The organism is Deltaproteobacteria bacterium (genome assembly GCA_016178705.1).
GTDB lineage: Bacteria > Desulfobacterota > Binatia > HRBIN30 > JACQVA1 > JACOST01.
This window is the reverse complement of sequence record JACOST010000032.1, coordinates 170,837-254,837: the sequence shown is the minus strand read 5'-3', so window position 1 is coordinate 254,837 and position 84,001 is coordinate 170,837. Positions and strand designations below refer to the sequence as shown.

Below are 84,001 nucleotides of genomic sequence, written 5' to 3'. Positions count from 1 at the left end.
GCCGACCGTGGGAGGTTCACCGGGAGACAACCATCAACGCCAGTGGCCCGGTGCGGCTGCGCGCGGACCACCACCCCGCCGCCCCCGCAGAGAAGAGGTGTGGCTTTCATCCCGCCCCTTGACAAACCGAACCATGGCAGGTCGCAGAGCGGAAGGGACGATTGTTGGCGGAGTTGCTTCATCCCGCCTTGGTGGTGTTGAGTATGCTTCATGCGCAAGACGCTTGCTCTCTGCTCGATCCTGTTCCTCTCATTCGCGTGCTCCAACCCGTCCGACCAACCTCGCAAGCTGCGCTTCGCCATTATTCCAAAGGCGATCCATATTCCGGTGTTCGAGTACGCTCGCATCGGCGCCGAACGCATGGCGAAGGAACTAGGCGTCGAGGTGTTGTGGCGCGGGGCGGAGACCACCGACGAAATTCGCCAGAAGGAAATCCTCGAGTCGTTCATCAGTCAACGCGTCGACGGCATCGCCATCTCGTGTCTGAACGGCGATCTGCTCACCGACGCGATCAATCGCGCGGTCGATGCCGGCATCCCGGTGATCACGTGGGACTCCGACGCGCCGAAGAGTAAGCGGCTGGCGTTCTACGGCGTCAACGACATCGAAGGTGGCCGTGCGCTCGGCGACGGCCTGGCGAAATTGCTCGGCGGGAAGGGTCGGGTCGCGCTGATCACATCGCTCGGCGCCGACAACTTGCAGAAGCGACTCGAAGGCGCGCAGGCTGCGCTCAAGCAGTATCCCGACATCACCGTGGTCGAGACCTTCGATGTCCGCGACGACGCGGTGCGGGTCGCCGAAGTGATCGCGTCGGCGACGCAGCGCTATCCCGATCTCGACGGCTGGTTGTCGGTCGGCGGCTGGCCGGTGTTCGTGCGCAACGCGCTCGACCCGGTCGATCCCGCGCGCACCAAGGTCGTCGCCTTCGACACCATCCCGCCCGCGCCCGACCTGTTGCGCGCCGGCAAAGTGCAGCTTCTCGTCGGCCAGAAATATTTCGGCTGGGGCGAAGAGTCGGTGCGCCTGCTCAAACAAATCACCGACGGCCAGCGACCGACGGAGGTCTACCACTACTCCGGCATCGACGTGGTCACCCGCGACAATGTCGATGCGTATCTGGAGCAATGGAAGCAGTGGGAAGCGGGGCGGTGAGTACAACCGCCGCCCGACTTGAACTCTCAGGCGGGGGCATCCCCCGTCAGGCCTGACTGTCTAAAGTACTTCTCGAATGCACACGACCAGTGCGTTCGAACAAGGAGTACCTCTTGTCGGTTGATATACTCAAGGGTCAGCTCAGACTTGAGCCAGAATACGACTACAATGATCAGCTGAATGGGGATCCACCAAGTGCAGCCATGACAGACCATGGCGGAGACAATTGAAAGCACGCTGGAGAAGGCGATCGCCTGGAAGGAAATCCAGTAGTTCCACGCGCGCTGAATGTGTCGATACATCTCCTCTTTGATCACGGAACTATTGTAGGCTCCCAACTCCCATACGGCCTGCGCCTTGAGGCGCCATGTCCGTTCCTCCCGACACCCGCGTTGAAAATCGTTCCGGTAGCGAAACCACCGGTGCCGGTCTTTGTCCTCCTCCCACTTGCCTCCCTGCTGAATGCACGTAATCGCTGATCGCGCACCCATTGCGTAGCCGACAAACCAAAACTCGAAGACCGCACGCGCCATTTGGTGCAGGACATACCCAACGAGAAAGAAGATCCCGGCCAGACCAGCTGCCTTGTCGAAACCCATTGCATTGCAAACGAGTTGTTGGGGGCTGGGCGACAACAGAGGCACGAGAAAGATGGCTCCAGGGATCGTGTACCAAACAACTTCGACAAGGTTGGTCATAGACGGATCCTCAGTGGGTTGTTCGGTCGACCGCTGGCGCCTTGGTGAGCCACGGCTCCAGATCGCGCAACGCGGCCGCTTCATCGGTCGCGACAGATGCGCCGCTGAAGAGTGACCACTCTTCGGGGTAGACGATTTCTTCACCAGGTTTCAGCGATGTGAGTGGGCTGAGGTTCTCAACCTCGATGAACTCGTTGGACGAATAGATCTCGACGGTCGCGCCGCCGTCGGCGTAGGACGCGCCGGGCTGATGCGGGAAGCGCTTCACGTACAAGACATCGCCGCGCAGGTACGCGGCCCAGGCTTGCATGGTGTCGACGCCGATCTTGCTCTCGTCGGCGCGCCGGCCGCTGGCCGACGCCGGGGCCGGCGGCACTTGCGATTGATCGACTTGCACCAGCGCATCACCGAAGCGGTAACGCGCGTCGGCGACTTTGGTGTAGCTCCACAGGATCAAACTGCGAGTGTCGAAGAACGCGGTGAGATCACCGACGTCCATCGGCGCCAGCGCACGGCCGCCGGGACGCATCACCGAGAGACTCCACGCCGCGTAGTCGAGCGTGCGATCGCTGACGTTCTTGATCCGCGACGTGACCCGCACGCGCGGCTGATGTTCGATCAGCGCCACCTCGATGCTCTTCTGAATCCCCGCGGTCGGTTGCGCCGGCCCGGTGAAACGAAGCGCGCCCGATCCCAGCACCGTTACCGTACACGGCTGATTGTCGGGTTCGTATGTGGTGGAACGGGTTTCGGGCGCGATCCACAGCCGCCAACCGCCGCGGAAGACGAAGTCGGGCTCGCCGGTTTTTCCCAGATCGGACGGGCGCAGGTAGAAGATGTTCTCGCCACCGGCAAGATGGAAGTCGAGTACGCGCGGACCGATCGCGGTCGGCACTACCACTTCGACTAGCCCGTTACTCAGCGTGTAGGTATCCGCCCAGCCGCGGTAGTCGCCTCGCTGTACGTTCATCGCGTCTGCTCCCGCCCGCGCGGTGGTGGCCGCGGCCAGCGCGACCAGTCCCATCACGATTGCCTGTTGTCGTCGTTGACTCACGGCGCCGTCTTAGCATGCGGGTTTGACGGGCGTACAGGGACGGTCACCGGATGCGGGGCTTCGCCCCTGCGCCCCCACCGGATTGCCCGGCGCAAGAGAGGCGCGGACACGGAAGCGACAATGACGGCGATTGCGTCGTCCGCACCTGAGGCCGCCGTCGCCGTCTAGGAGCGCAGCATTGGTATCGCAGCGCGATCGGGCTGCGGGCGCGCGCCGGTTCGCAGGGGGCCCACAAAAGAGGGGATCATCGGATGCGGGGCTTCGCCCCCGCGCCCCTACGAGGAGAAAACCGAGCGCGGTTTTCTCCTCGTGCTCCTCTTTCGCGCGGAGCGCCGGACAAATGCGGCGCGGCGTTGTGAGCCGGCCTCGTGCGCTGGCCTCGACAGATTCCACCGCTGCATTCCAGCCAATGATGGGCGTTGCTCTGCGACCGGTGGCCTTGGCGAAAGCACCCACCGACGGTGATAGCCATTGTCGCGAGCACTCGCGTCGGATTGCCCGGCGCAAGAGAGGAGAGAATCGGCGCAAAGATTTGCGACAAAGACGGCGAGTGCGTCACGCGCGCTGGCGGTTCGAGCCCTTCGACTGTGTTCGCAAAGCGGCGGGCAGCGCCCCAAGAAAACAGCCACAACGAAAACAGTTTGACAGTCTCAAGAGACTTGCCTTAGCCTGAAGCTGCTTTTCGCTACGAGGTCGGGGGGAGAGGGTGCTGACGAGCCTGAGACGCCATATCGGTGTCGTGGCCGCTGTGATCGTATTGTCCACGGCAACCATGACAGCGCCCGCGGTCGCGGAACTGGTCGAAACCATTGGCCGGGCCGAGGACGGCACGGTGTACCAAATCCTGTGGATCGGCACGGTGGCGCGCGGCAACTGCAGCGTGAGTTTTGCCACAACGTGCCTCGCCGACATCGATTGCCCCGCTGGTCAACGCTGCGCCGGCCTCGGTGCCGAGGGGATGTGGCTCACCACGGTGTTGGGAGCCACGACATCCATCGACCTCTGCAACCGCACCGTCCCTGGTTCCTTCACTGAAGCGCTCGCAGGCGCGGACTTTGCGGCGGTCTTGCCGGCGGCGTCGGTCAGCCGCTCGGGCATCATCGGCACGACGACCGTCCCCACCTTCGATCCCGTCGGCACCGGCACCGTCACGATCGGCGCGACGACGATCACTCGTGGTGGGGCGAATACGTTTGCGCTGACCGCCAGCGGGGGCTCTGTCAGCGCGGGATTCGCGATCGATGCCTTGAACGGTTGCATGCTGATGAATCGAAGTGCGTATGCCTTCGGTGGGGCGCCGACTACAAGTGTCCCGATCTGTCAGCCTACTCAGGCCAACGGCATCATCTTTGGTGAGAACGCGGCGATCACGTTCATCTACAACGTCGGAGCGATCGCCAGCTTTAGGGTCGGGGCCGGCGGCTTTTTCACCGACAGCAACGGCGTGCCGTCGGGCTGTCCCGCGTCCGGCGAGTACGACTCGATCGCGGTGAGCCATGCCGCCCCGGCGATTCCGCCGACACGCACCGCAACCTCGACGCAGACCGCCACCCGCACGGTGACGTCGACCCGTACCGTCACCAACACCGTCACCCGAACGCCAACGCGTACCGGGACGGCGACCTCGACGGTCACCAACACCGTGACCGTGACGCCGACCATCACCAACACGCCGACGCGAACGGTGACGCGCACCGCGACCGTGACGAAATCCAGCACCGTGACGAAGTCGCCGACGCTCACCGCGACCCTCACCGCGACGCGCACCGGGACCGCCACGCGGACGTCGACCAACACGGTGACGATCACCCCGACGGTCACCGTCACGCCCACCGCCACGACGACCGCTACCGTGACCGCGACCAAGACGGACACATTGACGCCGACGATCACCCTCACGCCGACCGATACCGCAACCCCGACCAACACTACTACGCGCACGGCAACGCGCACCGCGACCGCAAGCGTGACGAGCAGCGCCACGCGCAGCGCGACTCAGACTGCCACGGTGACGCTGACGCCAACCATCACCACGACCCGCACCGAGACACCAACCGCAACCGCGACGGCGACGCAGACCTCGACCCGCTCGTTCACCGTCACCGCGACCAGCACGCCGACCCCGACAGTGACCAACAGCCGCACGTCAACGCCGACCACCACGGTCACCGGCACCGTAACCGTGACGGGTAGTGCGAGTCAGACACGCACCGGAACCGCGACGCGGACGGCATCGGCGACCGTGACGTTGAGCGCGACCAGCAGTGCGACCCCGACCGCCAGCGCGACGCCGACGACCACGGGGACGCGCACGTCGACGCCGCTGTTCAGTCCGACCGTCACACGCACAGCCACCGTGACGGCGACGGTAACCGTATCGCCGACGATCACGATGACGCCGAGCGCCAGTCTCACGACTACCGCGTCGCAGACTCGGACGCCGAGCACGACGGCCACATTGACAGCCTCACCTTCCGCCACGCGCAGCGCCACAGTGACAGGAACAACGACCGCGACCATGACCGGTACGCTGCTGGCCACCGCAACGCCGACGACGTCGGCGACGACCACGCGCAGTGCGACCGTCACAGCGACCGCCTCGATGTTGCCGTCGCTGACTGGGAGCGCGACTCGCACCGCGACCGCGACGGCCTCGATCACCGTCACGACGACTTCGTCGCCTACCGGCACAAGTACCGTGAGCCCAACACCGTCAGCGTCGGTGACGCTGACCCGCACGCCGATCACGCCGGCGACGCTCACCGCGACATCATCGGTCACTGGTACGGTGACCCGAACTGCCACGGTGACGGCGACGCCGACCGCCACAGGGTCCGCGACGCGGAGCGCGTCGATGACGATCACGAGTTCGCCGTCGCCGACCGCGACAGTGACGCATACGATCACCGCGACGCCCAGCCTGGTGCCGACGCTGACTCATACCGCGACCGCGACACAGAGCGTGACGCCTTCAGCGACGAACTCCGCGTCGGCAACGGCCACGGCGACGCACAGCCAAACGGCGACGTTCACCGCTACTGCGACGCTCACCGCCAGCGCGACGGCGACCCGTTCGGCGACGGTCACTGGAACGCCGTCGCCGACCCCGACGGCGACGCTCACCGCGAGTGTCACCCACACCGCGACAGCGACTGCGACGCCGACGCCTCCGGCGTCGATAAACTTTGCCACCGCAACCATCGCCCTCGCCGGCCACAGCGGCCCCGTACGCTTGGCCGACATGAACGGCGATGGGTTGCTCGATCTGCTGGTGGCGGGTACGGACGGCAAGCTCGATCTCCTCGCCGGCAACGGCAGCGGTCAGTTCGCCCCGATCGACCAAGCGCGCATCGGTTTGGGGGCGAGCGATCTCGCGGTGGCGGACATGGACGGTGACGGGCGTCTGGATACGGTGGTGGCGAACGCGGCCTCGCGCAGCATTTCGGTGGTGCTCGGTGATGCGACGGGATTCGGCGAGGTGTTCAACTCGCCGGTCGGCGCCACTCCCCTGCGCGTCCTCGTCGACGACGTCGATCGTGACGGCACTCCGGATGTGATTGTGGTCGAAACGACGCAGATCGAAGTGCGCAAAGGGAAGGGCGATGGAACATTCCAACGACCGGTGGTGGTGAGCACCGGATCGCCTCCGTCTGACGTTGTCGAGTTCGATGTCAACGGCGATGGCTTCCCGGATCTCCTGGTCGCCTTGCCGGATCAGAATGTCGTGCGAACCTTCCTCGGCGACGTGCGCGGCAACTTTACCGCCGGCCCGCCGAGTCTCGATGTGCACGGCGATCAGCCGCGGGCCATTTCGCTGGGTGACGTGAACGGCGATGGTCGCGCGGATCTGATCGTTGCTCATGGGGCGAACCACGCGCTCACGCTGTTCGCCGGGATGCCGGGCGGGTTTGGTGCCGGCGCGGACGTGGCGATGGAGGTGCCGGCGTCGCGTCTGCTGCGCGCGGATTTCAACGGCGATGGACGCCCCGACTTGGTGGCGGTCGACGACGCGAGTGGCGTGATCCGCGTCCTGCCCGGCACCGGCGGCGGCTTTGGACCGCCGGTCGTCTTGTTGATGGGTGCGCCGATTGCGGGGGCCTCGCTTGGTGACATCAATGGAGATCGCCTACCCGATCAAGTCGCGTCGGTGCCGACGGGCAACGGCGTGGTCAGGCTGCACAACACCACCGCCACGGTGGTCCGACCGGGTGACTTGAACGGTGACGGCCGCGTCGACGGCAGCGACCTGTCCTTCTTGCTGACTGAGCTCTTCGACGGCGACGGCAGCGACGCGACCAGTTGCGCCGGCGGCACACTCATGTCCGGCGCGGCGGCGGATGTGAATGGTGATGGCAAGGTAACGGGCGCCGATGTTGTCAGCGTGCTGCAACGGATGGCGAGCGCATCGGCGGCGGCGAGATAGCGCTGACGATAGCAACCCGAGGTTGAGTCTCACGCAGAGCCGCAGAGAGCGCAGCGAATATCAGTGCAAGGGAACGGTTCATCAAACGCGCTGAGCTTCACCAAAATGGGGTGCATCCGTCTCTCCGCCTCTGCGGCTCTGCGACTCTGCGTGAACTTCTTCGCTCTTCGGATTGGTCACCTCGCGCGCGCGAGCGTAGGCCTCGTGGCTGTCTGTCTGCTGGCGGCGCCGCACATCGCCGCCGCGGCCGTCACCATCACGCAGTCGCCCACCGTGCCGCCCGGTGGATCCTGTCACCAGATTGCGAACGTGGTGTTCTGCACGATTGCGCCTGGGCAGACACTCAGCGATCAGATCGACGGGAGCAGCGTGCCGCCGGTTCAGATCGTTCTCGAAGCCACGGGGGTGCCGGCCAACGGCAGCTTCCCGCCGAAGACCGGCATCAGCCCGGTCTCGTCCACGTTCACGTTTACGCCGAGCGCGGCGCAGGTCGGACAGTTCACGATTCAATTCTTCGCCAGCACGGCCGGCGAGTTTGCCAACACAGAACTCGATGTCACGGTCGCGTTCCCGCCGACTCCGACGCGAACGTCGACGAAAGCGCCGACGCCCACCAAGACCGCGACCCCGCTGCCGACGCTCACCATCTCGCAACAGATCTTCGGGCCACCGGGGACCGGATGCTTCCAGATTGGCAGCACGGTGCAATGCACCATTGTCGCGGGCCAGACGATCGGCGATCAGGCGACGGCGCAGGCGATCCCGGCAACGACAGTCTCGCTGACCGCGAGCGGCGTACCGGCGAATGCCGCGTTTACGCCGATGATCGGAATGGGCACGGTGGTGTCGACGCTGACGTTCACACCAACGGCAGCCCAAATCGGCAGCACGTTCGTGATCACCTTCACGGCGGAAACCGCGCAATTGATCGCCATGGCGCAGTTCCAGGTGATGGTCGTTCCTCCACCCACTGCGACGCTGACGGCCACCGCGACGCTGACGCGTACCGTCACGCTGACGCGCACGCCAACCCTCACGCCGACGGTGACCTCGACGCCGAGTGTTACGCTCACGCGTACGCCGACGCGCACCGCGACGCCCACCGTCACTGCCACGATCACGCGGACCGCGACGTTCACTCGTAGCTCCACCGCGACGGGAACGGCGACCGCGACTCCGACGATTACGCCGACCGCTACCAACTCGCTCAGCCCATCGCCGTCGCGGACCCCCACTTCGACGCAGAGTCCGACGATCACGCGCACGCCGACGGCGACACGGAGCGCGACGCCGACGTTGACCAACCCTGCGGCGACAGCGACGCGGTCGGCGACGTTGACGGGAAGTCCGACGCAGACAGCGACGGTGTCGCCTACTATCACCCCGACCGGCACGTCGACGGTGACGCGGACGGCGACGCCAACCTTGACCAACACTGCGGCGACGGCGACGCGGTCGGCCACGTTGACGGTCAGTCCGTCTAATACATCGACCGCTTCGCCCACTGCCACGCTGACCAACACGGCGACGGCCAGCGTGACCGCAACTCGCACCGTGACGCCGACGGTTACGCGGACTCAATTCGTCGTGCCGACCGATTCGCCGACCGCGACGCAGTCGCCGAGTCCATCGCCGACACGCACACTCACCGGCACGCTCACCAGCACAGCCACCGCGACCGTCAGTCACACGGCAACGGCGACCCGCACGGTGACGCCGACGCCGACGGCGAGTCGCACCGCGACCGCGACGGCAACGGTCACAATGACCGCGACGGCGACCGCCACACCGACGGCCACGCCGCCGTTGCTCGTGGCCACGTCGACGATCCCGTTGGTGGCGGCGCCATTGGCGCTCGGTCTGGCTGATTTCAATGGCGATAACGCGCTCGATCTGGTGGTGGCGCGCGACGATGGCCGCCTCGAGTTGCGCAATGGCGATGGTGCCGGCTCGTTTGCGGCGCCGGTCACCGCGCGCATCGGTTTCGGGCCGACCGATCTCGCCGTCGCCGACTTCGACGACGACCAACGCGTCGATGTAGTGGTCACCAACGGCGCATCCAATAGTCTGGCGGTCGTGTTCGGCGATGGTCAGGGCGGGTTCGTGGAAACGGTCACGTCGGTGACGGGCAGCATGCCCGCGCGCCCGGTCGCGATTGACATCGATGGCGACCACGTGACCGACGTGGTCCTTATCGAGGGCGACGGAATCGCGGTACGACACGGCAAGGGCGATGGCCGCTTCGATTTACTCGGGACGATCGCGACCGGATCGCGACCGAGTGATTTTGTGCTGCACGACTTCGACGGCGATCACTACGACGATCTGCTGGTGGCACTGCCGGATCAAAATCGCTTGCAGATCTTTCGCGGCGATGGCCATGGGCAGTTCGCGGCGGGCTCGGTGCACGATCTCGCGCAGCCGCTGGCGGTGGCGCTCGGTGATGCCGACGGCGACGGGCGGCTCGACATCGTCGCCGGCTCGGGCGATCGAAGCATCGTGCTGTTCGCCGGCACGGCGAGTGGCTTCGCGCCAGCGCGCGTGGTGGTGTCCGACGTCTTGGCGAACCGATTGGTCCCGGCCGATCTGAACGGCGATGGCCGCCTCGATCTAGTGGCCTTGGATGCGGCGGCCGGCGTCGTCCGGCTATTTCCCGGAACCGGGCACGGGACGTTCAGTGTGCCGGCCGTGCTGATCCTCGGTGCGCCAGCCAGTGGCATCGCGGTGGGCGATGTCGATCACGATCGCCTTCCCGATCTGGCGATCGCGCTGCCTTCCGCGCACGTCGTCGTGCTGGCTCGGAATCGGACCGCGGTCACGATCCGCCCCGGTGACCTCGATCGCAACGGCCGGATCGAAGGCGCCGATCTCGCGCAGTTGATCGCTGAGCTGTTCGATGGCGACGGCGATGCGGCGATCAGCAGTGGCGGCGGCGCGGTCGTGTCAGGCGCGGAAGCCGACGTCAACGCCGACGGCCGCATCAGCGCCGCCGACTTGCTGCCGCATCACGGACTGTGAGGACGCTCTGCGCAAGCGCTGGCCAGTCGATAGGCATCCGTTGAGGGGAAGGGCGGAGCACCGCTCCGCCCTCAAGAGTGGTGCGCCCTGGCGCGGTTTGATCTTGAGGGGTGGAGCGTCGCTCCACTGAGGAGATTCCTTCACAGACTCTCATGACTGCTACTCTAGCGGCGCCCAATGCCTACCTATCGCGCGCGTCCGCGCGCCGCATTTGGGTCCACCATCCTGCTGTTCCACTGACCTGCTTGCCGATTCTGCGCCACTGGTAGTATGGGAAGTCGTGCGCCGCGCGCTACTTCTGCTTTGCATCAGCTTCGCCATCGTGGCATGCGGCGAGGATGACACCAAACGTCTGATCGGCGCTCCGACGGCGACCCCGCCGGACATTGGAACTCCGCCTGTGATCGGAGTTTTCGAGTCGTGCCCTGTGACACCTGGCGCGACGGTCATCATCAATGGAACCCCGTTCGTGATCATCGCCCTTGCCTGTACTCGAACACCAACGCCGACACCCACTCCGCGCCCCTGTTGCACTCCTGGAGAGCCCTGTACGGTGTCACAACCGGACGGCACGTCGGTCGTCGGACACTGCTTAGGGTCCATTTCGCACCCTACTCCAGACTCCGGGTCAATCAGTTGCTCTTGTGCGGCCAGCGGTACGATTCCGTGATCTCATAAACCCTACACTACCGCGATTGACCGAACGCGGTCCCGCCGTGACGAAAGCGAGCCGACCGGTGAAAGGAAAACGGAACTGGCAGACCTTCCTGCTACATGGTATGAGAGGCCATGTAAGGCGCGGTGATGGGTGGCAGGGCGACACTAGTCCTCCGAGAGAAGATGACCGACGAGAGCGGAAACCTCCGCGAGATGGTGATATGGCGAGTCGCTCCGAACGCTCGGCAGCCCGACGGCGTCCGCTACGCTTGGCGCTCATCCTCGCTGGCGGTCACGCGCCCACGATTCTCTATGACAACCATCATCCCAAAGGTCACCATCGGCACATTGGGCGTACGCAACATCCCTACGAGTTCGTTGGCGTCGCACGTCTCCTCGCCGATTTCATGGCGGACGTGCAACGGCTGATCGGAGGAGAGCAATGAAGACCGTCACGTTTACCGTCGAACCGTTCACTGAAGGACTGAAGCGCTTCAAGAAAGCCTTCGCGGCAGCGCGAAGTGGCCGGCGCGTTGCGCCGAGGGAGATCGTCGCTTTTACCAGCCTCGAAGCGGTGCGCAATTTTCTGACGCGCGAACGGCTAGGCTTGCTGCGAACGATCAGAACTCGGCAGCCGCGTTCGATCTATGAGCTGGCCAGCATGGCGGGCCGCGATCTCAAGAACGTGCAAGAGGACATTCGGATTCTGGAGCGACATGGGTTGGTGCGAGTCGCGAAACAGGCGCGGGGCAGCCGCACGGTCAAGGTCCCGCAGGTCCCATTCGAGGAGATCGCGCTGAAAATCGCGATCTAGTCTCGTAGGGTCCGCTGTGCGGACATTTCTCGTGGTGTGCGATCGCAGCGCGATCGAAGAAGGACGGTCCGCGCAGCGGACCCTACGGCTGATGTGGCGGCGGCTCCCTCACCGCCGTCTGCCAGTGGTGAGGAAGAGAAGCCTCATGGCTCGCTGTCCCGGTGATGATGCTTCGCGCTCTCCAACACTCGGCTACGCGTCGCGTTCGCCGAGCGGCACCATGACGTTGTAGATGCGATGGCCGCGCTGGACGCTGAGCAGCACGCTCTGTGACTGGCGCACTTCGATCATCTTCTTGCGAAACCCGGCGAGGTCTTTGAACGCAACGCCGCCGAGGCCGACGAGGTAGTCGCCTGGCGCCATGCCGATGCGGGCGGCGCTGCTGCCTGGCCGGACGCGGCGCACGGCCATGCCGTCGCGCGCTTCGTGCACTTGCACGCCGAGCAGTTGCCAAGCGAGATCGTCGGCGCGGTCGAGCGGATACTGACTCGCCTGCACCGTGACCGTGCGCTCGGCACCGTCGCGCGTGAGGTTGAAGCGGAGCTGACTGTCGGCGGTGTGGTCGCGCACGCGTTGTTCGTACTCGTCGCTGGAGCGGACCTCGTGGCCATCGAGCGCCACTATGAGATCGCCACGCTCGAGTCCGGCGCGGCTGGCTGGGCTGTCGGTTTCGACGCCGCGCACCAGCACGCCGCGGCGGACGCCGAAGTGGTGCGCCAACTCGGGCGTCAGGTTTTGCACGAGGGCTCCCACCCACGGCACTTGCACTTCGCCGAAGCTGATCAGGTCGTTGACGATGCGGCGGGCGCGATCGACCGGAATCGCGAAGCCGATGCCTTGCGCCTTCTGATAGATCGCGGTGTTGATACCGATCAATTCGCCATTGAGGTTGAGCAGCGGGCCGCCCGAATTGCCCGGATTGATCGACGCGTCGGTTTGCAGGAAGTCGTAGTACGTTTGCCCTTCCGTTTGCAGCGTGCGGTCGATGGCGCTCAGCACACCGGTGGTGACCGAGTGCGATAGGCCGAACGGGTTGCCGATGGCGATCACGGTTTCGCCGACCATCAGATCGTCCGAGCGTCCCATCGCGACATGCGGCAGATCGTCCGCGCTCTTCACTTTAAGGATGGCGAGGTCCGAATCCGAATCGGCACCGACCAGCGTCGCCTCGAACTCGCGCTCGCCGGCGAGGGTGACGTGGATGCGGCTGCCTTGCAGGATCACGTGTTGGTTGGTGAGGATGTAGCCGTCGGGTCGGATGATGACGCCTGAACCGAGGCTGGTCTTAGTGATGCGCCCGCGGCGCGACTCGCCGAAGTCGCGGAAAAATTCTTCGAAGAACGGATCGCGAAGGTTCCCGAACGGGCTGCTGCGTTGCTCGACGACCTGTTCGGTGGAGATGTTCACCACCGCCGGGCTGACCTTCTCGACCGCCTCGACGACGGGCGTGCGGCGCGAAACTTCGGCGGCGACAGCGGCGGTTGCAGCATTGGCGAGAACGATCAGGGTGACGAGTGCGCGCGCAGAGAGCATGCCTGACGGGTGCCGAAGGGACTCGCGCAAGTCAAGGCGGGTTAGCCTCAGGAGATAGTAGCTTCACCGCGACGGCGCCAAGAACGCCCCCCAACCCGAGGCCTTGTTCCTCGTAGGGGCGACGCATGCGTCGCCCGCGAATGGACGCGTCGACTGCGGAGAAAACGGAGGGCGACGCATGCGTCGCCCCTACACCTGAACGGAGATGACGGTTCATCTTCTGGTCTTCCGCTTCAATTTCAGTTGCGACTGTGGCCAGAGGCGCTATAGAGGAGCGACAACTCGGGCGAAGGCGCAGAGGGAGACGCGACCACGATGCGAGGATGGACCGTTCGCGATAGCAGTGAGCTCTATAACGTCGGCAATTGGGGCGCGGGGTTCTTTACGGTCAACGATCATGGCCACGTCGAGGTGCTGCCGCGCGGCAACGGCGGGCCGGGCGTCGACCTGCTCGACCTCGTGCAAGACCTCGAACAGCGTGGCTTGCGCCCCCCGTTGTTGGTGCGCTTCTCCGACATCCTCGCGGCGCGCGTGCAGGGGTTGTGCGGGGCATTCGAGAAGGCGATCGGTGAGTACGGCTACAATGGCAAGTTCCGCGGGGTGTATCCGATCAAGGTCAACCAGCAGCGCCACGTGGTCGAGGAGATCGTCCAGTACGGCGCGGCGCAGGGCGTTGGGCTCGAAGCCGGCAGCAAGCCGGAACTGTTGATCGCGCTGGCGGTCCTCGATACCCCCGGTGCGCTCATCATCTGCAACGGCTACAAGGATCGTGCGTACATCGAAACCGCACTGCTGGCGCAACGACTGGGGCGCACGCCGATCATCGTCGTCGACCGCTTCCGCGAAGTCGACCTCATCATCAAGACCTCGAAGGAGCTGAGCATCCGGCCGCACATCGGCGTGCGGGCGAGGCTGACCACCAAAGGCGCCGGCAAATGGGTCGAGTCGACCGGCGACCGCTCGAAATTCGGTCTCACCGCCGTCGAGATGGTCGAGGCGGTCGAAGCGCTGCGCGCGGCCGAGATGCTCGATTGCCTCGAACTGTTGCACTTCCATATCGGCTCGCAGATCACCGCGATCCGCGCGCACAAGGACGCCCTGCGCGAAGCCGGCCGCGTGTTTGCCGGCCTGTTCCAGATGGGCGCGACGCCGCGCTACGTCGATGTCGGCGGCGGCCTCGGGGTGGACTACGACGGCTCGCAGACCAACTTCCATTCGTCGATGAACTATTCCGTGCAGGAGTACGCCAACGACGTGGTGGCGTCGATTCAGGAGGCGTGCGAGAAGGAGCACATCCCGCACCCCGACATCGTCACCGAAGCCGGCCGCGCGATGACCGCGCATCACTCGGTGCTGATCTTCGATGTGCTCGGCGTTCATGAGATGCTGTCGGGTAAGCAGCCGGAACCGGTGGGCGACGGCGACCACAAGGTGATCAAGGATCTCGCCGAGATTTGGGCGACGGTGTCGCAGAAGAACGTGCAAGAGGCGTATCACGACAGCCTGCAGCTCAAAGAGGAAGCCGGGGAGTTGTTCTCGCTCGGCTACCTCGATCTGCGCGGGCGGGCGCGCGTGGAGCGGCTGTTCTGGGATTGCTGCGAAAAGATTCTTCGCATCGTGCGCGAGCTGCCCTACGTGCCCGATGATTTGGAACCGCTTGAGAAGGGGCTCGCCGACACGTACTACGGCAACTTCTCCGTCTTCCAGTCGGCGCCCGACCATTGGGCGGTGAAGCAACTCTTTCCGGTGATGCCGATCCATCGGCTCGAAGAGAAGCCAACGCGGCGCGGAATCTTTGCCGATCTCACCTGCGATAGCGACGGCAAGATCGACAAGTTCATCGATCAGCGCGACGTGAAAGACGTGCTGGAGTTGCATCCTTGGAACGGCCAGCCGTACTTCATCGGGGTGTTCCTCGTCGGCGCGTATCAGGAGATTCTCGGTGATCTGCACAACCTGTTCGGCGATACCGACGCGGTGCACGTGCGCCTTGGTCCCGACGGGCGCTACGAAGTCGAGCACGTCGTCGAAGGCGACGTGGTCACCGAAGTGCTGCAGTACGTGCAGTACGACAAAGGAACGCTGATCGAGAAGGTACGGCGCACCATCGAGGTGGCGATGCGCGCGGGCCAAATCAGTCTCGAAGACTCCGCCCGCCTGCGCCGGCACTACGAGCAGGGCTTGCAGGAATACACCTACCTCAGCCGCGACGAGTAGCGTCGCAGCGGTCCATCGGTGACAACCCGCGCCGCGACTCCGGTGACAACCCGCGCCGCGACACCGGTGACGACCCGCGCCGCGATTCGTGAGCCACGCCTGCGTGCGACCGTGCGGCGATGGTGGTTGGTCCCGGTCCTCGTCGCCTACGTTGGGCTCGGACTGCGGACCGAAGCGCAGTTTCTCGCGGTCAAGCCGCTGCCGCGTTTTCTGCTGCAGGACTTTCGTCTCTACGAACGGGCGCTCGGTGACGCGCAGAACGGACGCGATCCCTACGCGATCCGCGACATCGGCGCGGCGTTCCTGTATCCGCCGCCGTCGCTGCTGATCGTGCAAGCGTTCGCGCCGATCGCGCCGCTGGTCTTCCAGGCGGTGGTGTTTGCGGCCATCAACACCGTACTGTTGAGCGTGGCGATCAGCATGCTGGCGGCGCGCGCCGGATACCGGTCGCGAACCGTGTGGTGGTGGTACGTGCTGGCGTTGGGGTTCGCTCCCTATCTGGAGTTGCTGCACATCGGCCAGATCAACGTGGTCACCCTGTCCATGCTGTGCTTCGCGCTGTACTGGGAGTCGTCGCGACCCCTGGTTGCGGGTGCATCGCTGGCGCTTGCCATCGCGACGAAGGTGACGCCCGCCGCGCTCCTCGGCTACTTCGCGATCAATCGCAATCGCCGCAATCGGGGGGTGATCGCCGGCGCCGCCGTCGCGCTGTTCGCACTGAGCGCAATCACGATCGCAGCCTATGGCATTCAACCGTTCGTGACTTACGGCGAAGCGTTTCGCGCGCTGACCAACGAGTTTCCGCTCGGGGCCAACTCACAATCGTTCGTGGCCAAGTTGATTCAGTACAACTGGATTGGCGGAGGGAGTGCCGCAACGGTGCAGCGCGTACTGACGGTCTACGTCGCGGTGATGTGGATGGTGAGCGCGTTCGCCGCGCAGCGGACGCGCGATACCGAGCCGCTGCTCATTGTAGTGATCTTCGGGATGACGCTACTGCCCAACGTGCTCTGGTATCATCACTACGTGTTCCTGCTGCCGGCGGTGTTCGTGTGGATGGGCTGGAGCCGATTGCGTCTGCCAGTGGTGTTGTGGTGCATCGCCGGCCTCGCGCTGATTCAGATCGACCGGCGTTTCACGTGCGGCCTGCTGGTCCACGCCTTCGGCCACGCCTCGATCTTGGCGATCGTCGTCTGGCAGGCAGTGCAAGCAATGAACAATCGCGGCCGCTCGCGCGGTTCTGGCGCCGAGGCTTCAGAGTAGCTTGGCGAGATAGGAGTCAGTGTTCGCCCGAATGCGGGCGTGCTTGGTGTTGGGATCTTCTTCGACGATCCGCTCGTCTGGGGTGACCTTGAAGAGCGGCTGGCCTTTGCGCACGACGACGCCGCTCTCGGCGATCAGCATCTCATCGATGGTGCCCGAGAACTGCGCGTAGACTTTGTTGAACATCTTCATCACTTCGATGATGTAGAGCGGATCGCCGCGATCGAAGTGCGCGCCTTTGGTGACGAACGAAGGGAAACCGGGCGCCTCCTGCGAGTAGTAGGTGCCGCCCATGGCGGCGACGATCTCGTCGGCCTTCGTGCTCGGCGGCGGCACGAGTACTTTGCGCATCGCTTCCTGATGGGAGGAGTCGAGCAAGCGCGCCGGGATGGTCACGCTGAGGTCGTCGTTGAGCGTGAGCCCATAGAAATCGACCTTGGCTGCCATCATCGGCAGGACGGCGAGGATTTCGAGGCCGAGTTGGTGCCCGATGTGCGCCGCCCGCACCTTCGGCCACGTCGCCGCGTCGAAGCCGAATGACGGCGCCTCGGCGCGCAGCACGTCGTTCAGTTCCGCCCACGCCATGCCCTTCGGTACGCGCGCGGCGAGCTGCGCATAGAAGGAGAGGGCGGTGGTCAAAAGCTGATGATCGTGGTCCCAAATGCGGTGCGCGGCTGGTTCGCCGTGTTGATCGTCGAGATGGAGCAAGTGATAGGTCGCGGCGAGGATTTCGACCGGATTGCGCTTCCACACCACGCGTCCGCTCGCGATGTCGAAGGCGAGCCGATGCTCGCTGAGCCACGCGGAAAGAAAGTGCGGCTCCTCGATCAACAGCGCGAGTGGTCGTTCGAGCAGCGTCTCCTTTAGCGCGATGACTTGGCCGGTCGCGGCCACGGTGCGGTCGTTGCCGCCGGCAGCGGCGGTGGTCTGGCGCGCGATTTGTTGAAACGCGTAGTCGAAGTCGATTGCTTGCGCTTCGCCGGTGAGCTCACCGATGAGCGTGAGATACGGCACGACGAATTTCGTCGTTGGCTTGGCCCACACGTCGCGGCTGAGAAACCAGGTGGCGATGCCGAACAGAAACTCACGATTGGTGGCGAGATCGATGCCGCGCAAGGTCGTGCGGCGCAGGATCTCAGTGACGCGCGCGAAACTTTCGCGGCGGCTGTCGCCGGTGGCCAGCAGGAGGGCAACGTTGGAGTCATAGGCACCGGCCAACCGGTAGCGCATGAAGAGGTCCGTGTCGGGGTTCTTAATCGAGATCCCTTGATCGTCGCGAATCTCGCCTTCGATGGGGTCGGACCACGAGATGATCACGCCGCCGGCGGCGGGGTTGAGCGCGCGATCGGTGGCGTTGAGACGGACCTCGATGGCGGCTACGTCGCGCTGGACACGTGTCGGTTTGGGCAGGCGCGACCTGTGTTTCGCGACCAGTGCCATGACCTCCACCAGCGAGTGAACATCGAAACAATCGGTCGCGTCACTGGGATTGCTGAAGCGCAACCCGTAACACAGTTCGGAGACGCGGTGCTCGACCTGGATGCGGGTGTTGACCTCCATGAAATAGTGCTGCGCGCCTTCGACGATGCACTCGAAGGTTGAAACCGAATCAAGCTGGACGGCGGCGCCGAACCGCTCGGCTTCCGCTTCCATGCGTTGGAGCACCGCGAGGTCGGACTCCAGCACGCGCGCCTTGCGTGTGTCGCCCGCGGCGCGCGCCTGCGCGATCGCAGCGGTGAGGCCTTCCTGGGTGATCGAGACTTCGACCAGTTTTTGCTCGTGCATTTGCAAGGAGCAGTCACGTCCGCCAAGCGCCACGCACCACTTGCCGTTGCCGAGGATCTGGATCTCGTTGTGACGGGTCTGCTCAACGTTCAACTCGATGAGCATGTTCTTGTTGTCGCCGACGCCGGTGGCTTTGACCTCGTTGAGGACTTCGCGTGCGAGTCCCGGAACAACGTTAGCTTCAGAGAAAATCCGCTGGCCTTTGCCGCCGCCGCCTCCGATGGCCTTCAGGCGGAAGCGCCGGCCGGGATTTTCGGCGATCAACTGCTCGGCCTCGGCGCGGAGTTGCTCGGCCAACTCCTCGACGGTGAACAGATCGAGATGTTTCGCATAGGCGGCGGCGAGTACACAGTCGGCGAGCGCTTCCAGCGCGAGCTTCTGATCGCCCACCTCCGGTACCGTCAGGCCGTTCTGTTTGACGAGCTTGGCGAGCGCGGCCCGATCCGGGTACTTGCGGAGCAACGTGCGAGCGGTTGCGTTGTTCAAGCCCGGCGTCACTGAAACTTGATTCGCGATGGCTGTGCGCTTGGCCTCGTCCTTCGCACCAGCCGCTTCCTGCGTGTGCGAGCCGGGTCCGATGAAGGTGAGGCCGGCGTGTTCGAGGGCGCGGACGAACGATGCGTCCTCGGCCATGAATCCGTAACCTGCGAAGATGTACCGGTAGCCGTGCTCACGGCAGATCGCGATCATTTGGGCGATGCGCTGCTCGCGTTCTTCCTTGGTCGTACCGGTGTAGTCGGGGATCGGATGGACGTTCTTGGGGTCCATGATCCGCAGTTCCGGCGACAACGCGCGTGGGAAAACGATGCTATCGCGTTCGGAGATCAAGATGCCGACGTTGGTCATCCCCATCTCGCGAAAAACATCGATCGCTTCTTTGCGAATTGGACCGCGGCAGACGATGAGCACGCCCATGTCGTCGCAGGCGAATGAACGAATCCATTCGGACGGCGATTGACCCAGCCGGCGGTCGCGATGGATCGCCGGGTTGCGCGTGGTCGGATCGTGCTTGGGCGGCAGCATCAATGAAACTCCCGCTGGATCGACTGCCAGGGACCGGGTTCGTAACGGCGGAGCAGGAACTCGAGGTTGCGTCCCAGCACGGCCCGCAGATCGGTCGGCATCACGATCTCCGAAATTGACCCGAGGCTGAGCGCCTCGCGCGGGTTCATCAGTTCTTTTTCGTAGCGTTGGTTGAACTCCGCTTCTTTGGCGCGCAGCCAATCCGCTACTTCCTTCTGCGCTGCTTCCGCCGCAACCTTCGGCGGGCTGCCGGCTTTGACGCGCGCGGCAATGAGTTCGTCGAGTCGTTGTGCGGCGCTGGCGCGCAGTTCCTGCAGCTCCTTCTTGTACGTGTACTCCTTGCCCGCAGTACCCATGACGGCCACTCGCGTGGTGGGCAGCGCCAGCACGATGTCGGCGCCGACGGCGTAGGAGTTGAACGCCGCGTACGCACCGCCGAAGGCGTTGCGGATGATGAGCAGGATGCGCGGTGTGCGCAGATCGATGATAGCGTCGAGCATCGCGCGGCCGGCTTGCACAATACCGCGGCTCTCTTGATCGCGCCCGGGTAGGAAGCCGGTGGTGTCTTCCATGAAGATGACGGGTACGTTGTAGACGCTGCAGAAGCGCACGAAGCGGGCGATCTTGTAGGCTGCATCGATATCGATCTGACCGCTGGCGACCGCGCTGTTGTTGGCGACGAAGCCGACCACGTTGCCAGCGAGTCGGCCGAATGCGGTGATCGCATTGCGCGCTCGGTCGGGTTGGATTTCGAAGTAGTCGCCGTGGTCGCACACCTGCTGAATGAGAATGGTGACGTCGAGCGGAGTGTTGAAGCCGGTGGGCGAGTTGAACGCCTTACGCAGCAGGGTGTCGATTTCGGTGGTGCGACGATCCATCGGATCGGACGTGCTCTCGAACGGCGGCGCCACCTTGCTGGAGTCCGGCAGGTAGCCGAGCAACCGCTGCGCTGTGCGCAGCGCGGCCACTTCGTCGGCCACGGTGATATCCGAGACGCCGCTTGCGCCGTGGACCTTGGGGCCGCCGAGATCGTCGGGGGTAACGTCTTCGCCCAGCGCGCTCTTGACCACCACCGGGCCGGTGAGGCCGAAGAACGTGTTCGCCGGTTGGATCATGAAACTGCCCTGGCGCGGCAGGTAGGCGCCGCCGCCGGCGTTGAAGCCGAACATGCACATGATGCTCGGCACGACGCCGCTGATCTTGCGCAGCGCGGTGAACGCTTCCGCGTAGCCGTCGAGGCCGCCGATCCCAGCCGGCACGAACGCGCCGGCGCTGTCGTTCATGCCGATCAAGGGAATGCCGCGCTTTCCGGCTAGGTAGATGAGGTTGGCCAACTTGCGTCCGTTGGTCGCGTCCATCGAGCCCGCACGCACCGTAAAGTCGTGGCCGTAGAGCGCAACATCGCGACCGCGAATCTTGACCACCGCGGTGACGATCGACGCGCCGTCGAGGTTGCGACCCCAGTTTTGGTAGAGCACCGCCGGGCGCGAGTCTTTGTCTTGCAAGACGTCGATGCGCTCCCACACGGTCATGCGACCCTTGGCGTGCTGGCGGAGAATCTGCAGCGTGCCGGCGGCGGTGTATGGGCGGCGGCGCAGCTCTTCGGCTTGCAGCAGGGTCTGGTCGTAGGCGCCGGTGGGGTTCGCTTCGGTGGGCGGGTCCGCCGCCGGGCTTGGGTCGGCGAGCGGATTGTCCAGCGTCGGCGTCACCGGGCTGGTCGCCGCTGATTTCTTCTTGCTCTGCGTTGCCATCGTCGATTCCCCGCTCAAAGCGCTGCGTACACAAACTGTAATCCATCGCGGTGTCAAGCACAGGATCAGACCGATCGGACAGATCGGTCCGATCGGTCCGATCACCGCTCTCTCAACCTTGACTTCGTGCCGACCTTTGATAGACCCGGTGCCCGACGCCGCGCGTCGCAAATTCACGCGAATTGCTTAGTCGGATGACTGCTGAATATCTCCCAGTGCTGGTGACGTTCGCGCTCGCGGGGACGGTCGTAGTCGTGATGATTCTGCTCGGCAAGCTGTTGGGGCCGAAGAGTCACAATGCGATCCGGCTCGAGACTTTCGAATGCGGCAACGAATCCAGCGGCCCGGCGTGGGGGCGCTTCTCGGTGAAATTCTACATGACCGCCATCCTCTTCATCGTCTTCGATATCGAGGTGGTGTTCATGTACCCGTGGGCAGTGTTGTTCCGGCGCCTCGGCTGGTTCGGCTTCGGCGAGATGCTGATGTTCATCGGCATCCTCGGATTGGGTTTGCTCTACGTGTGGCGGAAGGGGGCGCTCGAATGGGAATAGCGCCGCTCCTGCCGCGTCTGCTGGAAGTCTTCGGTGAGCGCATCGTGGCGAATCACAGCGACTGTGGCGACGAGACCATCGTCATCCGCCGCGAGGACAGCTTCGAGACCTTCCAACAACTGCGTGATCGGCCGGAGTTCGCCTTCAACTTCCTCATGGACGAGACGGCGGTGGATCGTCTCGGTCAAACCCCGCGCTTCGACTGGGTGTGTCATCTCGTGTCGCTGCAGCACGGATATCGGCTGCGGGTGAAGGTGAGCGTGCCGGAGGAAGATCCGGTGGTTCCGTCGCTGGCGCCGCTGTGGAAGTCGGCGAACTGGATGGAACGCGAAATGTGGGACATGTTTGGGATCCGTTTCTCCGGTCATCCCGATTTGCGCCGTATTCTCATGTATCCCGAGTTCGTTGGCCACCCGCTGCGCAAGGACTATCCCGTCGATAAGCGCCAGCCGCTCATTCCCGAACGCGATCCGATCGCGCAGGATTGGAAGTTCAATGGCTGATCCCGCCCGGCCGTTCGCGCCCGCTGAAATAGATCCGACCGAAGAGATCATGGAGATCCAGATGGGCCCGTCCCATCCGGCGTCCCACGGCACGGTCAAGTTCAACTTGAGGCTCGATGGCGAGGTGGTGGTCGACTGCGATGTTGAGGTCGGGTATCTCCACCGCGCCTTCGAGAAGATGGCGGAGCAGGGGACGTGGACCCAGGTGATCCCCTACACCGACCGGCTCAATTACGCCTCGCCGCTGATCAACAACGTCGGCTACGCGCTGGCGGTCGAGAAGCTGCTCGGCATCGAGGTGCCGCCGCGCTGCCAGTACATCCGCGTCATTATGAGTGAGCTGTCGCGGCTCACCGATCACGAGACCTGTCTCGGCATGGCGGCCACCGAACTGGGAGCCATGACCGTTGGCTTTTTGCTCAACGAGTCGCGCGAACTGGTGTACGACATCGCGGAGGCGGTGACGGGTGCGCGGCTGACCGTGAGCTACACACGAATTGGCGGCGTGACCAACGACTTCCCGCCCGACATCGCGGACAAGATCGCCGCCGCGTTGAAGCATACGCGCGGCATCCTGACCGACTGCGACAAGCTGCTCACGCGCAACCGCATCTTCTATGACCGCATGCGCAATATCGGCACGCTGACGCCAGCCGACGCCATCTCGTACGGCATCACCGGTCCGATGCTGCGTTCGACCGGGGTCAACTACGATGTCCGCAAAGCCCGTCCGTATTCGAGCTACGACCATTTCGATTTCGAAGTGCCGCTGGGCAGTAACGGCGACAACTACGATCGCTTCTTGGTGCGCGTGGCCGAGATGGAGCAGAGCATGCGCATCATCGAGCAGGCGCTCAAGAATCTGCCCGACGGGCCGATCCGCATCACCGACCCGCGGATCACGCTGCCGGAGAAGCGCGACGTGTACAGTAACATCGAGGGCTTGATGAATCATTTCAAGCTGATCATGGAAGGCATCAAGGTGCCGCGCGGCGAGGCCTATCAAGCGGTAGAAGGCGCCAACGGCGAGTTGGGATTCTACGTTGTGAGCGACGGCAGCGGGCGGCCGTATCGTGTGCGCGTTCGCCCACCGTGCTTCTTGGCCATGGGCGCTCTCGGGTCGCTGCTCAAGGGCGGCATGATTTCCGACATCGTGCCGACCTTCGGCATGCTCAACATGATCGGGGGCGAGTGCGATCGCTAGCGCTCTGCCATCAATCGAATTTCCAGCGTCAACTATGGCCGTAGAGTTTTCCGCCGCTGCGCGGCAAGAGTTTGAAGCGTACCTCACGCGTTACCCGACCAAACGGGCGGCGATCATGCCGACGCTGTGGCTAGCGCAGCGCGAGTTCGGATACCTGAGTCATGAGACACTGGCGTACGTGGCGTCGTTGATCAACGAGTCGCCGGCGTTCGTCGCGTCCGTCGCGTCGTTTTATACGATGTACTACAAGCAGCCGATGGGGAGGCACCACGTGCAGGTGTGTACGAACCTGTCGTGTGCGCTGCGTGGATCGGATCGCATCGTTGAAGCGTGCGAACGCCGGCTCGGCATCGGCGTGGGCCAGACGACGCCGGATGGGAAGTTCTCGCTCGATGAAGTCGAATGCCTGGCGTCGTGCGGCACGGCGCCGATGATGCAGATCAACGACGACTATTGGGAGAACCTGACTCCCGAAGGCACGCTCGAACTGATCGAGCGGCTCGCGCGCGATTGAACCGGCGTGCGCGGACGGCACCAGAGAGCATATGGCACTTGAGATCGGGATCGCTGCGATCAAAGCGCTGGTCGTGTTGCTGATGGTGTTGCAGCTCGCCGGGACGCTCGGCTGGGTCGAGCGCAAGGGCAGCGCCCTCATCCAAGATCGCATCGGGTCCAACCGCGCCGCGGTGTTCGGCTTCGCCGGCGCGGGTTTGGTCAACACCCTAATGTGCGACCCGCTCAAGTTCATTACCAAGGAAGATGTCGTGCCGGCCGGGGCCGATCGCTTGCTGCACTTCTTGGCGCCGTGCGTGAATCTCTTCCCCGCGCTGGTTGCCTTCGCCGTGATTCCGTTCGGCGATGTGCTGCAGATCGGCGAGCAGACCGTCAATTTGCAAGTGGCGCCGCTCAACGTCGGCGTGCTGTACGTGTTGGCAATGGTGTCGCTCGGTGTCTACGGCGTGGTGTTGGGCGGCTGGGCGTCGAACAACCGCTGGTCGCTGCTGGGCGGCATTCGCGGCTCGGCGCAGATGATCTCCTACGAATTGGCCGTCGGTCTCGCCGTCGTATCGATGGTGATGACGTATGGCTCGCTGGATTTGCAAGCGATGGCGCGGGCGCAAGGCGGCGTGTTGGCGTCGTGGCTACCGCTGCCCGCATGGGGCATCTTCTATCAGCCGCTCGCGTTTCTGGTGTTCCTCTGCGGGGGCATCGCCGAGAGCAAGCGGGTGCCGTTCGATCTCCCCGAGGCCGAATCGGAACTGGTGAGCGGCTACTTCACCGAATATTCCGGCGTGAAGCATCTCATGTTCTTCATGACTGACTTCATCGAAATCATCATCGTCAGCGGCATGGTGGCCACGCTCTTCTTCGGCGGTTGGCAGGTGCCGTTCCTGGCGCGCGACGGATTCCATCTCGGCGGCGGCATGATCGCACTGCCACAAATCGTGGTGGTGCTGCTGCAACTGCTTTCGTTCACCGTGAAGGTGCTGTTCTTCTGTTGGCTGCAGATCATGATCCGCTGGACGCTGCCGCGCTTTCGCTACGACCAGTTGATGCGGTTGGGATGGAAGGGGCTGCTGCCGTTGGCGTTGGCCAACGTGGTGCTGACGGCGGCGATCATTCTGGCGGTGCATTCCTGAGATGAGCTTGCCGCTCTTCCTCATTCTCGCCGGGCTGCTGGTGATCAGCGCACTCGGCGTGATCCTGCAACGCAATCCCGTGCGCAGCGCGATGTCGCTGGTCTGCACGTTGTTTCTGCTGGCCGTCGTCTTCGTGCTCCTGGATGCGCATTTGGTCGCGCTCCTGCAGATCATCGTCTATGCCGGCGCAATCATGGTGCTGTTCCTGTTCGTCATCATGCTGCTGAACTTGCAGAGCGAGCCGCGCGAAACTGGTCGCGTCGGCTTCCGGCTCGTGGCCGCGTTGGCGGGTTCGTTCCTCGCCTTGGAGGTGATTCAGCTCACACGCGCGAAAGGAACGGTGGCCGGGCTCGGCATGAGCGGCGCGGTCGCCGAGGGCTTCGGTCAGACCGAAAGCCTCGGCGAGCGTCTGTTCACTCACTACTTGCTGCCGTTCGAGATCACCTCGGTGCTCCTGCTGGTCGCCGTCATCGGCGCCGTGGTGCTGGCGAAACGCCACGTGAGTTGAGCGCGATGGTTCCGGTTACCTACTATCTGGTGTTGAGCGCCCTCTTGTTCGCGATCGGTGCGGTGGGCGTACTGATCCGGCGCAACGTCATTGTCATTTTCATGTCGATCGAACTCATGCTCAACGCCGTCAACCTATCGTTTGTCGCCTTCGCCCGCCAATGGCACTCGATGGATGGGCAGGTGATCGTGTTCTTCGTGATGACCGTGGCGGCGGCCGAGGCGGCCGTCGGGCTCGCGATCATCATCTCGATGTTTCGCGGGCGTGAGACCACCAACGTCGATGACCTCAACTTGTTGCGTTGGTAGCGATGCACGACACCGTCACCGCAAATTACCTCTGGCTGATTCCAGCGCTGCCGCTGCTCGGCGTGCTGATCGACCTGACGTTCGGACAACGCGCCGGTCGGGGCTTCGTGTCACTGATCGCGCCGGGGATGGTGATCGCGGCGTTTGGTGTGAGCGTGACCGCCTTCGCGACGCTGCTCGGCCTACCCGAGGGCACCGCGCTGCTCGACAACGTCTATCCGTGGATCAGCGCCGGCTCGTTGCATCTCGATGTCGCGTTCCGGGCCGACGCGCTGTCGGCGGTGATGATCCTGGTGGTCACCGGTGTCGGCTCGCTGATTCACATCTACTCGGTCGGCTACATGGCGCACGAGGACGACTTCGCGCGCTACTTCACGTATCTCAACCTGTTCACCTTCGCGATGTTGGTGCTAGTCCTGGCCGACAATCTGCCGCTGCTCTTCGTTGGCTGGGAAGGCGTTGGGCTGTGTTCATACCTGTTGATCGGCTTCTGGTACGACAAGGACGAGAACGCCAGCGCCGGAAAGAAGGCGTTCATCGTCAACCGCATCGGTGACGCGGGTTTCTTGCTCGGGCTATTTCTGCTGTTTTGGAACCTGGGCGCGGGGCCGCACACGCTGGCATTCAGCGAAGTCGCCGCGCACGTGAAGCAGATCCCGCTCGGCGTCGTGACGGCGATTGCATTGTTGATGTTCGTCGGTGCCACCGGCAAATCGGCGCAGTTACCGCTCTACGTGTGGTTGCCCGATGCGATGGCGGGTCCGACTCCCGTCAGTGCGTTGATCCATGCAGCGACGATGGTGACGGCGGGCGTGTACATGATCGCCCGGCTCAACTTCCTCTACGTGCTGACGCCAACGGCGCTGGCGGTGGTGGCGTGGATCGGTGCCTTGACGGCATTGATCGCGGCGACCATCGGCTTGGCGCAAAACGACATCAAGAAGGTGCTGGCGTACTCGACCATCAGCCAACTCGGTTACATGTTCCTCGGGGTCGGGGTCGGCGCCTTCAGCGCCGGGGTCTTCCACTTGATGACGCACGCGTTCTTCAAAGCGCTGCTGTTCCTCGGCGCTGGCAGCGTGATCCACGGGATGAGCGGCGAGCAGGATATGCAGAAGATGGGCGGGCTGCGCCGTCATATGCCGATCACATTCGGGACGTTCTTCATCGCCAACCTCGCGATCGCGGGCATTCCGGGCTTCGCCGGCTTCTTCAGCAAGGACGAGATTCTGTTGCGCGCGTTCACCAGCGAGAACGGCAGTGCCGCGCTGTGGCTGATCGGCGCGGTCGGCGCCGGCCTCACGGCGTTCTACATGTACCGGCTCCTGTTCCTGACGTTTTACGGCGAATGCCGCGCCGACAAGGAAGTCGCGCATCACATCCATGAGTCGCCGAACTCGATGACGATTCCGCTGGTGGTGCTGGCGGCGCTGTCGATCGTCGGCGGCTGGATCGGCATGCCGGCGCATTGGTTGTGGGGGAATCAGTTCGAACACTTTCTCGCGCCGGTCTTCGGCCATGGTGAGGTCGAGCACGTCAGTGCTGCTCTTGAGTACGGATTGATGGCTGCGTCGGTTGTGATCGCCTTGCTTGGGATCGCGATCGCGTACTTCTTCTACATCGTGCAGCCGGGCATGCCGATGCTGATCGCGTGGCGCGCTGGCCGGCTCTACGATCTCGTGTTCAACAAGTACTACGTCGACGAGTTGTACGATGCGGTCGTAGTGCAACCGATCCAGCGCGGGTCGACGTGGCTCTGGCGGGTCTGGGACGCCACCGTCATCGACGGGCTGGTCAACGGCGCGGCCGAAACCGTCGCCGCCAACAGCAGCCTGTGGCGCCGCGTGCAGACCGGCAACGTGCAGCACTACGCGCTGTCGTTCCTGATCGGCGCGGTGGTGATCATCGGGTACTACGTGTGGCGGTGATTCGGCGATGATCCCATGCTGACGCTGATTGTCTTCACTCCCCTGCTCGCGGGCGTGTTCGTGCTCTGCATGCAGCGCGAGCAGCTCAACGCCATCCGCCGCGCGGCCTTCTTCCTGTCGCTGATCCCGTTCGCCTTGTCGCTCGACATGCTGTTGGGGTTCGATGCGACCAACGGCGGCATGCAGTTCGTCGAGTCGTTCGCCTGGATCCCGCAGTTCAACATTCGCTATCAGGTTGGCGTCGACGGACTGAGTTTGTGGCTGGTGCTGCTGACGACGTTCCTGACTCCGCTGGTGCTATTGGCCGCACGAAGCGACGTTCACAAGCGGCTCAAGGAATACATGTTCTTCATGTTGGCGCTGGAAACCGGGATGCTCGGTGCCTTCGTCGCCCTCGATCTGTTTCTGTTCTACGTGTTCTGGGAAGTGATGCTCGTGCCGATGTACTTCCTCATCGGTGTGTGGGGCGGCGCACGGCGGATCTACGCGGCGATCAAGTTCGTGCTCTTCACCATGGTCGGCGGCCTGCTGATGTTGGTGGCGATTCTGTACCTCGCCACGCACGCGCAGGCGGGGCAACCTTCATTCGACCTGTTGCATCTCTATGATGTGAGCCTGCCGATGGAGGCGCAACGTTGGCTGTTCGCGGCGTTCGCGCTGGCCTTCGCGATTAAGGTGCCGATGTTCCCGCTGCACACCTGGTTGCCCGACGCGCACGTGGAGGCGCCGACCGGTGGCTCGGTGATCCTCGCCGGCATTTTGCTCAAGCTCGGCACCTACGGCTTCCTGCGCTTTGCGATTCCCTTGTTCCCAGTGGCGGCGGCGGAAGCGACTCCGTACATCGCCACGCTGGCCGTGATCGGCATCGTCTACGGTGCGCTGGTGGCGATGGTGCAACCGGATCTGAAGAAGCTGGTGGCGTATTCCTCGGTGAGCCATCTCGGCTTCGTCATGCTCGGATTGTTCGCGCTCAATCCGCAAGGCGTGATGGGCGGCATCTATCAGATGCTCAACCACGGCCTGTCGACCGGCGCGCTGTTCTTGCTCGTCGGCGTCCTGTACGAGCGTCGCCACACGCGACTGATCGCCGAGTTCGGCGGCTTGTGGAAGCAAATGCCGAAGTATGCCGTGTGCTTTCTGATCGTGATGCTGTCGTCGATCGGGTTGCCCGGACTCAACGGCTTCGTCGGCGAGTTTCTGATTCTGATGGGCGCCTTCAAGGCGCAGCCGTGGTTGGCCGCGGTCGCCACCAGCGGCGTGGTCTTGGGTGCCGTCTACATGCTGTGGATGTTCCAGCGGGTGATGTTCGGTCCGTTGACGAATCCCGCCAACGCCACGCTCCCGGATCTCTCCAGCGTCGAGCGCGCGGTGTTGATTCCGCTGCTGGTGATGATCGTGCTGATGGGAGTGTATCCCGCGCCGTTCCTTAGCCGCATGGAGCCGGCGGTGACCGCGTATCTGGCGCGCATCGAGAAAAAGATGGCAGCGGTCGACGCCCCAAGCGCGATGTTCGCCAAAGGAGCGGTGGACCCGTGACCGCCACGTCGATGATCGCGGCGACGCCCGTCGCGTGGCTGGTGCTGTTGCCGGTGTTGTTGCTCACCGGCACCGCGCTGCTGGTGATGGTGACGGATCTGTGGATGGAAGGACCGGATCGCGACGGACTCGGCTGGCTGGGCATTGTCGGGCTCGCCGTCACTGCCGTGGCCTCGATCACGCTGTGGAACCAAGGCGAGACCGGCTTCGGCGGCATGATGTCCGTCGATCGCTACGCGCTGTTCTTCAATCTGATCTTCTGCCTCGCCGCCGGTCTGACGCTGCTGATGTCGATGAGTTACCTCGAACTCACCGACATCCGGGTGGGCGACTACTACACGCTCATTTTGTTCGCGACCGTCGGCATGATGGTGATGGCGGCAGCGACGGATCTGATCGTCATCTTTCTCGGCCTGGAAGTGATGTCGATCGCGGTCTACGTACTCGCCGGCATTTGGCGGCGGCAACTGCGCTCGACCGAAGCGGCGCTGAAATACTTCTTGCTCGGCGCGTTCGCCACCGGCTTTCTGCTGTTCGGGATCGCGATGCTCTATGGCGCGACCGGATCGACGACGCTCAACGTCATTGCCGGTCATCTTGCGAAGGCCGGCGGTGAGCAGCGCATGCTCGCGACCATTGGGATGGCGCTGTTGCTGATCGGCTTCGGGTTCAAAGTGGCGGCGGTGCCGTTTCATGCGTGGACCCCCGATGTCTACGAGGGCGCGCCGACGTCGATCACGGCGCTGATGGCCGTGGGCGTGAAAGCCGCCGCCTTTGCCGCGTTCACCCGCGTGTTCCTGCACGGCCTCGCCGGGCTCAGCGGCGATTGGAGCGTGGTGCTGTGGGGACTCGCGGTGCTGACGATGACGGTCGGCAACGTGGTCGCGGTGTTGCAACAGAACATCAAGCGCATGCTGGCCTACTCGAGCATCGCGCACGCCGGCTATCTGCTGGTCGGCATGGTCGCGAACGGCGAGAACGGCGGCAGCGCGGTGTTGTTCTACTTGCTCGGGTACGCGCTGATGAACCTCGGAGCATTCGCCGTCGTCATGGCGTTGGGCAAGCGCGGTGAACCTAACGAGCGTCTCGAAGACTATGCGGGCGTCGGCTTCCGCCATCCGTTTCTCGGCTTCGCGATGGCGATCTTCATGCTGTCGCTGGCTGGCGTGCCGCCGCTGGTTGGGTTTGCCGGTAAGTTCTACCTGTTCGCCGCGGCGGTAAAGTCCGGCTACATCGGACTGGCCGTCATCGGTGTGCTCAATAGCGTGGTGTCGATGTACTACTACGTCGGCGTGCTGGTGCAGATGTACATGACTGAAGGCTCCGCCGATGTGCCGAGTCCAACCACGCGCCCGTATCTGTTGGCAACCATGCTGGTCACGGTGATCGCGACGATCCTGCTCGGCGTGTTCCCGTCCGGCGCCTACGAGTTCGCGCGGCAAGCGTTCCTGTCGCTCGGCTGATCTCGTTTAGACTCACTGAGACGAGCGACGGATTGTCCTCGATATCGGCGTGGTCTCGCTGCGAGCGACCATAGCCGATATCGCCCGCTCGATTTGTGCGATTCCTTTTTGACCAAGCCCGTTTGCGGCGTGTCACGGTTACGGGAAACCCTCTAGATTCGTCATATCAGTGCCTCCCGCCTCACATCCGACAGAATTGATCCGAAAGCACTTCGCTGGTGGTGGGCATCTGGTACGGCAGTTGCGTTACCAACCGTTCGAAACCAATGGGCCGACTTTAGGACACCCAGAGAGTGGTCGCAGTGAGAACGACCAGCCCAGAACCCAGTGATCCGACCGTAGGAGTCGCAGCATGAAGCCGATCAGCGTTTCGTGGAGAAGGACCGAATGACCCGGTCTCGGTAGCGAACGCATAGCACAATGGCCAAAGACCCCGGTATCGAGACTCCTGCGCGAATCATGCGCATCGCCGTTGGCCGCGGGAACCTGGAATGACCCCGAAGCGATCGTCGCCATCTCCGAATGAGGCCGCGTCCAACCGGATGAATCCCACGCGTCATGCTGGCAGCCGGCGGTTCGTTCCTCGCTTCGGCACCAACGTGGAGCGCATCCGGATGAGGTTGATGCTCCCGATGGGGCTGGCAATCTGCCTGTCGCTGAGCGCGTTCCTCTTCGCGTTCCATCAGGATCAGCGGCGCAGAAGTGCTGCAGACATCGTCCGCTCTACACGAGAGGTGAGCAATCTCTTGCAAGCCGAGATGCAGCAGAGCGCCTCAGTAATGAGCACGGTCCTGCAGGTGCTCATGCGCGACCAGACGTTGGAAGGCGCCTTCCGACGGCACGACCGGGCCGCTGTACTGGACCGAGTCCAGGCAATGTTCGACGAGCTGTCGCAGCGGCACAAGATCACGCATCTCTACTTTCACACTCCCGATCGGGTCAACTTTCTCCGCGCGCACAAGCCTGACCGCTTCGGCGATACGATCGATCGATTCACCACACTGGAGGCGGAGCGCACGGGGAGACCCGTCTCAGGCATCGAGCGGGGACCTATCGGTACGTTCGTGCAGCGCGTTGTCTTTCCTTGGTTCAGCGCCGGCGAGCTCCTCGGTTACGTCGAACTGGGAAAGGAATTCGCGGACATCGCCCAACAGCTGCATGGCAAGCTGGACGTAGACATCATTGTCGCCGTCGACAAGAAGTTCCTCGATCGAGACCAATGGGAGCGTGGGCTCAAGACCTCTGACAGACACGCCGCGTGGGAGCAGTTCCCCTCCGTCGTGATCATGGACAAGACCATCGATCACATTCCGGAGGCCATAGCGGGGCTGCTTGCGCAACCGCCCGACGACCTGAAAGGGGATCATCAAGTCCGCGTGGACGATCGCACGCTGCAGGTGAGCTTCCTCCCCCTCGCGGACGTCCGCGGCCAGGTACTGGGGCAGCTCGGCGCGCTTCGGGATATCACTGCATCTTTAGACGCCGCTCGCTACTCGATACTGCTAACCAGCGCGCTCTCGCTCGGCGTCGGCGGAATCCTGGTGGGATTCTTCTACGTCTTCCTGGGGCGCGTCGAACGCGAAATTGCCGCTCGTACGCAAACGCTACGAAGAGAAATCGCGGAGCGGACGAGGGCTGAGGCCGGCTTGCGACAGGCGCGCGACCACTTGGAATCTCACGTGCAAGAACGCACAATCGAGCTCTCCTTGGCAAACACTCAACTGAACGTGGAGGTCGCCGACCGCAAGCGAGCCGAAGTGGCGTTGCTCCACGCCAAGGAGGCGGCCGAGGCGGCCAACCGGGCGAAGAGCGAGTTCCTCGCCAACATGAGCCACGAGATTCGTACGCCGATGAATGGCATCATCGGCATGACTGAGCTCACGCTCAATACCGAGCTCACTACCGAGCAACGCGAATACCTCGATATGGTGAAGTCGTCCGCCGAGGCACTCCTGGCGGTCGTCAACGATGTCCTCGACTTCTCCAAAGTCGAAGCCGGCAAGCTGGAGTTGGATGCCCACGACTTCAGCGTGCGCGACAGTCTCGGCGATACGATGAAGACCCTGGCCGTGCGCGCCGCCGCCAAGGGGCTGGAGCTGGCGTGTCACATCCCGGCTGAAGTGCCCGATGCGCTGGTCGGCGATTCGGGGCGATTGCGTCAGGTGCTCGTCAATCTGGTGGGCAACGCGCTCAAGTTCACCGCGCGCGGCGAGGTGGTCGTGCGGGTTAGTATCGAGTCCGCCGCGCAGGACGCGGCGCATCTCCACTTCTCCGTCAGCGACACCGGCATCGGCATTCCGACCGACAAGCTGCCGCGTATCTTTCAGCCGTTCGAACAGGCCGACGGCTCGACCACTCGCCGCTATGGCGGCACCGGACTGGGCCTGGCGATCTCGACTCGATTGGTGGAGCTGATGGGCGGGAAGATCTGGGCGGAGAGTGAGATGGGCGCCGGCAGCACCTTCCACTTCACGACCAGCTTTGGGATATCGACGCAGCCGCGGATGGAGCGTCATCCACGGTCGCCAGCGCAGTTGCGCGGGCTGCCGGCGCTCGTTGTCGACGACAACGCCACCAATCGCCGCATCCTCTACGAGATGCTGTCCCACTGGCAGATGCGCCCGACCGCGGCCGACGGCGGCGTGGCCGCCTTCACCGAGCTCAAACACGCCGTTGCGCTCGGCACCCCGTTCCCGCTGGTGCTGCTCGACGCGCAGATGCCCGACATGGATGGGTTCGCGCTGGCCGAGCAGATTCGCCACACCCCGGAGCTCGCCGGGGCCACCATCATGATGCTCTCGTCCGCGGACCTGCCGGGCGACGCGGCGCGCTGTCGCGCCTTGGGCATCGCCGCCTATTTGGCCAAGCCGCTCAAACAGTCCGAACTACTCGCGGCCATTCTCACCGTGTTGGGTCTTGAGGCCGCAGCGCCGCACGCCGCCGACCCAGCTCGCTCGTCCGTCGTTGAGAATCAGCCGGCGCTCCACATCCTGCTGGCGGAGGACAATGCAGTCAATCAACGGCTGGTAGTGCGCATCCTGGAAAAGCGCGGCCACACCGTGGTGGTGGCCGCCAACGGTCTTCAGGCCGTGGCGGCGGCTGCGCGGGAAGCGTTCGACATTGTGCTGATGGACGTGCAGATGCCCGAAATGGACGGCTTCGAAGCCACCGCCGCGATCCGCGCCAGCGAGCAGCACACCGGGGCCCATCTCCCCATCATCGCTCTGACCGCGCATGCCATGAAGGGCGACGACGACCGCTGCTTGCACGCCGGCATGGACGGGTACGTGACTAAGCCGATAAATTGGGACGACCTGTTCGCGGCGATTGCCGACGCGCGCAAGCGGTCGATATCCTGCGCGCGCATCGACAACGCCGCCTGATCGCTCTCCACAGTTTCATGCGCCCATGCGATGCCGGAAGGCGCGCGAGCGGCGGCTACTGCCGTGAAGCTCGCGGAACAGCAATCCGCGCATGACCATCACGAAGTAGATCAGCAACGCGATCACGGCGGTTTGCATCCATTCGATGATCCCGTCGACGGGGACGGACCAGATCGCGAAGACCAGCGTGGCGGCGATGAGGTTGGCCGGAAACCACTCGATCCAATTCTCCAGCACGAAGGCGTAGCTTTCCTGCAGCAACGCGATCGAGGAGAAGTGGCCGACGTAGATCAGTTCGGGCACGGCGTTGGCGAACACGAAGATCGCCAGATAGGCGCACAGCACGATGACGGCGCCCTGCGGCAAGCTCAGCAGCGCCGGCACGGCGAGTTGGCTGAAGAGCCAAAGCAGAAAGCTGACGCCAACCACGTCCCATAGATACGCACCGAAGCTTCGCTTGAAGTCGTCGAAGGTCACGCGGCTGGTGCGCACCATCATCTCGACCAGATGGAGAAACGAGCCGACGCAGGCGGCCAGCACCAACGTATAGAGAAAGCCGCCGACGATGGGCAGCAAGCCGGCAACGATCGCGCCGACGTTGAGCGTCACCACGTAGACGAACACCGTGCCGAGCACGAGCCAGTTCTTGAGCACGAGTTCCGCAGCCTGGCCGAAGGCCTTGCGGTACATCGCCAGCGTTACGGTCAACCACTCCACAGCGGATTCACTCGATAGGATGGTGCGCGCGATCAGAAGCGTTCGCGCATCCACGCGACGATCTTCGCCAGTGCCTGCGGCGCGCCGGTGCGCTCTTGCGTGCCGACACCGAAGCCGTAGTGGTCGCCGGGGATCGCGTGGAGCTGCTTATCGGTGGCTGCGAGCGCCTCGTACGCGGCGCGTGCATCGGACGGAAAGATCGCGTTGTCGCCGCTGTAGTAGATGACCAACGACGGCACGGTGATCTTCGTGCCATTGTGCACGACATTGGCGTTGGACGACAACGCCGACCACGTGCTCAGCCACGCGCGCGGCGTCTGCACCCGCGAGAAGCCGAACTCCATGTAGTTGGAAAGATCCGGTCGATAGGAAAACAAACTGCCGGCGTCGCGTGCGGACGGATCGAGCGACAAATCGAATGCGCGCAAGTCGGCCTCGGTGCGGTACACCACCATGTACGGACAGACGACCGCACCGCGCAGGGCGCCCGCTTGTTCGGACCAGGGCCGCTTGCCAAAATCGGTGGTGGCGATCTTGCCGCGCGCTTCATGGCGTTGCCGCAAACCCGCGCGCGCGATCGCATCGAGCCGTTCGACCCGCCCCCGCTGCGCCGCGCGATACCGCGTGACGAACTCGGGTGCGTAGCGGCTCGACTCCGGCGGCTGTCGATAGCCGTTGTCGGGACTGAACGGATCGAGCGAGGCATCGCATGACAGCGGATCGCTCTCGTCGGTGACCGACGGATCGATCATGCTCATCAGGATCTTGCCTTCACCGAGGTGTGCGGCGAGATTGATGTAGCCGTCGACGGACGGCAGCTCGACGGCGTTGAGATCGAAGGGATCGCCGGCGGGCGTCTGCGGCAGCCGATGCGGCGGCGCGGTGACCGACTGCGCGATGTAGAAGGCATAGAGCGATCCGCCGCCACTGTTGCCGCACACGATGATGCGTTTGAAGCCGCGATTGCGCAGGAAGCGGACGCCAGCCGCTACATCGAGCAGCAACACCTCGTGGACGCACAGCTCGTCGTTGTTCAACCAGCGGCTATTCTGCCCGAACGTGGCGTAGCCCGCGTCGAGCAGCCACGGCATCGCGTAGTGACGGCTCATGTCCGCCTTGGGATGCATGAAGCAGACGACAGTCTGCTCACCACCCTTGGTGTGGAGCAGGCCGCTGCTCAACCCACCGTCATCGGCTTCGAGCACGACCGACTCGTACTGAACCGACGCGTCGATGGCGGCGTAAGACACGCACTTGTACGGGTTGTCGTAACGGCCGAGACGCATGCGGACTCCTTTCGGGGGTGGCAAATCGCGCGGCACCATCGCGCGCGCGCCGGCACGAGTCAAGGCAACGCTCAGTATCCGGACGATGGAGGTAGGCCCGCGATTCCCGGATGCGATCGCTTACGCCGGGAATTCATCCGGCTGCACGATCTCCTCGACCGTCAGCGCGGGGCGTGAGCGGAACGGTTCGACGCGCACTGGGCACGCATCGATGTCGCAGCGGGTACAGTAGCCACGATGACAGGGATCGGTGTGAAAGACGATCTCGCCCTCGATGCCGCAGGTAGCGATGACCTCGCGTTCGAAGTGATCGGCGGCGTCGTGCGCGCGATCCACGGTCCAGAATTCCGGCACCACTAGGTGGGCGTCGATGTGACTGAACCGCCCCGACCGGATCGCACGCAGATTGTGCACGCGAATGATCCCAGGCACGACGCTCGCGTTGAGCGCGGCGACCAGTCGGTCGAGAAGGTGAGTATCCTCCTCGTCAAGCAATCCCCCGGCAGCCTGGCGCACGAGTCGGAATCCGGTCCACGCCAAGTTGACGCCAACCAGCGCCGCGACCAGCGGATCCAGCCACAGCACATTGGTCAGGCGCACCAACGCCAAGCCTACGATGACGCCGACGCTGGTCCAGAAATCGGAGAGCACATGCTGCCCGTCGGCGACCAGCGTCATCGACTGCGAGCGACGGCCGGTTCGCACCAAGAACGCGCCAAGTGCGAGATTCGCGAGTCCGGCACCGCCGGTGATGGCGAGACCGAGGTCGAGTTGCCGCACCGGATTGCCGTGCAGCAGGCTGGCGCCCGCCTCATAGACGATCATCACCGCGGCGAACGCGATCAGTCCGCCTTCGAAGGCGGCGGAGAAGAACTCGATCTTGCCGTGGCCGTAGGGATGATTGCGGTCGGCCGGACGGCCGGCGAAGACCAATCCGCCGAGCGCGAACACCGCCGCGACGACGTTGACGATGCTCTCCAGCGCATCGGAGAGAATCGCCGTCGAGTTGGTGAGCTGATACGCAGCGAACTTGGCGACCAGCAGCGCCGCGCCGACCACGAGCGAAAGCAGCCCGGCGCTCAACCGCACGCGCAGATCACCGGATGAATCGGCATGCCCGGTCGCCAGCGCCGCCGAGTTCGTGGTTGTCGCCGCCATCTCGCCCGCAATCTTGCGCCCCTAGCGCACACAGTCAATCACATACCCGCACGTGATTGACTGACCCGTGACACGCTCCTATAGTCCGTTCCGTTTTGGAACGTAGCCATGCGTTGGCGTGACATCGGCGACCTGACCTGCTCGGTAGCGCGCACCCTCTCGGTGGTGGGCGATCGCTGGACCCTGTTGATCTTGCGCGACGCCTTCCTGCGCACGCGTCGCTTCGAAGACTTCCAAACCCATCTCGGCATGACGCGCCATCGCTTGGCGGATCGACTCTCGAAGTTGGTCGAGCACGGCATCTTTGAGCGCGCGCGCTATCAGGACCGACCCGAACGTTTCGAGTATCGCCTCACCGACAAGGGGCGCGACCTCTATCCTGTAATCGTTTCGCTGGTTGGATGGGGTGATCGCTGGATGGCGGGCAAGGCCGGCGCGCCGATCGAATTGGTCCACCGAGCCTGCGGCCACGTGATGACCCCGGCGTTCACCTGCCCGCACTGTCGCGCGGCGCTCAGCGCGCGCGATGTGACCGCACAACCCGGGCCGGCGCTACGCGCGCTCTCCCGTCGCAACCGTCAGCCGGCGCGTACGCACCGCGCCGCCACACAAAGGAGTTCACGATGAGTCAGACGCAAGTGGTCGATCGCTCCGTCTCCCGCACTCCGTTGCCGCTCGATGCGGATGATCTGCCGACCGTGTGTGTGCTGTGCAGTCACAACTGCGGACTGCGCGTCGATGTGAAGGGAGGTCGCATCGCCGCGGTGCGGGCCGACGAGCACAACCCGATTACCGAAGGCTATGTGTGCAACAAGGCCTTCAGCATCGCGCACTATGTCGAGCACGCGCAGCGCGTCGTCCATCCCTTGAAGAGACAGGCCGACGGCAGTTTCGAGCGCATCACTTGGGATGTCGCGATCGCCGAGATCGCCGCCAAGCTCGACGACATCCGCACGCGCCATTCGCCGCGCGCTATCGCCTTGGTCGGCGTCGGCGGCCAGGCCAACCACTTGGATGGTCCCTATGCGATTGGTTTCTTGCGCGGCCTCGGCTCACGCAAGTGGTTCAACGCCTTCGCGCAGGAGAAGACGCAGCACAACTTGATGGACCAGTGGATGTTCAATGCCTCGCCAGCGGCCTGGCTCCACGCCGATGCCGAGCACACGCGCTTCATGCTGGTGCTGGGAACCAATCCGAAAATCAGCAACCGTGGTCACAACGCCACCGATACGTTCAAACACTTCAGCGACGATCTCTCGCGCACGCTGGTGGTCGTCGATCCACGCGAAACCGAAACCACGCGCACGGCGACGCGTCATCTGCGCGTGCAGCCGGGCACCGATGCGTATCTGTTGCTCGCGCTCGCCGCTGTGATCGTGGAACGGAATCTGGTGGACGAGGCATTCATCCGCGACCACACGACCGACTTCGACGCGTTGCGGACCGCGCTGGCGTCGGTCGACGTGAACGAGATGGCGTCACGCTGCGGCATCGCGGTGGATGCGTTGATCGAAACCGCCACCGGCTTCGCCACCGCCGAGTCGGCGTCGATCTTCTTCGATCTCGGCGTCGAGCAGACACCGTTCTCGACGCTGATTTCGTACCTGATTCGCGTGCTGCTGACGGTCACCGGCAATCTCGGACGCGCCGGTGGCAACGTGTTCATGGAGACCTTTGCGCCGGCCGTGCTCGATCCGGCGCGGGTGAGCGAACCCGAACGCGCGCTGGCGTCGGGCATTCCGGCGATCCGCGCGATCGGCAACTTTGGGATGATGTCGCCGACGTTAGTGCCGGAAGAAGTGATGGTCGATCATCCGCAGCGACTGCGCGCGTTGATCGTCGAGGGCTCGAATCCATTTCTCTCTTACTCCGACACCGCCGCCTGGCGCGCCGCGCGCGAGCGACTCGATTTGCTAGTGGTGATCGAGCCGGCGATGACCGAGACCGCGCTGCTTGCGGACTATGTATTGCCCACCCCGGTCGGCTACGAGAAGTGGGAGTTCGCCGGTTTTCCGAAACGCTACCCGCAAGTGGACGTGCAAGTCCGGCCGCCCGTCGTTCCCGGGCCCACCGAGGCGTTGCCGGAACCCGAGATCTACGTGCGCCTCGCCGAGGCGATGAATCTGTTCGGCACGCCGCCGGCGCAGTTGCACGAGCTTGCCGCGGAGGCGTTGGAACCAAACGGAGGGATGATGTTTCTCGGCGCGTTGCAGCAACTCGCTGCCGAGCAACCGCGCGGACACGACCCGTCGAACCAGATGCTGTTCTGGGCGTACCGCACGCTGGGTCCGCTGCTCTCGGCGCCGTCGCTGGCGGCGTTTTGGATGGTAGCGCACTTGAACGCCATGCTGCGCGGTGACAGCGTGGTGCGCGCGCTGGGCGTCGAGTGGCAAGGCAAGAATCCGTTCGAGATTGCGTCCGAACTCTTTCGCCGCATTCTCGCGCACCCCGAAGGCGTCGAGATCGCGCGCGTCGCCACTGAAACCAATTTCACCGACCACATCGGCTTCGACGACAAGCGCGTGCGACTGGCGCCCGCGCCGATGCTCAAGGAGCTCGGCCGAGCGGTGGACACAGCGCCGTCGCGGGATGCGAGCTATCCGTTCGTGCTCGCGGCCGGGTTGCGCACGCGCTGGACGGCCAACACGATTCAACGCGATCCGAGCTGGCGCAAAGGCCGCGGGCCGCATTGCGCCCTCAATCTCTCTCCAAGCGACGCCAAGAGCCTGAGCCTGCGCGACGGCGACTCGGTGCGCATCAGCACGCGTCGCGGTGCGGTGACGTTGCCGGCGCAAATCGACGCCAAGCTACTCGATGGTCACGTCTGGATGCCCAACGGTTTCGGAATGATGTCGGGCGCCGACGGCCGCATGAACGTCGACGGCGCCAACTCCAACGAACTCACCGACACCGCCGATCGCGATCCGTTCACCGGCGTGCCGCACCATCGCCATGTGCGCTGCCGCATCGAGCGGGTGGAGTAGCAGCCAATGTGTGTCGAGCCGCCTCAGCCGCGGCGGCGACCTGGATCTGACTCTCGACGTCGCGAGGCACCCGTACCATGTGCTGCGGATTGAGTTGAAGCGGCAGTGAGGTGGGGCTGCTTGCGCGGAGCCGCTGCGGCAGCGGATCGAACGCCATAGGGCGCGCGGCTACGTTGCAGACGTCTGCAAGGCCGGGAGGAGGCGCTGGCGAAGCTGCTCTGGTAGTGCGGTTGCCGGCGTGGTGAGCGGATATCGCCATGACACGCAGGCGTTACCACCAGCGGCGACCTAAAGTCGGAGCGGGCGTAGCGGGCGACAACGTAACAAGCGGCTCCTCGCAGGGCTTGGAAGCGATGAACGTCCGACTGTTGACAGTGAGGGGATGACTGAAAACTTCCTTGTATGTCTTGTCGCCGTCGATTCGCGCGAGAAGTTTCAACAGATACGTTCCGTTCGAAACTCCGCCGGCAATTGCGGGGAAGTGTGAGGTTGTTCGAGGAAAGAAGTGCATCGCCATCGACGTTTGCTGTCTGCCCAAGAGGAAGACCGGCCGAAAACTCTCCTTCTCATATCCTCCACACGTCGCCGTCTGCTGTTTTTCGTCTGTCGTGTCGGCGTCATAGAGTTTCTGACGACACAAGTACGCAGCCTCGTCGATCAGGATGTCCCCTTCATAGAGCCACTGGGGGTATCGATCCTCGGCACGTTGCAGGGTGATGACAAACTCGTCGATCGATCCTCCTACGGCGCCGCGATTCGTGATTGTAAGAGAGATCTCAATGGCTGTACGAGGTGACTGTTTGTCGAAGACCATGTAGCCAACGCCAAAGATCGGATCGAATGGACGCAGCCAAGTCTCGTAGAGCGTGAACACGGAGAGGCACAGCGCGAGAAAGCCGGCCACCGCAGACATCTTGCTCCAGCCGCTTTGCCTTGGCGGGGTGCCATCGCTCGTCGCCTGGGGGCGCTTACTCATCGCGTCCGTTCCTTAGCTCTTCCCGATCGCCGAGGTTCTTGGCATGATGCTCGCCGAATTCTTGCACGGCGGCTGTTGTAGCGCGCTGGCAACGCGACACAATCTCGCGCCACTCCTCGGGATCGAACTGCGTGCTGAGCGCGGTGGAGCCGACGAGATCGGAGAAGATGACCGTGGGTTGGCGCCGCTCGCCTGAAGACGCAGGGGTTGCTTCATCTTGTAGGGGCGAGGCATGCCTCGCCCGTCCGTCGTCACTGGGGCCATCGCGTGCAGCGGAGGGTGACGCATGCGTCACCCCTACACCGGACGCACCCGCGACAGCGCCGCATTGATTGCAAAACTTCGCACTCGCCGGCAGGTCGCTGCCGCACTGAGCGCAGTGCTCTCCCAGGGCTGTGCCGCACTCCGGGCAGAACTTCGAACCCGTGGGACTATCGTGATTACAAGCTGAGCAACACGCCACGCGATTGTCTACTCGTATGTCACGCGCAGGGTCAAGTAAGCCGATCGTTCAAGGCTTCTTGTTCACTCGCGCGCGAATGCGCAGCCGGAGCGCGTTCAAGCGAATGAACGCTTCGGCGTCGGCTTGGCGGTAGACGGAGTCTTCCTCGAACGTCGCGACGTGCGGATCGTAGAGCGATTTGGGCGACGTGCGGCCAGCGATGATGACGTTGCCTTTGTAGAGCTTGAGTCGCACCGTGCCGGTGACGGGACGCTGCGCTTCGTCGATCATCGTCTGTAGCATCTCGCGCTCGGGCGCGAACCAGTAGCCGTAGTAGACCATCTCGGCGTAGCGCGGGATGAGCGAGTCGCGCAGGTGCAGCACTTCGCGATCGAGCGTGATCGATTCGAGCGCCCGATGCGCGACGTGGATGATGGTGCCGCCTGGCGTCTCGTAGACCCCGCGCGACTTCATCCCGACGTAGCGATTCTCCACCAGATCGACGCGGCCGACGCCGTTGCGGCCGCCGATGGTGTTGAGCCGCGCCAGCAGTGTCGCCGGTGACAGTCGCTCGCCGTTGATGCTCACGGGGTTGCCCGCCGCGAATTCGATCTCGACGTACTCCGGCTTGTCCGGTGCCCTTTCGGGCGACACGGTGAGCAGGAACATGTCCTCGTACGGTTCCTTGGCAGGATCTTCGAGAATGCCGCCCTCGTAGCTGATGTGCAACGCGTTGCGATCGGTGCTGTACGGCTTCTCCTTGGTGACCGGGATTGGAATCCGTTTCGACTCGGCGAAGGCGATCAGCTTCGAGCGCGAGTTGAGATCCCAAATGCGCCACGGGGCGACGACCCGGATGTCTGGTCGCAGCGCGTAGTACGTCAGCTCGAAGCGCACCTGATCGTTGCCCTTGCCGGTGGCGCCGTGGGCGACCGCGTCGGCGCCTTCGGCGTTGGCGATCTCGATCTGGCGCTTGGCGATCAACGGCCGCGCGATCGAGGTGCCGAGCAGGTAGGTGCCTTCGTACACGGCATTGGCGCGCAACATCGGGAAGACGAAGTCGCGGACGAACTCTTCACGCAGATCTTCGATGAAGATCTTGCTGGCACCGCCGGCCTTGGCCTTGCCTTCGACCGGTGCGAGCTCATCGCCTTGGCCGAGATCGGCGCAGAAGGCGATCACCTCGGCGCCGTAGGTGTCGATCAGCCAGCCGAGGATGACGGAAGTATCCAACCCGCCCGAATAGGCGAGCACTATTTTCTTAGGCTTCTCTTCGACCTTGGACATTGGACTTTAGACCTTGGACTGTCTCATCTATGTTTCGGCCGCTTGTCGTTGAGCCACACCATGATGCCTTTCTGCACGTGCAGGCGGTTCTCGGCCTGATCGAAGACGATCGATTGTGGTCCGTCGATCACGTCGTCGGTAATTTCCTCGCCGCGGTGCGCCGGCAAGTCGTGCATCACCAACGCGTCGCGACGCGCCAGCGCCAAGACCGCCGCGTTGACCTGATAACCGGCGAAGTCGCGCCGCCGCCGCTCGGCGTCGGCCTCTTGGCCCATGCTGGTCCACACGTCCGTATAGATCACGTCCGCACCGCGTACGGCCTCGGCTACATCGTGGGTGATCTGCACGTCGGCGCGGCCGGCGATCGCCGCGTCGCGGACGGCGCGATTCGGTTCGTAACCCGGCGGGCACGCGAGCGCGAAGCGAAAGCCGAGCTTGGCGGCGGCGTTGATCCACGAATTGACCACGTTGTTGCCGTCACCGACGAAGGCGATGCGCAACCCGTCCAGCCGGCCGCGCTTCTCGATGAGCGTGAAGCAATCGGTCAGCACCTGACACGGATGCAGCAGGTCCGACAATCCGTTGATGACCGGAACCCCGGCGTGACCGGCCAATTCGATGAGCGTGTCGTGGGCGAAGGTGCGCGCCATGATCAAATCGACCCAGCGCTCGAGGTTGCGCGCGATATCGGCGACCGATTCGCGCTCCCCGAGCTGAGCGTCCTTCGGTGCCAAGTACACCGCATAGCCACCGAGCTGCGTCATGCCGACCTCGAAGGTGACGCGCGTGCGCAGGCTCGGCTTCTCGAAAATCATGGCCAGCGATTGGCCGGCGAGCAGGGGCGGGCGCTTGCCGGCCTTGAGGTCGCGCTTGAGCGTGGCGGAGAGATGGAGGATCTCGTCGATCTCGCTGCGCTGTAAGTCAGCAAGCGACAGGAAGTCGCGCTTCATGATGGCAACGCCTGTGCTTCGGCAGGTCGAAGCGCCAGCTCGACAATGGCCAGCGCCTCGTCGATTTCGTCGCGCGTGACGATCAGTGGCGGGGTGAAGCGCAGCACCTTGTCGGCGGTGCAATTCAGAATCAGCCCGGCCGCGCGGCAGCGATCGACGATCGCGGCGCCGGGCTGAGCCAACTCGACGCCCACCAGCAAGCCGTGCCCCCGCACGTCGCGAATGATCGGCAGCGTCCGCTGCAGCCGACGCAAGCCCTCGCGCAGATACTCGCCCATCGCGCGACCGTTCTCCAGCACGCCGTCGTTGAGCAGCGTGTCGACCACCGCGATGCCGACCGCGCAGGTGAGCGCATTGCCGCCGAAGGTGGTGCCGTGCGTTCCGACCGAGAACGCCGGGGCGACGCGCTCGGTGGCGAGCATGGCACCGATCGGCACACCGCTACCCAGCCCTTTGCCGAGCGTCATGATGTCCGGCGTGATGCCGCTGAGTTCGTAGCCGAACAACGTGCCGAGTCGCCCCATCCCGGTCTGCACCTCGTCGAGGATGAGCAACAGGTTGCGACGATTGCACAGCTCGCGCACGGCCTTCATGAACTCGGGCGTCGCGGCGATGATGCCGCCTTCGCCGAGGACCGGTTCGAGCATGATGGCGATCGTGCGATCGGTCACCACGGCTTCGACGGCGGCGATATCGTTGTACGGTGCGTAGCGAAAGCCCTGCGGCAGCGGTTGGAAACCGTGCCGGACCTTCTCTTGGCCGGTGGCCGCGATAGTGGCGATGGTGCGGCCGTGGAACGAGCCGAGCATGGTGACGATCTCGTAGCGGCCGTCGCCATGATCGGCGCCAAACTTGCGCGCCAGCTTGATCGCCGCTTCGTTGGCTTCCGCGCCACTGTTACAGAAGAACGCGCGATCGGCGAACGAGTGCGTGCACAAGCGCTCGGCCAACTGCGCCTGCGGCGCGCTGTGGTGCAAGTTGGAGACGTGCAGGATCGTGTTGGCCTGCTCGGTGATCGCCCGCGTCACGTTCGGATGGCAGTGGCCGAGGTTGACCACGACGGTGCTGCCGAAGAAGTCGAGATACGACTTGCCATCGGCGTCCCACACGCGGCAGCCCTCGCCGCGCACGATCGCCAGCGGGGCGCGCGGGTAGATTTGGAAGAGGTACTTCGCGCCGAGGTCGATGATGTCTCGATTCGTCATGACCGCCCTCACCCCAGCCCTCTCCCAGAGGGAGAGGGGGAAGAACTCACGCGCCGTTTCGTCGCGCCGCGCTGCAGCGTGCGGACGACTTCGGTGCCGACGCCTTCGCGTGTGAAGATCTCCAACAGCAAGGCGTGCTTCACGCGGCCATCGATGATGTGCGTCTTCTTCACACCGCCGCGCAAGCCCTCGACGCAGCACTCGACCTTCGGAATCATGCCCTCGCCGATGGTGCCATCTTGAATCAATTGGCGCGCGCGCTCGACATCGAGCGTGGGCATGACCGCGCCATCGGCGCCGCGGATGCCGTCGACGTCGGTGAGCAGAATCAACTTTTCCGCGTGCAAGGCTTCGGCGACTTTGCCGGCGACCAGGTCGGCGTTGATGTTGTACGTCTCGCCCTTGTCGCCGACGCCGACCGGCGCGATCACCGGGATGAAGTTGCTGCGGTCGAGCGACTCGATCACCATCGGATTGATCGCGCGCACTTCGCCGACCAGGCCGACGTCGAGCCGCGAACGCTTGCCTTCCTCTTCGACTGTCACGTTCAGCTTGCGCGCGAGAATCAGATCGCCGTCCTTGCCGGAAAGACCGACGGCGCGGCCGCCGTGGCGATTGATCAGGGTGACGATCTCCTTGTTGATCTTGCCGACCAACACCATCTCGACGACGTCCATCGTGGCCTGATCGGTGACGCGCATGCCGCGTACGAACGTCGATTCGATGTTGAGCTGCTTGAGCATGTCGCCGATCTGCGGGCCACCGCCGTGGACGATCACGGGGTTCATGCCGACGAACTTGAGGAGCACGATGTCTTGCGCGAAACTCGCCTTCAGTTCTTCGTCGACCATGGCGTGGCCGCCGTACTTGATGACGAACGTCTTGCCCGCGAAGGTTTGAATGAAGGGCAGGGCGTCGAGCAGGGTCTCGGCCTTCTGGATCAAGTTCTGCATCTGGCGTTCGCTCCGCAGCGATCTCCGTCTACAAGATGTAGCGTGAGAGGTCCTCGTCCTTGACGACCTCCTCGAGCTTGTCGCGCACGTAGGCGGCGTCGATGATGATCTCCTTGCCGGTGAGTTCCGGAGCGTCGAAGGAGACTTGATCGAGCAGCCGCTCGACGACCGTGTGCAGCCGCCGCGCGCCGATGTTCTCGGTGCGCTCGTTGACGCGCGCGGCGATGGACGCCAACTCCGCCACCGCGTCGTCGCGGAAAACCAGGTGAACCTTCTCGGTCGCCATCAACGCGACGTACTGCTTGACCAGCGCGTTCTGCGGCTCGGTAAGAATGCGCACGAAATCGTCTTGCGTCAGCGGATCGAGTTCGACGCGAATCGGGAAGCGTCCCTGAAACTCGGGAATCAGATCCGACGGTTTCGAGATGTGGAACGCGCCCGAAGCGATGAACAGAATGTGATCGGTGCGCACCATACCGTACTTGGTGTTCACCGTGGAGCCTTCGACGATCGGCAGCAGATCGCGTTGCACGCCTTCGCGCGAGACGTCGGGACCACCGGCGTGCTCGCGGCCGCAGATCTTGTCGATCTCGTCGATGAAGATGATGCCGGTCTGCTCCACCCGCCGCACGGCATCTTTGTGGACGGCATCCATGTCGACCAGCTTGCCCGCCTCTTCCTGGGTGAGGAAGGTGAGCGCATCGCGCACCGGCAGCCGTTGCTTCTTGGTCTTCTTCGGCATCAGATTGGAGAACATGTCTTTGAGATGGAACTCCATCTCTTCCATGCCCTGCGGCGTGAAGACCTCGATCATCGGCGTCGCGCTGGCGCTGACTTCGAGCTCGACGACGCGGTCGTCGAGTTTGCCGTCGCGCAGCATGCGGCGCAGTTTGTCGCGCGTGGCGCCGGCGCTGTCGTCGGTGATGTCGATTGCGTCGGTGGCGTTGCCCATCGGTTGCACGCGCCGATCGCCGTGCACGGGCGGCAGCAACAAGTCGAGCAGCCGCTCTTCGGCGAGATCGCGCGCGCGGACCTGCACCTTCTCCTGTTCCTCTTCCTTCACCATCTTGACGGCGAGATCGGCGAGGTCGCGGATCATCGACTCGACGTCGCGGCCGACATAACCGACCTCGGTGAACTTGGAGGCCTCGACCTTGAGGAACGGCGCCTGCGCGAGCTTGGCGAGGCGACGCGACACCTCGGTCTTCCCGACGCCGGTCGGACCGATCATGATGATGTTCTTCGGCGCAATCTCGTCGCGCAGTTCTTCCGGCACCTGCAGCCGCCGCCACCGGTTGCGCAAGGCGATCGCCACCGCGCGTTTGGCCTTGCGCTGGCCGACGATGTAGCGGTCGAGCTCCGAGACGATCTCTCGGGGCGTCATGGTGCTCATGTCAGTTCCTCGATTACGAAGTTGGTGTTGGTGAACACACAGATGCCGGCGGCGATGCGCATGGCTTCCTCGGCGATCGCCCGCGGCGGCAGCGGCGAGTGCGCCATCAGCGCGCGCGCGGCGGCCAAGGCGTAGTTGCCGCCCGAACCGATGGCGATCACCCCGTCGTCGGGCTCGATCACATCACCGCTACCCGACAAGACCAGGATGGCGTCGCGATTGGCGGCGATCAGCAAGGCTTCGAGGCGCCGCAGCACGCGATCGGTGCGCCAGTCCTTGGCCAACTCGACCGCCGCGCGCGTTAGGTTGCCGTTGTACTGCTCCAACTTCTTTTCGAACTTGTCGAACAGCGTAAACGCATCCGCGCTCGATCCGGCGAAGCCGGCGACGACTTGGCCGTTGTAGATGCGGCGCACTTTACGCGCTGTCGACTTCATTACTGTGTTACCGAGACTGACCTGGCCGTCGCCCGCCATCACCACCGTGCCTTGATGCTTGAGAGCGAGAATGGTGGTGCTGCGGATGCGCGATTCGCTGTCGGCGGAAACACTGCGACTGTGATCGGTGGAAACACCGCGACTCCGAGATGGATTGGCCATCGCTTCGATCCCCTCGACCGCGACGCGCTCAGGCGCGCGGGTGCGCCTTGTCGTAAACCGCCATCAGGTGGTCGAGGTTGAGATGCGTATATTTCTGCGTGGTGGACAAGCTGGAGTGGCCCAGCAGCTCCTGGATCGCGCGCAGATCGGCGCCGGCGCCGAGCAGATGCGTCGCGAAGCTATGGCGCAACGCGTGCGGGCTGGCCTTGGTGGCGATGCCGGCGGCGAGGATGTAGTGCTCGACCACGCGACCGACGCTGCGGGTGGTCAGGCGTTGGCCGCGGCGATTGAGGAACACCGCCTGCGCATCGAACAGGTGCGCGCGGCACAGCTCGCCGAGTCGCGCCCGATAGGTATCCAACGCCGCCAACGCCTTCGTGCCGATCGGAACGATGCGCTCTTTGCCACCTTTGCCGCGCACGCGCACCAACTCGAGCTCGCGATCGATATCGTCCCAGTTGAGCGACACGAGTTCGCTCACGCGCAACCCGGCCGAGTAGATCACTTCCAGCATCGCGTGGTCGCGACAGCCGTCGGGCGTCACCGTCGACGGCGCTTCGATCAGCCGGAAGATGTCGTCGACCGTCAAGTGAACCGGCAGTTGCTGCTCCTTCTTGGGCGTGCGGATCCCCGCGGTGGGATCGTGATCGATCACGCCGCGGCGGCGCAGGAAGCGGCAGAAGGTCTTCACGGCAGACAGCTTGCGTCCGGCGGAACTCTTGCGCGTGTGTTGCAACAGCTCGACGAGATAGGCGCGGATCGCAGCTTGGTCGAGTTGCCGCACGTCGGCATCGGTGTCGGCCGACGCGCCACACAAGTGCTGTTCCGCCAAGAAGGCGCGGAACTGGCGCAGGTCGCTGACGTAGTTGCGCACCGTGTGTGGTGAGGCGTTGCGCTCGATACGCAGGGCCTGCTCGAATTCGTCGATCTGCTTCAACATTTCACACGCTCGTCTCGTTGTGAGCGACTGCGACCGTATGGTATCAACCCGGCGTCTCAAAGCAAGGAAGATGGCGGGAACGACAGGGCCTCTTGATTCGACAGTTGCGGAGACGCGTGGTGCGTGAAGCGGTCACCGCGGGCGAACGGCTCTGCCACCGCTGCGGCAACGACATCGGCCGGCTCGAACGGATCGGCCGTCGCGATGCCTGCCTGCAGTGCGGCGCCGATCTGCACTGTTGCCGCAATTGCCGCTTCTACGCGCCCGGCTCGCACAACGATTGTCTGGAGACGCAAGCCGAGCGGCAAGTCGACAAGGTGGCCGGCAACTTCTGCGAGTATTTTGCATTTCGCCTTGGCCCCGCAGGCGTCGGGTCGTCACCCGGTGCCGATGCGCGGGCGAAATTGGATGCGCTGTTCGGGAAGAAATAGAATGATGCCTGCTGCCACCACGGGCGTTGTCATGGTGATGATTACGGCCCTCGCTGGCTGCCGCGCGGGGGCCGATACTCCGCAGGGTACGGCCGAGCGCTTCGTGGACGCACACTATGTCAATATAGATCTGGCGGCGGCACGGCCGTTCTGCGTCGGACCGGCGCTGGCGAAGGTGGAAGAAGAGCAACGGCTGACCAGCGGTCAGGTGATCGACGAGACCACTCGCAAGCCGCATGTTCACTACTCGTTGCTGGAGAAAAAGGAAGAGGGCGCGGATCGCGTGTCGTTCATGTTCGAGGGCTCCATCCGTGTCGACGATGCCGGCACCTTCACCCGCAAATGGCTGGTGACCACGCGCAAGGAAGCGGACGGCTGGCGGGTGGCGAACTTCGATGAGTTTGAGTGAGGCGTGAGACGTGAATCGTGAGCGGTGAATCGTGAAGAGTGAAGCGTGAGTCGTGAGTGGTGATGGAGCAGGTTTCGATTCGTGCCGGGCTGTTCTCGATTGATCCGCCGCGCTTGCTGGGCGGACGTTGCGAAGTGTGCCGGCGCTATCACTTTCCCGCTCAATCGAGCTGCCCGTATTGTGCAGCCGATGATTGCGTGGCCGTCCCGCTGAGCGAACACGGCACGCTCTACCTTTACACTGTTGTGCGTAACGCGCCGCCGGGCTTTCGTGGCACCGCGCCGTATGGCTTCGGCGTCGTGGAGCTCCCCGAAGGTGTGCGCATCATCAGCCCATTGACCGAAGCGCGGCTCGACGCCTTGCGCATCGGCATGCCGGTTCGTCTCCGCATCGCACCGTTGTTCACCGACGACGATGCCCGCGAAGTCCTCAGCTACGCATTTGAGCCGGTGACTCCCTCGCCCTCTGGGAGAGGGCAGGGGTGAGGGCACCATGAGCCGCGACGTTGCCATAGTTGGGGTCGGCCTCCATCCGTTCGGGCGGTTCGACAGCAAGAGCGTGGTCGACCTCGGCGTTGAGGCGGTGCAGCTCGCACTCAAGGATGCCGGTGTGGAGCGCACACGCGTGCAGGCGGGGTATTGCGGCACGGTCTACTCCGGTGTCGCCGCCGGGCATCGGGTGCTGACCGCAATCGGCGCCACCGGCATGCCGATCATGAACATCGAGGCCGGCTGCGCCAGCGGCGGCGCCGCGCTGCAACTCGGTGTCGAGGCGATTCGTTCGGGACAATGCGACTGCGTGCTCACGTTCGGCATGGAGAAGATGCCGCGTGGCATCATTCGCTCGTCGTTCTGGGAACCCTGGGCGGAACAGATAGGCCTCAGCCCGGCGCCCGCCTATTTCGCGCTGCGCGCCCAGCGCCTGATGGCGGAGAGCGGCGTCACGCGCGAGCAACTCGCACAGGTATCGGTCAAGAATCATCGGCACGGCGTCGACAATCCGTATGCGATGTTTCGCAAGCCCTTCACCGTCGAGCAGGTGCTCAACTCGGCGATGGTGTGCGATCCGCTCACGCTCTACATGCTGTGCTCGCCGAACGAAGGCGCGGCCGCGGTAGTGCTGCGGCCAGCGACGGGTGCGCCTGGAGAAGTCGTCGTTGCCGGCGCTGCGCTGCGTTCGCATCTACCGGGCAACGTGCTGGGTGAGCACACGCCGTTATGTGGGCTCATCGATGACGACGTAACCTCGCCGACGGAGTTGGCGGCGCGCGCGGCATACGCGGCAGCCGGTCTTGGCCCAGACGATCTCGATGTTGTCGAGCTGCAGGACACCGAATCGGGCCGCGAGCTGCAATCCTACGAGGAGCTGCAGTTGTGCGCACGCGGCGAGTGCGGTCAATGGATCACTGACGGCGTCACCGACCGTAGCGGGCGATTGCCGGTGAACGTCAGCGGCGGCCTGCTCTCGAAAGGCGAACCGCTCGGCGCCTCGGCGCTCGGCCAGATCGTCGAGTTGACCTGGCAACTGCGCGGTACGGCGGGGCCTCGACAGATTCCGAACGCGCGCATCGCACTCGCGCACACCGTCGGCCGCGGCGCGAATGCGTGCGTTGTGATTCTGCGGCGGACCTGAGGATTACTCGCCCCGTCGGCCCGACCGAGGTCCGCTGATTTGGTTACCAGCGGGCGTCTCGCCCTCTACATCATCGCCGTCTGCTGCTACGGTCGGCGCGTGCGCGACGCGTTGGTGGCGACTGGCCGAGTTTTGCGCGAGGCTTGCTGGCTGGCCGCGGAGCGGTTGAGATGGCGCGGAGATCCCTCAGACATTCCGGCGCACGCTGCCAGTATCACTCCGGGGTGGCTCACGCGTATTTTGCAGCCGTACTTCCCCGGATGCCGGGTCCGCTCGTTGGAGCAGATCGCGGCCGATGCGGGGACAACGGATCGAGCTCGTCTCGCGGTCACGTACGATGATCTCGGTTCGGGCGACCCGCCGCCCGCGTCGCTGTTCGTGAAGCTGGCGCCCGCCGACTTCAAGACCCGACTCCTCGTCAACCTCATGCGGCTCGGTGCAACCGAAGTCGCCTTCTATCGGCAGGTGGCTGCTTGGCTGCCGGTCGACACGCCGCGGGTTTTCTACGCCCATAGCCAGGGCCGCGCCCAACGCTTCATCTTGGTCCTCGAAGATCTCAGCGCACGTGCGGTGCGCTTCACGACCGTGGCGCAAGCGTTGACCCTCGATGACGCCCGCGTCGTCATGCAAGCCCTGGCGCGACTACACGCGCACTTGTGGGACAGTCCGCGTTTCAACGGTGATCTCGCGTGGCTGAAATCGCGCGACCACAATCCGAACGAGCGGGTCGAGCGTTGTCTGTGCGCGCTCGCCATGCGGCCCGGCATTCGGCGATTTCCCGATCTGGTGCCGCGCGAACTGCAGGCGGCGACGGGACGGATCGCGGCGGCGCGCGCTCGCTTGGAGAACGCGTGGGCGCACGGCCCGCTCACCGTGATTCACGGCGACGCGCACGTCGGTAACCTCTACTTCTCCTCGGGAACGGCCGGCTTCTTGGATTGGCAAGTGGTGCAGCGGGGTCAGGGCATGCGCGATGTGGCCTACTTTGTGATCAACTCTGTCCCGACCGAGTTGCGCCGCGCGCATCAACGCGATCTCATCGCGCTCTACCTGTCGACGTTGGCGGAGCACGGCGTGAGTGGCCCCGACCCCGAAACCGCGTGGCAGCAGTATCGGCTGCACGCGTTGTATACGTGGATCGCTACGGTGGTCACTGCTGCCGCGGCCACTTTGCAAGTGGAACCCATCGTGCGCGCGGGCTTGGCCCGCAGCAGCCACGCCGTGATGGACCTCGACTCGCTCGGCGCCCTCGATGAAGTCCTGCGATTGCCTTCCGTCGGCTAACCCGACTACAAGCGCGTCATGCGCATACTCAAACTCGTTCTGCTGTGGCTAATGGGGATCTTCTACATCGGCGGTGGGGTCATGCACTTTCGGAACTCGGATGCGTACATGCCGATGATGCCGCCGTATCTGCCGGCGCATCTGTTCCTCATTTACCTGTCGGGTGTCGCCGAAGTCGTGTGCGGCGTCGGTGTGTTGATTCCGCGCACTCGCGTGTTGGCCGCGTGGGCGACGATCCTGCTGCTGATCGCGGTGTTTCCCGCCAACCTGCACATCGCGCTCAACAACGTGCCGCTGTTCGGTGCGCCAGAGGGTGCGGGCATCCTCAATTGGGTGCGGCTGCCGTTGCAAGGCGTGCTGATCGCGTGGGCGTGGTGGTACACGCGGCCGAATCGGGCAGGTTGAGCGTTCAGCGCGTTTGCAACCAGCGCGCAAACTGATCACCGGTCCATTTTCGAGTACCGCTGACCATCACCCGTGAGAGCCGAAACGGATCGGCGCCGCGGCGGGCGCGTCGCGCGTCGAGCACGCACGCAGACGTGAAGCCGGCCGCGCGCGCGGCGGTCACCGATGTCGCGTTGAAGGCCAACGCGCCGCCGTATGGATACGCAAAGCTGGTCACCGGGCGTCCCAGCCACTGCTCAAGCTGGTGCTTGCTGCCGGCGATCTCGGCGCGTTGCGCGTCGGGGGCAAGCGTCGACAGCACCGGATGGGTCAGCGTGTGGGCCCCGATCTCCACCAGTTCGCCGGCAGCGAGTTGCTGCAGCTCCGCGAGCGTGAGCGTGCAGCCGTCACTGTTGGAGTCTGCGGGCACGCCCGACCAAGCGCGCAGCTCGGCGAGTACGCGCTGTTGCTCATCGTGCGCGGCGACGCGCACCAGCTCCCGCACGGCCTGAAAGGTGTGTGCACGTGCGTTTGCAATCGGCGCCGTATCCAAGCTCCACCTGTAATCACGCCCGCCGATGGTCAGACACAGTTGCGGCGGTAAGATAGTCGGCTGCAAGAACGCACGAGCCACTTCGTCCCACCAGAATCCTGTCGGACTATCGATGGCGCTGGTGGTCACGAAGCAGGTGGCGGGAATGTCGAAACGTTCAAGGATGGGCTTGGCCGCGTGCAGATTGTCGGCATAGCCGTCATCGAGTGTGACCGCGACAGCGTCCCGTGGTAGCGAACGCCCGTTCAACCGATTCACGACATCGTGCAGGCGCATCGGTCGCGCGTACCGCCGCAAGACTTCCATCTGCTCGGCGAACTCGCGCGGCGATACGGTGAGCCCGTGCGGATCGCACGCCGGCTCCGCGATGCGATGATAGGCGAGGATGACCGCTCCCGGACTGATCCAGTCGCGCCAACGGCGGATCCGGTAGACCGCCGGTCGAACACCAGGGAGGGCTTTCAGTGTCTCGTAGTTCATCTCGATCGCATGACGAGCCCGTCGCAACGCGCATGGACCGCCGTGCGTGAGAGTACGTGCCGCGTCCGATTCATCGCGGCGATGCTAGCGTGAAACAAACCGCCCGCTCCAGCCACTTGGTGTAGGTCCCTCCTTTGCGGCATCACCAGCCGCGGAGGAGGGCGAGGGAGGAGGCTCCGACTCACGAGTCACGACTCACGGTTCACGGCTCCCGGACACCGCCGCGGCGATCATCGAAATTGACTTTGGCCAAATTGACTTCGGAAGGATCAGTCGCTACACGATCGGAACTTCGCCGAGGGTATTCCGTTGAGCATTCTTGTTGACCGAAACACGCGCGTCTTGACCCAGGGCATCACCGGATCGACCGGACAGTTTCATACTCGCGCGTGCAAGGAGTACGGCACGCAAATGGTTGCGGGTGTCACGCCAGGCAAAGGTGGTACTGACTTCGAGGGCATTCCTATCTTCAACACCGTCGCCGACGCCGTGAAAGCGACCGGTGCCAATGCTTCGGTGATCTACGTGCCACCGCCGTTCGCCGCCGATGCGATCATGGAAGCAGCGGATGCGGGGATACCGCTGGTGATCTGCATCACCGAAGGTATCCCTGTGCTCGATATGGTGAAGGTGAAGCGCTACCTCGAAGGCCGCGCGACGCGCCTGATCGGTCCGAACTGTCCGGGCATTATTACCCCCGGCCAATGCAAGATCGGCATCATGCCGGGCTACATTCACAAGCCCGGCCATATTGGTGTGGTCTCGCGCAGCGGCACGCTCACCTACGAAGCGGTGCATCAACTGACGCAGCTCGGGCTGGGGCAATCGACGTGTATCGGCATCGGCGGCGATCCCATCGTCGGCACCAGTCACATCGATGCGCTCGCGCTGTTTCAAGCCGATCCCGACACCGAAGGCGTCATCATGATCGGTGAGATCGGCGGCACGGCGGAAGAATCGGCGGCGGAGTTCGTGCGGGCGAAGATGACCAAACCGGTGGTCGGGTTCATCGCCGGGCAAACCGCGCCGAAGGGCAAACGCATGGGACATGCCGGCGCGATCATCGCCGGCGGCAGCGGCTCGGCTGTCGACAAGATCAAGGCCTTCGAAGCCGCGGGCATCCATGTCGCGAAGAGTCCGGCCGAGCTCGGCACGACGATGAAGGCAGCGTTGGCGTAAGAAGAGTTTACAACGGATTGAACGGATTAAACGGATTGGGCGCGAGGGTCAGCCAGGCCCGTCCGAAATCCGTTCAATCCGTTTAATCCGTTGTCAAAGGATCAAGATGATGTCTGAGCGAACACTCTCGATTGTGAAGCCCGACGCAGTGCGCAAGCACGGGGTCGGCCAAATTCTGGCGCGGCTGGAACAAGGCGGGCTCAAAATCGTGGCGGCGAAACTCATCCGCATGAGTTCGGCCGACGCCGCGCGCTTCTATGTCGTGCACAAAGAGCGACCGTTTTATGCGGACCTGACGAAGTTCATGTCGTCGGGACCGATCCTGGTCTCCGTGCTCGAAGGCGACAACGCGATCGCGCGTAACCGCGAGATCATGGGCGCCACCGATCCAGCGAAGGCCGCGGCCGGCACGCTGCGGCGTGACTTCGGCACGGATGTCGAGCAGAATGCCTGCCATGGTTCCGACGCCGCCGACACCGCGCGCTGGGAGATCAGCTTCTTCTTCAGTCAGCTCGAACTCCCGAGCTGACACTGCCATAGAAGTGGTAGCGTTTGCAGAGGGTACACCGGCTGGAAGCCGGTACCACCAGATTGCTACGCCCGTGGCCGTTCGGTCGTGGATTGCGGCGCAGGGTCTTCCAAAATATCGCGCCGAACAGATTCTGACTTGGATCTACCATCACCGCATCGAGGACGCTGCGGCGATGAGCGACTTGCCGCGCGCGGTGCGCGACGCGTTCGTCGCTGCGTTCGAACTACCACGGCTCGATCCGGTTCAGGTCGCGCGCTCGCGTGACGGCACGCGCAAGTTTCTCTTCGGCCTGCGTGACGGCTTCGCGATTGAGTCGGTCCTGATCCCCGAGCCGCCGCGGTTGACGCTGTGCATCTCGTCGCAGGCCGGTTGTGGCATGGGGTGCGTGTTCTGCGCGACCGCCCGATTGGGGTTGCAGCGCAATCTCACCGAGGACGAAATCGTTGGTCAGGTGATGGCGGCCGAGCGTGCACTCGCCGCAGGCGAAACGATCACCAACATCGTCTTCATGGGTATGGGCGAGCCGCTGCACAACTACGACAACGTGGTTGCCGCGCTCGCCACGTTGTCGGCGCCGTGGGGTTTGGCCATCAGCGCGCGGCGCATCACCGTGTCGACCGTCGGGCTGCTGCCGCAGATGGAACGGCTGGTGCGGGAGACCAACGTCAATCTAGCGGTGTCGCTCAGCGCCACCACTGACGTGCAGCGCACGGCCCTGATGCCGGTGAACAAGAAATATCCGCTGGAGAAGCTGATGGCGCTGTGCCGGGCACTGCCGATCGCGCAGCGCCGCCGCATTACGTTCGAGTATGTGATGCTGGCCGGCCGCAATGACTCGCTGGCCGACGCCGATCGTCTGACGCGGCTGCTGCACGGCATTCGCGCCAAGGTCAACGTGATTCCGTTCAATCCCTTTCCCGACGCCGAGGTGGCGCGCGCCAGCGATGCGGCGGTCGAGGCGTTCCGCCGCCGCCTGCTTGCGGCCGGCGTGCTCGCCACCGTACGCCGCAGCCGCGGCCAAGACATCGACGCCGCGTGCGGCCAACTCGCCGCCCGACATGCCACGGCAGCGTGATCGCCGTGAAGGGTGAATCGTGAGCGCTCGCATCGATCACGCCTCACCACTCACGCGCTTTGCGCGAACAGCCCCTCGATGCGCGACCCTTCGATACGAAGCCTGCGGCTTCTACTCAGTGCCGCTACTCGGGGAAACGGTTTGTTCTCGCCCGCTTTCAATACCCGTTTGCCGGGGCGAACGTATTGAGGGCCGACGTGGGCGCAGTCGCGTCTCGGCCGGTCAAGTCTTGCGACTCACGATTCACGAGTCACGCCTCACGATCGAACCGTGCCGGGCATCGCGGTAGTGGTGAATCCCCACGCGGCGGGCAATCGCGCGGAGGGGAAACGCACCGAGCGGCTTCGTAAAATCATCGGTGACGACGGCTGCGTGCTCGAAACGCCCAGTCTGGCCGCCTTGCCGGATGCGGTGCGCGAGATCCGTATCAAGGGGTGTGACATCGTCACCGTCTGTGGCGGTGATGGCAGTTATTTTCACACGCTCTCCGCGCTCATCCGCGAGTATGACGGCGCGCCGCTGCCGCTGTTCCTGCCGCTACGCGCCGGGACGATGAACACGATGATCCGCTCGATCGGCGGCAAGTGGCGGCGGCCCGAACGCATGCTGGCGCACGTGATCGCCGACTACCGTCACGGCCACACCCATGAAGTGGTCGAGCGCCATCTCCTACGCGTTGACGGCCAGTACTACGGCTTCATGTTCGGCGCCGGCCCGATCATCAACTTCCTGCGCATCTACTACTCCGGTGCGCGCCGTGGTCCGCGCCGCGCGGCGTGGTTGATCGCGCAACTGTCGCTGTCGACGTTGCTCGGCACCTCGCTGTCGCGCGGCGTGTTCCAAGCAACCGAGGCTGACATTGACTGCGACGGTGAACGCCTACCGTTCCGCCGCTTCAACATCGTCTACGCCAGCACGCTGGTGGACATCGGCCTCGGCTTCAAGCCGACGTACCTCGCCACTCGCAAGCGCGGCTTCTTCCATCTGATCGCTGGACCGATCACGCCGCCCGAGATCGTGCGCAAGCTGTGGCGGATGCGGCGTGGCTTCCCGTTGGAATCGGAGCAACTCTACGACAACCTCGCGCAGCGTGTCGTAGTTGAGTTTCCGCTGCCGAGCCAGTACATGGTCGACGGCGAAATTCTTGGGCCCGTTCGTCAGCTAACCATCGAGACCGGGCCGCGACTGGGAATGATTCGAGGGTGAGGAGTTGGAACCGATGCGGTACAACAGCGGGAGCGCTCTTCTCAGAAATGGAGCGGCCTCCCGACTCGTCATTCCGGCGAAAGCCGGAATCCAGGCTCACACCCCACGCCCCCGCCTGGATACCGGCTTTCGCCGGTATGGCGGACCCACTGCTGGGACCTCTTGTGTAGAGCGCGGCGCGAGCGCTCAGACGGAAGCGGTTTCCGCGTGACGACCGTCGGGGTAGTTGGCGGCAGCGGGTTGTACGAGCTGCCGGGTTTGGCGAACGTCGAATCGCGTCGGCTGACCACGCCCTTCGGCGAACCGTCAGATGAGTTCGTGTGCGGCACGCTAGCCGGCGTGCGCCTGGTGTTCCTCCCGCGGCATGGGCGCGGGCATCGCATTTTGCCGAGCGAGTTGAATTTCCGCGCCAACATTCACGGCATGAAGCAGCTCGGCGTCGAGTGGCTGATATCCGTCGGCGCGGTGGGCAGCTTGCGCGGCGAGATTGCGCCAGGGCATGTGGTCGTGCCGGATCAGTTCATCGATCGTACGGTGAAGCGGCCGAGCACGTTTTTCGGCGACGGCATCGTCGCCCACGTCATGTTCGCCGATCCGTGCTGTGCGGTGCTCATGCGCACCGTCAGCGATGCGGCTCGTACGGCCGGCGCAACCGTACACGCCGGCGGCACTTATCTGTGCATGGAAGGGCCGCAGTTCTCCACCCGTGCCGAGTCGGAGCTGTATCGCAACTGGGGCGCGAGTGTGATCGGCATGACCAATCTGCAGGAAGCCAAACTCGCGCGCGAAGCCGAGATGTGTTTTGCGAGCTTGGCGCTGGTGACCGATTTCGATTGCTGGAACCCGCACCACGACGATGTCGCGATCGCCGACATCCTGCGCGTGCTGAACGCCAACGTTGAGTTGGCGCGCCGCGTGGTCGGCGAGACGGTGTCGCATCTCCCGACGACACGGTCTTGCCCCTGTGCGAGCGCGCTGCAACACGCCATCATCACCGACCGCGCCCGCATCCCACAGAAGGTGAAAGACGATCTCAAGGTGATCATTGGGAAATACGTTTAGGGCATCGGACGGGGGACTACCACGGATTACGCGGATTTCACGGATTGGGAGAGGAAGAACTCTGAATCTGTGTAATCGTTTGTTGAGAAAGGTTTCGAGGATCGCATGAGCATCGTTGTTGTTGGGTCCGTATTTTTCGATACCGTCGAGACGCCACATGGCAAGGTCGAGGACGTCATGGGCGGCGCAGCGACCTACTTCGCGGTGGCGGCGAGTTTCTTCGCGCCGGTGAAGATGGTGGCGACGGCGGGCGAGGATTTTCCGCAGGCGGAGATCGAATTCCTCACCGGTCGCGGTATCGATCTGAGCGGCCTGAAGTTGCAGCCGGGAAAGACCGGCCGCTGGACGGGCCGTTATCATGAGGACATGAACGTTCGCGATACGCTCGACTTGCAGCTCAACGTGTTCGCCGACTTCGAACCGGTGTTGCCGGCGAGTTATCGCGATGCGCCGTACGTCTTCCTCGCCAATATCGATCCGAAGTTGCAAAGCACGGTCCTCGATCAACTCTCGGCACCCGGCTTGATCGGCTGCGACACGATGAATCACTGGATCACGTCGTCACGCCCCGACGTGGAGCGCCTGCTCGGTCGCGTCGACATCCTCACCATCAACGATGAGGAAGCGCGCCTGCTCAGCGGCGAGCGCAACATCGTGAAAGCGGCGCGCCGGATTCTCGCGATGGGACCGAAGAGCGTGCTGATCAAGCGCGGCGAGTACGGTGTGATCCGCTTCGCACCCGATTCGGTTTTTGCCATTCCGGCGTTCCCGCTCGAAGAGGTCTTCGATCCGACCGGTGCCGGCGATACCTTTGCCGGCGGCTTCATGGGCGAGATCGCGCGCTCGGGCGACACGTCGGAAGGTGGCTTGCGACGCGCGATCGTTTACGGCAGCGTGCTGGCGTCGTACTGCGTCGAAGACTTCAGCCTCAATCGTCTGCGCACGCTCACGCGCGACGACATCGAGCGGCGCTATCGGCAGTTCATCAGCCTGACGGACATCGGATGAGGAACCTGGGATGAGGAACGCGGATGGCAGATGGCCGATGGCGTATTGCCGGGCTCGGGGATCCGACGATACGCAATCAGCGATCGGCTATCTGCGATAGGTGTCATGCATCTCTCCATCGTCATCCCCGTTCACGACGAGGTCGATAACCTCGTGCCCTTGCATGCCGAGTTGCGCGCGGTGCTCGACCAGCTCGGGCAGCAGAGTGAAGTGATCTACGTCGACGACGGCAGCCGCGACGGCAGCTTCGAGGTGTTGCGACGGCTGCACGACGACGATCCGCGCGTGACAGTCGTGCAGCTCAGTCGCAACTTCGGCCAGACCGCCGCAATGGCCGCCGGCATTGCGCATGCGCAGGGTGAGGTGGTCGTGCTGATGGACGGCGACGGTCAGAACGATCCGACCGAGATCCCGCGGCTGCTCGCGAAGATGAATGAAGGCTACGACCTGGTCGCCGGATGGCGGGCCAATCGGCAGGATCCGTTGTGGAGCCGGCGGGTGCCGTCGGTGGCGGCGAACTGGTTTATCGGCGCCATCACCGGCGTGCGCTTGCACGACTACGGCTGCACGCTGAAGGCGCTGCGCGGCGACCTGGCGCGCGGACTGCGGCTGTACGGTGAGATGCACCGGTTCATTCCGGCACTGGCGGCCGATCTTGGCGCGCGCATCGTCGAGGTCCCCGTGAATCATCGCCCACGGCTGCGCGGACAGTCGAAGTACGGCCTCTCGCGCGTCGTGCGCGTGTTGCTCGATCTGGTGACGGTGAAGTTCATGTCGAGCTACTCGACGCGCCCGATTCATATCTTTGGCGTCTTCGGCCTGCTCGCCACCGCCGTGGGCCTACTCATCGTCGGGTGGCTCGGGTTTGAACGGCTGTTCTTCGATGTCCGCCTCGCCGGCCGTCCGCTGGTGTGGCTCGGCATCTTGCTCACCATCATGGGCATCCAGTTCGTGACCATGGGCCTGCTCGGCGAGCTGCTCGTGCGCACCTACCACGAGTCGCAAGGGAAGCCGGTGTATAGGGTAGCAAGCGTGATTGAAGCGGGTGGGCGCACCGCCGACAACGCGCACAACTCCCTACCTCGCGTTGACTTCCCCTAGACCCGCCGCTATAGCTCCGGCGGATTTTGATGGTCTCGGTGGCTTCGAAAGGGTCTGGCTTGGCTGCGCGCCGTCAGGCCCTTTTTTGCACCGAGGCGTGAGGAGACCACCACGTGAAACTCTGCGTCATCGGGACTGGCTACGTCGGGCTGGTGGCGGGTACCTGCTTCGCCGAGGGCGGCAACGATGTGATCTGTGTCGACATCGACGAAGCCAAGATCGCTCAGCTCCGCCAAGGGATGGTGCCGATCTACGAGCCCGGGCTGGAAGAGCTGATCAAGCGCAACGTCGCCGAGAAGCGGCTGACCTTTAGCACTGACCTCGCCGCGGCGATCCGCCAATCGCTCATCTGCTTCATCGCCGTCGGCACGCCCTCTGGTTCGGACGGCAGCGCGGATTTGCACGCGGTCATGCGCGTCGCCGCCGAGATCGCCGAAGCGATGGATGGCTATCGCGTCATCGTCGACAAGAGCACGGTGCCCGTCGGCACCGCCGAACGGGTGCGGCAAGTGATCGCGTCGCGCACCCGGCACGAGTTCGATGTCGTCTCCAATCCCGAGTTCCTCAAAGAAGGGGCGGCGATCGAAGACTTCATGAAGCCCGACCGCGTTGTGATCGGCAGCGGCAGCGAGAAGGCGATCGAGTTGATGAAGGAACTCTACGGCCCGTTCGTCCGTAACGAGAACCCGATTCTCGTCATGGGTACCGCGAGCGCCGAGATGACCAAGTACGCAGCCAACGCGATGCTGGCGGCGCGCATTTCGTTCATGAACGAGATCGCAAATCTGTGCGAGCGAGTCGGTGCGGATGTCAGCGACGTGCGTCGCGGCATCGGCTCCGATCGCCGCATCGGGCATCATTTTCTTTTTCCCGGTGTCGGCTACGGCGGCTCGTGCTTTCCCAAGGATGTCAAAGCCGTGATTCGCACCGCCATCGATCAGGGGCTCGACTTCGCGATGCTGCGCGCCGTCGAGGCGGTCAACGAACGCCAGAAGCAGACCGTGGTCGACAAGGTGCAGCGGCACTTCGGCGAGTATCTGCGCGGGATGAAGTTCGCGGTCTGGGGCCTCGCGTTCAAGCCGCGCACCGACGACATGCGCGAAGCGCCGGCGGTCACCGCGATCGACTCGTTGCTCAAGGCCGGCGCTGAGGTCCACGCGCACGATCCCGAAGCGCTCGGCGAGGCGCGCAAGATTTTCGGCGATCGCATTCAATACCATCGCGTCAACTATGACGCCCTCGCCGGCGCGTCGGCGCTCTTGATCATGACCGAGTGGAACGAGTTCCGCCGCCCCGATTTCGATCGCATGCGTCAGCTTCTCAAGCACCCGGTGATCTTCGACGGCCGCAACCTTTACGAGCCGGTGGAAATGAAGCAGCGCGGTTTCACCTACTACTCCGTGGGGCGGCCTCCGGTCACGTCATGAGCGCGCAACGCATCCTTCTAACCGGTGGCGCCGGCTTCATCGGCTCCCATCTCGCCGATCGATTGTTGGCCGAGGGCCACACCGTCATCGCCATCGACAACCTCTCCACCGGCCATCCGCGCAACATCGGCCACTTGATGGGTCACGAACGCTTCAGCTTCATCAAGCACAACGTCGTCGACTTCATGTACGTCGAAGGCCCGGTCGATGCGATTCTCCACCTCGCGTCACTGCCGAGTCCGGTCGACTACCTGCAGAAGCCGATCCCGACGCTGAAGGTCGGTGCGCTTGGAACCCACAAGGCGTTGGGACTCGCGCGGGCGAAGAACGCGAAGTTCTTACTCGCGTCGACTTCGGAAGTGTACGGCGACCCGCAGGTGCATCCGCAACCGGAGACGTACTGGGGCAACGTGAATCCGATCGGCCCGCGCGGCGTCTACGATGAATCGAAACGCTTCGCCGAGTCGATGACGATGGCGTACCATCGCTATCACGGCATTGACACACGCATCTGCCGCATCTTCAACACCTACGGTCCGCGCATGCGGCCCGACGACGGCCGGGTGGTGACCAACTTCATCGCGCAAGCGCTGCGCGGCCAGCCGCTGACGGTCTACGACGACGGCTCGCGCACGCGCAGCTTCTGCTACGTCAGCGATCTGGTCGACGGTTTCGTGCGTTTGCTCGGCAGCAACGAGACCGATCCAGTGAATCTCGGCAACCCGAGCGAGATGACGGTGCTGCAGTTCGCCAAGATCGTGCAGAAACTTACCGGTACCAGGTCCGAGATCGTGTTCGTCAAGCCGCAGGACGAACGGACGCAGGATGATCCGCACATCCGCCAACCCGACATCAGCAAGGCGCAGCGCGTGCTCCAGTGGGAGCCGAAGATCAGCGTCGAGGAAGGACTCGCGCGCACCGTCGAGTACTTCCGGCAACTCTTCGCTCAGGAGCGCGCATGAAGATCGTGGTCACAGGCGGCGCCGGCTTCATCGCTTCGCATATCACCGATGCCTACGTCGCGGCGGGTCACGATGTCGTGGTGGTCGACGACCTATCGTCGGGTAAGCGGGCGAACCTCAACCCCAAGGCTCGCTTCGTTCAACTCGACATCCAGGATGGCGCCGCAGTTGGGGAACTCTTCGCGCGCGAGAAGCCCGAGGTGCTCAATCACCACGCGGCGCAGATGGACGTGCGCCGTTCGGTTGCCGATCCGGTGTTCGACGCGCGCGTCAATATCGTCGGCTTGCTCAACTTGATGGAGCAGGGGCGGCGCAATGGTTTGAAGCGAGTGATCTTCGCCTCGACGGGCGGCGCGATCTACGGCGAGCAGGAAGCCTTTCCCGCGCCCGAGACCCATCCGCTCGCACCGATCAGCCCGTACGGCGTCGCCAAGCTCTCGAGTGAGCGTTATCTGTTTTTCTATTTCACCGCCTACGGCATCCCGTACCTCGCCTGTCGCTACGGCAACGTGTACGGCCCGCGCCAGAACCCGCACGGTGAGGCCGGCGTGATCGCCATCTTCATCGAGAAGTTCCTTCGCGGCGAGCACCCGATCATCAACGGCGATGGCAAGCAGACGCGCGACTATGTCTTCGTCGGTGATCTCGCACGGGCCAGCGTCGCCGCGTTGAAGTCAGACTATTGCGGCGCGTTGAACTTCGGCAACGGGCGCGAGACCGACGTGAACACGCTGTACGAACGCTTGGCGCCGTTGTGTGGTTCCAGTGCGCCGGCGCAGCACGGCCCGGCCAAGCCCGGCGAGCAGCTCCGCAGTGTGATCGACGCGTCGGCCGCTGGCCGCGTGCTCCGCTGGCGTCCGGAAGTGTCGCTCGACGAAGGACTGCGCCAGACGGTGGAGTGGTTTCGCGCGCGGAAACAGTGAGGTGTCAGGTGAAGAGGGGCTGGGGCATGTCCCTCCGAACGCGGCATCCGCTTCCGAGCACCTGACCATCGTCCTATGGAGCTGCAGTTCATTCGCAATTTCTCGATCGTCGCCCACATCGACCACGGCAAGTCGACGCTGGCCGATCGGCTGCTCGAGTTCACCGGCGCGATCACCGAACGCGAGCGCCAGGCGCAGATTCTCGACAGCATGGATCTCGAGCGCGAGCGGGGCATCACCATCAAGGCCAGCGCGGTGCGCTTGTACTACCACGCGCAAGACGGCAACGACTATGTCCTGAACCTGATCGATACGCCGGGGCACGTCGACTTCGCGTATGAGGTGTCGCGCAGCTTGGCGGCATGCGAGGGAGCGCTGCTGGTAGTGGACGCGGCGCAAGGCGTCGAGGCGCAGACGGTGGCCAACGCGTACCTCGCCATCGATGCCAATCTCACCGTCGTGCCGGTGCTCAACAAGATCGATCTGCCGAGCGCTGAGCCGGAGCGAGTCATCGCTGAGATTGAAGAGATCATCGGCCTCGATGCACACGAAGCCGTGCGCACCAGTGCGAAGGCCGGCATCGGGACGGAGGCGGTGCTCGAAGCGATCGTGCAGCGTATTCCGGCCCCGCTCGGCGATCCGACCGCGCCGCTGAAGGCGTTGATTTTCGATAGCTGGTTCGATCCCTATCACGGTGCCGTCGTGCTGGTGCGCGTGCTGGACGGCCGCGTCACCGCCGGCATGCGCATCGTGATGATGACCACCGGTGCGCAATTCGATGTCACCCGAGTCGGCGTGTTCGCGCCTCGCGCCACGGTCATCGACGCGTTGGAGTCGGGCGAAGTCGGATTCATCATGGCCGGCATCAAAGACATCCGGCACACCAACATCGGCGATACGGTCACCGAAGCCGATCGTCCGACGGCGCTGCCGCTGCCGGGGTTCAAGAGCGTGAAGCCGATGGTGTTCAGCGGACTCTATCCGGCCGACACGACGCAGTACGGCCCGCTGCGCGAGGCGATGGAGAAGCTGCGCCTGAACGATTCGTCATTCACCTACGAACCCGAAGTGTCGGTGGCGCTCGGCTTCGGTTTCCGCTGCGGCTTTCTCGGGCTGTTGCACATGGACGTGATCCGCGAGCGGCTCGAGCGCGAATTCAACCTCACGTTGATCACCACCGCGCCCACCGTGGCGTATCGCGTTACGACGATCACCGGCGAGGTCTTGATGGTCGATAGCCCGGTGAAGTTACCCGACGCGCAGAGCATCGCGACCTTCGAGGAACCGTTCATCGTGGCCACGGTTCACGTTCCCGAGACCTATCTGGGCGGCGTGCTCAAGCTCTGCGAAGAAAAACGCGGCAAGCAGCGCGAGTTGAAATTCTTCGGCCGCGGCCGTGCCGCGGTGATTTACGAATTGCCGCTCAACGAGGTGGTGCTCGACTTCTACGATCGCTTGAAGTCGGTGAGCAAGGGATACGCCTCGCTCGACTATGAGTTCCTCGATCTCCGACCCGGGGATCTGATCAAGCTCGACGTGCGCATCAATGGCGAGGCGGTCGACGCCCTCTCCCTCATCATCCACCGCGAGCGCGCGTATCCGCGTGGGCGTGAGCTGGCCGAGAAGATGAAGGAACTCATCCCGCAGCAAATGTTCGAAGTGATCATCCAGGCCGCCATCGGCAGCAAGATCATCGCGCGCGAAACCGTGCGCGCGCTGCGCAAGAACGTGACCGCCAAGTGCTACGGCGGCGACATCACGCGTAAGCGCAAGCTGCTCGAGAAGCAGAAGGAAGGCAAGAAGCGCATGAAGCAAGTCGGCCGGGTCGAGATTCCGCCGGAAGCGTTCCTGGCTGTTCTCAAGGTGGAAGCGTAGGCGCGAATTTACTAGGCGAAGCTGCGTTTTCAAGGCTAAGGTCACACGCGATGTCTGCACGCACGCCACGAACGGGTTCGATTGTCGCCAAAACCGCGGCCGGCACGAGCGCGCGCCCGGCGACCAAGTCGACGGCGCGTGAGTATATCGAAGCCATCGTCGTGGCGGTGCTGGTGGCGCTGTTCATTCGCACCTTCTTCGTCCAAGCGTTTAAGATTCCTTCCAGCTCGATGGTGCCGACGCTCCAGATCGGTGATCATCTCCTCGTCAACAAGCTTGCCTACGGTATTCGCATCCCGTTTCTCGAAAAGAACCTGGTTCGATTCGGCACGCCGAAGCCGGGCGACATCATCGTATTCATTTATCCCCAGGACGTGACCAAGGACTTCATCAAGCGCGTGATCGCGGTGGCGGGCGAGGTAATCGAGGTGCGCGATAAGCACGTGTTCGTCAATGGCGTGCCCCGTGACAACGAGCACGCGTACTTTGCCGATGGCCGCAATCAAGTCGGCGGCCCCGCGCCGCGCGACAACTTCGGGCCGGTCACGGTGCCGCCCGACCATGTGTTCGTCATGGGCGACAATCGCGATCGCAGTCTCGATGGTCGCTTCTGGGGCTTTGTGAGCTTGGACGCGATCCATGGCAAAGCCTTCCTGATCTATTTCTCCATCGATTGGGATGTGTGGCGGGTGCGCTGGGAGCGGCTGGGCGATTTAGTGTATTAGGGTAGTGCAGAGGAGGATTCCATGTGGCGGTTTCGTACGAGGCTGGTGGGTGTGGGCGTGCTGTTGGTGCCGGTATGGGTGGGGGCGCAAACGGCGAACTTCGACTCGGCTGTGACCACGGGAACCGATGGCCGGCCCTCGGCGATCGCGATCGCCGACATGGACAAGGATGGCCACTTGGACGTGATCACGGCGAACTCCGATAGTGCGTCGATCACGCTCTTGACGGGCGACGGCATGGGCAACGTGTTCTCGTTCCCGAAGTTCAACGCGGGCACGGTGCCGATGGGGTTGGCGATCGCCGACATGGACGGGGATCACAATCCCGATGTCGTGGTCTCCAATGCCAACGTGTCGACCGTATCGGTCCTCAAGCGCTTTAGCGATCCGTGTCCGAACGGTGACCCGGTATGCTTTCACTACTACTGCACGGGCGACACCAGCAGGGAGTGCGAGCCCTCGATGGATTCCGGCAGTCTCGATGAATGCGAGCTGGACAGCGTCGGCACATGCAGCCCGTTGACGTTTGTGCTCGGTGGTGTGTGTACGGGGGATTTCAGCCGGCGCTGCAACCCACAGTTGACCGGCGACATGGACGAATGTCGCGTAGCCGGCGTGGGGACGTGCAACACGATTGCGGGCCCCGGGGCCGTGGCCGCGGCCGACCTCGATGGCGATGGACACATCGACGTGGCGGTGGTCAGCGAAGGTAACGGCGACGGTGACGGCAAGGTCAGTGTCCTGTTCGGAAATGGCGACGGTACCTTCGGGCGGATCACGACCCGCGCGGCGGGTTCCAAGACCAACGCCGTCGTCATCGGTGACTTCAATGGTGATACCAAGCCCGATGTCGTGGCGATTAACAGCGCCAGTCAGACCGTCTCGGTGTTTCTCGGCGATGGACACGGAAACTTCATGCCGCGCATCGACACGAACATAGGAACGGCACCCGCCGCCGCCGCCGGCGGCGACGTCAACGAAGACACCCGGCGTGACTTGATCGTCGCGGTACCGACCGGTCTGGTGGTGTTGCTCGGAGACGGGCAGGGACACTTCACCGTTGGGCCGACCCTAGCAGCCGGCAATACGCCGTCGGACGTCGTGGTCACCGACACCAATGGTGACAATCATCTCGACATTGTCACGAGCAATAGCCGGAGCACCGATGCGAGTGTGTTGTTAGGCGACGGGCGCGGACATTTCGCGACCGCCCGCACGTTCGTGGCGGATGGAGAGCCGCTCGTGGTGGCCGTCGGTGATCTCGACGGTGACGGCAAGCCCGACGTGGTCACCGGCAACCAGGCAACCCAAGGCCCCGACGTGGCGGTGCTGCTCAATCGCAGTCCCGGGCGTTTGCTGGGCGTTGAAGACATCTTGGTCGGCTCGACGGTCTCTGGCATGGTGGCAGGGGACTTCGATGGTGACAGCTTGCCGGACATCGCGGTCACCTTCGGAGCCGATACGAGCAGTCGCGCGCGCTTGTATCTGGCGCGAGCGGACGGCAAATTTCTCGCGGGCAGCGACATCGAGGTAGACAGCAACCCGAGCGCGGCGGTCGCGGCCGACTTCAATCGCGACGGCAAGCTCGATCTGGCCACCGTGAATGGTGGCACCGGCAGCATCTCGATGCTGTTGGGTCATGGTGACGGCACGTTCGATTCGCAGGCGGTCATTGCCACGACGGCTCACGCGGTAGCGGGTGTCGTCGGCGACTTCGACAACAATCGCATCCCGGACATCGCCCTTGTGTCCATCGGTGAGCCGGGCTCTGTCACGGTGATGTTGGGCAACGGCGACGGCACGTTGCACAGCGCAGGCACGACGGGTGTCCGCAACACGCCGGTGGCCATCGTGGTCGGGCACTTCAACGGTGACGCCTTCGAGGATCTCGCCATTGCCAACAGCGGCTCCGACAACGTGTCGGTTCTGCTTGGCAATGGCAACGGCACCTTTCACACCGGCTCGGTGGTGCCGGTCGGGATGAATCCAGTGGCGCTCGCGACCCTCGACTTGAATCGCGATGGCTTCGATGACTTCGCGGTGGCGACGGCCACCGGCCAGCGCGTGGAAGTGTACACCGGCAACGGCATGGGCAGCTTCACGATTCCGACGTTCCCACCCGCAGCCGGCAGTACCCCGTCGGGGATCGTTGCCCGCGACTTCAATGGTGACGGGCGGCCCGACATCGTCGTCGCCAATCAAGTGTCGAACGACGTGACCGTGCTGGTGAACACCCAAACCGGGCGCTTGATGCGCGCCGGCAGTGTGACGATCAGCCGCCAACCGAAGGCAATCGTTACGGCCGACTTCAACGCCGACGGACGCTACGATGTTGCAACCGGCAACGCTTCGACCGCGATGAATGTGTCGGCCCTCAACAACTCGGGTGCGACACCGGTGCTGCGCGGCGACGGCAATGGCGATGGACGGGTCTCCGCCGCGGATCTGGTGGCGGCGCAGCGGCAGGTCACAGACAGTGACAGTCACCGTGTCGAAGATGTCGGGCGGGGCACCTTTGCGGCCGCCGCGGGTGTTGATGCCAACGGCGACGGCGTCGTGACTCCGCAGGACACTTTCGCGACCGCGCGCCGGATCTTTGTCGGGAGCTGATCATGGCGAGCGAAGCCCAGTTGCAGCGCGACCTGACGACAGCGATGAAGGCGCGCGATATGTCCACGGTCTACGTGTTGCGCGGCGTGTTGGCGGCCATCAAGAGCGTCAAGGTCGACAAGCAGATCCCCGAGCTGCCCGAGGCGGAGATCGCCGGACTGATTCGCAAGGAGATCAATAAGCGTACGGAAGCTGCGGGATTCGCAGCCAAGAGCGGCCGCGAGGAACTTGTTGCCCAGAATCGCGCCGAACAAGTTGTGCTCGAAGCGTATCTCCCGGCGCAGATGGATGCTCCGCGGCTCGAAGCCGTGATCCGCGAGATCGCGCAGGAACTCGGCAGTCCCGCCATCGGCCCCATCATGGCGACGCTCAAGCAGCGATACGCCGGGCAGTACGACGGCAAGCTCGCCAGCGAGCTAGCGCGCAAACTGAGCTAGTCTTCTGAGCCGCACGCGTCTCCGACGCCTTCGTTGAATCGACCTGGGAAACACGCTAAGCCAGCCGTTGGCAGTCGATTGAAGGAGAGCTGTCTCTATGGCGACCGTAATTACGTCGGAGTGCATCAACTGCGGCGCGTGTGAACCGGAATGTCCCAACACCGCGATCTATCAGGGTGGGGTGGAGTGGGACCTGAACGACGCGAAGCACCCGGCGGTTGCGCAGGACATCTTCTTCATCGTTCCCGAAAAATGCACCGAGTGTGTCGGCTTCCACGATCACGAAGCCTGCGCGGCGGTGTGTCCGGTGGACTGCTGCATCCCCGATCCGGCCCGTCCGGAGGTCGATGAGGTGTTGATTGCGCGCGCGCGCGAGTTGCATCCGGGCACCGAGTTCCCGCCCGACTACCCGTCGCGGTTCAGGAAGGGGAATGGGCATGCCGTTGAAGGGGTGCCGGCAGCGGCCCCGGCCGCAGCAGCGGCTCCGGCGCCGGCGACTCAGGCGGCCGCCGCCCCCGCGGCCAAGGCGCCCGCGGTGATTGGTGCCCGCGTCGAGAAGGCACTCTCCGGGCCGAGGCCGGCGAGCGTCCGGGTGCCGCGCAAGCCGCGTATGCTCAAGGCCTTCCAAGGCGAATTGAAAATCAACTTCGAAGAAGCGGCGGCGATGCTGAATGCGCCGCGCTCTGGTTCGCGCGGCTTCAAATGGTTCGCCGCGCTGGCGCAGCCGCTGCTCGGGGCCTTGCCGTTCGGTCAGAAGCAGCGCATCGAAGCCGCGGTCGGTGACAAGCGCTTCTTCACCGCCGCCGGCGCCACCGGGCTCAACATCCTTCACAACATGATCATCTATCCGGCGGTGATGGTGGCTGTCGGCGCGTTTGCACTCAAGCGCAACGTGTTCAGCGACGAGCTCAGTTCGCTGATCGTCCTCGGCTTCGCGATGGCGGCCTTCGAAGCGATCTGGCGCATGCGCGAAGCGATCTTTCGCGCCGCGCCGTTGGATCAAGTCCGCTTCCGCGCGGCACTGTACGCGCCGCCGCTGGCCGCACTGTTCGTGCCGCTGACTCGTATGCTCAAGACCGCCGAAAGTGTCGGGACATCGCCGGTCGATGGCTTTCACGGCGGCGAGTTCGAAGACAAGCAGGAACGCGAGAAACGCTACGGCGAGGTCTACACGCTCACCGAGCAGGGCAACGGTTTCCTGCTGCGGCTGGAATTTCCCCGCACGGTGCCGCACTCCGCGTTGAAGGACCAGTTCGGCGTTCCGGACGACATGCCGGACTACGATTACGATCTGGCGTTACAGGGTGGGTACTTGATCGTGAAGGGGCGGGTGGAGGATCCTGTTTTGCGCAAGCTGGCGGCGGTCTCGCCGGCGTTTCCGCCCGACTTCACCACTCACATCAAGCTGCCGGCCCCGGTGGCCGGCTTCAAGCATCGCTTCGTCGACCGTACGCTCGAAGTGGTGCTGTTGAAGTAATCGAGTATGCGCACCGCCCTGCAGGGGCTGAGCCACAATCTCGCGCCGCTGGCCGACATCGCCGGCGTTCGTCGGCCAATTGCGCCGACGGGCGGCGCCTCCGATATGGCTCTGCCGGCCGCGCGCAGCGCACTCGCGCAAGCGGGCGTGACCGCTGACGCGGTCGACTTCATCATCTTTGCGACCATGACCCCGGACGTGACATTCCCGGGTGCGGCGTGTTTCTTCCAGCACAAACTCGAATGCGGAACCGTCGGCGCACTCGACGTGCGCGGGCAGTGCGCGGGCTTTCTGTTCGGTCTCTCGGTTGCCGATCAGTTCATCCGGGCGGGAACGTATCGCCGCGTGCTGTTGGTCGCCGCTGAGGTGATCTCTCCTGGACTAGATTACTCTGAAGGCGGCGAGCGAGTGGCGCGGCTGTTCGGCGACGGTGGCGCGGTGGCGGTGCTGGGTCCGGGTAGCGGCGATGCGGGCGTGCGCTCGGTGGTGATTCACAGCGATGGGCGACAGTACGATCGCTTCTGGTGCGAGTATCCATCGAGTCGCCAGCACCCGGTGCGGGTGACGTTGGAGAACTTCGAGCAGCGGGTTCATTTCCCCACGCTCGACTTCGACGTCGTGCGCGACTTCGGTCTGGTCACGCTTCCCGTGGTGATCGATGAGGCGCTTGCGAAGGCCGGGGTACCGCGCGACGGCATCGATCACTTCGTGATCGCCCACGTCTTCCCGGAAGTCGCCGATCGTGTGGCCGAACAGATGGGCATCGCCAGTCGGTTCAGCAATCCCAGCCGTGAGGTCGGCCATCTTGCCGCGGCGTCGGTGCCCGTGAGTTTGAGCATATCGATGACGGCGGGCGCAGTCGGTCCCGGCGCGAAGGTGTGCTTGGCGGCGTGCGGCGCTGGTTTCGCCTGGGGCGCCGCGGTGGTGCAGCTATGAGCCAGACTGGAGGACGCAACTCGCGGATTCTGAGCGTCGCGCGCCACGTGCCCGATCTCGTCGTGACGAACAACGACCTCGCCGGGCGCATGGAGACGTCGGACCAATGGATTCAGCAGCGCACCGGCATCAAACAGCGTCACTTCAGTGGCGACGATGTCGGCGCCGCCGATCTCGGCGCAATCGCCGCCACCGAGGCGTTGCAGCGCGCCGGGGTGCGGACCGAGCAAATCGGCCTGGTGATCTTCTGCACGCTCAGCCCCGACTACGACATGCCGAGTTCGGCGTGCGTGCTGCAGGCGCGTATGGGGATGTCAGGCATGCCGGCGTTCGACGTGCGCAATCAGTGCTCGGGATTCATTTATGGCTTGGCGACGGCCGATGCGTACATCAAGAACGGCACGTGTGACTATGTGCTGCTGGTGGGCGGTGAGATTCACTCTACCGGCATCGAACTCACCACGCGGGGCCGCGAGGTCGGGGTGATCTTCGGCGACGGTGCGGGCGCGCTGGTGATCGGACCATCGGACGATCGTACGCGCGGCATCCTGTCGACGCATCTGCACGCCGACGGCAAGTACGCTGAGATGTTGTGGCTCGAAAGTCCGGGAAGCCGCGAGCGGCCACGCCTGACCGAGGAGATGATCACCAACGCGCGGATTTTTCCGAAGATGAAAGGCCGCGAAGTCTTTCGCCACGCGGTCACTCGCTTCCCGGAGGTCATTCGGGAAGCGCTCGATACCAACGGGCTGACGGTCGCGGACATAGATCTGCTCATTCCGCACCAAGCCAATCAGCGCATCAGCCAGATGGTGACGATGGGACTGGAGTTGCCGGAGGGGAAACTGTTCACCAACATCGAGCGCTACGGCAACACCACCGCGGCGTCGATTCCGATCGCGCTCTCCGAAGCGCTGGAAGCCGGGCGGGTGCGGGACGGCTCGCTGCTCTGCCTCGCGGCGTTCGGTGCCGGCTTCACCTGGGCGTCCGCCTTGATCCGCTGGTAGGGGACTGCGTGGAACTCAACCTCGCGCCGATGCGCGCCGATGATCTCGCCGATGTGATGGAGATCGAGCGCCGCTCGTTCTCCCAGCCGTGGACGCCGGGGCTGTTTCTGCACGAGCTGAAGGTGCCGTTCTCGCGCGTCACCCTCGTGCGCGCCACCAACGGCACCCGCACGACGCTGGGCTATGTGTGCCGCTGGTTGGTGGGCGACGAGGGTCACATCTTGAACCTCGCCGTGCATCCCGCGCATCGCGGGCGCGGCGTCGGTCGCTTACTGGTCGAGTCGGTCATCACCGAAGCGCGCACTGCGGGAGTGGATTCGGTCACGCTCGAAGTGCGCCACGGCAACGAGGCGGCGCGCGCGCTCTATCTCAAGCTGGGCTTCACCGATCGCGGCGTGCGCCGCAACTACTATGGTCAGGGTGACGACGCGATCATCATGACCTTGCCGCTGCGAGCGCCGGCGAGCGCCGCCGCTCACCGCTAACTCGAAATCCATGATCCGTGTTGCAATGAGATCGCCGCGATGGCTATCATCCGCGCCCTGACCGTTGGGTCAGAACGAGGAGGCCGATGAGATTTCCGATTCACATCATGACCGACATGGTGAAGTGGCAGGCCAAGAACTGGTGGCAGGGCCGCACGCGCTATCCGTTCGTGCTGATGCTCGAGCCGTTGCACACCTGCAACCTCGCGTGCATCGGCTGTTCGCCCGAACGCTACAGCGGTGATCTCAAGGATCGCCTCTCGCTCGACGAGTGTCTGCAATCCGTCGACGAAGCCGGTGCGCCGGTGGTCTCCATCTGCGGCGGTGAGCCGACGATCTATCCCGAACTACCTGAGCTGATCGACGGCATCATCGCGCGCAAGCGTCACATTTACCTGTGCACCAACGGCCTGCTGCTCGACCGCTTCTTCAAGAAGGGCAAGCCGCACAAGCGACTGAGCATCAACGTCCACCTCGATGGGATGAAGCGGACCCACGATCTGGTGACCGATCGCGCCGGCGTGTTCGACAAGGCGATCGAGATGATCAAAGAAGGCAAGCGGCTCGGCTATCAGGTCTGTACCAACACCACGGTGTTCCGCGAGACCGACGTCGCGGAGATCGAAGAGATGTGCGCGTTCCTCGATTCGATTGGCGTCGACGGTATGTTGATCTCGCCCGGTTACCACTACGAGCCGATCAAAGAGAACCACTTCCTGATCCGCGACGAGATCCATCAGAAGTTCAAACGCGTGCTCGAGCTCTCGAAGAAGTATCGTCTGTACTCGACGCCGCTGTTCCTGCAGTTCGCCGCCGGCGAGCGCGACTATCCGTGCACGCCGTGGGGCAATCCGACCCGCACGCCGAAGGGCTGGAAGGGGCCTTGCTATCTGATCGAGAAGCAGCAGTTCGCCACCTGGGGCGAATTTTGGAACGGTGTCGACTGGGACTACTGGGAGTCACGCAAAGATCCGCTGTGCCAGAACTGCAAGATGCACAGCGGCTTCGAGGCATCGGTGGTGCGCCACCTCGGCGGCAGCATGAAAGATATGGCCACCATGGCGCGGTGGAATTTCTCGTCGTAGCTCCTTCCGCTTCCTTCGCAGAGACCGTCGATTGTCTCTGAAGCGTAGGGGCGATGCATGCATCGCCCTCCGTCTTCAACCGTGGCGAACCTGCTAGTTCGCGGGCGACGCATGCGTCGCCCCTACAGTCGGACAAGGCTGAGCTTGCGCCAAACCCTCACCTGGGGCAGGTTCTGGCACGCATGAACGCACGCACGTTCCGCAACATCGTCCTCAGTCTCGTCGTCAGCGCGCTGTTCCTCTATCTTGCGTTTCGCAACGTGCCGTTGGCGGATCTCGGCGCCGCGTTCGGCCGCTTCGATGCGCGGTGGTTGGTGCCGGCGTTTGCCATCAGTATTATGTTGCAAATCTTTCGCGCCTGGCGCTGGCAGTTGGAGCTACGGCCACTGACCCACATCGCGCTGGCTCCGCTATGGGTCATCACCAGTGTCGCGTACATGGCCATCAACGTGTTGCCGGCGCGCATGGGTGAAGTAGTGCGGCCATGGCTGCTGTCGCGCCGTAGCGCGGTGAGCTTCTCCAACGTTGTCGGCAATCTCGTGGTCGAGAAGACGATGGATTCGGTGGTCATCCTTTTCTACATCCTGCTCGGCCTGCTGACGACCGCCGATCTACCGGTGTGGGTACGGCGCGGCGCGTTGTTCCCAGCCGTGGGCGCCGCAGTGTTGGTGACGCTGGTGCTGCTCTTGTGGTGGCGTGGTGAAGCGTTCTTCGAGCGCGCGGTCGTGCGGTTGCTTCCCGAGCGTTTCGGCGTCGGGCTGATGCGGTTCCTCAAGGCGGTCGTCGCCGGCATGCAGATCCTGCCCGACCGGCGACTGCTCGGCTTGGTGTTCGTGATGTCGCTGGCGCTGTGGTTCCTGCCGATCTTATCGAGCTACGTCGTCATCCGCGCCTTCAGCTTCGCCGTGCCCTTCAACGCCGCCGTGATCGTGTTCATCTTCATTGGTTTTGGCACTGCCCTGCCGCAAGCGCCGGGTATGATCGGGACGTACCAGTACGCCTGTCAGCTCGCGCTCGCATTGTTCGGCGTGCCGGCGGCTGACGCCCTCGCCTACGGAGTGGTGCTCAACGCAATTCAGCTCGCGAGCTTGATCGGCCAAGGAGTGATCGCGCTGCCGTTCGCCGGCGTGCGGATCGAAGACGTATTGCGTGCGAGGGGTGAGGCGCAATCCGAACCGGTGGCGTGAGCGATCGACTCAACGACACGCAACCTGTGCGAAGGTTTCGTCACAGCTACCCCGCCCCACGAGCGCTTGCGCGAGGTAGCGCCGGGCTGCGGCGTTCTGCGGATTGAGCACGACAGCTCGACGCAGCAACTGTTCGGCCGCAGCCGGATCGCCTCCCAACAACCGTGGCAGATTGAGGAGTAGGGCGCCCTTGGCCGCGAGCGCATCGGCATCGTCGGGACTGAGACCGAGCGCCAGATCAAGTTCCTGTCGCAGACGACGGACGGTGGCGAGGCTGTTGAGGCCGAGCCCGGCCAGCTCTGCCTGCTTGCCGAGGTTGCAGAAGACGGCGAAGTGAGCTCTGGCATCGCCCGAATCAGCGGCGACCGCCGCCTCGGCAAGCTGCAAGCCGCGATCGAGGATGACAGGTTTCTCGGTGTCGGTGAGATCCTCCGCCCGTTCGCACATTGTGAGCGACTCGCGAGCCATCGGCGAGCCAGACGGTTCGGCGGCTATGGCGATCCGACTCATCAGCATCAGTCGCAGGGCTAGTAACCCGGCCTGGCTCGCTCTGGTCATCTCACCCCTCATTACGAAGATTGCCGGCGGATGGATGCATCGGTTCGACCCCGCGCGCCTTGACTCGTTTCCGGGCATGTGATTTTCAACGCACACGACGGGCACCCCTGCGGTGCCCTTCTTTTTGCGAGCCAAATGCAGAGTGCTGTTCACATCGCCGGTGCCGAACCGTCCCGCCTCTCTCTCGGCGACTTCCAGTTCGACCTGCCTCCCGAATTGATCGCTCAGGAACCGGCAGTAGGTCGTTCGCAGGCGCGTCTTTTGGTCTGGGATCGCGGCTCGGCTGCGCGCACGCACACGCACGTCGCCGACCTCGCTCGTTTCGTTCGCCCGGGCGACGTGTTCGTGTTCAACGACACCAAGGTCATCCCGGCGCGTCTGTACGGCCGAACCAGCGCCGGCGCCGCCGTCGAGCTGCTCGTGATTTGGCGAAGAAGCCCTCACCCCAGCCCTCTCCCAGAGGGAGAGGGGGCGGAGTGGGAGTGCCTGGGGCGACCGAGCAAGCGACTGCGGCCGGGCGTTGAACTGCGCTTCGCTGATGCCGCGTCGGCGGTTGTTTGCGCCGCTCACGGCGACGGTCGCTACGATGTCACCTTCGACACTGACGATGTGCTCGCGCTCCTCGCCGCGCACGGTGAAGTGCCGTTGCCGCCGTACATCAAGCGGCCGGACGGACCGCTGCCGTTCGATCGTGAGCGCTATCAAACAGTGTACGCGTCGCAGCCCGGTGCGATTGCCGCGCCGACGGCGGGCTTGCACTTCACGCCCGCGCTGCTCAATGGCTTGCGTGCAGTGGGCGCCGCGACCGTCTTCGTGACGCTCCACGTCGGACCGGGAACGTTTCTGCCGGTGCGGGGCGATGACTTGAACGATCATGTCATGGACGCCGAGTGGTGCGAGATTCCCGAGGCGACGGCGGCGCGGATCACCGAGACGCGCCGCGATGGCCGACGCATCGTGGCGGTCGGTACGACGACGACGCGCGCCCTGGAGTCTTCGGTTGACGCGGCGGGTACGCTGCGCGCCGGCGCGCGCTGGGCGGATCAGTTCATTCGCCCCGGTCATCGCTTTCGCGTGATCGATGCGCTGTTCACCAATTTTCATTTGCCGGGGTCGACGTTGCTGGCACTCGTCAGTGCGTTCGCCGGCCGCGAGCAAACGCTCGCCGTGTACGAAGATGCCGTGCGGCAGCGCTACCGATTCTACAGCTACGGCGATGCGATGTTGATTCAATGAGCTGCGCCGTGCCCACCGCCGCCAGCGCTCCGCCGTTCTTTGCCGTCGATCAACCCGGTGACGGGCGCACCGCCCGCTGCGGAACGCTCACCACCGCGCACGGCCTGGTGTCGACGCCGAACTTCATGCCGGTGGCGACGGCGGGAACGGTCAAGGGCATCACGCCCTCGCAACTCGGCGAGATCGGCGCACAGATCATTCTCGCCAATGCGTATCACTTGGCGTTGCGTCCGGGCGTCGAGTTGATCGAAGGGCAGGGGGGGTTGCACCGCTTCATGGGGTGGAACGGTCCGATCCTCACCGACAGTGGCGGCTATCAGGTCTTCAGCCTGGCACCGCTGCGCAAAGTGAGCGAAGAGGGCGTGGAGTTCCGCTCGCACATCGATGGCGCCAAGCTCGCCCTGCGTCCGGAAGACGTCATCACGATTCAACTGCGCCTGGGTGTCGATATCCTCATGCCACTCGATGAGTGCCTCCCGGCACCGGTCGCTCGCGCCGATGCCCAACGTGCGATGGCGCGCACGCTCCGGTGGGCCGGCCGTTCGCAGACCGTGGCGCTGAACGAGGGCCAGGTCCTATTCGGGATCGTGCAAGGCGGTGTGTTTGGCGATCTGCGCGAACAGTGCGCTGCGGAACTTGTCGCGCTGGGGTTTCCAGGCTATGCGGTGGGCGGATTGAGTGTGGGAGAAGCTGTGGAAATGACTCGCGACGTGGCTGCGGCGACTGCGGCCGCTTTGCCGGCCCGTGCGCCGCGCTACCTGATGGGCGTCGGCCGGCCGGAGGACCTCATCCGCTTCGTCGGAATGGGCTACGACCTGTTCGATTGTGTCATGCCGACGCGCAACGGGCGCAACGGCATGCTGTTTACGTGGGACGGTCCGATGAACATCCGCCTGGCGCGTTACGCGCGCGATCCCGAACCGGTGGACGCGAGCTGCGGCTGCTACGCCTGCCGCACCTTCTCGCGCGCCTACCTCCGCCACTTGGCGGCGAGCCGCGAGATGCTCGGCCCGCAGCTCAACTCGCTGCACAACCTCCACTTCTATCTCGACTTGATGCGCCAGATGCGGGCGCAGATCGCGGCGGGTAGCTTTGCCGAATGGGCCACCGCGCGCATCGCGCGCCTCGAACAGGGAGCAGATGCATGATCGATACCGCCTGGGCACAGGCCGGACCGGGTGGCGCGCCGCCGGCGTTGGTGAGCTTCGCGCCGCTGCTGCTGGTGTTCGTCGTCTTCTACTTCTTGCTGATCCGCCCGCAGCAACAGAAGCAGAAGGAGCATCGCCTGATGCTCGAGAATCTCAAGAAGAACGATGAGGTGATCACCACCGGTGGCTTGTACGGGCGCGTGATCACCATCGAAACCCAGATCGTAACGCTCGAAGTCGCTCCCAACGTGCGTGTACGCGTCGATCGGCCGCAGATCGCTTCGCTTGCGCGTAAAGACGAACCGAAGTCGAAAGACGACCCCAAGGCGAAGGATAAAGACAAGTGAACTCGCAAAATCTGTGGATGCGGATAGGACTCGTCGCGGCCATGATCGTGGCCGCGGTGGTGATGTTGGTGCCGACTTACTTCGGCGCGAAGCCCGATGGTTGGCCCGGGTTCTTGCCCGCCCCAATTCGGCTCGGCCTCGATCTCCAAGGTGGGACGCACTTGGTCTACACCGTGGATGTCGACAAGGCGATCGAGAATCATCTCGAACGCGCGGCCGACGAACTGAAGACTGACGCGAAGAACGAGCAGATCGGCCTCAGCAGCGTGAGCGTGCAGAACGAAATCATCACCGCCCAGCTCAGCGACCCGGCCAAGAAGGACGCGCTGGAGAAAGTGATCTCCGATCACTTCCCCAATCTCTCGATCGAAACCGACAGCAGCGAGGGCGTCGTCCGTGCGAGAATGACGAAGGTGACGATCCGCGACATCCGCGAGAGCGCCCTCGACCAATCGCTCGAAATCATGCGCAACCGCGTCGATCAGTTCGGTGTCGCCGAGCCGATTGTCCAGCGCGAAGGCGATCGCGACATTCTGGTGCAGTTGCCCGGCATCCAGGATCCCGAACGCGCCAAGGCGCTCATCGGTAAGACCGCGCTGCTCGAGTTCAAACTCGTCCCCAAGGATGCGTCGGCTGCCGGCGCGGTCACGATGCCGTTGCACGATCGCGACGCCGTCACCGGGCGGGTCACGCGCAGTGAGATTAAAGTCGAGCCCCGTACGCTGATGACCGGAGACGCCATCAGCAATGCCCGGCCGCGTCCCCCGACCGCCACGCAAGGGGCACACGTCGAGTTCGAGTTGAACCCGCGCGGCGCCAAAATCTTCGAAGAACTCACCGGCAACAACGTCGGTCGCCAACTGGCGATCATCCTCGACGGGGTGGTGCAGTCGGCCCCGCGCATCAACGATCGCATCAGCGAGCGCGGAATCATCACCGGTAACTTCGAACTGAAGGAAGCGCGCGATCTCGCGCTGGTGCTGCGCACCGGCGCGTTGCCGGCTCCCGTCCATCCCGCCGAAGAGCGGACTGTCGGCCCTTCACTCGGCAAGGATTCCATTCGACAGGGCGTGCTCTCGTTCGTTGTCGGTGGCAGCCTCGTCGTCGTGTTCATGCTGGTGTACTACAAGGGTGCGGGGGTGATCGCCGACTCCGCGCTGGTACTCAACGTGTTGTTCTCTCTGGCCGCGCTGGCCGCGCTCGGCGCAACCCTGACGTTGCCCGGCATCGCCGGCATCGTGCTCACCTTGGGTATGGCGGTGGATGCGAACGTGCTGATCAACGAGCGCATCCGTGAGGAGCTGCGCCTGGGTAAGACCGCGCGCGCCGCGATCGACGCCGGATACAAGCGGGCGCTCCCGGCCATTCTCGACTCCAATACGACGACGTTCCTCTCCGGTATCATCCTGTTCCAGTTCGGCTCCGGGCCGGTGAAGGGCTTTGCCGTCACGCTCTGCATCGGCATCGCGACCAGCTTGTTCACCGCGGTGGTCGGAACGCGCGTGGTGTATGACTACTTGCTCAGCCAACGACGGCTGCAGACCGTGAGTGTGTAAGCCATGGAACTGATCAAACCCGGCACCAATTTCGATTTCGTTGGCATCCGCTACTATGCGGTCATCGTCTCGACCATCCTCAATCTCGCCGTCGTGCTGTTCTTGATCGCGCGGGGCGGCCCGAACTACGGCGTCGATTTTTCCGGCGGCACGGTTATGCAGGTGAAGTTCAAGACCCCGCCGTCGGTCAGCGATGTGCGTGGTGCCCTGGCGAGCGCTGAATTCGGTGACGTCACGATCCAGGACTTTGGCGCGGCCGGCGAGTTTCTGATCCGCTTGCCGATGACCGGAGAGGAGACGGCGAAGGCGGCGGTGCAAATCACCGACAGTCTCAGTTCCAAATTCGGTCAGGGCCAAGTCGAAGTGCTGCGCGTCGAGTCGGTCGGCCCGCGCGTCGGCAGTGATTTGCGCCGCAAGGCCATCCTGGCGGTGTGCTTCTCGACCATGATGATGGCGTCGTATATCTGGCTTCGCTTTCAGTGGCGCTTCGGCGTCGGTGCCGCGGTGGCGCTGGTGCACGACGTGCTGATCACGCTCGGCGCGCTGGTGGTGATGCACTACGAGATCGATCTGACGATCGTCGCCGCGCTGCTCACGGTGGTCGGCTACTCGGTGCATGACACGGTGATCGTCTCCGACCGCATTCGCGAGAACATGCGCAAGAGTCGGCGCGAGTCGATGGCGCAGATCATCAACAGCTCCATCAACGAAACACTCAGCCGTACCATCCTGACTTCGGGCACGGCGTTGCTGGTGACGTTGGCGCTCTACTTCCTCGGCGGCAGCGTCATCAACGGCTTCGCCTTTGCGCTGGTGATCGGCTTCATCACCGGAACGTACTCATCGATCTTCATCGCCAGCCCGATCGTGCTGGCATTCGAGCGCGCCCCCGCTGGACGAGGGAAGCGGTAGTCGTTCAAATGTACGCGGCGGCGCTGCTCGGCTCCGACTCCCTCTCCCTTTGGGCGACGGCGGGGGTGAGGGTATGTGAGCACCGGCGCTGCTTTGCTTCCTTCACCCTAACCGTCTCCCCGGGGGCCCCGAGGGAGAGGGAACCTAAATTGGAAGGCTGATGCCGGCCCGGCGCTGGATGCTCGTTCCGCGCCGGCCCGAGCCGGAAGCGGAGTTGTGCGGCGCGCTGGGCGTGTCGCCGCTGCTGGCGCGCCTGCTGGTCAACCGCGACGTGATCACACCCGAAGCGGCGAGCGCGTTTCTCACTTCTAAGCTGGCCGAGCATCTGCGCTCGCCGATGCTGTTCCGCGACATGGGACGCGCCGCCGAGCGCGTCGTTGCCGCCGTGAACGCTAGCGAACGCATCGGCATCTACGGTGACTACGACGTCGATGGCATCAGCGGTAGCGCGATCCTGGTCACCTTCCTGCGCGCGCTCGGTCACGAGCCGGTGCTGCATATCCCCCATCGCTTGAATGATGGCTACGGCGTGACCGAGCCCGGCGTGCGCCGCTTGGCCGAGCAGGGCGCGCGCGTGATGATCACCGTCGACTGCGGTGGCGTTGCGCACCGAGAGCTAGCGCTCGCACGCGAGTTAGGGATGGACGCGATCGTGTGCGATCACCACCAAGTGTCGGGCACGCCGCTGCCGGCGCACGCGGTGTTGAATCCGATCGAACCCGACAGCGGCTTTCCATTCGCCGGGCTGTGTGGCGCGGGCGTTGCCTTCTATCTTGCGCTCGGTGTGCGGATGCGTCTGCGTGAGTCCGGTGCCGCAGTCCCGGACCTGCGCCGCTATCTCGATTTGGTGACGCTCGGGACCATCGCCGACATCGTTCCGATCGTCGAAGAAAACCGCGTCTTGGTGAAGCATGGGCTGCGTGAGCTGACGCAGTCCGTGCGGCCGGGCATCATTGCGTTGAAGACGGTGAGCGGCGTGGCGGATGTCACGACCGGCACAGTGGGCTTTCGGCTCGCGCCGCGGCTCAACGCCGGCGGACGACTCGCCGACGCGACGCGCTCGGTGGAATTGCTCACCACCACGGACAAGGCGCGGGCCGAACAACTGGCGCAAGAACTCGATCAAGAGAACCGCGCACGGCAGACCATCGAGGTCGAGATCCTCAACGACGCGATCGCGCAGGTCGAGGCGACCCCCGACTTCGCCGAGCGTCGCAGCATCGTGCTGGCATCGGAAGACTGGCACCCCGGCGTGATCGGCATCGTCGCGTCGCGCTTGGTCGAGCGTTACTACCGGCCGACGATCCTGATCGCGGTGAATCTCGACACCGGCATCGGGCGCGGCTCAGGCCGCAGCATCCGCGGCTTCAATTTGCACGAAGCCATGGGCGCCTGCCGCGAGGTCTTGGAAGGATTCGGCGGTCATCGCATGGCCGCGGGGTTGAGCATTCGCGCCGAGCAGGTCGACGA

At 64.0% G+C, this 84,001-nt stretch carries 75 protein-coding genes (1 of these 75 only partly in view); 52 read left to right on the top strand and 23 right to left on the bottom strand.

All coding sequences use genetic code 11. The features are described 5' to 3' along the window. Positions 1-210 precede the first annotated feature (210 nt). Complete coding sequence (locus HYR72_25955; GenBank protein MBI1818442.1) at positions 211-1,152, top strand: sugar-binding protein; 942 nt, start codon at positions 211-213, stop codon at positions 1,150-1,152. Positions 1,153-1,178: 26 nt separating this feature from the next. Here HYR72_25955 and HYR72_25950 read toward each other — a convergent pair whose 3' ends face one another. From HYR72_25950 to HYR72_25925, 6 genes are all read right to left on the bottom strand, one after another. Beyond that, positions 1,179-1,850, bottom strand: coding sequence for a hypothetical protein (locus HYR72_25950; protein ID MBI1818441.1), 672 nt, complete (start codon positions 1,848-1,850; stop codon positions 1,179-1,181). A gap of 10 nt (positions 1,851-1,860) precedes the next feature. Beyond that, entirely contained in the window at positions 1,861-2,904 is a 1,044-nt protein-coding gene (locus tag HYR72_25945) for a DUF4380 domain-containing protein (protein ID MBI1818440.1), read from the bottom strand. A gap of 927 nt (positions 2,905-3,831) precedes the next feature. Further along, on the bottom strand, positions 3,832-4,164 hold the full coding sequence (locus HYR72_25940) for a hypothetical protein (GenBank protein ID MBI1818439.1): 333 nt from the start codon (positions 4,162-4,164) through the stop codon (positions 3,832-3,834). Positions 4,165-4,281: 117 nt separating this feature from the next. Then, on the bottom strand, positions 4,282-4,887 hold the full coding sequence (locus HYR72_25935) for a hypothetical protein (protein ID MBI1818438.1): 606 nt from the start codon (positions 4,885-4,887) through the stop codon (positions 4,282-4,284). Between the two features lie 12 nt (positions 4,888-4,899). Continuing rightward, a complete protein-coding gene (locus HYR72_25930) occupies positions 4,900-5,073 on the bottom strand; it encodes a hypothetical protein (GenBank protein MBI1818437.1) in 174 nt (57 codons plus the stop codon). A 30-nt stretch (positions 5,074-5,103) separates the two neighbouring features. Beyond that, positions 5,104-5,769 carry a hypothetical protein gene (locus HYR72_25925; protein ID MBI1818436.1) on the bottom strand — a complete coding sequence of 222 codons (666 nt, stop codon included), beginning with the start codon at positions 5,767-5,769 and terminating at the stop codon, positions 5,104-5,106. Between HYR72_25925 and HYR72_25920 the strand changes: the two genes are divergently transcribed. The 4 genes from HYR72_25920 to HYR72_25905 all read left to right on the top strand — a co-directional run bounded on the left by HYR72_25920 (position 5,759) and on the right by HYR72_25905 (position 11,816). Then, complete coding sequence (locus HYR72_25920) at positions 5,759-7,327, top strand: VCBS repeat-containing protein (protein ID MBI1818435.1); 1,569 nt, start codon at positions 5,759-5,761, stop codon at positions 7,325-7,327. The two genes, HYR72_25925 and HYR72_25920, sit on opposite strands and share 11 nt — an antisense overlap. A 204-nt stretch (positions 7,328-7,531) precedes the next feature. Next, a complete protein-coding gene (locus HYR72_25915; GenBank protein ID MBI1818434.1) occupies positions 7,532-10,345 on the top strand; it encodes a VCBS repeat-containing protein in 2,814 nt (937 codons plus the stop codon). An 878-nt stretch (positions 10,346-11,223) separates the two neighbouring features. Continuing rightward, entirely contained in the window at positions 11,224-11,448 is a 225-nt protein-coding gene (locus tag HYR72_25910) for a hypothetical protein (protein MBI1818433.1), read from the top strand. Beyond that, the gene (locus tag HYR72_25905; protein MBI1818432.1) at positions 11,445-11,816 is read left to right on the top strand and encodes an ArsR family transcriptional regulator; all 372 of its coding nucleotides are present in this window, start codon (positions 11,445-11,447) and stop codon (positions 11,814-11,816) included. Before HYR72_25910 ends, HYR72_25905 begins: the two co-directional genes overlap by 4 nt. A gap of 192 nt (positions 11,817-12,008) precedes the next feature. On the opposite strand, the gene HYR72_25900 is transcribed toward HYR72_25905, so the two are convergent. Beyond that, positions 12,009-13,349, bottom strand: a complete 1,341-nt coding sequence (locus tag HYR72_25900) for a trypsin-like peptidase domain-containing protein (GenBank protein ID MBI1818431.1) — start codon at positions 13,347-13,349, stop codon at positions 12,009-12,011. Positions 13,350-13,664: 315 nt separating this feature from the next. Between HYR72_25900 and speA the strand changes: the two genes are divergently transcribed. Together speA and HYR72_25890 are read left to right on the top strand one after the other, a co-directional pair. Further along, positions 13,665-15,566, top strand: coding sequence for a biosynthetic arginine decarboxylase (gene speA, locus HYR72_25895; GenBank protein ID MBI1818430.1), 1,902 nt, complete (start codon positions 13,665-13,667; stop codon positions 15,564-15,566). Between the two features lie 18 nt (positions 15,567-15,584). Continuing rightward, on the top strand, positions 15,585-16,829 hold the full coding sequence (locus HYR72_25890; GenBank protein ID MBI1818429.1) for a DUF2029 domain-containing protein: 1,245 nt from the start codon (positions 15,585-15,587) through the stop codon (positions 16,827-16,829). Here the strand turns inward: HYR72_25890 and HYR72_25885 are convergent. Beyond that, positions 16,821-19,637 carry a biotin carboxylase gene (locus tag HYR72_25885; protein ID MBI1818428.1) on the bottom strand — a complete coding sequence of 939 codons (2,817 nt, stop codon included), beginning with the start codon at positions 19,635-19,637 and terminating at the stop codon, positions 16,821-16,823. The genes HYR72_25890 and HYR72_25885 overlap by 9 nt on opposite strands. Then, the gene (locus HYR72_25880) at positions 19,637-21,388 is read right to left on the bottom strand and encodes an acetyl-CoA carboxylase carboxyltransferase subunit (GenBank protein MBI1818427.1); all 1,752 of its coding nucleotides are present in this window, start codon (positions 21,386-21,388) and stop codon (positions 19,637-19,639) included. The genes HYR72_25885 and HYR72_25880 overlap by 1 nt, the downstream gene beginning before the upstream one ends. Positions 21,389-21,582: 194 nt before the next feature. Here HYR72_25880 and ndhC point away from each other — a divergent pair, with 194 nt between their 5' ends. The 11 genes from ndhC to HYR72_25825 all read left to right on the top strand — a co-directional run bounded on the left by ndhC (position 21,583) and on the right by HYR72_25825 (position 34,412). Continuing rightward, a complete protein-coding gene (gene ndhC, locus HYR72_25875; GenBank protein MBI1818426.1) occupies positions 21,583-21,939 on the top strand; it encodes an NADH-quinone oxidoreductase subunit A in 357 nt (118 codons plus the stop codon). Further along, positions 21,930-22,442, top strand: a complete 513-nt coding sequence (locus HYR72_25870) for an NADH-quinone oxidoreductase subunit C (protein ID MBI1818425.1) — start codon at positions 21,930-21,932, stop codon at positions 22,440-22,442. Before ndhC ends, HYR72_25870 begins: the two co-directional genes overlap by 10 nt. Beyond that, positions 22,435-23,646 (top strand): NADH-quinone oxidoreductase subunit D, encoded by a 1,212-nt coding sequence (locus tag HYR72_25865; GenBank protein ID MBI1818424.1) that lies wholly within the window; start codon positions 22,435-22,437, stop codon positions 23,644-23,646. Before HYR72_25870 ends, HYR72_25865 begins: the two co-directional genes overlap by 8 nt. A gap of 34 nt (positions 23,647-23,680) precedes the next feature. Then, a complete protein-coding gene (locus HYR72_25860) occupies positions 23,681-24,160 on the top strand; it encodes an NAD(P)H-dependent oxidoreductase subunit E (GenBank protein ID MBI1818423.1) in 480 nt (159 codons plus the stop codon). Positions 24,161-24,191: 31 nt separating this feature from the next. Further along, positions 24,192-25,286: an NADH-quinone oxidoreductase subunit H gene (locus tag HYR72_25855; protein MBI1818422.1), complete on the top strand. Its 1,095-nt coding sequence runs from the start codon at positions 24,192-24,194 to the stop codon at positions 25,284-25,286. Between the two features lies 1 nt (position 25,287). Continuing rightward, positions 25,288-25,794: an NADH-quinone oxidoreductase subunit J gene (locus HYR72_25850; GenBank protein MBI1818421.1), complete on the top strand. Its 507-nt coding sequence runs from the start codon at positions 25,288-25,290 to the stop codon at positions 25,792-25,794. A gap of 5 nt (positions 25,795-25,799) precedes the next feature. Then, positions 25,800-26,102 carry an NADH-quinone oxidoreductase subunit NuoK gene (gene nuoK / locus HYR72_25845; GenBank protein MBI1818420.1) on the top strand — a complete coding sequence of 101 codons (303 nt, stop codon included), beginning with the start codon at positions 25,800-25,802 and terminating at the stop codon, positions 26,100-26,102. Between the two features lie 2 nt (positions 26,103-26,104). Then, positions 26,105-28,030, top strand: coding sequence for an NADH-quinone oxidoreductase subunit L (gene nuoL / locus HYR72_25840; GenBank protein ID MBI1818419.1), 1,926 nt, complete (start codon positions 26,105-26,107; stop codon positions 28,028-28,030). Positions 28,031-28,045: 15 nt separating this feature from the next. Then, positions 28,046-29,566: an NADH-quinone oxidoreductase subunit M gene (locus HYR72_25835; protein ID MBI1818418.1), complete on the top strand. Its 1,521-nt coding sequence runs from the start codon at positions 28,046-28,048 to the stop codon at positions 29,564-29,566. A gap of 11 nt (positions 29,567-29,577) precedes the next feature. Next, positions 29,578-31,029 (top strand): NADH-quinone oxidoreductase subunit N, encoded by a 1,452-nt coding sequence (locus HYR72_25830; protein MBI1818417.1) that lies wholly within the window; start codon positions 29,578-29,580, stop codon positions 31,027-31,029. Between the two features lie 1,376 nt (positions 31,030-32,405). After that, positions 32,406-34,412, top strand: coding sequence for a response regulator (locus HYR72_25825; protein MBI1818416.1), 2,007 nt, complete (start codon positions 32,406-32,408; stop codon positions 34,410-34,412). A 15-nt stretch (positions 34,413-34,427) separates the two neighbouring features. Here HYR72_25825 and HYR72_25820 read toward each other — a convergent pair whose 3' ends face one another. The 3 genes from HYR72_25820 to HYR72_25810 form a co-directional block, all read right to left on the bottom strand. Further along, entirely contained in the window at positions 34,428-35,183 is a 756-nt protein-coding gene (locus HYR72_25820; GenBank protein ID MBI1818415.1) for a hypothetical protein, read from the bottom strand. Beyond that, complete coding sequence (locus tag HYR72_25815) at positions 35,162-36,415, bottom strand: alpha/beta hydrolase (GenBank protein ID MBI1818414.1); 1,254 nt, start codon at positions 36,413-36,415, stop codon at positions 35,162-35,164. The genes HYR72_25820 and HYR72_25815 overlap by 22 nt, the downstream gene beginning before the upstream one ends. Positions 36,416-36,535: 120 nt before the next feature. Then, entirely contained in the window at positions 36,536-37,573 is a 1,038-nt protein-coding gene (locus HYR72_25810; GenBank protein ID MBI1818413.1) for a cation transporter, read from the bottom strand. Between the two features lie 108 nt (positions 37,574-37,681). Here HYR72_25810 and HYR72_25805 point away from each other — a divergent pair, with 108 nt between their 5' ends. Together HYR72_25805 and HYR72_25800 are read left to right on the top strand one after the other, a co-directional pair. Next, entirely contained in the window at positions 37,682-38,200 is a 519-nt protein-coding gene (locus tag HYR72_25805) for a helix-turn-helix transcriptional regulator (protein MBI1818412.1), read from the top strand. Further along, positions 38,197-40,557 (top strand): molybdopterin-dependent oxidoreductase, encoded by a 2,361-nt coding sequence (locus tag HYR72_25800; GenBank protein ID MBI1818411.1) that lies wholly within the window; start codon positions 38,197-38,199, stop codon positions 40,555-40,557. Before HYR72_25805 ends, HYR72_25800 begins: the two co-directional genes overlap by 4 nt. 271 nt (positions 40,558-40,828) lie before the next feature. Here HYR72_25800 and HYR72_25795 read toward each other — a convergent pair whose 3' ends face one another. From HYR72_25795 to xerC, 9 genes are read right to left on the bottom strand one after another with little or no spacing between them, the layout of a single operon-like run. After that, positions 40,829-41,533 carry a hypothetical protein gene (locus HYR72_25795; GenBank protein ID MBI1818410.1) on the bottom strand — a complete coding sequence of 235 codons (705 nt, stop codon included), beginning with the start codon at positions 41,531-41,533 and terminating at the stop codon, positions 40,829-40,831. Beyond that, entirely contained in the window at positions 41,526-41,996 is a 471-nt protein-coding gene (locus tag HYR72_25790) for a zinc ribbon domain-containing protein (GenBank protein MBI1818409.1), read from the bottom strand. The genes HYR72_25795 and HYR72_25790 overlap by 8 nt, the downstream gene beginning before the upstream one ends. Before the next feature lie 48 nt (positions 41,997-42,044). Then, entirely contained in the window at positions 42,045-43,262 is a 1,218-nt protein-coding gene (locus HYR72_25785) for an argininosuccinate synthase (protein ID MBI1818408.1), read from the bottom strand. A 23-nt stretch (positions 43,263-43,285) separates the two neighbouring features. Continuing rightward, complete coding sequence (gene argF, locus HYR72_25780; protein ID MBI1818407.1) at positions 43,286-44,212, bottom strand: ornithine carbamoyltransferase; 927 nt, start codon at positions 44,210-44,212, stop codon at positions 43,286-43,288. Next, on the bottom strand, positions 44,209-45,417 hold the full coding sequence (locus HYR72_25775; GenBank protein MBI1818406.1) for an aspartate aminotransferase family protein: 1,209 nt from the start codon (positions 45,415-45,417) through the stop codon (positions 44,209-44,211). Before HYR72_25775 ends, argF begins: the two co-directional genes overlap by 4 nt. Positions 45,418-45,425: 8 nt before the next feature. After that, positions 45,426-46,370, bottom strand: a complete 945-nt coding sequence (argB, locus tag HYR72_25770) for an acetylglutamate kinase (GenBank protein ID MBI1818405.1) — start codon at positions 46,368-46,370, stop codon at positions 45,426-45,428. Between the two features lie 28 nt (positions 46,371-46,398). Beyond that, entirely contained in the window at positions 46,399-47,763 is a 1,365-nt protein-coding gene (gene hslU / locus HYR72_25765; protein ID MBI1818404.1) for an ATP-dependent protease ATPase subunit HslU, read from the bottom strand. Then, positions 47,760-48,362 (bottom strand): ATP-dependent protease subunit HslV, encoded by a 603-nt coding sequence (hslV, locus tag HYR72_25760; protein MBI1818403.1) that lies wholly within the window; start codon positions 48,360-48,362, stop codon positions 47,760-47,762. Before hslV ends, hslU begins: the two co-directional genes overlap by 4 nt. Before the next feature lie 28 nt (positions 48,363-48,390). Beyond that, positions 48,391-49,302 carry a tyrosine recombinase XerC gene (gene xerC / locus HYR72_25755; GenBank protein MBI1818402.1) on the bottom strand — a complete coding sequence of 304 codons (912 nt, stop codon included), beginning with the start codon at positions 49,300-49,302 and terminating at the stop codon, positions 48,391-48,393. Positions 49,303-49,421: 119 nt separating this feature from the next. On the opposite strand from xerC, the gene HYR72_25750 reads away from it, so the two are divergent. The 6 genes from HYR72_25750 (at position 49,422) to HYR72_25725 (ending at position 53,463) form a co-directional block, all read left to right on the top strand. After that, on the top strand, positions 49,422-49,733 hold the full coding sequence (locus HYR72_25750) for a hypothetical protein (GenBank protein MBI1818401.1): 312 nt from the start codon (positions 49,422-49,424) through the stop codon (positions 49,731-49,733). Between the two features lies 1 nt (position 49,734). Continuing rightward, positions 49,735-50,142 carry a hypothetical protein gene (locus HYR72_25745; protein MBI1818400.1) on the top strand — a complete coding sequence of 136 codons (408 nt, stop codon included), beginning with the start codon at positions 49,735-49,737 and terminating at the stop codon, positions 50,140-50,142. Positions 50,143-50,204: 62 nt separating this feature from the next. Further along, a complete protein-coding gene (locus HYR72_25740) occupies positions 50,205-50,627 on the top strand; it encodes a Zn-ribbon domain-containing OB-fold protein (GenBank protein MBI1818399.1) in 423 nt (140 codons plus the stop codon). Between the two features lie 7 nt (positions 50,628-50,634). Next, positions 50,635-51,774 (top strand): thiolase family protein, encoded by a 1,140-nt coding sequence (locus tag HYR72_25735; protein ID MBI1818398.1) that lies wholly within the window; start codon positions 50,635-50,637, stop codon positions 51,772-51,774. A gap of 39 nt (positions 51,775-51,813) precedes the next feature. Then, positions 51,814-53,058, top strand: coding sequence for a phosphotransferase (locus HYR72_25730; protein MBI1818397.1), 1,245 nt, complete (start codon positions 51,814-51,816; stop codon positions 53,056-53,058). Between the two features lie 18 nt (positions 53,059-53,076). After that, positions 53,077-53,463 (top strand): DoxX family protein, encoded by a 387-nt coding sequence (locus HYR72_25725; GenBank protein MBI1818396.1) that lies wholly within the window; start codon positions 53,077-53,079, stop codon positions 53,461-53,463. Between the two features lie 4 nt (positions 53,464-53,467). On the opposite strand, the gene HYR72_25720 is transcribed toward HYR72_25725, so the two are convergent. Continuing rightward, positions 53,468-54,475 (bottom strand): polysaccharide deacetylase family protein, encoded by a 1,008-nt coding sequence (locus HYR72_25720; GenBank protein ID MBI1818395.1) that lies wholly within the window; start codon positions 54,473-54,475, stop codon positions 53,468-53,470. A 309-nt stretch (positions 54,476-54,784) separates the two neighbouring features. On the opposite strand from HYR72_25720, the gene sucD reads away from it, so the two are divergent. The 20 genes from sucD to HYR72_25620 all read left to right on the top strand — a co-directional run bounded on the left by sucD (position 54,785) and on the right by HYR72_25620 (position 76,774). Further along, positions 54,785-55,654: a succinate--CoA ligase subunit alpha gene (sucD, locus tag HYR72_25715; protein ID MBI1818394.1), complete on the top strand. Its 870-nt coding sequence runs from the start codon at positions 54,785-54,787 to the stop codon at positions 55,652-55,654. Positions 55,655-55,760: 106 nt separating this feature from the next. Further along, positions 55,761-56,183, top strand: a complete 423-nt coding sequence (ndk, locus tag HYR72_25710; protein MBI1818393.1) for a nucleoside-diphosphate kinase — start codon at positions 55,761-55,763, stop codon at positions 56,181-56,183. Continuing rightward, positions 56,110-57,261 carry a 23S rRNA (adenine(2503)-C(2))-methyltransferase RlmN gene (rlmN, locus tag HYR72_25705; GenBank protein ID MBI1818392.1) on the top strand — a complete coding sequence of 384 codons (1,152 nt, stop codon included), beginning with the start codon at positions 56,110-56,112 and terminating at the stop codon, positions 57,259-57,261. The genes ndk and rlmN overlap by 74 nt, the downstream gene beginning before the upstream one ends. 270 nt (positions 57,262-57,531) lie before the next feature. Next, positions 57,532-58,467, top strand: a complete 936-nt coding sequence (locus HYR72_25700; protein ID MBI1818391.1) for a hypothetical protein — start codon at positions 57,532-57,534, stop codon at positions 58,465-58,467. A 207-nt stretch (positions 58,468-58,674) separates the two neighbouring features. Further along, positions 58,675-59,529 (top strand): S-methyl-5'-thioadenosine phosphorylase, encoded by an 855-nt coding sequence (gene mtnP / locus HYR72_25695; GenBank protein ID MBI1818390.1) that lies wholly within the window; start codon positions 58,675-58,677, stop codon positions 59,527-59,529. Positions 59,530-59,634: 105 nt separating this feature from the next. Continuing rightward, positions 59,635-60,537 carry a sugar kinase gene (locus HYR72_25690; GenBank protein ID MBI1818389.1) on the top strand — a complete coding sequence of 301 codons (903 nt, stop codon included), beginning with the start codon at positions 59,635-59,637 and terminating at the stop codon, positions 60,535-60,537. A gap of 105 nt (positions 60,538-60,642) precedes the next feature. Next, positions 60,643-61,638: a glycosyltransferase family 2 protein gene (locus HYR72_25685; protein MBI1818388.1), complete on the top strand. Its 996-nt coding sequence runs from the start codon at positions 60,643-60,645 to the stop codon at positions 61,636-61,638. A 113-nt stretch (positions 61,639-61,751) separates the two neighbouring features. Next, the gene (locus HYR72_25680; GenBank protein ID MBI1818387.1) at positions 61,752-63,065 is read left to right on the top strand and encodes a UDP-glucose/GDP-mannose dehydrogenase family protein; all 1,314 of its coding nucleotides are present in this window, start codon (positions 61,752-61,754) and stop codon (positions 63,063-63,065) included. Further along, entirely contained in the window at positions 63,062-64,027 is a 966-nt protein-coding gene (locus tag HYR72_25675) for an SDR family oxidoreductase (GenBank protein MBI1818386.1), read from the top strand. Before HYR72_25680 ends, HYR72_25675 begins: the two co-directional genes overlap by 4 nt. Next, complete coding sequence (locus HYR72_25670; protein MBI1818385.1) at positions 64,024-64,950, top strand: NAD-dependent epimerase/dehydratase family protein; 927 nt, start codon at positions 64,024-64,026, stop codon at positions 64,948-64,950. Before HYR72_25675 ends, HYR72_25670 begins: the two co-directional genes overlap by 4 nt. 75 nt (positions 64,951-65,025) lie before the next feature. Next, positions 65,026-66,825 carry an elongation factor 4 gene (lepA, locus tag HYR72_25665; GenBank protein MBI1818384.1) on the top strand — a complete coding sequence of 600 codons (1,800 nt, stop codon included), beginning with the start codon at positions 65,026-65,028 and terminating at the stop codon, positions 66,823-66,825. A gap of 50 nt (positions 66,826-66,875) precedes the next feature. Further along, positions 66,876-67,550, top strand: coding sequence for a signal peptidase I (gene lepB / locus HYR72_25660; protein MBI1818383.1), 675 nt, complete (start codon positions 66,876-66,878; stop codon positions 67,548-67,550). A gap of 21 nt (positions 67,551-67,571) precedes the next feature. Continuing rightward, the gene (locus tag HYR72_25655; protein MBI1818382.1) at positions 67,572-70,160 is read left to right on the top strand and encodes a VCBS repeat-containing protein; all 2,589 of its coding nucleotides are present in this window, start codon (positions 67,572-67,574) and stop codon (positions 70,158-70,160) included. Between the two features lie 2 nt (positions 70,161-70,162). Then, positions 70,163-70,597: a GatB/YqeY domain-containing protein gene (locus HYR72_25650; GenBank protein MBI1818381.1), complete on the top strand. Its 435-nt coding sequence runs from the start codon at positions 70,163-70,165 to the stop codon at positions 70,595-70,597. Positions 70,598-70,694: 97 nt separating this feature from the next. Next, a complete protein-coding gene (locus HYR72_25645) occupies positions 70,695-72,074 on the top strand; it encodes a 4Fe-4S dicluster domain-containing protein (GenBank protein ID MBI1818380.1) in 1,380 nt (459 codons plus the stop codon). A gap of 6 nt (positions 72,075-72,080) precedes the next feature. Then, the gene (locus HYR72_25640) at positions 72,081-73,010 is read left to right on the top strand and encodes a 3-oxoacyl-ACP synthase III family protein (protein MBI1818379.1); all 930 of its coding nucleotides are present in this window, start codon (positions 72,081-72,083) and stop codon (positions 73,008-73,010) included. After that, positions 73,007-74,017, top strand: a complete 1,011-nt coding sequence (locus HYR72_25635; protein MBI1818378.1) for a ketoacyl-ACP synthase III — start codon at positions 73,007-73,009, stop codon at positions 74,015-74,017. Before HYR72_25640 ends, HYR72_25635 begins: the two co-directional genes overlap by 4 nt. A gap of 8 nt (positions 74,018-74,025) precedes the next feature. Continuing rightward, on the top strand, positions 74,026-74,502 hold the full coding sequence (rimI, locus tag HYR72_25630) for a ribosomal protein S18-alanine N-acetyltransferase (protein ID MBI1818377.1): 477 nt from the start codon (positions 74,026-74,028) through the stop codon (positions 74,500-74,502). An 86-nt stretch (positions 74,503-74,588) separates the two neighbouring features. Next, positions 74,589-75,587, top strand: coding sequence for an adenosyl-hopene transferase HpnH (hpnH, locus tag HYR72_25625; protein MBI1818376.1), 999 nt, complete (start codon positions 74,589-74,591; stop codon positions 75,585-75,587). Positions 75,588-75,769: 182 nt separating this feature from the next. After that, positions 75,770-76,774: a flippase-like domain-containing protein gene (locus HYR72_25620; protein MBI1818375.1), complete on the top strand. Its 1,005-nt coding sequence runs from the start codon at positions 75,770-75,772 to the stop codon at positions 76,772-76,774. 9 nt (positions 76,775-76,783) lie between these two features. Here HYR72_25620 and HYR72_25615 read toward each other — a convergent pair whose 3' ends face one another. Further along, a complete protein-coding gene (locus HYR72_25615; GenBank protein MBI1818374.1) occupies positions 76,784-77,332 on the bottom strand; it encodes a hypothetical protein in 549 nt (182 codons plus the stop codon). Between the two features lie 135 nt (positions 77,333-77,467). On the opposite strand from HYR72_25615, the gene queA reads away from it, so the two are divergent. The 6 genes from queA to recJ all read left to right on the top strand — a co-directional run. Next, the gene (gene queA, locus HYR72_25610; protein MBI1818373.1) at positions 77,468-78,568 is read left to right on the top strand and encodes a tRNA preQ1(34) S-adenosylmethionine ribosyltransferase-isomerase QueA; all 1,101 of its coding nucleotides are present in this window, start codon (positions 77,468-77,470) and stop codon (positions 78,566-78,568) included. Further along, the gene (gene tgt, locus HYR72_25605; protein MBI1818372.1) at positions 78,565-79,716 is read left to right on the top strand and encodes a tRNA guanosine(34) transglycosylase Tgt; all 1,152 of its coding nucleotides are present in this window, start codon (positions 78,565-78,567) and stop codon (positions 79,714-79,716) included. The genes queA and tgt overlap by 4 nt, the downstream gene beginning before the upstream one ends. Further along, complete coding sequence (gene yajC / locus HYR72_25600; GenBank protein MBI1818371.1) at positions 79,713-80,063, top strand: preprotein translocase subunit YajC; 351 nt, start codon at positions 79,713-79,715, stop codon at positions 80,061-80,063. Before tgt ends, yajC begins: the two co-directional genes overlap by 4 nt. 17 nt (positions 80,064-80,080) lie before the next feature. Then, complete coding sequence (gene secD / locus HYR72_25595) at positions 80,081-81,619, top strand: protein translocase subunit SecD (GenBank protein MBI1818370.1); 1,539 nt, start codon at positions 80,081-80,083, stop codon at positions 81,617-81,619. A gap of 3 nt (positions 81,620-81,622) precedes the next feature. After that, entirely contained in the window at positions 81,623-82,531 is a 909-nt protein-coding gene (secF, locus tag HYR72_25590) for a protein translocase subunit SecF (protein MBI1818369.1), read from the top strand. A gap of 160 nt (positions 82,532-82,691) precedes the next feature. Beyond that, positions 82,692-84,001, top strand: the 5' portion of a protein-coding gene (gene recJ / locus HYR72_25585) for a single-stranded-DNA-specific exonuclease RecJ (GenBank protein ID MBI1818368.1). Its footprint extends 409 nt past the window's final position; the window shows 1,310 of its 1,719 coding nt (coding positions 1-1,310); it begins with the start codon at positions 82,692-82,694; its stop codon lies beyond the right edge, outside the window.

Coding starts and splice junctions, on each gene's coding strand:
- HYR72_25955 (MBI1818442.1), top strand. CDS start 211: ATGCGCAAGACGCTTGCTCTCTGCTCGATCCTGTTCCTCTCATTCGCG.
- HYR72_25950 (MBI1818441.1), bottom strand. CDS start 1,850: ATGACCAACCTTGTCGAAGTTGTTTGGTACACGATCCCTGGAGCCATC.
- HYR72_25940 (MBI1818439.1), bottom strand. CDS start 4,164: ATGCAACCGTTCAAGGCATCGATCGCGAATCCCGCGCTGACAGAGCCC.
- HYR72_25920 (MBI1818435.1), top strand. CDS start 5,759: ATGACGATCACGAGTTCGCCGTCGCCGACCGCGACAGTGACGCATACG.
- HYR72_25910 (MBI1818433.1), top strand. CDS start 11,224: ATGGCGAGTCGCTCCGAACGCTCGGCAGCCCGACGGCGTCCGCTACGC.
- HYR72_25905 (MBI1818432.1), top strand. CDS start 11,445: ATGAAGACCGTCACGTTTACCGTCGAACCGTTCACTGAAGGACTGAAG.
- HYR72_25900 (MBI1818431.1), bottom strand. CDS start 13,349: ATGCTCTCTGCGCGCGCACTCGTCACCCTGATCGTTCTCGCCAATGCT.
- speA (MBI1818430.1), top strand. CDS start 13,665: ATGCGAGGATGGACCGTTCGCGATAGCAGTGAGCTCTATAACGTCGGC.
- HYR72_25885 (MBI1818428.1), bottom strand. CDS start 19,637: ATGCTGCCGCCCAAGCACGATCCGACCACGCGCAACCCGGCGATCCAT.
- HYR72_25880 (MBI1818427.1), bottom strand. CDS start 21,388: ATGGCAACGCAGAGCAAGAAGAAATCAGCGGCGACCAGCCCGGTGACG.
- ndhC (MBI1818426.1), top strand. CDS start 21,583: ATGACTGCTGAATATCTCCCAGTGCTGGTGACGTTCGCGCTCGCGGGG.
- HYR72_25870 (MBI1818425.1), top strand. CDS start 21,930: ATGGGAATAGCGCCGCTCCTGCCGCGTCTGCTGGAAGTCTTCGGTGAG.
- HYR72_25865 (MBI1818424.1), top strand. CDS start 22,435: ATGGCTGATCCCGCCCGGCCGTTCGCGCCCGCTGAAATAGATCCGACC.
- HYR72_25860 (MBI1818423.1), top strand. CDS start 23,681: ATGGCCGTAGAGTTTTCCGCCGCTGCGCGGCAAGAGTTTGAAGCGTAC.
- HYR72_25855 (MBI1818422.1), top strand. CDS start 24,192: ATGGCACTTGAGATCGGGATCGCTGCGATCAAAGCGCTGGTCGTGTTG.
- HYR72_25850 (MBI1818421.1), top strand. CDS start 25,288: ATGAGCTTGCCGCTCTTCCTCATTCTCGCCGGGCTGCTGGTGATCAGC.
- nuoK (MBI1818420.1), top strand. CDS start 25,800: ATGGTTCCGGTTACCTACTATCTGGTGTTGAGCGCCCTCTTGTTCGCG.
- nuoL (MBI1818419.1), top strand. CDS start 26,105: ATGCACGACACCGTCACCGCAAATTACCTCTGGCTGATTCCAGCGCTG.
- HYR72_25835 (MBI1818418.1), top strand. CDS start 28,046: ATGCTGACGCTGATTGTCTTCACTCCCCTGCTCGCGGGCGTGTTCGTG.
- HYR72_25830 (MBI1818417.1), top strand. CDS start 29,578: ATGATCGCGGCGACGCCCGTCGCGTGGCTGGTGCTGTTGCCGGTGTTG.
- HYR72_25815 (MBI1818414.1), bottom strand. CDS start 36,415: ATGCGTCTCGGCCGTTACGACAACCCGTACAAGTGCGTGTCTTACGCC.
- HYR72_25810 (MBI1818413.1), bottom strand. CDS start 37,573: ATGGCGGCGACAACCACGAACTCGGCGGCGCTGGCGACCGGGCATGCC.
- HYR72_25805 (MBI1818412.1), top strand. CDS start 37,682: ATGCGTTGGCGTGACATCGGCGACCTGACCTGCTCGGTAGCGCGCACC.
- HYR72_25800 (MBI1818411.1), top strand. CDS start 38,197: ATGAGTCAGACGCAAGTGGTCGATCGCTCCGTCTCCCGCACTCCGTTG.
- HYR72_25795 (MBI1818410.1), bottom strand. CDS start 41,533: ATGAGTAAGCGCCCCCAGGCGACGAGCGATGGCACCCCGCCAAGGCAA.
- HYR72_25785 (MBI1818408.1), bottom strand. CDS start 43,262: ATGTCCAAGGTCGAAGAGAAGCCTAAGAAAATAGTGCTCGCCTATTCG.
- argF (MBI1818407.1), bottom strand. CDS start 44,212: ATGAAGCGCGACTTCCTGTCGCTTGCTGACTTACAGCGCAGCGAGATC.
- HYR72_25775 (MBI1818406.1), bottom strand. CDS start 45,417: ATGACGAATCGAGACATCATCGACCTCGGCGCGAAGTACCTCTTCCAA.
- argB (MBI1818405.1), bottom strand. CDS start 46,370: ATGCAGAACTTGATCCAGAAGGCCGAGACCCTGCTCGACGCCCTGCCC.
- hslU (MBI1818404.1), bottom strand. CDS start 47,763: ATGAGCACCATGACGCCCCGAGAGATCGTCTCGGAGCTCGACCGCTAC.
- hslV (MBI1818403.1), bottom strand. CDS start 48,362: ATGGCCAATCCATCTCGGAGTCGCGGTGTTTCCACCGATCACAGTCGC.
- xerC (MBI1818402.1), bottom strand. CDS start 49,302: ATGTTGAAGCAGATCGACGAATTCGAGCAGGCCCTGCGTATCGAGCGC.
- HYR72_25745 (MBI1818400.1), top strand. CDS start 49,735: ATGATGCCTGCTGCCACCACGGGCGTTGTCATGGTGATGATTACGGCC.
- HYR72_25740 (MBI1818399.1), top strand. CDS start 50,205: ATGGAGCAGGTTTCGATTCGTGCCGGGCTGTTCTCGATTGATCCGCCG.
- HYR72_25735 (MBI1818398.1), top strand. CDS start 50,635: ATGAGCCGCGACGTTGCCATAGTTGGGGTCGGCCTCCATCCGTTCGGG.
- HYR72_25725 (MBI1818396.1), top strand. CDS start 53,077: ATGCGCATACTCAAACTCGTTCTGCTGTGGCTAATGGGGATCTTCTAC.
- HYR72_25720 (MBI1818395.1), bottom strand. CDS start 54,475: ATGAACTACGAGACACTGAAAGCCCTCCCTGGTGTTCGACCGGCGGTC.
- ndk (MBI1818393.1), top strand. CDS start 55,761: ATGATGTCTGAGCGAACACTCTCGATTGTGAAGCCCGACGCAGTGCGC.
- rlmN (MBI1818392.1), top strand. CDS start 56,110: ATGGTTCCGACGCCGCCGACACCGCGCGCTGGGAGATCAGCTTCTTCT.
- HYR72_25690 (MBI1818389.1), top strand. CDS start 59,635: ATGAGCATCGTTGTTGTTGGGTCCGTATTTTTCGATACCGTCGAGACG.
- HYR72_25685 (MBI1818388.1), top strand. CDS start 60,643: ATGCATCTCTCCATCGTCATCCCCGTTCACGACGAGGTCGATAACCTC.
- HYR72_25675 (MBI1818386.1), top strand. CDS start 63,062: ATGAGCGCGCAACGCATCCTTCTAACCGGTGGCGCCGGCTTCATCGGC.
- HYR72_25670 (MBI1818385.1), top strand. CDS start 64,024: ATGAAGATCGTGGTCACAGGCGGCGCCGGCTTCATCGCTTCGCATATC.
- lepA (MBI1818384.1), top strand. CDS start 65,026: ATGGAGCTGCAGTTCATTCGCAATTTCTCGATCGTCGCCCACATCGAC.
- lepB (MBI1818383.1), top strand. CDS start 66,876: ATGTCTGCACGCACGCCACGAACGGGTTCGATTGTCGCCAAAACCGCG.
- HYR72_25655 (MBI1818382.1), top strand. CDS start 67,572: ATGTGGCGGTTTCGTACGAGGCTGGTGGGTGTGGGCGTGCTGTTGGTG.
- HYR72_25650 (MBI1818381.1), top strand. CDS start 70,163: ATGGCGAGCGAAGCCCAGTTGCAGCGCGACCTGACGACAGCGATGAAG.
- HYR72_25645 (MBI1818380.1), top strand. CDS start 70,695: ATGGCGACCGTAATTACGTCGGAGTGCATCAACTGCGGCGCGTGTGAA.
- HYR72_25640 (MBI1818379.1), top strand. CDS start 72,081: ATGCGCACCGCCCTGCAGGGGCTGAGCCACAATCTCGCGCCGCTGGCC.
- HYR72_25635 (MBI1818378.1), top strand. CDS start 73,007: ATGAGCCAGACTGGAGGACGCAACTCGCGGATTCTGAGCGTCGCGCGC.
- hpnH (MBI1818376.1), top strand. CDS start 74,589: ATGAGATTTCCGATTCACATCATGACCGACATGGTGAAGTGGCAGGCC.
- HYR72_25620 (MBI1818375.1), top strand. CDS start 75,770: ATGAACGCACGCACGTTCCGCAACATCGTCCTCAGTCTCGTCGTCAGC.
- HYR72_25615 (MBI1818374.1), bottom strand. CDS start 77,332: ATGACCAGAGCGAGCCAGGCCGGGTTACTAGCCCTGCGACTGATGCTG.
- queA (MBI1818373.1), top strand. CDS start 77,468: ATGCAGAGTGCTGTTCACATCGCCGGTGCCGAACCGTCCCGCCTCTCT.
- tgt (MBI1818372.1), top strand. CDS start 78,565: ATGAGCTGCGCCGTGCCCACCGCCGCCAGCGCTCCGCCGTTCTTTGCC.
- yajC (MBI1818371.1), top strand. CDS start 79,713: ATGATCGATACCGCCTGGGCACAGGCCGGACCGGGTGGCGCGCCGCCG.
- secD (MBI1818370.1), top strand. CDS start 80,081: ATGCGGATAGGACTCGTCGCGGCCATGATCGTGGCCGCGGTGGTGATG.
- secF (MBI1818369.1), top strand. CDS start 81,623: ATGGAACTGATCAAACCCGGCACCAATTTCGATTTCGTTGGCATCCGC.